96 protein-coding genes, 1 tRNA gene and 2 pseudogenes (1 of these 99 running past the window's edge) are annotated in these 114,461 nt (G+C 71.8%); 46 read left to right on the forward strand and 53 right to left on the reverse strand.

Features of this window, described 5'->3' with window-relative positions:
- Positions 1–221: 221 nt before the first annotated feature.
- On the reverse strand, positions 222–1,208 hold the full coding sequence (locus ACIHAA_RS25855; RefSeq protein ID WP_399821355.1) for a heme o synthase: 987 nt from the start codon (positions 1,206–1,208) through the stop codon (positions 222–224).
- A 401-nt stretch (positions 1,209–1,609) separates the two neighbouring features.
- Between ACIHAA_RS25855 and tkt the strand changes: the two genes are divergently transcribed.
- From tkt to pgl, 5 genes are read left to right on the forward strand one after another with little or no spacing between them, the layout of a single operon-like run.
- Positions 1,610–3,712 (forward strand): transketolase, encoded by a 2,103-nt coding sequence (gene tkt / locus ACIHAA_RS25860; protein ID WP_399821120.1) that lies wholly within the window; start codon positions 1,610–1,612, stop codon positions 3,710–3,712.
- A gap of 34 nt (positions 3,713–3,746) precedes the next feature.
- Positions 3,747–4,865 (forward strand): transaldolase, encoded by a 1,119-nt coding sequence (gene tal / locus ACIHAA_RS25865; RefSeq protein WP_399821122.1) that lies wholly within the window; start codon positions 3,747–3,749, stop codon positions 4,863–4,865.
- A gap of 4 nt (positions 4,866–4,869) precedes the next feature.
- A complete protein-coding gene (zwf, locus tag ACIHAA_RS25870) occupies positions 4,870–6,402 on the forward strand; it encodes a glucose-6-phosphate dehydrogenase (protein WP_399821123.1) in 1,533 nt (510 codons plus the stop codon).
- Positions 6,399–7,481, forward strand: a complete 1,083-nt coding sequence (gene opcA, locus ACIHAA_RS25875; protein WP_399821125.1) for a glucose-6-phosphate dehydrogenase assembly protein OpcA — start codon at positions 6,399–6,401, stop codon at positions 7,479–7,481. The genes zwf and opcA overlap by 4 nt, the downstream gene beginning before the upstream one ends.
- Entirely contained in the window at positions 7,478–8,260 is a 783-nt protein-coding gene (pgl, locus tag ACIHAA_RS25880) for a 6-phosphogluconolactonase (RefSeq protein ID WP_399821127.1), read from the forward strand. The genes opcA and pgl overlap by 4 nt, the downstream gene beginning before the upstream one ends.
- A 71-nt stretch (positions 8,261–8,331) precedes the next feature.
- On the opposite strand, the gene ACIHAA_RS25885 is transcribed toward pgl, so the two are convergent.
- The 5 genes from ACIHAA_RS25885 to ACIHAA_RS25905 form a co-directional block, all read right to left on the reverse strand.
- Positions 8,332–9,171, reverse strand: a complete 840-nt coding sequence (locus ACIHAA_RS25885) for a carbohydrate ABC transporter permease (protein ID WP_399821129.1) — start codon at positions 9,169–9,171, stop codon at positions 8,332–8,334.
- On the reverse strand, positions 9,168–10,529 hold the full coding sequence (locus ACIHAA_RS25890) for an ABC transporter permease subunit (RefSeq protein WP_399821131.1): 1,362 nt from the start codon (positions 10,527–10,529) through the stop codon (positions 9,168–9,170). Before ACIHAA_RS25890 ends, ACIHAA_RS25885 begins: the two co-directional genes overlap by 4 nt.
- Before the next feature lie 6 nt (positions 10,530–10,535).
- Complete coding sequence (locus ACIHAA_RS25895) at positions 10,536–11,861, reverse strand: ABC transporter substrate-binding protein (protein WP_399821132.1); 1,326 nt, start codon at positions 11,859–11,861, stop codon at positions 10,536–10,538.
- Between the two features lie 52 nt (positions 11,862–11,913).
- Positions 11,914–13,563, reverse strand: a complete 1,650-nt coding sequence (locus tag ACIHAA_RS25900; RefSeq protein ID WP_399821133.1) for a glycoside hydrolase family 13 protein — start codon at positions 13,561–13,563, stop codon at positions 11,914–11,916.
- Positions 13,564–13,792: 229 nt separating this feature from the next.
- Positions 13,793–15,064 (reverse strand): ABC transporter substrate-binding protein, encoded by a 1,272-nt coding sequence (locus tag ACIHAA_RS25905; RefSeq protein ID WP_399821135.1) that lies wholly within the window; start codon positions 15,062–15,064, stop codon positions 13,793–13,795.
- A gap of 120 nt (positions 15,065–15,184) precedes the next feature.
- Between ACIHAA_RS25905 and ACIHAA_RS25910 the strand changes: the two genes are divergently transcribed.
- The 3 genes from ACIHAA_RS25910 (at position 15,185) to ACIHAA_RS25920 (ending at position 18,792) form a co-directional block, all read left to right on the forward strand.
- On the forward strand, positions 15,185–15,700 hold the full coding sequence (locus ACIHAA_RS25910; protein WP_399821138.1) for a PadR family transcriptional regulator: 516 nt from the start codon (positions 15,185–15,187) through the stop codon (positions 15,698–15,700).
- Positions 15,697–16,446: an ABC transporter ATP-binding protein gene (locus ACIHAA_RS25915; protein ID WP_399821140.1), complete on the forward strand. Its 750-nt coding sequence runs from the start codon at positions 15,697–15,699 to the stop codon at positions 16,444–16,446. Before ACIHAA_RS25910 ends, ACIHAA_RS25915 begins: the two co-directional genes overlap by 4 nt.
- Positions 16,447–16,509: 63 nt before the next feature.
- On the forward strand, positions 16,510–18,792 hold the full coding sequence (locus tag ACIHAA_RS25920) for an FtsX-like permease family protein (protein WP_399821142.1): 2,283 nt from the start codon (positions 16,510–16,512) through the stop codon (positions 18,790–18,792).
- 70 nt (positions 18,793–18,862) lie between these two features.
- Here the strand turns inward: ACIHAA_RS25920 and pgi are convergent, their stop codons facing one another.
- From pgi to uvrC, 10 genes are all read right to left on the reverse strand, one after another.
- On the reverse strand, positions 18,863–20,515 hold the full coding sequence (gene pgi, locus ACIHAA_RS25925) for a glucose-6-phosphate isomerase (protein ID WP_399821144.1): 1,653 nt from the start codon (positions 20,513–20,515) through the stop codon (positions 18,863–18,865).
- A 159-nt stretch (positions 20,516–20,674) separates the two neighbouring features.
- Positions 20,675–20,962 carry an RNA polymerase-binding protein RbpA gene (locus ACIHAA_RS25930; protein WP_399821357.1) on the reverse strand — a complete coding sequence of 96 codons (288 nt, stop codon included), beginning with the start codon at positions 20,960–20,962 and terminating at the stop codon, positions 20,675–20,677.
- 270 nt (positions 20,963–21,232) lie between these two features.
- Positions 21,233–21,469, reverse strand: coding sequence for a preprotein translocase subunit SecG (gene secG / locus ACIHAA_RS25935; protein ID WP_399821146.1), 237 nt, complete (start codon positions 21,467–21,469; stop codon positions 21,233–21,235).
- A 131-nt stretch (positions 21,470–21,600) separates the two neighbouring features.
- The gene (gene tpiA / locus ACIHAA_RS25940) at positions 21,601–22,356 is read right to left on the reverse strand and encodes a triose-phosphate isomerase (protein ID WP_399821359.1); all 756 of its coding nucleotides are present in this window, start codon (positions 22,354–22,356) and stop codon (positions 21,601–21,603) included.
- Between the two features lie 42 nt (positions 22,357–22,398).
- The gene (locus tag ACIHAA_RS25945; RefSeq protein ID WP_399821148.1) at positions 22,399–23,610 is read right to left on the reverse strand and encodes a phosphoglycerate kinase; all 1,212 of its coding nucleotides are present in this window, start codon (positions 23,608–23,610) and stop codon (positions 22,399–22,401) included.
- A 168-nt stretch (positions 23,611–23,778) separates the two neighbouring features.
- Entirely contained in the window at positions 23,779–24,786 is a 1,008-nt protein-coding gene (gap, locus tag ACIHAA_RS25950; RefSeq protein WP_399821150.1) for a type I glyceraldehyde-3-phosphate dehydrogenase, read from the reverse strand.
- Positions 24,787–25,318: 532 nt separating this feature from the next.
- A complete protein-coding gene (gene whiA, locus ACIHAA_RS25955; protein WP_234515156.1) occupies positions 25,319–26,308 on the reverse strand; it encodes a DNA-binding protein WhiA in 990 nt (329 codons plus the stop codon).
- Positions 26,299–27,342, reverse strand: coding sequence for a uridine diphosphate-N-acetylglucosamine-binding protein YvcK (yvcK, locus tag ACIHAA_RS25960; protein ID WP_399821153.1), 1,044 nt, complete (start codon positions 27,340–27,342; stop codon positions 26,299–26,301). The genes whiA and yvcK overlap by 10 nt, the downstream gene beginning before the upstream one ends.
- Positions 27,339–28,349, reverse strand: coding sequence for an RNase adapter RapZ (gene rapZ / locus ACIHAA_RS25965; RefSeq protein ID WP_399821154.1), 1,011 nt, complete (start codon positions 28,347–28,349; stop codon positions 27,339–27,341). The genes yvcK and rapZ overlap by 4 nt, the downstream gene beginning before the upstream one ends.
- A complete protein-coding gene (gene uvrC / locus ACIHAA_RS25970; RefSeq protein ID WP_399821156.1) occupies positions 28,346–30,382 on the reverse strand; it encodes an excinuclease ABC subunit UvrC in 2,037 nt (678 codons plus the stop codon). The genes rapZ and uvrC overlap by 4 nt, the downstream gene beginning before the upstream one ends.
- 545 nt (positions 30,383–30,927) lie before the next feature.
- Between uvrC and ACIHAA_RS25975 the strand changes: the two genes are divergently transcribed.
- Positions 30,928–31,884: a hypothetical protein gene (locus ACIHAA_RS25975; protein WP_399821159.1), complete on the forward strand. Its 957-nt coding sequence runs from the start codon at positions 30,928–30,930 to the stop codon at positions 31,882–31,884.
- 17 nt (positions 31,885–31,901) lie between these two features.
- On the opposite strand, the gene ACIHAA_RS25980 is transcribed toward ACIHAA_RS25975, so the two are convergent.
- Positions 31,902–32,327 (reverse strand): Rieske 2Fe-2S domain-containing protein, encoded by a 426-nt coding sequence (locus ACIHAA_RS25980; protein ID WP_399821161.1) that lies wholly within the window; start codon positions 32,325–32,327, stop codon positions 31,902–31,904.
- A 248-nt stretch (positions 32,328–32,575) separates the two neighbouring features.
- On the opposite strand from ACIHAA_RS25980, the gene ACIHAA_RS25985 reads away from it, so the two are divergent.
- Positions 32,576–33,739, forward strand: a complete 1,164-nt coding sequence (locus ACIHAA_RS25985; protein ID WP_399821163.1) for a LacI family DNA-binding transcriptional regulator — start codon at positions 32,576–32,578, stop codon at positions 33,737–33,739.
- Positions 33,736–34,647, forward strand: coding sequence for a carbohydrate kinase (locus ACIHAA_RS25990; RefSeq protein WP_399821165.1), 912 nt, complete (start codon positions 33,736–33,738; stop codon positions 34,645–34,647). The genes ACIHAA_RS25985 and ACIHAA_RS25990 overlap by 4 nt, the downstream gene beginning before the upstream one ends.
- Positions 34,648–34,770: 123 nt before the next feature.
- On the opposite strand, the gene uvrA is transcribed toward ACIHAA_RS25990, so the two are convergent.
- Complete coding sequence (gene uvrA / locus ACIHAA_RS25995) at positions 34,771–37,908, reverse strand: excinuclease ABC subunit UvrA (RefSeq protein WP_399821166.1); 3,138 nt, start codon at positions 37,906–37,908, stop codon at positions 34,771–34,773.
- A 224-nt stretch (positions 37,909–38,132) separates the two neighbouring features.
- Here uvrA and ACIHAA_RS26000 point away from each other — a divergent pair, with 224 nt between their 5' ends.
- The 5 genes from ACIHAA_RS26000 to ACIHAA_RS26020 all read left to right on the forward strand — a co-directional run bounded on the left by ACIHAA_RS26000 (position 38,133) and on the right by ACIHAA_RS26020 (position 42,461).
- Positions 38,133–38,819, forward strand: a complete 687-nt coding sequence (locus tag ACIHAA_RS26000) for a maleylpyruvate isomerase family mycothiol-dependent enzyme (RefSeq protein WP_399821168.1) — start codon at positions 38,133–38,135, stop codon at positions 38,817–38,819.
- Between the two features lie 44 nt (positions 38,820–38,863).
- Entirely contained in the window at positions 38,864–39,520 is a 657-nt protein-coding gene (locus ACIHAA_RS26005) for an MBL fold metallo-hydrolase (protein WP_399821170.1), read from the forward strand.
- A gap of 300 nt (positions 39,521–39,820) precedes the next feature.
- Entirely contained in the window at positions 39,821–40,705 is an 885-nt protein-coding gene (locus tag ACIHAA_RS26010) for an ABC transporter substrate-binding protein (protein WP_399821172.1), read from the forward strand.
- 53 nt (positions 40,706–40,758) lie between these two features.
- The gene (locus ACIHAA_RS26015; RefSeq protein WP_399821361.1) at positions 40,759–41,622 is read left to right on the forward strand and encodes an amino acid ABC transporter permease; all 864 of its coding nucleotides are present in this window, start codon (positions 40,759–40,761) and stop codon (positions 41,620–41,622) included.
- A 110-nt stretch (positions 41,623–41,732) separates the two neighbouring features.
- On the forward strand, positions 41,733–42,461 hold the full coding sequence (locus tag ACIHAA_RS26020; protein ID WP_399821363.1) for an amino acid ABC transporter ATP-binding protein: 729 nt from the start codon (positions 41,733–41,735) through the stop codon (positions 42,459–42,461).
- Positions 42,462–42,512: 51 nt separating this feature from the next.
- Here the strand turns inward: ACIHAA_RS26020 and aroQ are convergent, their stop codons facing one another.
- Complete coding sequence (aroQ, locus tag ACIHAA_RS26025) at positions 42,513–42,986, reverse strand: type II 3-dehydroquinate dehydratase (protein ID WP_399821174.1); 474 nt, start codon at positions 42,984–42,986, stop codon at positions 42,513–42,515.
- A 238-nt stretch (positions 42,987–43,224) separates the two neighbouring features.
- Here aroQ and ACIHAA_RS26030 point away from each other — a divergent pair, with 238 nt between their 5' ends.
- A complete protein-coding gene (locus ACIHAA_RS26030; protein WP_399821364.1) occupies positions 43,225–44,496 on the forward strand; it encodes an MFS transporter in 1,272 nt (423 codons plus the stop codon).
- A 64-nt stretch (positions 44,497–44,560) separates the two neighbouring features.
- Here the strand turns inward: ACIHAA_RS26030 and ACIHAA_RS26035 are convergent, their stop codons facing one another.
- The 6 genes from ACIHAA_RS26035 to ACIHAA_RS26060 all read right to left on the reverse strand — a co-directional run bounded on the left by ACIHAA_RS26035 (position 44,561) and on the right by ACIHAA_RS26060 (position 53,034).
- Positions 44,561–45,661 carry a calcium:proton antiporter gene (locus tag ACIHAA_RS26035; protein WP_399821176.1) on the reverse strand — a complete coding sequence of 367 codons (1,101 nt, stop codon included), beginning with the start codon at positions 45,659–45,661 and terminating at the stop codon, positions 44,561–44,563.
- Positions 45,662–45,877: 216 nt separating this feature from the next.
- Positions 45,878–46,858: a TerC/Alx family metal homeostasis membrane protein gene (locus ACIHAA_RS26040; RefSeq protein WP_399821178.1), complete on the reverse strand. Its 981-nt coding sequence runs from the start codon at positions 46,856–46,858 to the stop codon at positions 45,878–45,880.
- 285 nt (positions 46,859–47,143) lie between these two features.
- The gene (locus ACIHAA_RS26045; RefSeq protein WP_399821180.1) at positions 47,144–49,183 is read right to left on the reverse strand and encodes a TerD family protein; all 2,040 of its coding nucleotides are present in this window, start codon (positions 49,181–49,183) and stop codon (positions 47,144–47,146) included.
- A 44-nt stretch (positions 49,184–49,227) separates the two neighbouring features.
- Positions 49,228–49,806: a TerD family protein gene (locus ACIHAA_RS26050; protein ID WP_399821182.1), complete on the reverse strand. Its 579-nt coding sequence runs from the start codon at positions 49,804–49,806 to the stop codon at positions 49,228–49,230.
- Positions 49,807–49,988: 182 nt separating this feature from the next.
- Positions 49,989–52,127, reverse strand: coding sequence for an excinuclease ABC subunit UvrB (gene uvrB / locus ACIHAA_RS26055; RefSeq protein WP_399821183.1), 2,139 nt, complete (start codon positions 52,125–52,127; stop codon positions 49,989–49,991).
- Positions 52,128–52,167: 40 nt separating this feature from the next.
- Positions 52,168–53,034, reverse strand: coding sequence for an MHYT domain-containing protein (locus ACIHAA_RS26060; protein WP_399821185.1), 867 nt, complete (start codon positions 53,032–53,034; stop codon positions 52,168–52,170).
- Positions 53,035–53,312: 278 nt separating this feature from the next.
- On the opposite strand from ACIHAA_RS26060, the gene ACIHAA_RS26065 reads away from it, so the two are divergent.
- From ACIHAA_RS26065 to ACIHAA_RS26080, 4 genes are all read left to right on the forward strand, one after another.
- Positions 53,313–54,185: a glycerophosphodiester phosphodiesterase gene (locus ACIHAA_RS26065; RefSeq protein WP_399821187.1), complete on the forward strand. Its 873-nt coding sequence runs from the start codon at positions 53,313–53,315 to the stop codon at positions 54,183–54,185.
- Positions 54,186–54,326: 141 nt separating this feature from the next.
- Entirely contained in the window at positions 54,327–54,881 is a 555-nt protein-coding gene (locus ACIHAA_RS26070) for a methylated-DNA--[protein]-cysteine S-methyltransferase (RefSeq protein ID WP_399821189.1), read from the forward strand.
- Positions 54,882–54,978: 97 nt separating this feature from the next.
- Complete coding sequence (locus ACIHAA_RS26075) at positions 54,979–55,884, forward strand: pseudouridine-5'-phosphate glycosidase (protein ID WP_399821190.1); 906 nt, start codon at positions 54,979–54,981, stop codon at positions 55,882–55,884.
- Positions 55,881–56,786, forward strand: a complete 906-nt coding sequence (locus ACIHAA_RS26080) for a carbohydrate kinase family protein (protein ID WP_399821192.1) — start codon at positions 55,881–55,883, stop codon at positions 56,784–56,786. Before ACIHAA_RS26075 ends, ACIHAA_RS26080 begins: the two co-directional genes overlap by 4 nt.
- Positions 56,787–56,993: 207 nt before the next feature.
- On the opposite strand, the gene ACIHAA_RS26085 is transcribed toward ACIHAA_RS26080, so the two are convergent.
- The gene (locus ACIHAA_RS26085) at positions 56,994–57,788 is read right to left on the reverse strand and encodes a methyltransferase domain-containing protein (protein WP_399821194.1); all 795 of its coding nucleotides are present in this window, start codon (positions 57,786–57,788) and stop codon (positions 56,994–56,996) included.
- Between the two features lie 203 nt (positions 57,789–57,991).
- Between ACIHAA_RS26085 and ACIHAA_RS26090 the strand changes: the two are divergent.
- Positions 57,992–58,510, forward strand: a pseudogene (locus ACIHAA_RS26090) (hypothetical protein); the annotation flags it as partial.
- Between the two features lie 116 nt (positions 58,511–58,626).
- Here ACIHAA_RS26090 and ACIHAA_RS26095 read toward each other — a convergent pair.
- Positions 58,627–59,055, reverse strand: coding sequence for a CBS domain-containing protein (locus ACIHAA_RS26095; RefSeq protein ID WP_399821196.1), 429 nt, complete (start codon positions 59,053–59,055; stop codon positions 58,627–58,629).
- Between the two features lie 153 nt (positions 59,056–59,208).
- The gene (locus ACIHAA_RS26100) at positions 59,209–59,850 is read right to left on the reverse strand and encodes a uridine kinase (RefSeq protein ID WP_399821198.1); all 642 of its coding nucleotides are present in this window, start codon (positions 59,848–59,850) and stop codon (positions 59,209–59,211) included.
- A 123-nt stretch (positions 59,851–59,973) separates the two neighbouring features.
- Here ACIHAA_RS26100 and ACIHAA_RS26105 point away from each other — a divergent pair, with 123 nt between their 5' ends.
- Together ACIHAA_RS26105 and ACIHAA_RS26110 are read left to right on the forward strand one after the other, a co-directional pair.
- The gene (locus ACIHAA_RS26105) at positions 59,974–60,663 is read left to right on the forward strand and encodes a DUF2293 domain-containing protein (protein WP_399821200.1); all 690 of its coding nucleotides are present in this window, start codon (positions 59,974–59,976) and stop codon (positions 60,661–60,663) included.
- Positions 60,664–60,931: 268 nt separating this feature from the next.
- Entirely contained in the window at positions 60,932–62,422 is a 1,491-nt protein-coding gene (locus tag ACIHAA_RS26110; RefSeq protein WP_399821202.1) for a glutamate synthase subunit beta, read from the forward strand.
- A 60-nt stretch (positions 62,423–62,482) separates the two neighbouring features.
- On the opposite strand, the gene ACIHAA_RS26115 is transcribed toward ACIHAA_RS26110, so the two are convergent.
- The 3 genes from ACIHAA_RS26115 to ACIHAA_RS26125 all read right to left on the reverse strand — a co-directional run bounded on the left by ACIHAA_RS26115 (position 62,483) and on the right by ACIHAA_RS26125 (position 64,513).
- The gene (locus tag ACIHAA_RS26115; protein ID WP_399821204.1) at positions 62,483–63,298 is read right to left on the reverse strand and encodes an SAM-dependent methyltransferase; all 816 of its coding nucleotides are present in this window, start codon (positions 63,296–63,298) and stop codon (positions 62,483–62,485) included.
- A gap of 99 nt (positions 63,299–63,397) precedes the next feature.
- Positions 63,398–63,652: a DUF397 domain-containing protein gene (locus ACIHAA_RS26120; RefSeq protein ID WP_399821205.1), complete on the reverse strand. Its 255-nt coding sequence runs from the start codon at positions 63,650–63,652 to the stop codon at positions 63,398–63,400.
- A complete protein-coding gene (locus tag ACIHAA_RS26125; RefSeq protein ID WP_399821207.1) occupies positions 63,653–64,513 on the reverse strand; it encodes a helix-turn-helix domain-containing protein in 861 nt (286 codons plus the stop codon). It lies immediately after the preceding gene.
- Between the two features lie 436 nt (positions 64,514–64,949).
- On the opposite strand from ACIHAA_RS26125, the gene ACIHAA_RS26130 reads away from it, so the two are divergent.
- Both ACIHAA_RS26130 and ACIHAA_RS26135 read left to right on the forward strand, forming a co-directional pair.
- Complete coding sequence (locus ACIHAA_RS26130) at positions 64,950–65,738, forward strand: ATP-binding protein (RefSeq protein WP_399821210.1); 789 nt, start codon at positions 64,950–64,952, stop codon at positions 65,736–65,738.
- Positions 65,729–66,190 carry a hypothetical protein gene (locus ACIHAA_RS26135; protein ID WP_399821211.1) on the forward strand — a complete coding sequence of 154 codons (462 nt, stop codon included), beginning with the start codon at positions 65,729–65,731 and terminating at the stop codon, positions 66,188–66,190. The genes ACIHAA_RS26130 and ACIHAA_RS26135 overlap by 10 nt, the downstream gene beginning before the upstream one ends.
- Before the next feature lie 26 nt (positions 66,191–66,216).
- Here ACIHAA_RS26135 and ACIHAA_RS26140 read toward each other — a convergent pair whose 3' ends face one another.
- From ACIHAA_RS26140 to ACIHAA_RS26150, 3 genes are all read right to left on the reverse strand, one after another.
- Entirely contained in the window at positions 66,217–66,390 is a 174-nt protein-coding gene (locus ACIHAA_RS26140) for a hypothetical protein (RefSeq protein ID WP_399821213.1), read from the reverse strand.
- A 252-nt stretch (positions 66,391–66,642) separates the two neighbouring features.
- Entirely contained in the window at positions 66,643–68,700 is a 2,058-nt protein-coding gene (locus ACIHAA_RS26145) for an FUSC family protein (RefSeq protein WP_399821215.1), read from the reverse strand.
- A 161-nt stretch (positions 68,701–68,861) separates the two neighbouring features.
- The gene (locus tag ACIHAA_RS26150) at positions 68,862–69,593 is read right to left on the reverse strand and encodes a uracil-DNA glycosylase (protein WP_399821217.1); all 732 of its coding nucleotides are present in this window, start codon (positions 69,591–69,593) and stop codon (positions 68,862–68,864) included.
- A 104-nt stretch (positions 69,594–69,697) separates the two neighbouring features.
- On the opposite strand from ACIHAA_RS26150, the gene ACIHAA_RS26155 reads away from it, so the two are divergent.
- The gene (locus ACIHAA_RS26155) at positions 69,698–70,405 is read left to right on the forward strand and encodes an RNA-binding S4 domain-containing protein (protein ID WP_399821219.1); all 708 of its coding nucleotides are present in this window, start codon (positions 69,698–69,700) and stop codon (positions 70,403–70,405) included.
- 48 nt (positions 70,406–70,453) lie between these two features.
- Here the strand turns inward: ACIHAA_RS26155 and ACIHAA_RS26160 are convergent, their stop codons facing one another.
- Positions 70,454–71,440 (reverse strand): acyltransferase domain-containing protein, encoded by a 987-nt coding sequence (locus tag ACIHAA_RS26160; protein ID WP_399821366.1) that lies wholly within the window; start codon positions 71,438–71,440, stop codon positions 70,454–70,456.
- 108 nt (positions 71,441–71,548) lie between these two features.
- On the opposite strand from ACIHAA_RS26160, the gene ACIHAA_RS26165 reads away from it, so the two are divergent.
- Complete coding sequence (locus ACIHAA_RS26165) at positions 71,549–71,821, forward strand: DUF6343 family protein (protein ID WP_399821221.1); 273 nt, start codon at positions 71,549–71,551, stop codon at positions 71,819–71,821.
- 9 nt (positions 71,822–71,830) lie between these two features.
- Here the strand turns inward: ACIHAA_RS26165 and ACIHAA_RS26170 are convergent, their stop codons facing one another.
- The 4 genes from ACIHAA_RS26170 to rpsA all read right to left on the reverse strand — a co-directional run bounded on the left by ACIHAA_RS26170 (position 71,831) and on the right by rpsA (position 75,580).
- On the reverse strand, positions 71,831–72,211 hold the full coding sequence (locus tag ACIHAA_RS26170) for a tetratricopeptide repeat protein (protein ID WP_399821223.1): 381 nt from the start codon (positions 72,209–72,211) through the stop codon (positions 71,831–71,833).
- A 50-nt stretch (positions 72,212–72,261) separates the two neighbouring features.
- The gene (coaE, locus tag ACIHAA_RS26175; RefSeq protein ID WP_399821225.1) at positions 72,262–72,870 is read right to left on the reverse strand and encodes a dephospho-CoA kinase; all 609 of its coding nucleotides are present in this window, start codon (positions 72,868–72,870) and stop codon (positions 72,262–72,264) included.
- A 51-nt stretch (positions 72,871–72,921) separates the two neighbouring features.
- Entirely contained in the window at positions 72,922–73,860 is a 939-nt protein-coding gene (locus tag ACIHAA_RS26180; RefSeq protein WP_399821227.1) for a PAC2 family protein, read from the reverse strand.
- A 226-nt stretch (positions 73,861–74,086) separates the two neighbouring features.
- Positions 74,087–75,580 (reverse strand): 30S ribosomal protein S1, encoded by a 1,494-nt coding sequence (rpsA, locus tag ACIHAA_RS26185; RefSeq protein WP_046584654.1) that lies wholly within the window; start codon positions 75,578–75,580, stop codon positions 74,087–74,089.
- 344 nt (positions 75,581–75,924) lie between these two features.
- Between rpsA and ACIHAA_RS26190 the strand changes: the two genes are divergently transcribed.
- Positions 75,925–76,785, forward strand: coding sequence for a class I SAM-dependent methyltransferase (locus tag ACIHAA_RS26190; protein WP_399821229.1), 861 nt, complete (start codon positions 75,925–75,927; stop codon positions 76,783–76,785).
- A 90-nt stretch (positions 76,786–76,875) separates the two neighbouring features.
- Here the strand turns inward: ACIHAA_RS26190 and ACIHAA_RS26195 are convergent, their stop codons facing one another.
- Positions 76,876–77,202, reverse strand: coding sequence for a hypothetical protein (locus ACIHAA_RS26195; RefSeq protein WP_399821231.1), 327 nt, complete (start codon positions 77,200–77,202; stop codon positions 76,876–76,878).
- A gap of 257 nt (positions 77,203–77,459) precedes the next feature.
- Between ACIHAA_RS26195 and ACIHAA_RS26200 the strand changes: the two genes are divergently transcribed.
- The gene (locus ACIHAA_RS26200; protein ID WP_399821233.1) at positions 77,460–80,234 is read left to right on the forward strand and encodes an ATP-dependent RNA helicase; all 2,775 of its coding nucleotides are present in this window, start codon (positions 77,460–77,462) and stop codon (positions 80,232–80,234) included.
- Here the strand turns inward: ACIHAA_RS26200 and ACIHAA_RS26205 are convergent.
- From ACIHAA_RS26205 to ACIHAA_RS26215, 3 genes are all read right to left on the reverse strand, one after another.
- Complete coding sequence (locus tag ACIHAA_RS26205; protein ID WP_399821235.1) at positions 80,224–81,219, reverse strand: DUF3068 domain-containing protein; 996 nt, start codon at positions 81,217–81,219, stop codon at positions 80,224–80,226. The genes ACIHAA_RS26200 and ACIHAA_RS26205 overlap by 11 nt on opposite strands.
- A gap of 51 nt (positions 81,220–81,270) precedes the next feature.
- Positions 81,271–81,405, reverse strand: coding sequence for an SPW_0924 family protein (locus ACIHAA_RS26210; protein ID WP_399821238.1), 135 nt, complete (start codon positions 81,403–81,405; stop codon positions 81,271–81,273).
- A gap of 175 nt (positions 81,406–81,580) precedes the next feature.
- Positions 81,581–83,353, reverse strand: coding sequence for a lytic transglycosylase (locus ACIHAA_RS26215; protein ID WP_399821239.1), 1,773 nt, complete (start codon positions 83,351–83,353; stop codon positions 81,581–81,583).
- Between the two features lie 268 nt (positions 83,354–83,621).
- On the opposite strand from ACIHAA_RS26215, the gene ACIHAA_RS26220 reads away from it, so the two are divergent.
- A complete protein-coding gene (locus ACIHAA_RS26220) occupies positions 83,622–84,476 on the forward strand; it encodes a DUF4184 family protein (protein WP_399821241.1) in 855 nt (284 codons plus the stop codon).
- A gap of 114 nt (positions 84,477–84,590) precedes the next feature.
- On the opposite strand, the gene polA is transcribed toward ACIHAA_RS26220, so the two are convergent.
- Positions 84,591–87,317 carry a DNA polymerase I gene (gene polA / locus ACIHAA_RS26225; RefSeq protein ID WP_399821243.1) on the reverse strand — a complete coding sequence of 909 codons (2,727 nt, stop codon included), beginning with the start codon at positions 87,315–87,317 and terminating at the stop codon, positions 84,591–84,593.
- A gap of 201 nt (positions 87,318–87,518) precedes the next feature.
- On the opposite strand from polA, the gene ACIHAA_RS26230 reads away from it, so the two are divergent.
- The 7 genes from ACIHAA_RS26230 to ACIHAA_RS26260 all read left to right on the forward strand — a co-directional run bounded on the left by ACIHAA_RS26230 (position 87,519) and on the right by ACIHAA_RS26260 (position 96,794).
- Complete coding sequence (locus ACIHAA_RS26230; protein WP_399821244.1) at positions 87,519–89,798, forward strand: FdhF/YdeP family oxidoreductase; 2,280 nt, start codon at positions 87,519–87,521, stop codon at positions 89,796–89,798.
- Positions 89,799–89,853: 55 nt separating this feature from the next.
- Entirely contained in the window at positions 89,854–90,342 is a 489-nt protein-coding gene (locus ACIHAA_RS26235; protein ID WP_399821246.1) for a PaaI family thioesterase, read from the forward strand.
- Positions 90,343–91,055: 713 nt separating this feature from the next.
- Positions 91,056–92,285 carry a branched-chain amino acid ABC transporter substrate-binding protein gene (locus ACIHAA_RS26240; RefSeq protein WP_399821248.1) on the forward strand — a complete coding sequence of 410 codons (1,230 nt, stop codon included), beginning with the start codon at positions 91,056–91,058 and terminating at the stop codon, positions 92,283–92,285.
- Positions 92,286–92,396: 111 nt separating this feature from the next.
- Positions 92,397–93,329 carry a branched-chain amino acid ABC transporter permease gene (locus ACIHAA_RS26245; RefSeq protein WP_399821250.1) on the forward strand — a complete coding sequence of 311 codons (933 nt, stop codon included), beginning with the start codon at positions 92,397–92,399 and terminating at the stop codon, positions 93,327–93,329.
- A 5-nt stretch (positions 93,330–93,334) separates the two neighbouring features.
- Positions 93,335–95,161, forward strand: coding sequence for a branched-chain amino acid ABC transporter permease (locus ACIHAA_RS26250; RefSeq protein WP_399821252.1), 1,827 nt, complete (start codon positions 93,335–93,337; stop codon positions 95,159–95,161).
- 5 nt (positions 95,162–95,166) lie between these two features.
- Positions 95,167–96,081 (forward strand): ABC transporter ATP-binding protein, encoded by a 915-nt coding sequence (locus tag ACIHAA_RS26255; protein WP_399821254.1) that lies wholly within the window; start codon positions 95,167–95,169, stop codon positions 96,079–96,081.
- Complete coding sequence (locus ACIHAA_RS26260) at positions 96,078–96,794, forward strand: ABC transporter ATP-binding protein (protein WP_399821256.1); 717 nt, start codon at positions 96,078–96,080, stop codon at positions 96,792–96,794. The genes ACIHAA_RS26255 and ACIHAA_RS26260 overlap by 4 nt, the downstream gene beginning before the upstream one ends.
- A gap of 91 nt (positions 96,795–96,885) precedes the next feature.
- On the opposite strand, the gene ACIHAA_RS26265 is transcribed toward ACIHAA_RS26260, so the two are convergent.
- Entirely contained in the window at positions 96,886–97,536 is a 651-nt protein-coding gene (locus ACIHAA_RS26265; RefSeq protein ID WP_399821258.1) for an ANTAR domain-containing response regulator, read from the reverse strand.
- 102 nt (positions 97,537–97,638) lie between these two features.
- Here ACIHAA_RS26265 and ACIHAA_RS26270 point away from each other — a divergent pair.
- Positions 97,639–97,712 (forward strand) — tRNA-Leu (locus ACIHAA_RS26270).
- A gap of 107 nt (positions 97,713–97,819) precedes the next feature.
- Complete coding sequence (locus ACIHAA_RS26275) at positions 97,820–98,581, forward strand: transcriptional regulator (RefSeq protein ID WP_399821260.1); 762 nt, start codon at positions 97,820–97,822, stop codon at positions 98,579–98,581.
- A gap of 25 nt (positions 98,582–98,606) precedes the next feature.
- On the opposite strand, the gene pyk is transcribed toward ACIHAA_RS26275, so the two are convergent.
- From pyk to ACIHAA_RS26300, 5 genes and pseudogenes are all read right to left on the reverse strand, one after another.
- A complete protein-coding gene (gene pyk, locus ACIHAA_RS26280; protein ID WP_399821262.1) occupies positions 98,607–100,043 on the reverse strand; it encodes a pyruvate kinase in 1,437 nt (478 codons plus the stop codon).
- 195 nt (positions 100,044–100,238) lie between these two features.
- Positions 100,239–101,603: a lysine N(6)-hydroxylase/L-ornithine N(5)-oxygenase family protein gene (locus ACIHAA_RS26285; RefSeq protein WP_399821264.1), complete on the reverse strand. Its 1,365-nt coding sequence runs from the start codon at positions 101,601–101,603 to the stop codon at positions 100,239–100,241.
- Entirely contained in the window at positions 101,600–102,961 is a 1,362-nt protein-coding gene (locus ACIHAA_RS26290) for a pyridoxal phosphate-dependent decarboxylase family protein (RefSeq protein ID WP_399821368.1), read from the reverse strand. The genes ACIHAA_RS26285 and ACIHAA_RS26290 overlap by 4 nt, the downstream gene beginning before the upstream one ends.
- Positions 102,962–103,092: 131 nt before the next feature.
- Positions 103,093–105,424, reverse strand: a pseudogene (gene pepN, locus ACIHAA_RS26295) (aminopeptidase N); the annotation flags it as partial.
- Positions 105,425–105,606: 182 nt separating this feature from the next.
- On the reverse strand, positions 105,607–105,957 hold the full coding sequence (locus tag ACIHAA_RS26300) for a chorismate mutase (RefSeq protein ID WP_399821265.1): 351 nt from the start codon (positions 105,955–105,957) through the stop codon (positions 105,607–105,609).
- A 189-nt stretch (positions 105,958–106,146) separates the two neighbouring features.
- Between ACIHAA_RS26300 and ACIHAA_RS26305 the strand changes: the two genes are divergently transcribed.
- Both ACIHAA_RS26305 and ACIHAA_RS26310 read left to right on the forward strand, forming a co-directional pair.
- Positions 106,147–107,043, forward strand: coding sequence for a hypothetical protein (locus ACIHAA_RS26305; RefSeq protein ID WP_399821267.1), 897 nt, complete (start codon positions 106,147–106,149; stop codon positions 107,041–107,043).
- A gap of 86 nt (positions 107,044–107,129) precedes the next feature.
- The gene (locus ACIHAA_RS26310) at positions 107,130–107,963 is read left to right on the forward strand and encodes an ankyrin repeat domain-containing protein (RefSeq protein ID WP_399821269.1); all 834 of its coding nucleotides are present in this window, start codon (positions 107,130–107,132) and stop codon (positions 107,961–107,963) included.
- 112 nt (positions 107,964–108,075) lie between these two features.
- On the opposite strand, the gene ACIHAA_RS26315 is transcribed toward ACIHAA_RS26310, so the two are convergent.
- Complete coding sequence (locus ACIHAA_RS26315; RefSeq protein WP_399821270.1) at positions 108,076–108,990, reverse strand: SDR family oxidoreductase; 915 nt, start codon at positions 108,988–108,990, stop codon at positions 108,076–108,078.
- Entirely contained in the window at positions 108,987–109,844 is an 858-nt protein-coding gene (locus tag ACIHAA_RS26320; protein WP_399821272.1) for an SDR family oxidoreductase, read from the reverse strand. The genes ACIHAA_RS26315 and ACIHAA_RS26320 overlap by 4 nt, the downstream gene beginning before the upstream one ends.
- An 80-nt stretch (positions 109,845–109,924) precedes the next feature.
- On the opposite strand from ACIHAA_RS26320, the gene ACIHAA_RS26325 reads away from it, so the two are divergent.
- Genes ACIHAA_RS26325 through ACIHAA_RS26340 form a run of 4 tightly spaced genes read left to right on the forward strand, consistent with a single transcriptional unit; the run spans position 109,925 to position 113,560 of the window.
- Complete coding sequence (locus ACIHAA_RS26325; RefSeq protein WP_399821273.1) at positions 109,925–110,671, forward strand: enoyl-CoA hydratase family protein; 747 nt, start codon at positions 109,925–109,927, stop codon at positions 110,669–110,671.
- Complete coding sequence (locus ACIHAA_RS26330) at positions 110,668–111,747, forward strand: CoA transferase subunit A (protein WP_399821275.1); 1,080 nt, start codon at positions 110,668–110,670, stop codon at positions 111,745–111,747. Before ACIHAA_RS26325 ends, ACIHAA_RS26330 begins: the two co-directional genes overlap by 4 nt.
- Positions 111,744–112,499 (forward strand): CoA-transferase subunit beta, encoded by a 756-nt coding sequence (locus ACIHAA_RS26335; protein ID WP_399821277.1) that lies wholly within the window; start codon positions 111,744–111,746, stop codon positions 112,497–112,499. The genes ACIHAA_RS26330 and ACIHAA_RS26335 overlap by 4 nt, the downstream gene beginning before the upstream one ends.
- On the forward strand, positions 112,499–113,560 hold the full coding sequence (locus ACIHAA_RS26340; protein WP_399821278.1) for an NAD(P)H-dependent flavin oxidoreductase: 1,062 nt from the start codon (positions 112,499–112,501) through the stop codon (positions 113,558–113,560). Before ACIHAA_RS26335 ends, ACIHAA_RS26340 begins: the two co-directional genes overlap by 1 nt.
- Positions 113,561–113,608: 48 nt before the next feature.
- Here ACIHAA_RS26340 and ACIHAA_RS26345 read toward each other — a convergent pair whose 3' ends face one another.
- Positions 113,609–114,461, reverse strand: the 3' portion of a protein-coding gene (locus tag ACIHAA_RS26345; protein WP_399821280.1) for an acetyl-CoA C-acetyltransferase. It continues 305 nt past the right edge of the window; only the last 853 of its 1,158 coding nucleotides appear in the window; the start codon falls outside the window, past its right edge; it ends in the stop codon at positions 113,609–113,611.

The following is a 114,461-nucleotide window of genomic DNA, read 5'->3' on the forward strand; positions in this document are numbered from 1 at the left end:
GGCGCGGGGGGGGGGGGCGGTGGGGGGGGGCGGCCCCCCCTCACCGGGGGGGGGTGCGGGCCGGGCCCTTTTTCCCCCCCCTTATTAAAACACGGGGGGGGGGGGGGGGGGGGGGGCGGGCCCCCCCCACCCCTCCCGTCACGGGTTCCCGGTGTTCCGGGGGCGGCTGGGGTCTTTCGGTGCCAGGGCCCGCGAGCCCGGCCTGATCCACACGAGAGGCCCTAGCGCAGGAACGGGTCCACGGCCACCGCCACGAACAGCAGCGAGACATAGGTGATGCTCCAGTGGAACAGGCGCATCTCCTTGAGCTTCGCGCCCTCCGCCTCCGCCCGCGCGCGGTTCTGGAGCGCGTGCGCCTCCCACAGCCACCAGCCGCCCGCCGCGAGGGCGACGGTCGTGTAGAACCAGCCGGTGTAGCCGAGCGGGGTGAGCAGCAGCGAGACCACGACCATCACCCAGCTGTAGATCACGATCTGGCGGGCGACCACCTTGTTGGAGGCGATGACCGGCAGCATCGGGACGCCCACCCGGGCGTAGTCCTCCTTGACCTTCATGGACAGCGGCCAGTAGTGCGGCGGCGTCCAGAAGAACATGACGAGGAAGAGGATGACCGGCGCCCACGACATGGAGTCGGTGACGGAGGACCATCCGATGAGGACCGGGAGGCAGCCGGCGATACCGCCCCAGACGATGTTCTGGGAGGTGCGCCGTTTGAGGAGCATCGTGTAGACGACGACGTAGAAGAGCAGCGCTCCGAGCGACAGCCAGGCGGACAGCCAGTTGACGGTCAAACCGAACAGCAGCGTGGAGACGACCGCCAGCGAGATGCCGAAGGCGAGGCACTCACGGGGGCTGACCATGCCGGTGACCAGCGGACGCTGCGACGTACGCTCCATGAGCGCGTCGATGTCGCGGTCGATGTACATGTTCAGCGCATTGGCACCGCCCGCGGAGAGGTAACCCCCGAGGCAGGTGAGCACCACGAGCTTCAGGCTCGGCACACCCTGCTGGGCGAGGAACATCACCGGGACCGTGGTGATCAGCAGCAGTTCGATGATCCGCGGCTTGGTCAGCGCCACGAACGCCTTGAACCGCGCCCCAAACGGCCGCTGGTCCCGGCTGCTGCTCGTCCCGAGCTCCCCCGTGGCCTGAAGGGCATGGGTGGTACCCCCACCCAGCGGACGGGATTCGACGGCCGTCACGTACACCCCTGACAGAGACATCCAGCGAGCCCGGGCTTGTGAACTTGCGGTAAAGGCTCGCGCGTACCCACGCAACTCTAGACGTTGCCCCCAGCCCGCCCTTCGCGGGGGTCAGTCGTGTTGGAGGCGCGGGCGGGTGCGCAGGTGAGCGGCGGGACCCGCCCGGCGGGCGGCCGGAAGAAGGGGGAATGAGCGAGCCGGGAACCGCTCGATTGAGCAGTCGAATGAGCGGCCCCGTATTCATCTGACGAATACCGTTCAGGCCGGTCGGGAGGCGGATCGCAGCGACTCCCGGCAGTCTGGAATGACTCGAAAAGACGCACGTACTCACGGGGGTAGGCTCAGCAGCGGCCGGTGGGCGTCCAGTGCACCGGCATTCGACATGTGGAGAGGAGCCCTGACTCAGGGTGAGCACCAAGCCGACCACCACAGACCTCGAGTGGACCGAGTTGGACCAGCGGGCCGTGGACACCGCCCGCGTCCTGGCCGCCGATGCCGTACAGAAGGTCGGCAACGGCCATCCGGGTACGGCGATGAGCCTGGCTCCGGCCGCCTACACCCTCTTCCAGAAGGTGATGCGCCATGACCCGGCGGACGCCGACTGGGTGGGCCGCGACCGTTTCGTGCTGTCCGCGGGCCACTCGTCCCTGACCCTCTACACCCAGCTCTACCTGGCCGGTTTCGGCCTGGAGCTGCACGATCTCGAAACCTTCCGCACCTGGGGCTCGAAGACCCCCGGCCACCCGGAGTACGGGCACACGGTGGGTGTGGAGACGACGACCGGCCCGCTGGGCCAGGGTGTCGCCAACGCGGTGGGCATGGCCATGGCCTCCCGTTACGAGCGCGGCCTGTTCGACCCGGAGGCGGCCGAGGGCACCTCGCCCTTCGACCACTTCATCTACTGCATCGCCGGTGACGGCTGCCTCCAGGAGGGCATCTCCGCGGAGGCGTCCTCGCTGGCCGGCCACCAGCAGCTCGGCAATCTGATCCTGCTGTGGGACGACAACCACATCTCGATCGAGGGCGACACCGAGACCGCGGTCTCCGAGGACACCGTCCGGCGCTACGAGGCCTACGGCTGGCATGTGCAGCGCGTGGCGCCGAAGCCGGACGGCGACCTGGACCCGCACGCCCTCTACGACGCGATCGAGCAGGCGAAGAAGGTCACCGACCGGCCGTCCTTCATCGCGATGCGCTCGATCATCGCCTGGCCCGCCCCGAACGCCCAGAACACCGAGGCCGCCCACGGCTCGGCGCTGGGCGACGAGGAGGTCGCGGCCACCAAGCGCGTCCTCGGTTTCGACCCCGAGAAGCAGTTCTTCGTCGCGGACGAGGTCCTGAACCACACCCGCGGCGCGCTGGAGCGGGGCCGCGAGGCCAAGGCGGAGTGGGACAAGGGCTTCCAGGAATGGCGCAACGCCAACCCGGAGCGCGCCGCCGAGTACGACCGCATCAGCAAGGGCGAACTGCCCGCGGGCTGGGAGGAGAAGCTCCCGGTCTTCGAGACGGGCAAGGCCGTGGCCACCCGTGCCGCGTCCGGCAAGGTGCTCCAGGCCCTGGGTGCGGTCATTCCGGAGCTGTGGGGCGGCTCGGCCGACCTGGCCGGCTCCAACAACACCACCATCGACAAGAACAGCTCGTTCCTGCCGGCGGACAACCCGCTGCCGGAGGCGGACCCCTACGGCCGCACGATCCACTTCGGCATCCGCGAGCACTCCATGGCCGCGGAGATGAACGGCATCACGCTGCACGGCAACACCCGCGTCTACGGCGGCACCTTCCTGGTGTTCTCCGACTACATGCGCAACGCGGTGCGGCTGTCGGCGCTGATGCACCTGCCGGTGACGTATGTGTGGACGCACGACTCCATCGGCCTGGGCGAGGACGGCCCGACCCACCAGCCGGTCGAGCACCTGGCCAGCCTGCGGGCCATCCCGGGTCTGAACGTGGTCCGCCCGGCCGACGCCAACGAGACCGCGATCGCCTGGCGCGAGATCCAGCGGCGCTGGACCAAGGAGTTCGCCAAGGGCGCCCCGCACGGCCTCGCGCTGACCCGTCAGGGCGTGCCGACGTACGAGCCCAACGAGGACACCGTGCGCGGCGGTTATGTGATGTTCGAGGCGGAGGGCGCCGACGGTGCCGCCGCCGAGCCGCAGGTGATCCTGATCGCCACCGGCTCCGAGGTGCACCTCACCGTGGAGGCGCGCGAGCAGCTCCAGGCCGAGGGCGTTCCGACGCGGGTCGTGTCGATGCCGTCGGTGGAGTGGTTCGAGGAGCAGGACCAGGGGTACCGGGACAGCGTCCTGCCGCCGTCGGTGAGGGCGCGGGTCGCGGTCGAGGCCGGTATCGGTCTGACCTGGCACCGCTTCGTCGGGGACGCGGGCCGCATCGTTTCCCTGGAGCACTTCGGCGCTTCGGCCGACGCCAAGGTGCTCTTCCGCGAGTTCGGCTTCACTGCCGAGAACGTCGCATCCGCCGCCCGGGAATCGATCGCCGCAGCCCAGCGCTGACGCTGATATACGACACGTAGGAGATGCATTTTCCATGACAGACGCACTCAAGCGCCTCTCCGAGGAAGGCGTCGCGATCTGGCTGGACGACCTGTCGCGCAAGCGGATCACGTCCGGCAACCTCGCCGAACTGATCGACCAGCAGCACGTCGTGGGCGTCACCACCAACCCGACGATCTTCCAGAAGGCGATCTCGTCGGGCGACGGCTACGAGCAGCAGCTCGCCGACCTCGCCGCCCGCAAGGTCACCGTCGAAGAGGCGATCCGCATGATCACCACGGCGGACGTCCGGGACGCCGCCGACATCCTGCGCCCGGTGTTCGACGCGACGCAGGGCCAGGACGGCCGGGTGTCGATCGAGGTCGACCCCCGTCTGGCGCACAACACCCGGGCCACCGTCGCCGAGGCCAGGCAGCTGGCCTGGCTGGTCGACCGCCCGAACACACTGATCAAGATCCCGGCCACCGAGGCGGGTCTCCCGGCGATCACCGAGACGATCGCCAACGGCATCAGCGTCAATGTCACGCTGATCTTCTCGCTGGACCGCTACCGCAAGGTCATGGACGCCTACCTGAGCGGCCTGGAGAAGGCCAAGGAGCGCGGCCTGGACCTGTCCAAGATCCACTCGGTGGCGTCCTTCTTCGTGTCCCGCGTGGACACCGAGATCGACAAGCGGCTCGAGGCCCTCGGCACCCCCGAGGCCAAGGAGCTGCGCGGCAAGGCGGCCGTCGCCAACGCCCGCCTGGCCTACGAGGCCTATGAGGAGGTCTTCGGCAGCGACCGCTGGCTCGCCCTGGACAAGGCGCAGGCCAACAAGCAGCGTCCGCTGTGGGCGTCCACCGGCGTGAAGGACCCGTCCTACCGGGACACCATGTACGTCGTGGACCTGGTAGCGCCGAACACGGTGAACACCATGCCGGAGGCCACCCTGGCGGCCACCGAGGACCACGGCGAGATCACCGGTAACACCGTCGCCGGGACCTACGAGCAGGCGCGCGCCGTGCTGGACGCGGTCGAGAAGCTCGGGATCTCGTACGACGACGTGGTCCAGGTCCTGGAGGACGAGGGCGTCGAGAAGTTCGAGTCGTCCTGGAACGACCTCCTGAAGTCGACCGAGGCGGAGCTGAAGCGCCTCGCCCCCTCGGAGGGCTGACATCTTGACATCCGTACACGGAGCGAATCCGCTTCGTGACGCCGCGGACCGACGGCTCCCGCGTATCGCGGGGCCGTCGGGCCTGGTGATCTTCGGCGTTACGGGCGATTTGTCACGTAAAAAGCTGATGCCTGCCGTCTACGACCTGGCCAACCGCGGTCTGCTGCCGCCGGGCTTCTCGCTCATCGGCTTCGCCCGCCGCGAGTGGCAGAACGAGGACTTCGCCAAGGAGGTCCACGACGCGGTCAAGGAGCACGCCCGCACCCCCTTCCGCGAGGAGGTCTGGCAGCAGCTCATCCAGGGCATGCGCTTCGTGCAGGGCACCTTCGACGACGACGAGGCCTTCGAGCGGCTGCGCGGCACCATCGACGAGCTGGACAAGGCCCAGGGCACGGGCGGCAACTTCGCCTTCTACCTCTCGGTTCCGCCGCGCTCCTTCCCGGTGGTCATCCAGCAGCTGAAGAAGCACGGCCTGGCCGACCAGAAGGACGGCTCCTGGCGCCGCGCGGTCATCGAGAAGCCCTTCGGCCACGATCTGAAGTCGGCCGAGGAGCTGAACGCGATCGTGCACGAGGTCTTCGCCCCGGACCAGGTCTTCCGCATCGACCACTACCTGGGCAAGGAGACCGTCCAGAACATCCTGGCGCTGCGCTTCGCCAACACGATGTTCGAGCCGATCTGGAACCGGTCCTTCGTGGACCACGTCCAGATCACGATGGCGGAGGACATCGGCATCGGCGGCCGAGCCGGGTACTACGACGGCATCGGCGCCGCCCGCGACGTCATCCAGAACCATCTGCTCCAGCTGCTGGCGCTGACCGCCATGGAGGAGCCCTCCTCCTTCGACGCGGACGCGCTCGCCGCCGAGAAGACCAAGGTGCTCGGCGCCGTGCGGCTGCCCGGGGACCTGGGCCGCGACACGGTGTTCGCCCAGTACACGGCGGGCTGGCAGGGCGGCGAGAAGGTCACCGGCTACCTCCAGGAAGAGGGCATCGACCCCCAGTCGCGGACCGACACCTACGCCGCGGTCAAGCTGGGCATCGACAACCGCCGCTGGGCGGGCGTCCCCTTCTATCTGCGCACCGGCAAGCGGCTGGGCCGCCGGGTCACCGAGATCGCGGTGGTCTTCCAGCGCGCCCCGCACTCCCCCTTCGACTCCACCGCCACCGAGGAACTCGGGCAGAACGCGGTCGTCATCCGCGTCCAGCCGGACGAGGGCGTCACCGTCCGCTTCGGCTCCAAGGTGCCGGGCACCTCGATGGAGATCCGGGACGTGTCCATGGACTTCGCCTACGGCGAGTCCTTCACCGAGTCCAGCCCCGAGGCGTACGAGCGTCTGATCCTGGACGTCCTGCTCGGCGACTCCAACCTCTTCCCGCGCACCGAGGAGGTCGAGCTGTCCTGGGAGATCCTCGACCCGATCGAGACGTACTGGGAGAAGCACGGGAAGCCCGCACAGTACCCGGCCGGCACCTGGGGGCCCGTCGAGGCCGACACGATGCTGGAACGAGACGGACGGAGCTGGCGCCGCCCATGAAGATGGATCTCACGGACACCACGGCCAGCAAGGTCAACAAGGCGCTGGTGGAGGGCCGCCGGGCCATCGGCACCCCCGCCGTCGGCATGGTGCTCACCCTGGTCATCGTCACCGACGAGGAGAACGCCTACGACGCCCTGAGGGCCGCCAACGACGCCTCCCGGGAGCACCCCTCGCGCACCCTGGTCGTCATCAAGCGCGTCTCGCGCTCCCCGCGCGACCGCACGTCCTCGCGGCTGGACGCCGAGGTGCGGGTGGGCGCGGAGGCGAGCACCGGGGAGACGGTCGTCCTGCGGCTGTACGGCGAGGTGTCCGACCACGCCGACTCGGTGGTGCTGCCGCTGCTGCTTCCGGACGCCCCCGTGGTCGTGTGGTGGCCGGTGAACGCCCCGCTCGACCCGGCCCGCGATCCCCTCGGCGCGCTCGCCCAGCGCCGGGTCACCGACTCCTACACGGCCGAGACCCCGGTGCGGGAGCTGTCCGCCCGCGCCGACGCCTACACGCCCGGCGACACCGATCTGTCGTGGACCCGCATCACGCCCTGGCGCTCGATGCTGGCCGCCGCCCTCGACCAGGTCACCTGCACGGTGACGGCCGTCGAGGTGGAGGGCGAGGAGTTCAACCCGAGCTGTGAGCTGCTCGCGATGTGGCTCGCGGACCGGCTGGACGTCCCCGTCCGGCGCTCGCCGTCCGCCGGTCCCGGCCTCACGGCCGTACGGATGCAGACCAGCTGCGGTCCGGTCTCCCTCGGCCGGGCGGACGGCTCGCTGGCCACCCTCGCCATCGAGGGGCAGCCGGACCGGGCGGTGGCGCTCAAGCGGCGCGACACCTCCGAGCTGATCGCGGAGGAGCTGCGACGGCTCGACCCGGACGACACCTACGCGGCCGCTCTGCGGTACGGGGTGCAGCGGCTGATCACCACGGACGAGCCGGAGGCGGACGGCCGGGAGGCCGCACCCTCGGACGGGGCGACGGCCAAGGACGAGAAGGCGGGCGACGCACCGGAGCGGACCGCTGCGAAGGCGCCCGCGAAGCGGGCCGCCCGCAAGGCTCCGGCGAAGAAGGCGGCGGCGAAGTGAGCACTCCCCAGCTCGTGGTGCACCACGACAAGGAGCTGATGGCGCAGGCCGCCGCAGCCCGGCTGATCACGAAGATCGTGGACGCGCAGGCCTCCCGGGGCTCCGCCTCGATCGTGCTGACCGGCGGCCGCAACGGCAACGGCCTGCTGGCCGCGCTCGCCGCCGCGCCCGCCCGGGACGCCGTCGACTGGACTCGCCTGGACCTGTGGTGGGGCGACGAGCGGTATCTGCCGGACGGCGACCCGGAGCGCAACTACACCCAGGCGCGCGAGGCGCTGCTCGACTCCGTCCCGCTGGACCCGAAGCGCGTGCATCCCATGCCCGCGTCGGACGGCCCGTACGGAGCCGATGTGGAAGCCGCGGCCGAGTCCTACGCGGCGGAGCTGGCCCGGGCCGCGGGGCCCGAGAACCACGGCTCGGCCCCCGCCTTCGACGTGCTGATGCTGGGCGTCGGCCCGGACACCCATGTGGCCTCGCTCTTCCCGGAGCTGCCCGCGGTGCGGGAGACCGAGCGGACGGTGGTCGGGGTGCACGGCGCGCCCAAGCCGCCGCCGACCCGGGTCAGCCTGACCCTGCCGGCGATCCGCTCGGCCCGTGAGGTGTGGCTGCTGGCGGCCGGTGCGGACAAGGCGCAGGCGGTGGCGATCGCGCTGTCGGGCGCGGGCGAGATCCAGGCCCCCGCGGCCGGTGCGCGGGGCAGGTCCCGCACCCTGTGGCTGCTGGACGCGGCGGCGGCCGCCCAGCTGCCGAGGTCGCTGTATCCGCCGGCGTCCGCCTGACGGACGGTACGGCTCCGCGCCGGACGGACCGGGTGACGGCCCATCCGGCGCGGATTGCCTTGTGTGCGCGGCTACTTGACCGAGCCCGCCATGACCCCCTGGACGAAGTGCCGCTGGAAGGCGAAGAACACCGCCACCGGCACGATCAGGGACAGGAACGCCCCCGGCGCCAGGACATCGATATTGCTGCCGAACTGCCGGATCTGCGACTGGAGTTCGACGGTGAGCGGCTGGGCGGAGCTGTCCGCGAACAGCAGGGCCACCAGCATGTCGTTCCACACCCACAGGAACTGGAAGATGGCCAGGCTGGCGAGGGCGGGCCGCCCCACCGGCAGGACGAGCCGGGTGAAGATGCGCCACTCGTTCCCGCCGTCCATCCGCGCCGCCTCCAGCATCTCCTTGGGCATCTCGGCGAAGTAGTTCCGCAGCAGGAACACCGCGAACGGCAGCCCGTAGGCCACATGGAAGAGGACGACTCCGGGGATGGTGCCGAAGAGGCCCAGCTGTCCGAAGAGCTTGGCGACCGGCAGCAGACCGATCTGCACCGGCACCACCAGCAGCGCCACCACCAGCAGGAAGAGTGGTTCGCGGCCGGGGAAGTCCAGCCAGGCGAAGGCATATCCGGCGAGTGCCGCGATCACCACGACCAGGACGGTGGTCGGTACGGAGATCATGACCGTGTTCCAGAACGCCTGGGTGATCCCGGCGTTCTTCAGCAGCGCCGTGTAGTTGTCGAAGGACAGCTGTCCCGGACTGGCCAGCGCCGTCCACCAGCCGCCCTTCGCGCTGTCCCCGGCCGACCGCAGCGACGAGACGAACAGTCCCGCCAGCGGGGTGAGCCAGACCAGTCCGATCACCACCAGGAAGGCCTGCACCAGCCCGCTGCCCAGAGCGCGCCTGACCGCGTTCATCGCTGACTCCTTCGGAAACGGCGGACGTTGAACACCATCGCGGGGACCACCAGCAGCAGGAGCAGCACGCCGAGCGCGCTGCCGAGGCCCTGGTTGTCGCCCCCGCCGAAGGACACCAGCCACATCTGCGTCGCGAGCACCGTCGCGTCCTCCTGCACCGGGCCGGGCGCGATGATGTAGACGAGGTCGAAGACCTTCAGCACATTGATGACGAGGGTCACGAAGACGACGGTGAGCACGGGGGCGAGCAGCGGTACGGTGATCCGCCGGAAGATCTGCCATTCGTTCGCCCCGTCCATCCGTGCCGCCTCCAGCGCGTCCCGCGGCAGGGTGGACAGTCCCGCGCCGATCAGCACCATCGCGAAGCCGGTCCAGATCCACAGGTAGGCCCCGATGATCGCGGGGGTGACCAGGGCCGGTCCGAGCCAGGAGACGCCCTGGTAGGGCGGCGCGAAGTTGGCCGCGGGCAGTTTCACCGTGTACGAGCCGGGGGCGAGCCCCGGGAAGCGGAAGGAGCCGTCGGCCGCGGTCGTGGTGTGCGCCGCGGTCCGCCCGTCGCGCACCGCCTCGACCGCCATTCCCGGCAGGCCGCTCTCCCGTGGGTCGACCCTGCCCTGCCGCCCTCCCCCGCCGGGGGTGAAGTCCAGGTAGACCACACCGCGCAGTTCACCGGGGGCGGCACGGCGGGCGGCCGCCGCGGCGGCGGGTTCGGCACCCTTGGGCAGGTCCCCGGGCAGCACGCCGACCATCGGGAGCGCCACCGAGGTGCCGGGCGCCACCCCCCGGCCGGTGGTGTAGGAGCCGTCCCGGTTCTGGGTGAGCCCCTGCCCCTGGCGGGCCCGGGCGGTCGGGTACGAGGAGGTGCCCTCGAAGGCGTCGTGGACGGAGACCACGGCGGCGTTCAGGACGCCCTTGTCCGGGTCCTGGTCGTAGGCGAGCCGGAAGATGATGCCTGCGGCGAGGAAGGACACGGCCATCGGCATGAAGAGCAGCAGTTTGAACGCGGTGGCCCAGCGGACCTTCTCGACCAGGACGGCCAGGATCAGGCCCAGGCCGGTCAGCAGCGCCGGGGCGACGACGACCCAGATCGCGGTGTTGCGGACGGCCTTCAGGGTGGCCGGGTCGCGGAACATCTCGGTGTAGTTGCCCGCGCCCACGAAGCGGGTGCCGGAGGCGTCGAAGAAGCTGCGGCCGACGGAGAAGAGCACGGGGTAGACGACGAGCGCGCCGAGCAGCAGCAGCGCGGGCAGGACGAACAGCAGGGCGACGGTCCGGCCGCGGCGCCGGGTGCGCCGGGGCCGGGCGGCAAGGGCGGCGGACGGTGCGTCCGCCCCCTTCGCGAGCGTGGTGGCGGTCATCGGCCCTCAGCCCTGGTAGGCCTTGGCCGCCGCGGCCTCCAGTGCGACCGCGGTCGCCCTGGGGTTCGACGGGTCGCGCAGGAAGTCCTGGAGGATCTTCCACTCGCCGGTGCCCTTGGTGCCGCCGAAGGCCGCGGGTGCCTGGTCGGACATGTCGAAGCGGACCGAGTCCCCGGCGGCGATCAGGGACTTGGCGGTGGCGCGGCTGACGTCGTCGCCGTAGGAGGAGAGGCCGAGCTTCCTGTTCGGGGAGAGGAAGCCGCCCGCCTTCGCCCAGACGGCCGCCGCCTCGGGGGTCGCGAGGTACTCCAGCAGTTTCATTCCGGCGGCGGCGTTCTTGCCGTCCTTGAGGACGACCGCCGCGTCGCCGCCGCTGACCACGGGTGCGGTGCCGCCGCCGACGGCCGGGAAGGGGAAGAAGTCCGCGTCCCTGCCGATCTCCTTGCCGAACTGGTCGTGGGCGACCCCGGCGACGAAGTCGCCCTCGTAGACCATGCCCGCCTGGGGCTTGGGGCCGAAGACCTTCTCGACGGAGCCGGGGAAGTCGGTGTTGAGGGCCTCCTGCCGGCCGCCCGCGATCAGCTGCTTGTCCTTGAAGAGCGTGCCGAGTGTGGTGAGCGCGCTCACCACACTCGGGTCGGTCCACTTCAGCCGGTGGGCGGCGAGGGCGTCGTACTTCTCGGGTCCGGCCTGGGAGAGATAGACGTTCTCGAACCAGTCGGTGAGGGTCCAGCCGTCCTGGCCCGCGACGGCGAAGGCGGCGAGTCCGGAGTCGGAGACGGTGTGCCCGGCCTTGAGCATCTCGTCATAGGTCTTCGGTGCCTTGACCCCGGCCTGGGTGAGTGCCTCGGGGCTGTACCAGACGGTCGACTTGTGGGCGGCCTTGAAGTAGAGGCCGTAGAGGGTGCCGTCGACGCTGCCGTACTTCTTCCAGACGGACGCGTAGTCGGCGTCGACGGTCCCCCGGGCGGTCGACGACAGCGGCTTGAGCCAGCCCTTCTTGGCGAACTGCTGAAGAACGCCGACCTGGGGGACCATCACCACGTCGGGGGCGTTGCCGCCCTCGATCTTGCTGCCGACGACAGTGGAGACATTGTCGCCGGTGGACACGAACTGGGTCTTGGCGCCGGTCTTCTCGGTGAAGGCGTCCAGCACCTTCTGGAAGTTCTTCTGTTCGCTGCCCGACCAGACACCGGCCACGGTGACCGTCTGGCCGCTGAGGGCCTTGTCCCCGCCGCCGGCCGAGACCGGTCCGCCGCCGCAGGCGGTGGCGCCGAGCGCGAGGGCCAGGGCGGTGCAGCCGGTGAGCAGGGTGGTACGTCGTCGCATCATCGTTGATGTCCCTTCGGGGAGTGGGAAACTGCGGAGGCCCGGGGCCAGGGGGTCAGCGGGCGGGCGCGTCGTCGGTGATCCACCAGGCGGCCGTGGACCCCGCGAGCACACCGGGCGGACAGGGACCGCTGGCCAGCAGCGGGGTACCGGGGACGGGAGCGGGGGTGGGCGCGGTGCCGAAGTTGACCGCGCAGACCAGGCCGTCGCCGCGGACGAAGGAGAGGACGCCGGGCGGGGTGTCCAGCCAGCGCAGGTCGCCCTCCCCCAACTGGGGCAGTGCGGAACGCAGTTGGAGTCCATCGCGGTAGAGGTGCCAGAAGGAGCGGGTGTCGGCGAGCGCCCGTTCAGTGGCGTGCTCGGCGAACCACTCGGGCTGCGGCAGCCAGGGCTTGGCACCTTCGGCTCCCGAGGTGAAGCCGAACGGGGAGGCCTTGCCCGACCAGGGCAGCGGCACCCGGCAGCCGTCGCGGATCCGGGCGCGGCTGCCGGTGCGGCGGAAGATCGGGTCGGTGAGGACGTCGTCGGGCAGGTCGACGACCTCGGGCAGGCCCAGCTCCTCGCCCTGGTAGATGTACGCGGCGCCGGGCAGCGCCAGCATCAGCAGCGCGGCGGCCCGGGCGCGGGCGGTGCCCAGGCCGCTCCCCTCGGCGGCGGGCTCCCCGTAGCGGGTGACCGTGCGGACCTGGTCGTGGTTGTTGAGCACCCAGGTGACGGTGGATCCCGTCCCGGCGATGTCCTGCATGGCCTCCGAGATCACCTTGCGGAAGGCGTCGGGGTCCCAGGGGGCGCCGAGGAGGTCGAAGAAGAACGCCTGGTGCAGTTCGTCGGGGCGGACATAGCGGGCGTGTTCGCGGGCGGTGGGCACGGAGACCTCGCCGACCAGCAGGCGCTCCCGGCCGTCCCGTGCGGTGTACTCCTCGCACACCGCGCGCCAGTGCCGCCAGACCCCGTGCACCTCGGGCCGGTTCCAGGCGAGCGGGTTGACCGAGTCGCGGGTGCGGGCGTCGGCCTCCGGGTCCGGGGAGTCCGGCAGTGCGGGGTGCTTGAAGAGCCCGGCGGCCACATCGATACGGAAACCGTCGACGCCCCGGTCCAGCCAGAAGCGCAGCGTCCGGTCGAACTCGGCGGCGACCTCGGGGGTGCGCCAGTTCCAGTCGGGCTGTTCGGGCGTGAACATGTGCAGATACCACTGGCCGGGGCGGCCGTCCGCCTCGGTGACCCGGCTCCAGGCCGGTCCGCCGAACATGGCGTGCCAGTTGTTGGGCGGCAGCCCGCCGTCCGGCCCCCGGCCGTCGGCGAAGTGGAAGCGGGTGCGGGCCGGGTCTCCCGGCGCGGCGGCGAGTGCCTCGCGGAACCACGGGTGCGCGCTGGAGCAGTGGTTGGGGACGATGTCGAGGAGGACCTTGATGCCGAGCCGGTGGGCGGCCGCCGTCAGCAGGTCGAACTCCGCGAGGTCGCCGAAGAGCGGGTCGACGTCGCAGTAGTCGGCGACGTCGTAGCCGTGGTCGTGCTGCGGCGAGGGGTAGAAGGGGCTCAGCCAGATCCCGTCGACGCCGAGCTTCTTCAGATACGGCAGCCCGGCCCGGACACCGGCGAGATCGCCGACGCCGTCGCCGGTGCTGTCCAGGAAGCTGCGGACGTACACCTGGTAGATCACTGCGTCGCGCCACCAGTGGTGGGTGCGGATGCGCTCGAGACTCACCCCGTGGACCTGTCTGTGCGTGCGGGAGGGCTCCGGGGCGACGCCCGGCGAGAGCCCTGCTGGTATGCATGCATGTTAAGTAGGCGTGTCAGCGGGGTGTCAATGAACAGACCGAAGCTACCGACCAGTTGGCGCGGCATAGTGGGGCGAATCTACCCACATCGAGGCCAGGTGAGACCCTGGCGTTACCTAACATGCAACTAGGAACCCGCCCTCATGAGGGGACGGCTCAGTGGCCGGGGACGGCCGCCAGCTCCCGGGCGAGCCGCCGCACCGCGCTCCCGGGTGTCTCCTGCCCGGTCAGGGCGTCATGGACGACCGCCTGCACGACCAGGCTGACCTGGTCGTAGCGCGGGCTCTTGGGGCGCGGGGCGGCGGACAGCACGCTCGCCCGCAGGGTCGGCAGATAGGGGAACCGCCGTACCAGGTCGGGGTCGTCGTAGAGCGCGGCCCGCACCGGCGGCAGCGCGCCACGCGTCAGGACCTGGCGCTGGACCTGCTCACCGGTCAGATAGGCGATCAGGCGCGCAGCGGAGTCGGGGTGCCGCGCATGGGAGTTGACGGCCAGGTTGGAGCCGCCGAGAACACTGGTCCCGGGCCCGTGCGGCCCCGGCAGCGGCACGGCGCCCACCTTCCCGGCGACCTTCGAGCCCGGGGCGGAGGCGGCGACATACGCGTAGGGCCAGTTGCGCAGGAAGAGCAGCCGCCCGTCCTGGAATGCCTGCTTGGACTCCTCCTCCTTGTAGGTCAGCGCCGCCCTCGGTATCCAGCCCTCGCGCACCCCGCGGGCCAGGAAGCCGATGCCCTCGCGGGCCGCGGCCGAGTTCACGGTGACCCGCTCGCCCTCGTCGCCGAGGATGGTGCCGCCCGCCGAGTACACGGCCTCGGCCGCGTTGACGGTGAGGCCCTCGTAGGGCAGGAACTGGCCCGCGTAGCCGTCGAGTCCGTACTTCGGGGCGATGGTCCGGGCGTCCCGCTCCAGCTCCGCCCAGGTGCGCGGCGGCGCCACGCCCTCCTTGGCGAGGAGGTCCTTGCGGTACAGCAGCAGACCGGCGTTGGTGACGTAAGGGACCGCGTAGAGCCGCCCGTTCCAGGTCGCCGTGCCGACGACCGGCGGCAGGAAGCTCTTCAGCGGGAAGCGGTCGCGGGGCAGCGGCCGGATCCAGCCCGCCGCCGCGAACTCGGAGGTCCAGGCGACATCGATGTTGAGGACGTCGAACCGGCTGCGGTCGCCCCCGCGCAGGTCGGTCGTCATCTGCGCATGGGTCTCGTCCGCGGAGTCCGGCAGCTCGACCAGGGTGACCTTCTCGCCGGGGTGCGTGCGGTTCCAGCCGTCGAGGAGCGGGCCGAGATAGCCGGTGAGGTCGCCCGCGGTGGCCAGGGTGAGCGGGCCGCGGCCCCCCGAAGTCCCGTCGTCGGCGCGGGCACCCGAGACGACATAGCCGGACAGGACCACGGCGAGCACCAGGAGGCCTCTACCGGCGGCGCGCGTCCACCGCATAGGTTCCTCCCTGTACACCGGCGCCGGGCACCCTCGCCCGGGTCAGAGGCCATGTATACCTGTTAGGTATGGGCGATACTAGGGCCTGGAGCACATCACCCGGACAGGAGGACAGCACGAGTGCGCCTGCCCCTCCTGGCACTCCTCGCCCGCGGCCCCGCCCATGGCTATGAGCTCAAGCAGGACCTTGAGCAACTGCTGGGCGCCGCGTACCCTCAGCCGAACGTCGGCCAGATCTACGTCACCCTCGCCCGCCTGGAGAAGTCCGGGCTGATCGCGGGCGAGGAGGTCGAGCAGTCCAGCCGGCCCAACAAGAAGATCTACCACCTCACCGACGCCGGGCGGGAGGCGCTGCACGCCTGGTTCGAGGAGACCGAGGACGAGCCGCGGGTACGGGACGAGTTCTTCATGAAACTGGCCCTGGCCCCGCAGACCGGTCTCGCCGACCAGATCGCCCTGATCAACCGGCAGCGGCGCCAGTACCTCAACACCATGCGCAGCCTGTCGAGACTGGCCGCCGCCGAAGACCGCGACAACCGGATCGCCCAGCTGCTGATCGAGGGCGCGATGCTGCATATGCAGGCCGACCTCGACTGGCTGGAGCGGTGCCAGGAGGAACTGGAGGAGCTTCAGTGAGCGAGGATCCCCCACCTCTGCTGCGGGCCGAGGGCCTCGTCAAGACGCACCACGGCGAGGGCGCGCCCGCCCGTGCGGTGCGCGGGGTCGACCTCGCCGTCGCCCGGGGCGAGTTCGTGGCCGTCACCGGCCCCTCCGGCGCGGGCAAGTCGACGCTGCTGCATCTGCTGGGCGGGCTCCAGCGGCCGGACGCGGGCCGCATCCTGCTGGACGGCGAGCGCACCGACTCCTACACCGAGGCGCGCTGGGCCGTGGAGCGCAGAAAGCGCATCGGGATCGTCTTCCAGTTCTTCAACCTGGTCTCCGGGCTGTCCGTCGCGGACAACGTGGAGCTGCCCGCGCTGCTCGCCGGGACGCCCCCGAAGCGGGCGCGCGCCGCGCGGGAGGAGCTGCTCGCCGAGCTGGGCCTCACCGGCAAGGAACGCAGCATGCCGGGCGAGCTGTCCGGCGGCGAGCAGCAGCGGGTCGCGCTCGCCCGGGCCCTGGTCAACCATCCGCCGCTGCTGCTCGCCGACGAACCCGCGGGCAGTCTCGACAGCAGGGGCACCCGCGAGGTGATGCGGCTGCTCACCCGCTTCCACCAGCGCGGCCAGACGATCGTGCTGGTCACCCATGACGCCCGGCTGGCGAGCGCCGCCGACCGGGTGATCAGCTTCTTCGACGGCCGGATCGCCGACGACGCGGCGCTGGAGGGCACGCCCTCCCGCCGCGCCGGTGCCTCCGGCGTGCTGGAACTGAAGGACTGATCGCGGTGCACCACCCCCGGACGCCGAACCGTCCCTCCCGCTCCCGGCCGAGGGGCTGACGCCGTGCGGGCCACCCTGCGCTGGGCGCACTCCGATCTGCGGACCCACCGCGGCGAGGCACTGTTCATGGTGCTCGTCTCGGCCGGTGTCGTCGCCTCGTTGCTGCTCGCCACGGCCCTGTTCGGCTATGCGACCAACCCCTGGCAGCGGGTCTTCACGGAGGCCCGCGGTGCTCATGTGTGGATCCACTCGGGCGGCCCGGCCGACGCCTCGAAGCTGGCCCGGCTGGACGGGGTGGAGTCCGTCGCCGGGCCCTACCCCACCGAGTCCCTGACGGTGACCTCCCGCGGCGCCCGGGCCTCGGTGGAGCTGCGCTCCACGCCCCGGCAGCCCTCCGTCGGGCGGCCGCTGCTCACCGCGGGCCACTGGCTGGACCCGGGCGACCCCACCGGTGTGGTGCTGGAGAGCCGGCTGGCCCGGGCGCTGCTGGCCGAGCCCGGCGACACCCTGGGCGTACCCGGCACCGACCGGACCCTGACCGTGGTGGGCGTCGCCGACAGCGCCGAGCCCCGCTACAGCCCCGGTGAGCAGCCCGGGTTGGTCTGGGCGCCGCCGTCCGCGCTGCGCCGCCCCGGCGGACAGGTCACCGGGCTGCGCCTGACCGACCCGGACGACACGGACTACGCCGTCCAGCGCGCCGTCACCGTGCTGGGGGCGGGGGCGATCAGCGAGGTCTCCACCTGGCAGCAGGCGCGGGCCGCGGCGCAGGGCGAGAACCGGCTGCTCGGCCAGGTCCTCGGACTGTTCGGACTGGGTGCGCTGGTGGCCGCCGGGTGCGCCGTGCACGGGGCGATCGGCACCCGCATCCGGGGGCATCTGCGGGACATATCGGTCCTGAAGGCGATCGGCTTCACCCCGGGGCAGGTGGTCCGCGTCTTCCTGCTCCAGCATGTGGCGTACGCGCTGCTCGGCGCGGTGGCCGCGGCGGGGCTCACCCAGGGTCTGGGCAGGCGGATCCCGGGGCGTCTCGGGGACGCGGTCGGGGTGTGGCAGGGGCTGCCCGGGCACACCCTGGCGTTGGCCGGGGTGCCGGTCGCGGCCGTGCTGTTCATCGCCGCCACCACCGGGCTCGCGGCCTGGCGCGCCGGGCGGGTGCCTCCGGTGCCGGTGCCCCGGCCCGCGGCACCGGCCGGGGGCCGGCTGACCGGCGCGGCCCGCGGGGCGCTCGGTCTGCGGCTGCCGCCCGCGCTGGTCCTGGGCTGGCACCAGGCGTTCACGCGCCGGGCCCGGTCGCTGGCGACGGTCGTCCGGCTGGCGCTGCCGCTGCTGCTGATCGTGGTGGCGCTGAGCGCGTGGACCACCATCGACCGCTTCCACAGCAGGCCCGCGGAGGTCGGTCTCGCCGCCGCCCTCACCGTGCGCCCCGACTCGGGGCTGGACGACGCGGCCGCCCGCTCCCTGCTGGCGGCCGACCCCCGGGTCGCCGCCGCCTACCCCGGTGTGGAGGTGGCCGCCCTGGTGCCGGGCCAGACGGCGACGATCGCCCTGCGCGGCCTGGGCTCCCGGCGGGATCCCTACCCCTACGCCCTCGCCGAGGGCCGTCCCGCGCGCGGGCCCGACGAGGCGGTGGCCGGGCAGGGGCTGCTCGACCTGCTGCATGTGCGGGTCGGCGACTGGGTGCGGATGACGGTCGGCGACCAGCCGCAGATCCTGCACCTGGTGGGCCGCAGCATCGAGCCGGAGAACGCCGGGCGGGTCATCTCCACCTCGCTCGACACCCTCCGCGAGAACGACCCCGGACTGCGTCCGACCCTCTACCGGCTGCGGCTGCGCCCCGGCGCCGATCCGCACGAGGTCGCGGGCGAGCTGTCCCGGGCCGCCCGCGGGCATCTGGACGTGCTTCCGGTGGCGAACCCCGCGGACGGGCTCTCGCCCCTGCGCGGGGTGGTCGCCGGTCTGGTCGCCGTGCTGGCGCTGATCGGGATCGTGGAGCTGATGACCGCGATCGGCGGCACCGTCCGGGAGGGCGAGCGGGACCTGCTGGCGCTCAAGGCAATCGGTCTGTCGCCGCGGCAGATCACCGGGATCACCGTCACGGCCGTGGTCTGCACCGCGCTGGCCGCGGTCGGTGCCGCCACCGCGCTGGGCCTTCCGCTCGCCCGCTGGCTGATCGACGTCCAGGGCCGGTCCAGCGGTATTGGCGCCGGTCTCGCCCAGGGGCCGCCCCCGGTCCTGCTGGTGCTGCTCGGGGCGGCCGCCGTACTCGGTGCCGCCGCCCTTGCCTTCCTGCCCGCCTCCCGGGCGGCCCGCCGACGGCTCGCGGACACCCTGAGCGCCGTGGCCTGAGCGCGGCGACCCGGCCGGACCGCGGGAGGCGGCGGCCCCGGGGGTGCCGCCTCCCACGGAACCGTCGTCGCTAACGGCCGCGCAGCTCGCGGTACTTGGCGACCAGGGTCTTGGTGGAGCCGTCCAGGCCGGGCACCTCCGTGCCCTCGGTCAGTGCGGGCTCCACCCGCTTGGCGAGGACCTTGCCCAGCTCGACGCCCCACTGGTCGAAGGAGTCGATGTTCCAGATCGCGCCCTGGACGAACACCTTGTGCTCGTACAGCGCGACGAGCTGGCCGAGCACCGACGGGGTGAGCTGCCGGGCCAGGACGGTGGTGGTGGGGTGGTCGCCCTGGAAGGTCTTGTGCGGCACCAGCTCCTCCGGTACGCCCTCGGCGCGCACCTCCTCGGGCGTCTTGCCGAAGGCCAGCGCCTGCGTCTGGGCGAAGAAGTTGGCCATCAGCAGGTCGTGCTGGGCGACCAGGCCGGGCCGCAGATCGTCGACCGGCTCGGCGAAGCCGATGAAGTCGGCGGGGATCAGCTTGGTGCCCTGGTGGATCAACTGGTAGTAGGCGTGCTGCCCGTTGGTGCCCGGAGTGCCCCACACGACCGGACCGGTCTGCCAGTCGACCTTCTTGCCGTCCCGGTCCACGGACTTGCCGTTGGACTCCATGTCCAGCTGCTGGAGGTAGGCGGTGAACCGGGACAGATAGTGCGAGTACGGCAGCACCGCGTGCGACTGGGCGTCGTGGAAGTTGTTGTACCAGATGCCCAGCAGGCCCAGCAGCAGCGGCACATTGGACTCGGCGGGCGCGGTGCGGAAGTGCTCGTCCACGGTGCGGAAGCCGTCCAGCATCTCCCGGAAGCGGTCCGGGCCGATGGCGATCATCAGCGACAGCCCGATCGCCGAGTCGTAGGAGTAGCGGCCGCCTACCCAGTCCCAGAACTCGAACATGTTGGCGGTGTCGATGCCGAACTCCTCGACCTTGGCGGCGTTGGTCGACAGCGCCACGAAGTGCCGGGCGACGGCCTCCTGACCCGCCTTCAGCTCATCGAGCAGCCAGCCGCGCGCCGAGGTGGCGTTGGTGATCGTCTCGATGGTGGTGAAGGTCTTGGAGGCGATGACGAACAGCGTCTCGGCCGGATCCAGGTCCCGTACGGCCTCGTGCAGATCGGCGCCGTCCACATTGGAGACGAAACGGACCGTCAGATCGCGCCGGGTGTAGGCGCGCAGCGCCTCGAAGGCCATGGCCGGGCCCAGGTCGGAGCCGCCGATACCGACATTGACGACGTTCTTGATGCGCTTGCCGGTGTGACCGGTCCACTCGCCGGAGCGGACCCGGTCGGCGAAGGCGCCCATCCTGTCCAGCACCGTGTGCACCCCGGGGACGACGTTCTCCCCGTCGACCTCGACCACGGCGTCCCGCCGGGCCCGCAGCGCGGTGTGCAGGACCGCGCGGTCCTCGGTGGTGTTGATCTTCTCGCCGCGGAACATGGCGTCCCGGAGGCCGAACACGTTCCGGGCGGCGGCCAGCTCGCGCAGCAGCCGCAGCGTCTCGTCGGTGACCAGGTGCTTGGAGTAGTCGACATACAGATCACCGACCTGGAGGGTGTACTCGCCGCCGCGCCCGGGGTCCGCCGCGAACAGCTCGCGCAGCCGCACCTCGCCGAGTTCCTCGCGGTGCTTGGCCAGAGCGGTCCACTCGGGCGTCTGATTGAGCCGGGTACGGCCGTCTGCGTTCATGTCGGATTCAGCCTTCTTCCTCGCCGGTCCTGCTGCGTGTACCTCACCGCGCTGCCGGATCCAACCTAGTTGATCAGGGGGTGCGGTACCGCGGTGTCGCGCCGGTGCGAAAGCAGTTCCGGCCGGGCACCGCAAACGGTGCCCGGCCGGACTCGGCTGTCAGATCTCGCCCCGCAGTTTGGCGAGCGCCTCGGCGAGGATCGCCTCGCCGTCCGCGTCGCTGCGCCGCTCCCGCACATAGGCGAGGTGCGTCTTGTAGGGCTCGGTGCGCGGCGGAGCCGGCGGGTTGTCTCGGTCCTGACCGGCCGGGAAGCCGCAGCGGGGGCAGTCCCAGGTGTCGGGTACGGCCGCGTCGCTGGCGAAACTCGGCTGGGTCTCGTGCCCGTTGGAGCACCAGAAGGAGACGCGCAGACGCGGCGCGGACTCGCCGCGCTCGGCCTCGCCCATCGGGCCCGCCCCGACCCGGCTCCCCCGGATCGCGTTGCCACTTGCCACGTCGTCACTCCCTGCGTGATGGTGCCGCGAAGCGAGTCGGCGTTTCGCTTCGCTGCGAGCGCCTCAGTCTACGTAAGGCCCAACGCGCGTCCAGGGATGGGAGTTACCCCCCGCACCGAGACGCACGCCCCATGATAGGCCGCGTCCGCAGGCGCGTACCCGACATGGGGCGTTACGTGCTGACCGCGCGGTGCCGGAGCGGGCCCCGCGTCGGCCGCCGCGTCAGCTGTTGACCTTCATCAGCAGGCCGAGCACCACGATGCACGCCAACCAGAGCAGACCGATCACCACGGTGATCCGGTCGAGGTTGCGCTCGGCGACCGAGGAGCCGCCGACGGAGGACTGCATGCCGCCACCGAACATGTCGGAGAGGCCGCCGCCCTTCCCCTTGTGCATCAGCACCAGCAGCATCAGCAGCAGGCTGAAGATGATCAGGGCGATCGAGAACCCCAAAACCACGGCTGGACCAACTTCCTCGGACTCGGATGGACGACGGGGGCACGATGGCAAGCCACCATGCCCCCGCAAGGGTACGACGGATCGCCCCTAGGACACACTCACAGCCGCTCGGTTCCCTCGCGGGACGCGGATCACTGGTCCCGGAAGCGGACGATCTTGACGAACTCGTCGGCGTCCAGCGAGGCACCGCCGACGAGCGCGCCGTCAATGTCCGGCTTCGACATGATCTCGGCCACATTGCCCGACTTCACGGAGCCGCCGTACTGGATGCGGACCTGGTCGGCCACCTCCTGGGAGTACAGCTCGGCGATCTTGCCGCGGATCGCCGCGCAGACCTCCTGGGCGTCGTCGGCGCCGCAGACCTTGCCGGTGCCGATGGCCCAGACGGGCTCATAGGCGATCACCAGGGTCTCGACCTGCTCCGCGGAGAGTTCCTTCAGACCGCCCTCGACCTGCGTGAGGGTGTGACCGACGTGGTTGCCCGCCTCACGGACCTCCAGCTCCTCGCCGACGCACAGGATCGGGGTCAGCCCGTGCTTGAAGGCCGCCTTGGCCTTGGCGTTCACCAGCTCGTCGGTCTCCCGGTGGTACTGGCGCCGCTCCGAGTGGCCGATCACCACAAAGGTGCACTTCAGCTTGGCCAGCATCGGGCCGGAGATCTCACCGGTGTAGGCGCCGGAGTCGTGCGCCGAGACGTCCTGGGCACCGTACTTGATCTTCAGCTTGTCGCCGTCGACCAGCGTCTGCACGGAGCGCAGATCGGTGAAGGGCGGAAGTACGGCGACCTCGACGGCCTCGTAGTCCTTGTCGGCCAGGGCGAAGGCGAGCTTCTGGACGTGGGCGATGGCCTCGAGGTGGTTGAGGTTCATCTTCCAGTTGCCCGCCATCAGCGGCGTGCGCTCGGCGGAAAGGGATGGAGCCATTGAGGTTCAGTCCTCCAGTGCGGCGAGGCCGGGGAGCGTCTTGCCCTCGAGGTATTCGAGGGAGGCGCCGCCACCGGTCGAGATGTGACCGAATGCGGATTCGTCGAAGCCCAGGGTGCGGACGGCGGCGGCGGAGTCGCCGCCTCCGACCACGGTGAAGCCCGGGGACTCGACGAGGGCCTGGGCGACCGCCTTGGTGCCCTCGGCATAGTCGGGGTGCTCGAAGACGCCCATGGGGCCGTTCCAGAAGACGGTGGCGGCGTCGGCGAGCTTCGAGGCGTAGAGCTTGCGGGTCTCCGGACCGATGTCCAGGCCCTCCTGGTCGGCGGGGATCGCGTCCGCGGCGACGACGGTGGGGTTGGCCGGGGCCTTGGTCTTCAGGTCCGGGAACTCCGGGGAGACCAGTACGTCCACGGGCAGGAGCAGCTCGACGCCGTTCTTCTCCGCGCGCGCGATGTACTCGGTGACGGCCGGGATCTGGTCCTCCTGGAGGAGGGAGATGCCGACCTCGTGACCCTTGGCCTTGAGGAAGGTGTAGGCCATGCCGCCGCCGATGAGCAGCCGGTCGGCCTTGGCGATCAGCTGGTCGATCACGGCCAGCTTGTCGGAGACCTTGGCGCCGCCCAGGATCACGACGTACGGGCGCCGGAGGTCGTCGGTGAGCTTCTTCAGCACACCGACCTCGGTGGCGATGAGGTATCCGGCGTAGTGCGGCAGCCGGGCCGGGAGGTCGTAGACGGAGGCGTGCTTGCGGTGCACCGCGCCGAAGCCGTCGCCCACGTACACATCGGCGAGGGCGGCGAGGCGGTCGGCGAACTCGCCGCGCTCGCTGTCGTCCTTGGCGGTCTCGCCGGGGTTGAAGCGCAGGTTCTCGATCACCGCGACCTGGCCCGGCTGGAGGCCGTCCACCGCGTCGTGGGCGGCGGGCCCGACGGTGTCCTCGGCGAAGGCGACGGGCGCGCCGAGCAGTTCACCGAGGCGCTCGGCGGCGGGCAGCAGGGAGAAGGCCGGGTCCGGGGCACCCTTGGGGCGGCCGAGGTGCGAGGCGACGACCACCTTGGCGCCCGCCTCGGCGAGGGCCTTGACGGTGGGCAGGACGGCACGGATGCGGCCGTCGTCGGAGATGCGGCCGTCGGCCAGCGGGACGTTCAGATCGGCGCGGACGAAGACCCGCTTGCCGTCCACGCCGTCGGCGAGAAGTTCGTCGATCGTCTTCATGAGGGACTCCTGGAGGGGGCTCTTGATCGTACGAGAGCGGGTGGAGCTGCACGCGAGCGGCCCCCGATGGTCGTACACGGGCGCGCTCACGGTACGTGAGTCAGGGCTCGGGCGGCGCGCCTGCGCTGCCCGAGCCCTGTTCTCACATGGAGATGCCTGCTGCGGCGATCAGAGCTGGTTGCCGATGAAGACCGTCAGGTCGACGAGGCGGTTGGAGTAGCCCCACTCGTTGTCGTACCAGCCGATGACCTTCACGTTCTTGCCCTCCTGGACCATGGTCAGGGAGGAGTCGAAGGTGCAGGACGCCGGGGAGTTGACGATGTCGGAGGAGACGATCTGGTCCTCCGTGTACTCCAGCAGGCCCTTCAGCTCGCCCTCGGCGGCCTTCTGGAAGGCGGCGTTGACCTCTTCCTTGGTGACCTCGCGGGAGAGCTCGATGACCAGGTCGGTCACGGAGCCGGTGGGGACCGGGACGCGCATGGCGATGCCGTCCAGCTTGCCCTTGAGCTGCGGCAGGACCAGGGCGGTGGCCTTGGCGGCACCGGTGGTGGTCGGGATGATGTTCTCCGCGGCGGCGCGGGCGCGGCGCAGGTCCTTGTGCGGGAAGTCCAGGATGCGCTGGTCGTTGGTGTACGCGTGCACCGTGGTCATCAGACCCTTGACGATGCCGAAGTTCTCGTCGAGGACCTTCGCCATCGGGGCCACGCAGTTGGTGGTGCAGGAGGCGTTGGAGATGACGTGGTGCTTCGCCGGGTCGTAGACGTCCTGGTTGACGCCCATCACGATGGTGACGTCCTCGTCCTTGGCCGGAGCCGAGATGACGACCTTCTTGGCGCCGCCGGCGATGTGCTTCGCGGCGTCTTCCTTCTTGGTGAAGATGCCGGTCGACTCGATGACGATGTCGACGCCCAGCTCGCCCCAGGGGATGTCGGCCGGGTTGCGCTCGGACAGGACCTTGATGGTCTTGCCGCCGACGGTGATGGTGTCCGCGGTGTGGGACACCTCCTCCTTGAGACGGCCGAGGATGGTGTCGTACTTCAGCAGGTGCGCGGTGGTCGCGGTGTCACCCAGGTCGTTGACAGCCACGATGTCGATGTCCGCACCCTGCTCCAGCAGCGCGCGGAAGTAGTTGCGACCGATGCGGCCGAAGCCGTTGATTCCTACGCGGATCGTCACGAACCGATCTCCTCGTTGGTACGCCGGCTCTCGATGCCGGCGAGCTCTGTTTGGGATGTCCCCGACCGCCTACGACCCTACCTCCCTGATGCCCCCGGAGTGACATCCGAGATGGCTCATACACGGCAGTGTGGTCCGTACCCGCCAGTAGGGGTACGGATCGCCCCGTCCCGGGGGCTTTGACCACCCCTTTCGGTGATACGGGGCCAACTGCCGTTGACTACAGGGGGTCAGGCGCCGGGCGCGGCGCGTGCCCGGAGACGGGCCGCCCTTCGCAGCCCCCGGGGGCCGGGTGCGGACGCGCGGAACTACCCGTCCGCGCCCGGGGCATGCTCCGCCGGACCGGAGCACTCCGGCACCCGGCCCCGCTCCCTGCCCCATGGACCCTCCCCGCGGCGGCACGCCCCGACAGCACATGCATGCCAGGCTCATGACAATTCAGGGCGGGGTCAAGAGCGCACCAAGGACACCGGGACACGCCGGTGCCGACGGCCCAAGCGGGCGTCGGCACCGGTCCGTTGGCACCCACCCGTCATCCTGCGAGGTTGTCCGCCATCTCCTCGGTGAGGTTGGACTCCGTCCCCGGGATCCCGAGGTCCGCGGCGCGCTTGTCGGCCATCGCCAGCAGCCGCCGGATCCGTCCCGCCACCGCGTCCTTGGTCAGCGGCGGATCGGCCAGGGCGCCCAGCTCCTCCAGGGAGGCCTGCTTGTGCTCCATGCGCAGCCGCCCCGCGGCCGCGAGGTGCTCCGGGACCTCCTCGCCGAGGATCTCCAGGGCACGGGCGACGCGCGCACCGGCGGCGACCGCGGCGCGGGCCGAGCGGCGCAGGTTGGCGTCGTCGAAGTTGGCGAGGCGGTTGGCCGTGGCGCGGACCTCGCGGCGCATCCGCCGCTCCTCCCAGGCGAGCACCGACTCGTGTGCGCCGAGCCGGGTCAGCAGCGCGCCGATCGCGTCACCGTCCCGGACGACGACGCGGTCCACGCCCCGCACCTCCCGGGCCTTGGCCGCGATCGACAGCCGCCGGGCGGCGCCCACCAGCGCGAGCGCGGCCTCCGGGCCGGGGCAGGTCACCTCCAGGGACGACGAACGGCCGGGCTCCGTCAGCGAGCCGTGCGCCAGGAACGCGCCGCGCCAGGCCGCCTCGGCGTCGCAGGTGGCCCCCGAGACCACCTGCGGGGGCAGGCCGCGGATCGGGCGGCCCCTGCCGTCGACGAGGCCGGTCTGCCGGGCCAGCTGGTCGCCGCCCGCCACCACGCGCACCACATAGCGCGAGCCGCGGCGCAGGCCGCCGGGCGCCATCACGATCAGTTCGGAGCTGTGGCCGAAGATCTCCAGGATGTCCCGCTTCAGGCGGCGGGCCGCCATCGCCGTGTCCAGCTCCGCCTCGATCACGATGCGGCCGCTGACCAGGTGCAGTCCGCCCGCGAACCGCAGGATCGCCGAGACCTCCGCCTTTCTGCAGCAGGTCCGGGTGACGGGAAGCCGGGAGATCTCGTCTTTCACCGCTGCCGTCATCGCCATGGGCCGATCCTTCCATGCATCCGAAAAATACGGTCGTACGCGGCGGCCAGCAGCTCCGGGTCGTGCCGCGGGGTTCCGTCGGTACGGGCCACCGGCGCCAGCTCGACCGCGGCGCCGAACCGCTCGGCGGCCTCGCTGAGCGAGGCGCGGTCGGGCACGGCGGCCTCGTCCGCCAGCACCACGTCCAGGGCGAGTTTAGGGGCGTGTCGTCCCAAAACCTCCAAATGACGCTGCGGGGAGAAGCCTTCGGTCTCTCCCGGCTGCGGCGCCAGGTTGAGGGAGAGCACCCGGCGCGCCTTGGTCTCCATGAGCGCGTCCAGCAGCTCGGGCACCAGCAGATGGGGGATCACGGACGAGAACCAGGAGCCGGGCCCGAGGACCACCCAGTCGGCGTCCAGCACCGCGGCGACCGCCTCGGGAACGGCCGGCGGGTCGGACGGCACCAGGTGCACCGACTGCACCTCTCCCCGGGTGAGCGCCACGGTCGCCTGCCCACGTACGGTGCCGACGTCGTCCGGGTGCTCCGGGTCGTGCCCCTTGACCAGGGCCTCCAGTGCCAGCGGGACGGCGGACATGGGCAGGACCCGGCCGTGGGCGCCGAGGAGCCTGCCGACCAGGTCCAGGGCCTGGACATGGTCGCCGAGCTGCTCCCACAGGGCGACGATCAGCAGATTGCCGACCGCGTGGTCGTGCAGATCGCCCCGGGAGTGGAAGCGGTGCTGGATGACCCGGGCCCAGGTCTGGCCCCAGTCGTCGTCCCCGCACAGCGCGGCCAGCGCCTTGCGCAGATCGCCGGGCGGCAGCACGCCCAGCTCGTCGCGGAGGCGGCCGCTGGAGCCGCCGTCGTCGGCGACGGTGACAACGGCGGTGAGGTCACCGGTGATGCGGCGCAGGGCGGCGAGCGAGGCGGACAGGCCCATGCCGCCGCCGAGGGCGACCACCTTGGGCTGGGTGCCGCGGCGGCGCACCCGGCCGCCCCGCCCCTCGGGGACCACCCGGCGCAGCCTGCTCAGCCGCAGAGTACGTCCCGTCACTCGCGCCCCATGTCCCGGTGCACGACCACGGTCTCCACGCCCTCGGCCGCCAGCCGGGCGGCGAGCTTCTCGGACATGGCGACCGAGCGGTGCTTGCCGCCGGTGCAGCCCATGGCGATGGTCACATAGCGCTTGCCCTCGCGCCGGTATCCGGCCGCGACCAGCCGGAGCAGCTCGGCGTAGCGGTCGAGGAAGTCCTTGGCGCCGGGCTGGTTGAACACATACGCCGCGACCTCCTCGTTGAGGCCGGTGTAGGGGCGCAGCTCCGGCACCCAGTGCGGGTTGGGCAGGAAGCGCATGTCCGCGACCAGGTCGGCGTCGACCGGCAGGCCGTACTTGAAGCCGAAGGACATGACGGTCGCCCGCAGCTCGGGCTCCTCCTCCCCGGCGAACTGGGCGTCCATCTTGGCGCGCAGCTCGTGCACGTTGAGGCTGGAGGTGTCGATCACCAGGTCGGCGTCGCCGCGCAGCTCGCGCAGCAGCTCCCGCTCGGCGGCGATGCCGTCGACGATGCGGCCGTCGCCCTGGAGCGGATGCGGTCTGCGGACCGACTCGAAGCGGCGCACCAGGGCCTCGTCGGAGGACTCCAGGAAGACGATCCGCCGGGTGACGTGCTTGGCCTCCAGGTCGGCGAGGGACTGGCGGAGGTTGTCGAAGAAGCGGCGGCCACGGACGTCCACCACGACCGCGATCCGGGCGACATTGCCCTGGGAGCGGGCGCCCAGCTCCACCATGGTGGGGATGAGCGCGGGCGGCAGGTTGTCGACGACGAACCAGCCGAGGTCCTCCAGACACTTGGCGGCCGTCGAGCGGCCCGCGCCGGACATGCCGGAGATGATCACCAGCTCGGGGATGCCCGCGTCCGCGGCCCCGGCCGTCTCACTGCCCGTACTCACCTGTGCTCCGTTTTCCCGGACCGTCTCCTGTGTCCGATCCGCGTCCGCTCCCTGCGGGGCGGTCTGCCCCTGGACCGGACGTTCTGCTGCGCGCTGGTCGTGCTCGGTCATCTCTCCTGCCCCCGTCGCTCGTCCGGGGCGCCCGCGGACACGGGCTCCCCCGGGGAACCCGGCGTCACCCCGGATTCTTCCTCTTCCATGATCTCTCCGGTCGCCGTGTTCACGGCGGGTGCGGCCGGAGCCGCCCCGGCGAGGGCCACGGCGATCGTCTCGGCCGTCTTGCGGCCGATACCGGGGACCTCCTGGATCTGGTCGATTGTCGCGGATCGCAGCCTTTTCACCGAGCCGAAATGCTTGACGAGCGCCTGTTTCCGGGCCTCTCCGAGGCCCGGCACCTCGTCCAGGGGGCTCGATCTGATGCGCTTGGTCCGTTTGGCGCGCTGATAGGTGATCGCGAAGCGGTGGGCCTCGTCCCGGATCCGCTGGAGCAGATAGAGGCCCTCGCTGGTGCGGGGCAGGATCACCGGGTCGTCCTCGTCCGGCAGCCAGACCTCCTCCAGGCGCTTGGCGAGGCCGCACACGGCGATGTCGTCGATGCCCAGCCCGTCCAGGGCCCGCCGGGCGGCGGCGACCTGCGGCTGGCCGCCGTCGACCACCACGAGCTGCGGCGGATAGGCGAACCGCTTGGGCCGCCCGTCGTCCTCGGTCAGGGCGGTGTCCCCGTCCGCCCACTCCCCCGTCCGCTCCTTCTCCGCCAGATAGCGGCGGAAGCGGCGGGTGATCACCTCGTGCATGGAGCGGACGTCGTCCTGGCCCTCGAAGCCCTTGATCTGGAAGCGCCGGTACTCGCCCTTGCGCTGGAGGCCGTCCTCGAAGACCACCATGGAGGCGACCACGTCCTCGCCCTGGAGGTGCGAGATGTCGTAGCACTCGATCCGCAGCGGGGCGCTGTCCAGGCCGAGGGCCTCGGCGATCTCCTCCAGGGCCCGGGAGCGGGTGGTGAGGTCGGAGGCGCGCTTGGTCTTGTGCAGGGCGAGCGCCTGCTGCGCGTTGCGCTGCACGGTCTCCATGAGCGCCCGCTTGTCGCCGCGCTGGGGGATGCGCAGCGACACACCGGACCCGCGGCGGCCGGTCAGCCATTCCTGGACCGGTTCTATGGGGTCGGGCAGCGCCGGGACGAGGACCTCCCTGGGCACGGCGTCGCCCGTCTCCTCGCCGTAGAGCTGCTGGAGGGCGTGCTCGACGAGGGCGGCGGTGGTGACGTCCTCGACCTTGTCCGTGACCCAGCCGCGCTGGCCGCGCACCCGTCCGCCGCGCACATGGAAGATCTGCACGGCGGCTTCGAGCTCGTCCTCGGCGACCGCGATCAGGTCGGCGTCGGTCGCGTCGGTGAGCACGACCGCGTTCTTCTCCATGGCCTTCTTCAGGGCCTCGATGTCGTCGCGCAGCCGGGCGGCCCGCTCGTACTCCATCTCCTCGGCCGACTCCGTCATCTGCCGCTCCAGACGGCGGAGGTGGGAGCCGGTCCGGCCGGCCATGAAGTCGCAGAACTCCTCGGCCAGTTCGGTGTGGTCCCCGGGCGAGATCCGGCCGACGCAGGGCGCGGAGCACTTGCCGATGTAACCGAGCAGACAGGGGCGGCCGGTGCGGGCCGCGTTCTTGAACACGCCCGCCGAGCAGGTGCGTACGGGGAAGACGCGCAGCAGCAGGTCCACGGTGTCGCGGATGGCCCACGCGTGCGAGTACGGCCCGAAGTAGCGCACGCCCTTGCGCTTCTGGCCGCGCATCACCTGCACCCGCGGGAATTCCTCGTTCATCGTCACCGCGAGGTAGGGGTAGCTCTTGTCGTCGCGGTACTTGACGTTGAACCGGGGGTCGTACTCCTTGATCCAGGTGTACTCCAGCTGAAGCGCCTCGACCTCGGTGGACACCACGGTCCATTCCACGGAGGCGGCCGTGGTGACCATCGTGCGGGTGCGCGGGTGGAGGCCCGCCAGGTCCTGGAAGTAGTTCGCCAGGCGCTGACGCAGGCTTTTCGCCTTTCCGACGTAGATCACCCTGCGGTGCTCGTCCCGGAATCGGTAGACCCCGGGAGAGTCCGGGATCTCGCCCGGCCTGGGTCGGTAGCTGGAGGGGTCGGCCATGTCTCACACCCTACTGGCGGGCGCCGACAGCGCGGCGACCCTGTGGACAACGCCCGGCGGGATCCCGCCCCACGCCCCGCCGGGGCGTCCGCAGCGGGCATCGTGGGCCGTCGCCCGGCGGGGGCGCGGGTGGCCGGGGCTCGTGGGGCGGCGCCTCGCGGGGCGTCCGTGCGGGGCTCCGTGGGACGGCGCCTCGCGGAGCAACCGTGCGGGGCCCGGCGCGGACGGGCCCGGCGCCGGGGGGCCGGGCCCGGTCGTGTCGGCCACATTGTGCGGGGATCGGGTTCCGGTCCGATTCCGGCACCCCTGCACAGCAGCCGGTGATCGGCCCGCAGCAGCGGGTACAGCCTTCGGCCACGGTCCGCCGTCCCAGGGGACTCAGGTGTTGTCGGGACTTGGTCAACACGCTTCAATGCGGGAAAACTTCGGGCCGCCGCCGGGGAGGTTCGCTGGTGAACGGACCTCACACGCCCCCGGCCGTCCCGGTACGACCCGGCGCGCGGTCCGACCAGCCGTCGCGCCCTTCACAGAAAGGCCCCCCACGTATGCCGCACGGCACACAGCACGCGGACGTCGCCCCGGTCGCTCCGGCGGAGTTGGAGGCAGCCCTGCGCGGCGGCCCCTTCCATGTCGCGCTGCGCACCGCGATCGCCGCCAGGGGCCTGCCGCTCCAGCGGGTGCAGCACCATCTGTCGCGGTACGGGGTCAGGGTCGGGGTGACCAGCCTCAGCTACTGGCAGCAGGGAGCGCGCCGCCCTCAGCGCCCCGAGTCGCTGCGCGCCGTGCGCGCCCTGGAGGAGATCCTGCAACTGCCCGACGAGTCGCTGATCCGGCTGCTGGCCGGAACCGCGGAGCCCTTGGGCGGCGGCCGTCCCGGAGGGCGTTCGTACCGTTCCCGGGTGGCGGCCTCGGGCGTCCTGGAGGAGCTGCTCGCCGAGCTGGAGTCGCCGCTCGACGGCGGACTGCACACCATCGGCCACCAGGACCATGTCCGCATCGGCGCGCACCGGGAGCTGCTGGCCCGGGAGTCCCACCACATCGTGCGCGCCCACCAGGACGGTGTGGACCGCTATCTCGCCGTCCATCACGGCGACCCGGGGTGCGCCCCCGAGCTGATCGCAGTGCACGCGCAGGAGAACTGCCGTACCGGCCGGGTGCGCTGGCACCGGGACACCGGTCTCCTCGTCGCCGAGCTGCTCTTCGACACCCGGCTGCACTCCGGCGACACGTTTCTCTTCCGCTATGCCTTCGAGGACGGCACCGCGGGCACATCCTGTGAGTACGTCCGCGGCTTCGGCCCGTCGGGCGGCCAGTACGCGCTTCAGGTGCGCTTCGCGGAGGAGGCCCTGCCGGTGCGCTGCCACCGGTTCACCCAGCACTCCCCCGCGGCTCCCCGCAGCGGCCGCCAGGAGCTGCGGCTGAGCGGAAGCCACCGCTCGGTGCATCTGGTGGAGCAGCGGGTGCGGTCGGGGATGGTGGGGATTGGCTGGGACTGGGAGTGACCCGGCCCGCCGGCCGGTCAGGCTCCCGGACCCGCCACGATGGTGCCGTTCTTCACCTCGACGGACAGCTCGTGCAGCGGCTCGGTCGCGGGCTCCTGCACCACCTTGCCGTCGCGGGCGTCGAACCGGCTGCCGTGGCAGGGGCAGATCAGCGTCGTGCCCGCCAGCTTGTTGATGGCGCATCCGGCGTGGGTGCAGATGGTGCTGTACGCCTTCAGGGATCCGTCGGCGGCGCGGCTCACGACGACGTTCTGGTCCCGGTAGAGCTTGGCGCCTCCCTCGGGGACCTCGCCCTCGGCGCCCAGGGAGACGGGGGCGGTGGGGGCGGACGCCCCCGCGCCGGTGCCACCGGGCGAGCAGGCCACGAGTCCCAGCCCGGCGACCGGGGTGAGGGCCGCCCCGCGCAAAACGGTGCGGCGTGTCGCAGAGGGACGGGCCGGCATGAGATCTCCACTGGTCAGGGGCGGTGTACGCCGGGAGGGTGACACGGCGACGATACCGGTGGCCGCCGTGACGTCCGCGGCGGGGGCGGAGGCACCCGGGCACAGCGATGTGCGTAAGCGCTTGCGCAAGCGTTTACGCGAGGCCCGGAATGAGATACGTTCCGCCCGGACGGCAGACGAGGCCCGACGGCCGAGGCGACCGGAGAGCCGGGGAAACCGGGAGGCCGGGGAGAGAGGAGACGTGCCCCATGGCGACGATGGCCGATGTCGCACGGAGTGCGGGAGTGTCCGTCGCGACCGTCTCCCATGTGCTGAACGGCACCCGCCCGGTGCTGCCGGGCACCCGGCAGGCCGTGCTGGAGGCAGTGGAGAGGCTGGGTTACAGCCCGAACACCCTTGCCCGCTCCCTGGTGACCTCGCGTACCCGGTCCCTCGGGCTCGCGGTCTCCGCCATCAGCAACCCGTACTTCACGGAGATCTGCCAGGGGGTCGAGGCCCGGGCCCGGGAGCACGGCTACGGCCTGCTCATCGCCGATCCGCGCGACGACCCGGAACACGAGTGCACCGTCGTACGGCTGCTGCACGAGCGCCGCGTCGACGGCCTGATCGTCGCGCCCTCCGCGGACCCCCGCGGACTCCTCGCCCTGCTCACGCGCCACCGTGTCCCCACCGTCTTCCTCGACCGGCTGGTCCCCTCCCCCGCGCCGGACCACAGCGCCCCGGACGTGAGCGGGGAGGCCGGGATCGGGCAGGGCGCGAGCGGGGAGCGCGGAAGCGAGGAGGGCGGGAGCGCCCCGGGCGACGGCACCCCGAACCGGAGCGCCCCGGATCCCCTTCGCTTCGACCAGGTGTGCGCCGAGAACGCGGGTCCCATGGCCCGTCTGGTCACCCATCTCGCCGGACTCGGCCACCGCAGGATCGGCCTGGTGGCGGGGCTGCCCGGGTTCAGCACCACGACCGAGCGGATCGACGGCTACCGCCAGGGCCTCGCGGCCGCCGGGCTCCCCCACGACGAGCGCCTGGTGGTGCACGGCGACTCCGCGGCCGAGGGCGCCGAGCGCGCGACCGCGGCCCTGCTGTCGCTCGCCGCGCCGCCCACGGCCCTGGTCACCGCCAACAACGCGATGACCCTCGGCGCGCTGCGTGCCCTGCGCGACCGGGGTCTGTCCGTGCCCGGCGACCTCGCCCTGGTCTGCTTCGACGACTTCGCCTGGGCGGATCTCTTCTCGCCCCGGCTCACCGCGATCGCCCAGCCCAGCCGGGAGATCGGCACGGAGGCCGTACGGCTGCTGCTGGAGCGGATCGAGACACCCGACCGGGCCTCCCGCACCGTGCGGCTCCCCAGCGCCTTTGTCCACCGCACCTCGTGCGGCTGCCCTGACATCCATTCCGAGAAGGGAACCGTCTCGTGATCGTCGTCGCCGGTGAGGCCCTGATCGACCTGGTCCCGCAGGACGCGGGCGCCCTCGCCCCGCTCCGGCCCGCGCTCGGCGGCGGTCCCTACAACACCGCCGTGGCGCTCGGCCGGCTCGGCTCCCCGACGGCCTTCTGCTCCCGTCTGTCGTCCGACTCCTTCGGCGGGGCTCTGCTGGACGGGCTGCGCGCGGCGGGCGTGGACGTGTCGGCCGTGCAGCGCGGCCCGGAGCCGACCACCCTGGCCGCCGCCACCGTCGACGGCCAGGGCTCGGCCGCGTACTCCTTCCATGTGGAGGGCACCGCGGACCGGCTGTTCACTGCACCGGACGTCCTTCCCCCGGGGGTCCGGGCGGTCTCCTTCGGCACCTGTTCGCTGGTGCTCGAACCGGGGGCCACGGCCTATGAGGAGCTGATGCGCCGGGCCGCCGCCCAGGGTGTCTTCACCGCCCTCGACCCGAACATCCGCGCGGGGCTGATCCCGGACCCCGATGCCTACCGGGCCCGTTTCAAGAGCTGGCTGCCGTCGGTGGCCCTGCTCAAGCTCTCCGCGGAGGACGCCGGGTGGCTGGGCGGCACCCCGCGTGAATGGCTGGCCTCCGGCCCCGGGGCGGTGGTGGTCACCCATGGCGGCGACGGGCTGACCGCCTTCACCCGGGACGGGGCGGAGCACTCGGTGGCCGGGGTCCCGGTCGATGTGGTGGACACCATCGGCGCGGGTGACACGGTGAACGCGGCCCTGCTGCACGGACTGGCCGCCCGCGACGCCCTCTCCCCGGCCGGTCTGGAGGCCCTGGACGCCGACGGCTGGCGCGAGTTGCTGCACTTCGCGGCCCGGGCCGCGGCGATCACCTGCTCACGGGCCGGTGCGGAACCGCCGTACGCCGCAGAGCTGGCGGCCCCTTAGCCGACCGCCCCCTTGCAGCTCCCGTGGCCGCCCGGACCGGGGCGGCCAGGGTCCGGTGGTTCCACGACTGGCGCCCCGCGGGGAGTTCCGCGGGGCGCCGGCCGGTCGTGCGAGAAGCGGGGATCAGGCCTTGCGGGCCCGCGTGGTCTTCTTCGCGGGTGCCGCCTTCTTGGTGGCACCGGCCGCCTTCTTGGCCGCCGTGTTGTTCACGCTCTGCACGGTCTTGGCCGCCGACGTCTTCTTGGCCGGGGTCGTCTTCTTGGCCGCCGACGTCTTCTTGGCCGCGGCCGCCGTCGTGGCCGCCGCGGTCTTCTTCGCCGTACGGCCCGTCGCCGTCTTCCTGGCGGTGGACGAGGCGGCGACCGCCTTGGCCCCCGCCGCCCGGCGCGGTGCCCCGGCCGGGGCCGCGTCGCTGACGCGCTCCGCTCCGAGGACCTCGCGCAGGAACTTGCCGGTGTGGCTGGCCGGGACCCCGGCGACCTCCTCGGGGGTGCCCTCGGCGACCACCAGGCCGCCGCCCGCGCCGCCCTCGGGGCCCATGTCGACGATCCAGTCGGCGGTCTTGATGACATCGAGGTTGTGCTCGATGACGATCACCGTGTTGCCCTTGTCGACGAGTCCGCCGAGCACCGTGAGCAGCTTGCTGATGTCCTCGAAGTGCAGACCGGTGGTCGGCTCGTCCAGGACGTAGACCGTGCGTCCGGTGGACCGCTTCTGGAGTTCGCTGGCGAGCTTCACCCGCTGGGCCTCGCCGCCGGACAGGGTGGTCGCGGACTGGCCGAGGCGGACATAGCCGAGGCCCACGTCGTGCAGTGTCCTCAGATGCCGGGAGATCGCCGGTACCGCCTCGAAGAAGTGCATGGCCTCCTCGATCGGCATGTTCAGGACCTCGGCGATGGACCTGCCCTTGTAGTGGACCTCCAGGGTCTCCCGGTTGTAGCGGGCGCCGTGGCAGACCTCGCACGGGACGTAGACGTCCGGGAGGAAGTTCATCTCGATCTTGATGGTGCCGTCGCCCGCGCAGTTCTCGCAGCGGCCGCCCTTGACGTTGAAGGAGAAGCGCCCCGGCAGATAGCCGCGGACCTTCGCCTCGGTGGTCTCGGCGAACAGCTTGCGGATGTGGTCGAAGACGCCGGTGTACGTCGCCGGGTTCGACCGCGGGGTGCGGCCGATGGGCGACTGGTCGACATGCACGACCTTGTCGACGAGGTCGTCGCCGTCCACGCGGGTGTGGCGTCCCGGCACGTTCCTCGCGCCGTTCAGCTCGCGGGCGAGGTGGGTGTAGAGGATGTCGTTGACCAGGGTCGACTTTCCGGAGCCGGACACACCCGTGACGGCCGTGAACACGCCCAGCGGGAAGGAGACGTCGATGTCCTGGAGGTTGTTCTCCCGGGCACCGTGCACCGTGAGCCGGCGGGAGGGGTCCTGCGGGCGCCGCACGTCAGGCAGCGGGATCGACTTCCGGCCCGAGAGGTACTGCCCGGTCTGCGACTCGGCGTTGCCGAGCAGCTCCTTCAGGGAGCCGCTGTGCACGACCTTTCCGCCGTGTTCGCCCGCGCCGGGGCCGATGTCGACGATCCAGTCGGCGACCTTGATGGTGTCCTCGTCGTGCTCCACCACGATGAGCGTGTTGCCCATGTCGCGGAGGCGGACCAGGGTCTCGATCAGCCGGTGGTTGTCGCGCTGGTGGAGGCCGATGGAGGGCTCGTCGAGGACGTAGAGCACGCCGACGAGTCCGGAGCCGATCTGGGTGGCCAGGCGGATGCGCTGGGCCTCGCCGCCGGAGAGGGTGCCGGCCGCGCGGTTCAGCGAGAGGTAGTCCAGGCCGACGTCGACCAGGAACCGGAGCCTCTCGTTGACCTCCTTGAGGACCCGCTCGGCGATCTTCTTGTCGCGGGCGTCGAGCTTCAGCTCGCCCAGGAAGTCGGCGCAGTCGCTGATGGACATCGCGGAGATCTCGGCGATCGACCTGCCCATGATCGTGACCGCGAGGACGACCGGCTTGAGCCGGGTGCCCCGGCAGGTGGGGCAGGGCACCTCGCGCATATAGCCCTCGAAGCGCTCCCGGCTGGCGTCGCTCTCGGCCTCGCTGTGGCGGCGCTTCACAAAGGGGACGGCGCCCTCGAACGGGGTCGTGTACACGCGTTCGCGCCCGTACCGGTTGCGGTAGCGGACCTCGATCTGCGTCTTGTGGCCGTGCAGCAGGGCCTTCCTGGCGCGCTGCGGCAGACCCGCGAAGGGGATGTCGGTCCGGAAGCCGAGGGCGTCCGCGAGGGCGCCGATCAGGCGGCCGAAGTAGTCCTTGGTGTGCCCGTGCGACCAGGGGTGGATGGCGCCCTCGTCGAGGGACTTCTCCTCGTCCGGGACGATCAGCTCGGGGTCGACCTCCATCCGCGTGCCGATGCCGGTGCACTCGGGGCAGGCGCCGAAGGGCGAGTTGAAGGAGAAGGAGCGGGGCTCCAGCTCCTCGAAGGACAGGTCGTCGTACGGGCAGTAGAGGTGCTCCGAGTACATCCGCTCGCGCTCGGGGTCGTCCTGGGGGAGGTCGACGAAGTCGAGCACGACCATGCCGCCGGACAGGCCGAGCGCGGTCTCCACGGAGTCGGTGAGGCGGCGCTTGGCGGAGTCCTTCACCGTGAGGCGGTCGACGACCACCTCGATGGTGTGCTTCTCCTGCTTCTTCAGGGTGGGCGGCTGGGAGAGCTGGATCGTCTCGCCGTCCACGCGCGCCCGGCTGTAGCCCTTGGTCTGGAGGTCGGCGAAGAGATCGACGAACTCGCCCTTGCGCTCGCGCACCAGCGGCGACAGCACCTGGAAGCGGCTGCCCTCCGGCAGCTCCAGCACCCTGTCCACGATGGCCTGCGGCGACTGGCGGGAGATCGGGCGGGCGCACTCGGGGCAGTGCGGCTTGCCGATGCGCGCGAAGAGCAGCCGCAGATAGTCGTAGACCTCGGTGATCGTGCCGACCGTGGAGCGCGGGTTGCGCGAGGTCGACTTCTGGTCGATCGAGACCGCGGGCGAGAGGCCCTCGATGAAGTCGACGTCCGGCTTGTCCATCTGGCCGAGGAACTGCCGGGCGTAGGAGGACAGCGACTCCACGTAGCGCCGCTGCCCCTCGGCGAAGATCGTGTCGAAGGCCAGCGAGGACTTGCCCGACCCCGACAGGCCCGTGAAGACGATGAGCGAGTCGCGCGGCAGGTCGAGCGAGACATTCTTCAGGTTGTGCTCGCGCGCGCCACGGACGATGAGACGGTCGGCCACGCCGGTCCGCACCTTTCTTGAGAGAAGCGACAGGGGCGGGGCCCCCGTGCTTTTCCAGACTAGGGGGAGCCACTGACAACGCCGGTCGGATCCCTGGGTCGACAACAATCCCCCGACCATCCAGCATGCCCGACGCCGCACTCGACCATATAGCACGTGCATTCGATTTGCGGGGTGAGTCCGCCTCCTTCACCCGAAGGAGTGGTCCGACTAGGGTCGGCGCCATGATTGATCACGCGCGCGACCTGGCGTCTGTACGTGAGGCGACGGAACGGCTCCTCACCGCTGTCACCAAACTGGACAACGCGGCAGTGGCCGAGTCGTCACGGCTGCCCGGCTGGACCCGGGGCCATGTCCTCGCCCATCTCTCCCGCAACGCCGACGCCCTGGTGAACGTACTGGAGGGGCGTCCGATGTACATCTCCGCCGAGGCCAGGGACGCCGACATCGAGCGGGACGCCCCCCGCCCCCTGGAGACCCAGCTCGCCGACCTGCGCGCGAGTGCGGACCGGTTCCGGCAGGCCGGGGACGCACCGGCGGACTGGTCCCGCACGGTGGAGCTGCGCAACGGCGTCACCGACGCGGCGGCCCGGGTGCCGTTCCGGCGGTGGATCGAGGTGGAGCTGCACCATGTGGACCTCGGGATCGGCTACGCGCTGGAGGACCTGCCTGCGGAGTTCGTCGAGCGGGAGATCGCCTTCCTCGCGGACCGGTTCGCCGGGCTCGCCGAGGTGCCGTCCACCCGCGTCACCGACGGCACGCACACCTGGCACACGGGCCGCGCGGCGGACGGCCCGGAGGTCACGGTCCAGGGACCCGCGCCCGCCCTGCTCGGCTGGCTCGCGGGCCGCCGCGACGGCGCCGCCCTGCACAGCGAGAACGGCCCCCTGCCGACGCTCCCGCCGCTCTAGGCCGGGACGCTCCCCGGTCCCCTGCCCCGCTATAGGCTGCCGCCATGACGTACAGCGGACAGGTGACGGTCGGCGGCCCGGCGGATGTGCACGAGCTGAAGGACCTGATGATCACCAAGATCGCGGTCGGCCCGATGGACAACAACGCCTATCTGCTGCGCTGCCGGGCGACCGACGAGCAGTTGCTGATCGACGCGGCCAACGACGCGAGGACGCTCCTCGGGATGATCGGTGACGACGGCGTCGCGTCCGTCGTCACCACCCATCAGCACGGGGACCACTGGCAGGCTCTCGCCGAGGTCGTGGCGGCCACGGGCGCACGGACGTTCGCGGGCCGCGAGGACGCCGAGGGCATCCCCGTGGCCACGGATGTGCCGGTCGACGACGGCGACACGATCCGGGTGGGGCAGGTGGAGCTGACCGCTCGCCACCTGGTGGGCCACACACCGGGTTCGATCGCCCTGGTCTACGACGACCCGCACGGGCACCCCCATGTGTTCACCGGGGACTGCCTCTTCCCGGGCGGCGTGGGCAACACGCACAAGGACCCGAAGGCCTTCGCCCGTCTGATCCACGACGTGGAGACGAAGATCTTCGACGTGCTCCCCGACGAGACCTGGGTCTACCCCGGCCACGGCAACGACACCACCCTGGGCGACGAACGCCCGCACCTGCCGGAGTGGCACGCACGAGGGTGGTGACCACCGCCCGTCTCAACGCGCCCGGCGCGCAGGCCGGGCGTGCGCACCCCGTGTGAAGCCTTCGCACGCGCCGATCCCCCGCGCACGCTCCCATCGCGTGCGCCGGAGCGGTCAACTGGAGGCAGCCCCGCCCGGGAATGACGGCTCCCGGGCGGCACGGGCCGCCGGTCCCCCGGTTCCCGCCCTCGACCGGCGGCCCCAGGCGCGCATGTTCACACCATGGCAACACCCGTTCCCACCATGCGGACAGTTGCCCATGTGACCTCGACAAACGGTGTGCGGCGCTGCCACTCTCCCGCCATGCAACGTGTCCAACGCGCTCTGCGCCGCGCCGCGTCCGGCGCCACCGTCGCCCTGCTCGCCCTTGCCGTGGGGTGCGCCCCGCAGCCGGAGGGGAACTCCTCCGCCAAGGCTTCCGGGACGGCCGCGGGCGCCTGCAAGCGGGGCGCGTTGGCCACGAAGACCTCGGGCAGGCTGACGATCGCCACCGACGAGCCCGCGTACGAGCCCTGGTTCAAGGACGACAAGCCCTCCAACGGCAAGGGCTTCGAGTCGTCGGTGGCCTACGCGGTGGCCCGGCAGCTCGGCTACGGCCGAAGTGCCGTGACCTGGCAGAGCGTTCCCTTCGACAAGGCCTTCGCACCGGGTGTGAAGACCTTCGACTTCGACATCAACCAGGTCTCGGTCAGCGCCGAGCGCCGGAACGCCGTGGACTTCTCGTCCGGCTACTACGACGTCCGCCAGGCCGTCATCGCCCTCAAGGGATCGAAGGCCGCGCGGGCGAAGAGCATCGCGGACCTCCGGACCGCCAAACTGGGCGCCCAGGTCGGCACCACCAGCCTCGACTACCTCACCGATGTGGTGAAGCCGACCCGGCAGCCCGCCGTGTACGCCAAGAACGACCAGGCCAAGTCCGCCCTGAAGAACGGCCAGGTGGACGCGATCGTCACCGATCTGCCGACCGCCTTCTACATCACCGCGGCCGAGGTGACCGACGCCAGGATCGTCGGGCAGTTCGAGAACCGGGGTGGTGCGCCGGAGCAGTTCGGGCTCGTCCTGGACAAGGGCAGCGCGCTCACCCCGTGCGTCAGCTCCGCCGTGGACGCCCTGCGCCGGGACGGCACCCTGGCGCGGCTGGAGAAGCAGTGGCTGTCCGACGCCGTCGACGCCCCGGTGCTCAAGTGACGCTCGCCGAGAAGGAGTCCGCGGGGGCGTCCGGTGAGGACGGTGCGGGCCGGATGCCCGGCGGGGAGGGCGCGTACGTTCCCTCCCCACGGCGGATCGAGCGCGAGCGGTACCGGCGTGCCCGGGCCCGGCGCGCCACCGCCGTCGCCGCGGTGTCGACCCTGGTCACCGGCGCCGTCCTCGGGCTGCTCGTGGTCAACGCGCCGGGCTGGCCCCGCACCGAGGAGACCTTCTTCAACGGGCGGTACGCGCGCGAGGCCCTCCCCAGGATCCTCGACGGCCTCTGGCTCAATGTCCGTCTGCTGCTGGTGTGCGGGGCCGCCGTCCTGGTCCTGGGCATGCTGATCGCCGTCGCCCGCACCCTGCGCGGGCCGGTGTTCTTCCCGCTGCGCGTCCTGGCGGCCGCCTACACGGACTTCTTCCGCGGACTGCCGCTGATCATCAACCTGATGATCGTGGTCCTCGGCGTTCCGGCGCTGCGCCTCCAGGGCGTCACCGTCGACCCGGTACTCCTCGGCGGCACGGCGCTCACCCTCACCTACTCCGCCTATGTCGCCGAGGTGTTCCGCGCCGGGATCGAGTCGGTGCATCCCTCGCAGCGGGCCGCGGCCCGCTCGCTCGGCCTCACCAACCGCCAGGCGCTGCGCCATGTGGTGCTTCCGCAGGCGGTACGGCGCCAGGTGCCGCCGCTGCTCAACGACCTGGTGTCGTTGCAGAAGGACACCGGTCTCGTCTCGATCGGCGGCGCGGTGGACGCGGTGCGGGCCGCGGACATCATCGTGGGCCGGAGCCTCAACTACACGCCGTACATCGTCGCGGGGCTGGTCTTCGTGGCGCTGACCATTCCCATGACCCGTTTCACGGACTGGGTGACCGCCCGGATGGACCGCCGGCGGGACCAGGGAGGGACCCTGTGAGCGACATCCTCTCCCCCGACGCTCCCCTCGGCCCCGACGGGACCGGCGAGGCCGACCAGGCCCCCGGGACCGACGCGGCCCCAGGGAAGGCCGGTCCCCCGGTGCTGCGCATGGAGTCCGTCCGCAAGACCTTCGGGGGCTCCGTCGTCCTGCGGGACGTCGATCTGGAGGTCGCGCCGCACACGGTGACGGCGCTCATCGGCGCCTCCGGCTCCGGCAAGTCGACACTGCTGCGCTGCGCGAACCTCCTGGAGGACATCGACGACGGCGCCATCTGGCTGGACGGCGAGGAGATCACCGACCCGCGGGCCGACCAGGACGCGGTGCGCCGCCGGATCGGCGTGGTCTTCCAGTCCTACAACCTCTTCCCCCACATGACCGTCCTGGAGAACATCACCCTGGCCCCGCGCCGGGTGCACGGGACGGGCCGGGCCGCGGCCGAGGAGCACGCCAGGGAGCTGCTGGAGCGGCTCGGGCTCGGGGCCAGGGCGGCCGAATACCCCGACCGGCTGAGCGGTGGCCAGCAGCAACGGGTGGCGATCGTACGCGCGTTGGCCGTACGCCCCCGGCTGCTGCTCCTGGACGAGATCACCGCCGCCCTCGACCCCGAACTGGTCGGTGAGGTGCTCGCCGTGGTCCGGGACCTCAAGGAGGAGGGCATGACCATGGTGCTGGCCACCCATGAGATGGGCTTCGCCCGTGAGGTCGCGGACCAGATCTGCTTCCTGGACGGCGGCGTGGTACTGGAACGCGGCACGGCCGAGGAGGTCTTCGGCGACCCCCGGCACGAGCGCACCCGGCGCTTTCTGCGCCGGATCGTGGACGCCGGACGGCTCTGAGGACGCGCCGCGGCTCCTCGGGGGCCTCCTCGCAGGAGCCGGTGGCGTCCGTCAGGTGTCCGTACGCCCCGCTCCCGCGAGCGCCGCGACCCGCTCCACCGCGAACGCGTACCCCTGCACACCGCACCCGGCGATGACACCGTCGGCGCGCTGGGACACGTACGAGTGGTGCCGGAACGGCTCGCGCCGGTGGATGTTGGAGATGTGGACCTCCACCACCGGCAGTCCGTCACACGCGTTGAGGGCGTCCAGGATCGCCACGGAGGTGTGGGAGTAGGCGGCGGGGTTGATGACGATCCCCGCGTGGTTCAGCCGGGCCTCCTGGATCCAGTCCACCAGTTCGCCTTCGTGGTTGGACTGCCGGAAGTCCACCGTCCCCCCGTGGGCGGCCGCCGCCTTCGCGCACAGCGCCTCGACGTCCGCGAGCGTCTCGGAGCCGTAGATCTCCGGCTGCCGCTGCCCGAGCAGGTTCAGGTTGGGGCCGTTGAGGACCATGATCGGGGCGTGGGCGAGGGTGGGGGGCACGGTTCCTCCGGTCCGTTCGGATCTGCCGCTCCTCGGGGACCGGCTGCTCATCACCCGGTCTATCACGGTCGGCCGGGGGCCCGGCGCACCACCGTGGTCCGCCGGTCACCGCGCGGCCCCGGGCGTACGCCCTCTCCCGTCACCGCATGCACCGAGCCCCCACGCGCCCCCGTATTCACTGATCACGGTGGGTAGTTGAAGCGGCATGCATGCTACACGCAACGTGAGCAGTCCCTCCATGCCGCGCCTCGCGGCCGCCGCGCTGGCCGGAACCGCCGTCGAGTTCTACGACTTCTTCGTCTACGGCACCGCCGCCGCCCTGGTCCTCGGACCGCTGTTCTTCCCGACCTTCTCGCCGATGGCGGGCACCCTGGCGGCCTTCGGCACCTTCGCGGTGGGTTTCCTGGCCCGCCCGCTCGGCTCGGTGCTGTTCGGGCACTTCGGGGACCGGCGCGGCCGACGGCCGGTCCTCATCGCCTCCCTGCTGCTGACCGGCGCCTCGACGGTGGCCGTCGGCTGTGTACCCGCCTACGGCTCGATCGGCACGGCCGCGCCCGTACTCCTGCTGGTGCTGCGCTTCCTCCAGGGGCTCGGGCTCGGCGGGGAGTGGGGCGGCGCGGTGCTGCTGACCATGGAGCACGCGCCACCCGACCGCCGCGCGCTGTGGGCGAGCTTCCCGCAGATGGGACCGGCGCTGGGGTTCGTGCTGGCCAACGGCACGGTGCTGGGGCTGTCGGCGACCCTGTCGGACGCGCAGTTCGCCGCCTGGGGCTGGCGGATCCCGTTCTGGGCGGCGGGGCTGCTGGCAGCGGTGGGGCTGTGGCTGCGCGGGTCGGTGGCGGAGAGCCCGCACTTCCTGGAGATCGACGACCACGCGCGGCTGCCGGTCGCCGAAGTGGTGCGTGTGCACTGGCGGCTGGTGCTCCTGACGGCCGGTGCCCTGGCGGTCGGCTACGCGGTCTTCTACGCCGTGACCACCTGGTCCCTCGCCTACGCCACGGAGCGGCTCGGGGTGAGCCGTCCGGTGATGCTGACGTGCGTCATGGCCACGGTGCTGGTCCAGGGCGCGCTGACGCCGCTCGCTGCCCTGCTGGGCGACCGGTGCGGGCGGCGGGCGCTGTGCCTGACGGGGTGCACGGCGGTCGCCCTGTGGATGTTCCCGATGGTCGCGCTGCTGGCCACCGGCAAGCCGCTGCTGATGTTCCTGGGCTTTCTGGGAGCGATGCTCGCCTTCCTCACGATGTTCTCCGTGACCGCGGTGTATCTGCCGGAGCTGTACGAGCCGCGGGTGCGCTGCACGGGCGCGGCCGTGGGCTACAACCTCGGCGGTGTGCTCGGCGGCGCCCTCACCCCGATCGCGGCGACCACGCTGGCCGGGCACGGGAGCCGGATCCCCTGGGGCGTCGGCGCCTATCTGACGGCTCTGGCCCTGCTCAGCCTGGGGTGCTTCGCCCTGCTGCCGGAGACGGGCCCCGCGCCCGTGCGGAACACGGAACCCGCTCCCGGGTGAGACGACCGCGACCGGCGCGCGGGACACGGGCGGCCCCGGTCGGTGCCGCCCGTGTCCCGCGCGCCTACGGGGTGACCGCCAGCTCCAGATACGCCGCGAACAGCACCAGATGGACTCCGCCCTGAAGCGGTGTGGCACGCCCGGGCACCACGGTCAGCGAGCTCACCACCACCGTCAGGGCCAGCAGCACCATGTGCAGCGGACCGAGGCCGAGGACCAGCGGGCCGGTCAGCCACACGGACGCGAGGGCGACGGCGGGGATGGTCAGTCCGATGCTGGCCATCGCCGAGCCGAGAGCGAGGTTGAGACTCGTCTGGACCCGGTCGCGGCGCGCCGACCGCAGGGCGGCGATGGTCTCGGGCAGCAGCACCAGCAGCGCGATCACCACGCCGACGACGGACTGCGGCATGCCCGCCGCCACCACCGCGGACTCGATGGTGGGCGAGACGCCCTTGGCGAGTCCGACCACTCCGACCAGGGCGAGCGCGAGCAGGGCCAGGCTGAGCGCGGCGGCCCGGGCGGACGGGGCGTCGGCGTGGTCGTCGGCGTGGATCACCTCTCCCTGCCGGGTGATCGGGAGGAAGTAGTCCCGGTGGCGCACCGTCTGGGTGGTCACGAACAACCCGTACAGGATCAGTGAGGCGACCGCGGCGAAGGCGAGCTGGGCCGTGGAGAACTCCGGTCCGGGCTTGCTCGTGGTGAAGGTCGGGAGCACCAGGCTGAGGGTCGCCAGGGTCGCGACGGTGGCCAGCGCGGCACCGGTTCCCTCGGGGTTGAAGACCGCGATCCGGTGGCGCAGCGACGCCGTCAGCAGACTCGCGCCGACAATCCCGTTGCAGGTGATCATCACGGCCGCGAAGACCGTGTCGCGGGCCAGGGTCGCGCTCTTGGCGCCGCCGTCCGCCATGAGGGTGACGATGAGCGCGACCTCGATGACCGTGACCGCGACGGCGAGGACGAGCGAGCCGAACGGCTCGCCCACCCGGTGCGCCACCACTTCCGCGTGGTGGACCGCGGCCAGCACGGACCCGGCGAGGATCACCGTCACCAGGGCGACGACCCCGCCGGGCAGCGCGCGGCCCCAGGTGAGAGCCAGGAGGACCACCGCGACGACCGGCACGACGGCCGTCCACCGCGTCACAAGCGATCGGAGCCCGACGACCATGCTAAAGATCGTCGCAGACCCGTGCGGGGCCCGCATTCCAGGCCGGACGCCCACCGTGCCGCGCGGAGTCCGCCTTCCACGTCGGGCCCGCGCCGTTCCGCGCCGAGTCCGCATTCCACGCCGGGCCCCCGCCGGGCCGCGCCGAGTCCGCCGCGGGGGTGCGCGGCCGTATGCCGCGCATCCCGTCGGCCTGCCGCCCGGTCCGCTTCCGTACCGTCACGCCCCGACGCTGTCCTTCCGCGCCGCCTCGGCCGCCTCCTGCTTTCTGGAGGCCATCAGGCTGGTGATGGTGGTGACGATCAGCACCGCGCAGATCACGCCCAGGGAGACCGGTATGGAGATCTCGGGGACGTGCACACCGGACTCGTGCAGCGCGTGCAGCACCAGCTTGACTCCGATGAAGCCCAGGATGATCGACAGGCCGTAGGAGAGGTGGACCAGCTTCTTGAGCAGGCCCCCGATGAGGAAGTACAGCTGCCGCAGGCCCATCAGCGCGAACGCGTTGGCCGTGAACACGATGTACGGGTCCTGCGTCAGGCCGAAGATGGCGGGGATGGAGTCCAGGGCGAACAGCACGTCGGTGGTGCCGATCGCGAGCATCACGACCAGCATCGGGGTCATGATCCGCTTGCCGTTCTCCTGGATCCACAGCCTGGTGCCGTGATAGCGGTCGGCCACGCCGAAGCGGCGCTCGGCCGCCTTCAGCAGCTTGTTCTCCTCGTACTCCTCGTCGTCGTTCTCGGCCCGGGCCTCCTGGATCAGCTTCCAGGCGGTCCAGATCAGGAAGGCGCCGAACAGGTAGAACACCCAGGAGAAGGACGAGAGGATCGCGGCGCCCGCGGCGATGAAGGCTGCCCGCAGGACCAGGGCTATGAGCACACCCACCAGGAGCACGCGCTGCTGGTACTGCGAGGGCACGGCGAACTTCGCCATGATCAGGACGAAGACGAAGAGGTTGTCGACGCTCAGGGACTTCTCGGTGATGAAGCCCGCGAAGAACTCTCCGGCAGGCTGGCCACCACCGAAGAGGGCCAGGCCGAGGCCGAACAGTCCGGCCAGGGCGATCCAGACGACTGTCCAGATACCGGCTTCCTTGACCGAGACATCGTGCGGTTTGCGGCCGATGAAGAAATCGACCGCGATGAGGGCCGCGAGGCCCACGATCGTCAGGACCCACAGGGTCGGGGATACAGTCACTGCTCCTCCGGCAGTCGTCACGGCATCTATCAGCGTCGTCGCTGCCGGAGGTCTCTTCCACCCGCGGAGCTCCCGGCGCATGGTGCGCCCGGTGCCTGCGGGCCGACGCCCCGGGATCTGGCCTGATCCGTACCGACGGGTGCGCCGCAGCAGATAGGGAGTACTCCCCTCCGTAGGAAAGACAGTACCCCAATCACCAAGGAAAGGTAAAGGGATTAGTAAAGATAAGTCTAAGTGTGCAGCTCAGGGGCACTTTGCCGACTCTTGGTGAGCGAGTGGGGCACTTCAGTGACTCCGGGGGCCGCGAGCCTCCGCGATCCGGCCGAGCACTTGGGCGAACAGGCCGCCGCCCCGGGGCACCCGCGGCGGCTCGTAGGTCCATGCGTGGCCGACCCAGGGGTCCGCGAGATGGTCGTCGGGAACGGGGGTGAGCCGCAGCAGCGAGCGCCAGAGCGGATCGAGCAGCGAACCGAAACCGGCGGCGTCCTCCCGGTCGGCGACCAGCATCAGCTGCACCCCGACGGACGGCCCCTCGTCGGCGAGATGGCGCAGTCGGGTCACGGCCCGGTCGTCGAAGCCGTACGGGAAGTCATGGACGATCAGCAGTCGGCCGGCGGTGTCGAGATCCGGTGGCAGGGCGTCCGGGGCGCCGCCGCGCGCGGCCATCTGCAACAGGTCGATACGCCGGGTGAGCCGGGTCAGCGTCGCGGTGACGCCGTCGGCGCCGACGGCGGGCGGGGCGGCGAGCAGTCCGGACCGGACCAGCGGGGCGAGCGGTCCGGCGGCCGAACCCGCCGGGTCGATCACCTCCACCGCGAATGCGTCGGGCGGGTGCACCGCCAGCAGGCGTCCCGCGTGCGCCACCGCCGTCTCCATGGCGAGGCGGCGCAGTCCCTCCGGGTCCGCGCGCGGGTCGGGGGATCCGGAGTGGCCGCTGTCGATCCACAGCCCGCGCTCCAGCGGCAGCGGCACCAGCAGGGGGATGCGCAGCTCTCCGCTCTCGGGGAGGCGCAGATCGCCGAGGCGTACGGCCATGGGGCTGCGGGTGGGCACCCGGTACTCGTGCCAGACCGGGTTGTCCCAGCGCGCGAAGGCCGTGGGCAGGGCGGGCTCGACGACCTCGGACTCCGCGACGAGCTGGGCGAGGTCCCGGTCGAACGCTTCCCGGGCCCGGGTGACGAGCAGGGTGTGCCTGGCCCGGGCCGCCTCGCGGGCAGCGTCGCCCTGGCCGCCGAGCCGCAGGCGCGGATCGGCCAGGACCTGGTCCAGCTCCCGGTCCAGTCGGGAGTCCGCGAAGTCGACGGCACCGCGATAGGCGGCGGCCGAGCGGGCCAGGTCCTCGAACATGCCCCAGACCTGGTTGTGGAGCCGCTCTTCCGGGGACCAGCCGGTCGCGTCGCCCGCGAAGGGCCCGGTCGGCGGCCCCGAAGCGTCCGGGGGCGCGGTCGGCGCGTGCGCCGGTGGAGCCGCACTCCGCCGACCGGGGTGCACATGGCCGACCGGACCGCCGGAAGCCGGCCGGGAAACGGATCCGGTCGGGCCGGCTGCCTCCTCCTGGCGGGGTCCCGGCCGGGGCTCGCCCGGCGGATCCCCCGACGGGGGCAGGGTGCCAGGGGCCTGCCGGGGAGCCGAGAGGCCGTCGGCCAGCCGCGGATCCTCGTACGACGGCGGAGAGCCCTGGGCCTCCTGGGCGGCCGGGGGAGTGGCCATCCGCCGGGTGTGGTCCTCTTCCGGCAGGCGCGGGGGTGGCGGTGGCGCGGTGAAGGGGCGGGCCGGGCCCGGGAGCGCCGTCTCGTTGATTTCGGCCGCGAGGCGCTCGGCCCCGGGCAGGTTCTGGTCCGCGAGCAGGGCGGCCAGTCCGCCCGCGTAGCCCTGGCCGACCGCGCGGACCTTCCAGGCGCCCTGTCTGCGGTAGAACTCCAGCGCGATGAGCGCGGACTCCGTGTCCAGACCGCTGATGGTGTAGCGGGCGACCGCGGTGCCGTCGGGGCCTGTGACCGTGGCGACGGGCGCGGCCAGACCGCCGAACCGCGCCGGGCCGCCGGTCCCCGTGGGCAGGGCGAGCAGCACGCCGACCCGGTGGACGCTCTCCGGCAGCGCGTCCAGGTCGAAGGCCAGCCGATGCTCTGCCGCCGCCTGCCGGGAGACCTCCAGGCCGGGCAGGGCGGGCGCGCCCGGATGGGCCACCCACTCGATGCCGGGCAGCCTGCCCTCCGCGTCCGCGAGCGTGGCCCCGGCCACGACCGGTGCGGGTGCCGACACCCGGACGTCGAGGCGGGCGGCCGGAAGCGGATGGTTCTGCCCCCGGACCAGCTCGGCGGTCATCGCCCTGCCCCCCTGTGTCGTTGTGCGTGCCCGGCGCCTGGTGCCTACAGGTGCGGCAGGATCGCCGGCATCAGGTCCTGGAAGGTGCGGCCGTTGGCCGGGGTGCCCAGGGCCGTCATGGTCCAGCCCGGGCCCGCTCGGTGCACCTTCGCCATGATCTGCGCCGTGTACGCGCCTCCGCCGGCCAGCGTGTAGCGGGCCAGCTCCTGGCCGTTGGTCTCGTCGACCAGACGGCAGAACGCGTTCTGCACCTCCTGGAACGTCTGGCCCGTGAACGAGTTCACGGTGAAGACGATCTGGTCGATGTGGACCGGAATGCGCTGGAGGTCGACGAGGATCGACTCGTCGTCGCCGCCCTGGCCCACTCCGCCGACGAGGTTGTCCCCCGTGTGCCGCACGGATCCGTCATCGCTCACGAGGTGACGGAAGAAGACCACGTCCACGGGCTGCTTGTCCGCGAAGAGCACGGCGGACGCGTCCAGGTCGATCTCCCGGGTGCGGGAACCGAACAGTCCGCGCCGGGGGGCGGCCTGCCAGCCGAGCCCCATGCGCACCGCGGTCAGCGTGCCTCCGTCGTTCTTCTGCAGGCTGATGGCCTGCCCCTTGGTCATATTGACGGTCACGCGCCGTTCCCCTCTCAAGCCAGTCCCCAGTTGGCCGCGGACTCCGCGGATGGTCGAAACCCTACGCAGCGGCACTGACAGTGACGAACCCCGGGTCGCGCATTGTGTCGGTCTTGCAACACACCGCTCGGTCCTGCGACACACCGCGCGGCTTCCGGGGTCCGCCCCGGGCCGACGGCCCGTCAGGCCAGGCCCGCTTCCTTCATCTGGCGCAGTTCCTTCTTCATCTCCGAGACCTCGTCGCGCAGCCGGGCCGCGATCTCGAACCGGAGATCCGCGGCCGCCGCCCGCATCCGCTCCGTCATCTCCTCGATCTGCCCGGCGAGTTCGGCCGCCGGACGGTCGGTCGGGACCGTCTCCTTGGCCTTGCCCTTGGCGGACTTGGCCCCCTTCCCCGTCTGCATCCCGAGGGCGGGCACCGGGGCCTTGGCGCCCTTGCCGTCCTTCGTCTTGCGGTAGCCGCTGCCGAGCAACTGCTCGGTGTCCACGTCCTCCCGGGCGATCTGCGCCACGATGTCGTTGATCTTCTTGCGCAGCGGCTGCGGGTCGATGCCGTTCGCCTTGTTGTAGGCGACCTGCTTCTCCCGGCGGCGGTTGGTCTCGTCGATGGCCTTCTCCATCGCGGGAGTGATCTTGTCGGCGTACATGTGGACCTGTCCCGACACATTGCGCGCGGCACGCCCGATGGTCTGGATGAGCGAGGTCCCGGAGCGCAGGAAGCCCTCCTTGTCGGCGTCGAGGATCGCCACCAGGGAGACCTCGGGCAGGTCGAGGCCCTCCCTGAGGAGGTTGATGCCGACCAGGACGTCGTACTCGCCGGAGCGCAGCTCGCGCAGCAGTTCCACCCGGCGCAGGGTGTCCACGTCGCTGTGCAGATAGCGCACCTGGATGCCCATCTCCAGGAAGTAGTCGGTGAGGTCCTCGGCCATCTTCTTGGTGAGCGTGGTGACCAGGACGCGCTCGTCCTTCTCGGTGCGCTTGCGGATCTCGTGCACCAGGTCGTCGATCTGGCCCTCGGTGGGCTTGACCACGACTTCCGGGTCGACCAGGCCGGTGGGGCGGATGATCTGCTCGACCTGGCCGTCGGAGCGGGACAGCTCGTACTGTCCGGGGGTCGCCGAGAGATAGACGGTCTGGCCGATGCGCTCCTGGAACTCCTCCCACTTCAGCGGCCGGTTGTCCAGGGCCGAGGGCAGGCGGAAACCGTGGTCGACCAGGGTGCGCTTGCGGGAGGCGTCGCCCTCGTACATGGCACCGATCTGGGGCACGGTGACATGGGACTCGTCGATGACGAGCAGGAAGTCCTCCGGGAAGTAGTCGAGCAGGGTGTTCGGCGGTGAGCCGGGCTCGCGGTCGTCGAAGTGCATCGAGTAGTTCTCCACGCCGGAGCAGGTGCCGATCTGGCGGAGCATCTCGATGTCGTACGTCGTGCGCATGCGCAGCCGCTGGGCCTCCAGGAGCTTGCCCTGCTTCTCCAGCGTGGCGAGGCGCTCCTCCAGCTCCTTCTCGATGCCGTTGACCGCCCGCTCCATGCGCTCGGGTCCGGCGATGTAGTGGGAGGCGGGGAAGACGTAGAGCTGCTCGTCGTCGCTGATGACCTCGCCGGTCAGCGGATGGAGGGTGGAGAGGGCCTCGATCTCGTCGCCGAACATCTCGATGCGGACGGCCAGCTCCTCGTAGACCGGGAAGATCTCGATGGTGTCGCCGCGGACCCGGAAGGTGCCGCGGGCGAACGCCATGTCGTTGCGCGTGTACTGGATGTCGACGAAGCGCCGCAGCAGCTGGTCGCGGTCGACCTCGTCGCCCACCTTGAGGTTGACCATGCGGTCCACGTACTCCTGGGGAGTGCCCAGGCCGTAGATGCAGGAGACCGAGGCGACCACGACGACATCGCGGCGGGTGAGCAGCGAGTTGGTCGCGGAGTGGCGCAGCCGCTCCACCTCCTCGTTGATCGAGGAGTCCTTCTCGATGTAGGTGTCCGACTGCGGAACGTACGCCTCGGGCTGGTAGTAGTCGTAGTACGAGACGAAGTACTCGACCGCGTTGTTCGGCAGCAGCTCGCGGAACTCGTTGGCCAGCTGGGCGGCCAGCGTCTTGTTCGGGGCCATCACCAGGGTGGGGCGCTGGAGCTTCTCGATCATCCACGCGGTGGTCGCGGACTTTCCGGTGCCGGTAGCACCCAGCAGGACAACATCTTTCTCACCTGCGCGAACGCGCTTTTCCAGCTCGGCGATGGCCGTGGGCTGGTCGCCGCTGGGCTGGTAGGGGCTGACGACCTCGAAGGGCGCCACCGAACGATCGATCTGGGTAACGGGCCGCATGTTCTCCACCGTACGACCCCGCACTGACAACGGGGGACGGTCAGCGGTTCTGCGGGGCCCGGTGGGCCCGCTGTGCGGTGCGCCGCCGGGGGCGCGGGGCGGGGTGCCGCCCGGTGTGGGTGACCGGGGGGTGGGCCGGGATCCCGGGCTTGCGTTCCGGCGGGGTGCGGTGGGGCTTGCCCATGATCATGAGCGGGTCGAAGATCACGACGGCTCCGGCCAGGCACAGGAAGGCGAGCGGGCCGATCATCATGGGGGCGAGCAGGTCGGCGGGGGTCTCGCCGCCCGGGATTCCCCCGCCGCCGTGCAGATGGACGCTGAGCGCGGCCATGCCCGTGTAGTGCATGCCGGTGACCGCGAGTCCCATGACGAGGCTGGCTCCGACGCTCCAGAGGAAGCCGCGGATCTGTCCGGCGGCCCACAGGGCGGCGGTGGCCGCGACAACCGCGATGACGACGGACGCGGCGACGGTGAGGGTGTTGTACTCCAGCATGCCGTTGAGGCGCATTCCCGCCATGCCGAGGTAGTGCATCGAGGCGATGCCCAGGCCGGTGAGCGTGCCGCCGGTGAAGAGCGCCACCCCGGTGGCACCCCGGTAGCCCACGATGAAGACACCCACTCCGACCATGACGATGGCGACGGCGAGGCTCGCGAAGGTGATCGCCCGGTCGTAGTGGATGGGGGTCTCGTGGACCGTGAAGCCCATCATCGCGATGAAGTGCATGGTCCAGATGCCGGACCCGATGGCGGCCGATCCCAGGGCGAGCCACCCCGGCCGCCAGGACTGGGTCACCAGCATCGACCGCGTGGTGCAGCGCAGTCCGAGCGCGCCGCCGAGGCAGGCCATGAGGTACGCCACCACCGGAGTGACAAGTCCGTAGCTGAAGCCGTCGACAGTGCCTTGCATGCGCGGCGGCCCTCCTCACCCTGATGCGTCCCTGATATCCGGAATTGCCCCCATCCTCCAGGCCGTGACGACGACCGAGGCTGTGGCAGAGAGTATGACTCGCCCACCGGCGGCCGAACGATTTTCCGGCAAAGAGGCACGACGCTGCCGCACTTGTGCGGCAGTTGTGCGCACCTCAGGGCATCCCACGCCACTTCGTGTCCGCCCCGCACCGCCGCTTCCTTGACTCCCCGCAGTCACTCTGATGCTGTAAGTGATCGTCGACGCGAGGAGTACCCATGCACGCGCGCGTTGCAGTCGCCACTGCCATCGCGTTCTTCGGCCTCGGCATCGCCATGCTGCCGAGCCCGCACGCCGGTGCCGCGGGCGGTGACCGCCTGGTCGTGGTCGCCCACCGCGGCGCCTCCGGCTACGCGCCCGAGAACACGCTCGCCGCCGTCGACCGGGCGGCCGCCCTGGGCTTCGGCTGGGTCGAGAACGATGTGCAGCGCACCCGGGACGGCCGTCTCGTCGTGATCCACGACGCCACCCTGGACCGGACCACCGACGTCAAGAAGGTGTTCCCGCACCGGGCACCCTGGAGGGTGAAGGACTTCACGGCCCGGGAGATCGCCCGCCTGGACGCGGGAAGCTGGTACGGCCGCCGGTACGCGGGCGTCCGGGTGCCGACGCTCAAGCAGTACATGGAGCGCCTGTCGCGCAACCACCAGAGCCTGGTCCTGGAGATCAAGAACCCCGAGCTGTATCTGGGCATCGAACGCCAGACCCTCGCACTGCTGGAGCGGGAGGGCTGGCTCGACTCCGGCCATCTGGGGAACCGGCTGATCGTGCAGAGCTTCAGCGCGGACAGTGTGCGCACGGTCCATGAGCTGCGCCCTGCGGTCAGGACCGCGTACCTGGGCACCCCACGGAGGGCGGAACTGGGGGCGTACGCCCGGTTCACCGATCAGATCGACGCGGCCGACGACCGGCTCTCCCTGGGCTATGTCGCCGCGGTGCACGCGCTCAAGGGGGCGCACCACAAGCCGATGAGGGTGTTCGCGTGGACCGTCAACAGCGCGGACGAGGCCCGGCGGCTGGACGGTATCGGGGTGGACGGGATCATCACCAACGTCCCCGACGTGGTCCGCGCGGCCGTCACGGCCCGCTGAATCCGGCCGTCCCCGGGGGTGCGGGTGAGGAGTCCGTCTCGCCCGCCCGCTCGTCCTCCGTGTCCGGCCGTCCCCGGGGTGCGGGCGAGGGCCGGTCCGGGATCGCGGGGCGTTGTCAGTGCCCGGTCGTACGGTGGGCACATGAACGCTGAAGTGCAGGACGAGCAGCAGGTGGTGTGGGCCGTGACCGACACGGACATCGGGCCCCTGCTGCTGGCCGCCACGCGCGACGGCCTGGTGAACGTGGTGTTCCACGCGACGGAGGCCGTGCGCGACCAGGCCCTGGCACGGCTGGCCTCCCGGCTCGGCACGGAGCCCGTCGAGGACCCCGGCTCCCCGCTGCTGGCCGAGGCGACACGCCAGCTGGCGGCCTACTTCGCCGGTGCACTGCACGACTTCGAACTGCCCCTGGACTGGTCCCTGATCACCGGTTTCAACCGGCAGGTGCTGCGCGCGCTGGCCTCCGGTGTGCCCTACGGCACCGTGGTGGGCTACGGGGATCTCGCGGGCCGGGTCGGACAGCCGGGCGCGGCCCAGGCCGTGGGCACGGCGATGGGCGCCAATCCGCTGCCGCTGGTCGTGCCGTGCCACCGCGTCGTCGAGAGCGACGGCGGCATCGGCGGATTCGGGGGCGGCCTGGAGACCAAACGGAAGCTGCTCGCCCTGGAGGGGGTGCTCCCGGAGCCGCTCTTCTGACGCGCTCCGCCTCGCTCCGCCCGCTCGCCTCGCGACGTTTGGTTCGCGGCGGCGCCCGCCAGAGATGAGGGGAGACCGAGAGACAGGAGGCACGCGCGTGCTGGTGGTGTCCGAAGAGGTGCGGGAAGCCCTTGCCGCCCGCCGTCCGGTGGTGGCCCTGGAGTCGACGATCATCGCGCACGGACTGCCCCGTCCCGACAATCTCCGGGTCGCGCTGGACCTGGAGGATCTCGTACGGCAGGAGGGCGCCGTCCCCGCGACCGTCGCCGTCGTGGACGGCCGGGCCCGGGTCGGGCTGGACAAGGACCAGATCGAGCGGATCGCGAACGAGGAGGGGATCCGCAAGCTGGGCCATCGCGATCTGCCGTTCGCGGCCGCGGCGGGGGTGAGCGGGGCGACCACGGTGTCCGCCACGGCGCTGCTGGCCTCCCTCGCCGGGGTACGGGTCTTCGCGACGGGCGGCCTCGGCGGGGTGCACCGGCAGTGGACGGCCACCCAGGACGAGTCGGCCGATCTGGGGCTGCTGGCCCGGACGAGGATCACCGTGGTGTGCGCGGGGGTGAAGTCGATCCTGGACGTCCCGGCGACGCTCCAGCGTCTGGAGACGCTGGGCGTGGCGGTGGCCGGATACCGCACCGACCGCTTCCCGGGCTTCTATCTGTCCGACTCGGGGCATCCGGTCGACTGGGCCCTTCGGTCACCGGAGGAGGTGGCGGGGGTGATGGGTGCGCAGGACGCGCTCGGCGGGCCGGATTCGGCGCTGGTCGTCGCCCGGCCCGTGGCGGCGGCGGAACAGCTCGATCCGCAGCTCCACGCCCGGGTGCTGACCGCCGCGCTCAAGGCGTGCGAGGACGAGGGGATCAGCGGTCAGGCGGTCACACCGTTCCTGCTCGACCATCTGGTGCGGCACACCGGCGGAGCCTCGCTGAGCGCCAATCTGGCGGCGGTGCGCGGCAATGTGCAGCTCGCGGCGCAGATCGCGGCGGCTTGGGCGCGGGCGTGAGCGGGGCACTGCTCGTCGTCGGGGACATCGTCACGGACGTCGTCGCCCGGCACACCGGTCCGCTGGCGCCGGGCACGGACACGGCCGCCGCGATCCGGACGCTCCCGGGCGGTGCCGGAGCGAACGTGGCGTGCTGGGCGGCTCATTGGGGCTGCCCGGACGTACGGCTGCTCGGGCGGGTCGGGGCGGATGCGGCGGCCTGGCACGAACGGCAACTGACAGGAGCGGGGGTACGGCCCCGCCTGGTCGTCGATGCCGAGGCGGCCACCGGCACGGTCATCTGCCTGGTGGACGGGAGCGCCGCGGCGGAACGGACCTTCCTCACGGACAGCGGGGCCTCTCTGCGGCTGGGCCCCTCGGACTGGTCGGACGGGCTGCTCGACGGGGTGGCACGGCTGCATCTGTCGGGCTATCTGCTGTTCTCCGAGCGGAGCAGGGCACTGGTGGGGGTGGCTCTGGCGGGGGCCCGGGCGCGCGGGGTGGCGGTGAGTCTGGACCCGGCGTCGGCCGGGTTCCTCACCGAGCTGGGGGCGAGCCGGTTCCTGGCGCTCGCCGAGGGCGTCGATGTGCTGCTCCCCAGCCGGGACGAGGCCTGTCTGCTGACCGGACTGCCCGACCCGGCGGACGCGGCCGCCAAGTTGAGCCGCCAGGTCCCCCTGGTGGTCGCCAAGCAGGGCGCCCATGGGGCACTGGTGGCCGCGGAGGGAAGGGTCCTGGCCCGGGTCCCCGCCGCCCCCGCTGTCCCTCGGGACACGACCGGGGCGGGCGATGCCTTCACCGGGGCCTTCCTCGCGGCCCTGCTGGCGGGGGCGGCACCGGAGGAGGCGGCGGTTGAGGGCTGCCGGGCGGGAGCCATGGCGGTGGAGGGGGTGGGCGGCAGGCCTCCGTCGGGGGCCGGGTAGGCGGGCGGCGTGGGGCCGAGGTCGTCGGGCGGCGGGGGCCGCGTCCCCGGCGGACGGTCCGGGGCCGCCGCATCTTCGGCGGACGGTCCGGGGCCATATCCTCGGCGGGCGGTCCGGGGCCGCGTCCTCGACGGGCGGTCCGGGCCGCATCCTCGACGGGCGGTCCGGACCGCATCTTCGGCGGGAGCGGCCCCGGACCGGCTTCCCCTATTCCTTGCGTCCCCAGGCCGAGATCAGCGGGGAAGTGGCCAGGTCCATCGTGCCGGACGCGACATGGGACAGATGGCGGTCGATCTCCTCGTCCGTGGCGAGACCGGCGGCGACGAGCCGGTCGCGGACCTGTCGGACGGTCGCGGCCTCCAGGGCCGAACAGGCGGGCGAGGCGATCGGGAAGTACGCGTCGGCCTCCACCCGCGCAAGCCCCGCCTCGCGGAGCAGCCGCGGGAGCCGTCGGCCGTAGGAGAGATCGGCGCCGCGTTCGGCGAGCAGGGTGCGGAAGCCCTGGCGCAGACGGTTCGCGAGTTGCTGCTCGGGGCCGTACTCGTCCGGGCAGATGAGCGGCTGGAGCGCGGGGTCGGCGTCCTCGATCAGGAGCCTGCCGCCGGGGCGCAGGGCCTTGATCATGGATTGCAACGCCCTTTCCCGGTCCGGCACATGGACCAGCACGAGCCGGGCATGCACCAGGTCGAACTTCTCCGCCGGTGGCTCTTCGGTGCCGATGTCGTGGGTGCGGATCTGGATGGGGGGCCGGGCGGCCGACACCGCCCAGGAGGTGTCGATGTCGGTGGCGAGGACCCTGCCGGTGGGCCCCACCTTCTTGGCGAGCCAGGAGACCACGGACGTGCCGCCCGCCCCGACCTCCCAGCAGCGCCAGCCGGGTCCGATACCGAGGTCCTCGATATGGCGGAAGGTCGTGAGGTCGAAGAGGGCGGACAGCGCGTCGAAGCGCCGACCCGCCTCGGCCTGCTGGTTGTCGAGGAGATATCCGTCGCTCGGCGTCATACGGCGATCATGTCAGCAGTGCACCCCGGCCGTACCGGACGACGCTCCGCACGATCGGCACGGCCCGACGGCGTCCCCCCGCAGAGCCTTCACCAGGGCAACTCGACTTATCCACAGGCTTTTCCGGCGATCGGCGCCCACTGGCAGACTGACTCGGGAAGGCGCGGAATGCGGCGCGAGGAGATCCACGCAAGGAGATCCAGATGTCCCTGGCAGGGAATCTGCGGAAGACCACGGGCCTCCGCAGGGCCGGTGGCCTCCGCAGGGTGGCGCGACTGGCGCGGCCTCGGATGCGCGTCGATCTGAGCCACCCGGCCCGGTCACCGCTGGGCTCGCGGCGAGCGAGGTGGTGGGCACCGGCGAGATCATGGTGTTCATCGGTCCCGCCTTCGTCATCACGGTGCGGCACGGACGGCACGGCTCGCTGGGGCCGCTGCGCGAGGAGCTGGAGGCCCGTCCGGAGCAGCGTCACGGACGCGGTGCAGGGGGACATCGACCAGGTCGAGACGGATGTGTTCGCCGAGAACGGCGCGCCGCTGGACCCCGGCCGCATCTACCAGCTCAAGCGTGAACTCCTGGAGCCGAAAAGGGCGGTGGCACCACTGGACCGTCCCGTGCAGGAGCTGGCCACCAGGCCGAGCCGGGTGATCGATCCGGAGATACAGGCGTACTTCAGGGACGCCTCCGACCATCTGCTGCGCGCCATCGAGCAGATGGCCGCCGCCTGCCTCGTCCTGTACCGGGGCTTCAACGCAACGGCTGGCTGTGAAGCCCCGTCAGCGGTCCGGGTGAGCGTGCCCCGCCTCGGCATCGCCAGGGTCAGTGCCGGTGGCCAGGGTCAGTGGGCCCCGCTCTTCGCGTAGACGTTCTCGACCCACTCGACCATCTGGCCTTCCGTCAGATGACCGGCCAGGTCGGCTTCGCTGATCATGCCGACGAGCCGCTTGTTGTCGATGACGGGCAGTCGGCGGATCTGGTGGCCCTCCATCTCCTGGAGGACTTCGCTGATGTCGGCGTTCGCGTCGATCCAGCGCGGTGTGCCCTTGGCCATCTCGCCCGCGGTGATCCGTGCGGGGTCGTGTCCCATGGCCACGCAGCCGATCACGATGTCGCGGTCGGTGAGGATGCCGCAGAGCCGTTCGCTCTCGTCGCTGATGGGCAGCGCACCGACGTTGAGTTCACGCATCAGCTGGGCGGCGCGGTCCAGGGTTTCATGCGCGGGGATCCACTGGGCACCACGGTGCATGATGTCTCCGGCGGTGGTCATGGAGTACCTCCCGTTGCCGGACGGCCGGCGCGGTACGGGACGCACCGCAGGTCCCGACGCCCTTCATTCTTGCCGTGCCCGCGCGGCGGCGCACCCGGAGGCGCGGCCCGGGCGGGGCGGCCGGGCAGACGGCCGGGGTGTTCGGGCCGCTGGTCAGCCGTTCCAGGCGGGGTGGCGGGGGTCGTCCGCGCGGATCAGGACGTCGGCGGAGGAGGCGGGGTCGGTCTCCGCCTCGTAGCGCTCGAAGGCGGGAAGGGTCCAGTGCTCGGACTCGGGGGTGCGGCGGCGGAGGGCACCGGCCGACAGACGCACATGGACGGTCAGGTCGAAGGGGAACCAGTGCCGGAGGAGGAGGGGACCGTGGAGCAACAGCACGCCGCCGGGCGGAAGGTGGACATAGGGGCTGCGGGTGGCGCGGTCGGTGGAGGGGTCCCGGAGATCGGGCAGGACCCGGCCGTCGGCGCCGGGTTCGAGTGGCCCGAAGACCTCGCGCCACAGGGCACCGGTGTCGAGCCATCCGTCGTAGTAGGAGTCCGGGTCCCGGTGGCCGTGTTCCAGACGGAGGGACGCGGGGCGCAGAAAGCCCTCCGCCCCGACGACCAGAGAGGGGCGGCCGCGGGTCCGCAGCGCGTCGGACACCCGCCGGGCGAGGTCGCCCGGGCGCGCGGCCGGGGCTCCGTCGAAGGCGATGCGCGGCCAGGAGCTGCCGTCGGCGGGCCTCAGGTCGAGCAGCCGGTCGGCGAGCAGGTCGCCGAGCCGCTCCCAGGTGATCGCTTCGAGTCGCACAGAGCCCATGATGCCGCGCCACCGGGGTGCGACCGCGCCTCGCCCGGCGCACCGGCGGCCACCCCGCCGGAGGGCGGCTCCCTGGGCGCCCGGGCGGTGTCGTCGAGCGGCCGGGCGGGGAATGAGCCGGGTATGGCGCCGAGCGCAACTCCCCCACCCGGTGGCGGGCTTGTCGTCTTCCAGCCGGTCAAGCGGCGCCGCTGTGCCGCGTGCCGCGGCGGGCCCCTGGCCCTGCTGGTGCTGGAGGAGGGGAAGCCCCGCTGCCTGGACTGTGCCGACCTCGGGCATCTCGTTTTCCTGCCGCGCGGCGACACGGCGCTGACCCGGCGGTCACGGGAGGCCAGTGCGCTCTCGGCGGTCGTGGTGCGGTTCAACCGCCGCCGCGGCCGCTACGAGCGGCAGGGGCTGCTCGTCGAGGAGGCGGCGCTCGCGTTCGCCGAGGAACGCTGCCTCGCGGACGCGGAGGCCCGCCGCAGACGCCGGGCACGTGACGCGCAACGGCGGGCGGCCGAGGACCGGCGGTTCACCGAGGCCTTCGCACAGGAGATACGGCGCCTGTTTCCCGGCTGCCCGGCCGCGCGCGCCGAGGCGGTGGCGGCCCACGCCTCGGTGCGCGGCAGCGGACGGGTCGGCCGGAGCGCGGCGGGACGGGCGCTGTCGCCCGACGCGGTGACGGCCGCGGTACGGGCATCGGTGCGGCACCTGGAGACGCCGTACGACCAGCTGCTGATGCAGGGAGTGCCACGGCCCGAGGCACGCCGGCGCATCGCGGAGCGCGTGGAAGCAACGCTGCGGGAGTGGCGACTGCGGGAGGTGGCGTGAGCGGGGCGTAGGGGGGCGCTGGGCGGTCGGGCGGCCTTTCCGGCCGGGCGGCCGCGGCAGGGACGGAACGCCCGAAGCCTCCGGACGGGCCGTTGGCCCCACATCCGTCGCTACGCCTGGTCACGGTCTTCGCAGAGACCGTCACCCGTGGTGAACATGCGGACGGGGACGTGGGCGCCGGGCATGATCGCGGGGCGGGCGGACGGAGGCAGTCGTATCGTGGCACGAAACGGTCCCGTGTATGTGTATGTGCGCAAGGGGGACGGCCATGGCCGATCCCAGAGGCTTTATGAGCACTCCCCGGGAGGAGTGGCCCCGCAGGCCCGTGGAGGAGCGGGTGCGGGACTGGAACGAGGTGTACGTTCCGGGGGCGCTGCTGCCGATCATCAGCCGTCAGGCGAACCGGTGCATGGACTGCGGGATCCCGTTCTGCCATCAGGCCTGTCCGCTCGGGAATCTGATCCCCGAGTGGAACGGCCTGGTCTCGCGCGAGGACTGGCGTGCCGCTGCCGACCGGCTGCACGCGACGAACAACTTTCCGGAGTTCACCGGCCGGTTGTGCCCGGCGCCGTGCGAGGCGGGCTGTGTGCTGGCCATCAATCAGCCCGCGGTCACCATCAAGAACGTGGAGGTCGCGATCGCCGACCGGGCCTGGGAGGAGGGTTTCGCACCGCCGTGTCCGCCGGAGCGGTTGTCGGGGCGGACGGTGGCGGTCGTCGGGTCGGGTCCGGCGGGGCTCGCGGCGGCCCAGCAGCTGACCCGGGCCGGGCACACGGTGGCGGTGTACGAGCGCGCGGACCGGATCGGGGGGCTGATGCGGTACGGGATACCGGCGTTCAAGATGGAGCGGCGGCATCTCGACCGGCGTCTGGAGCAGATGCGGGCGGAGGGGACGAAGTTCCGTGCGTCGACGACCATAGGCCGGGACATCGGGGCCGCCGAGTTGCGGGCGCGCTATGACGCGGTGGTGCTCGCGACCGGTGCCACGGCGTGGCGTGAACTGGATGTGCCCGGGCGGGAGCTGACCGGAATCCATCAGGCGATGCAGTATCTGCCGCTGGCCGACCGGGTGTGCGAGGGGGATCTCGATGTCTCCCCGCTGTCGGCGGCGGGCAAGCATGTGGTGATCGTGGGCGGCGGGGACACGGGAGCGGACTGCCTGGGTACGGCGGTACGGGAGGGGGCGGCGTCCGTGACCCAGCTCGACATCTATCCCCAGCCGGAGTCGGGCCGGGACGAGGAGATCGAGCCCTGGCCGACGTATCCGAAGATCTACCGGCTGTCGGCCGCGCACGAGGAGGCGCGCGATCTGCGGACGGCGCCCGCCGCGGACGCGGACGCCCGGCTGTTCGCGGCGTCCACGCTGCGCTTCACGGGTGACGCCGAGGGGCATGTTCGCGCGCTGCACCTGGTGGAGGTGGACGAACGGCGGCAGCCGGTGCCGGGCACCGGGCGGACGCTGCCCGCCGACCTGGTGCTGATCGCGCTGGGGTTCTCGGGTCCCGACCGCGGGGACGGGCTGGTCGATCAGCTCGGGATCGCGCTCAACGCCCGCGGGACCATCGCTCGGGACGAGGACTTCGCGACGAACGTCCCCGGCGTGTATGCCGCCGGGGACACCGCGCGGGGGCAGTCGCTGATCGTGTGGGCGATCGCCGAGGGGCGGTCCGTCGCGGCGGCGGTGGACCGGCGGCTGACCGGCGGTGTGTCGCATCTGCCCGCGCCGATCGGGCCGTACGACCGCCCGATGACGGCGTAGCGCGCGAGATGCGAGGCGCGGCTCACGGCTCGGGAGGCGGTGGCGGAGCGGCTCGGGAGCTTACGGTTTGCGGGCCACCGCACCGTAGCCGGGAATGACGCCGTCGTCCTGTCCGGGCACCGGCTCGCCCAGTTCCGGATGCCATTGGTGGACGATCTCCACGCCGGGTTCGACGAGGTCCAGTCCGTCGAAGAAGCGGGCGAACTCCTCCCGGGAGCGGAGCGCGAGGGTGACTCCGGCGGTCCTGAGCCTCTCCACGGCCACCGCCGACTCGTGCGGGGTGAAGTCGGCGGTGGCGTGGGTCATCATCAGATGGCTGCCGGAGGGCAGTTCGGACAGGAGTCGGCCGACCAGCTCGTGGGCGCCGTCCTCGTCGGTGACGAAGTGCAGCAGCGCCACGAGGGACAGGGCGATGGGCCGGTCGAAGTCCAGGATCTCCCGGGCGCCCTCGATGATGGCGTCCGGGTCGCGCACATCCGCCTGGAGGTACTCGGTCGCCCCGGCGGGTGTGCTGCGCAGCAGGGCGGCCGCGTGTGCGAGCACGATGGGGTCGTTGTCGCAGTAGACGACGCGTGTGTCCGGCGCGATCTCCTGTGCGACCTGGTGCAGGTTGGGTTCGGTCGGGATGCCCGTGCCGATGTCCAGGAACTGCCGTACGCCCCGGTGGGCGAGGAAGCGCGTGGCGCGGTGCATGAAGGCGCGGTTGACCCGCGCCATCACCGGCACTCTCGGCTCCAGGGCGAGCATCTGGCGGCCCAGTTCCTCGTCGACGGGGTAGTTGTCCTTGCCTCCGAGGTACCAGTCGTACATCCGCGCCGGGTGCGGCCTGCTCGTGTCGATGACGACGGCGTCCTGCGCGGGGTTCTGCCCGGTCATGAGGGAACTCCGTAATTCCATGGATGGGTCAGTGGTCAGCTGAGCAATCGAGCATGGGGGCTGTGGGGCAGGTGGGCAACCGCGTGTGCGGACTACGGGTCACGAGAGCAGGAAATCGGCCACGCCCGCCTTGGCTCCCTCGATGAAGGCGGTCATCTCGTCGGTGGTGTAGATCAGCGCGGGGCCGTCCGGGTCGGTGGACTGGCGGACGGCGATCCGGCCGTCGGCGAGCTTCATCGCCTCCAGGCAGTTGCCGCCGTTGCCGCCGCTCCACGGCTTGTGCCAGCCCTCGGTGCCGAGGTCACGGGCGGGCATGCCGTTGTAGACGCCTTCGCTCGGCGTGATGCCGTCCATTCACAGCTCCTTGCGGAGATCCTCGAGGATCTCCTTCGTGCGTTGTGCCGTGGCGGCCTGGGCCGCCATGCGGTCCATGACTTCGAGGTGGGTTGCCACCTCCGCGCGCCCGTCGAGGTAGACGGCGCCGGTCAGGTACTCGCTGTAGACCATGTCCGGCAGTTCTGACATGGCAAATCGGAACAGGACGAAGGGGCCGTAGGTACCGGGGTGCGGGCCCGAGGAGAACTCGAGCACCTGCACCGTCACGTGCGGCAGTTGGGCGATGTCCAGCAGCTTGTCGATCTGGGCGCGCATGACGTCGGGTCCGGCCACGGGCCGGCGCAGCGCGGTCTCTTCCAGGACGACCCAGATCCGGGGCGCGTCCTCGCGGGTGAGCAGTGCCTGGCGCTGCATGCGCAGGGCGACATGGCGTTCGATGTCCGCGGGACTGGTCTGTCCGACGGCCCCGGATCTCAGGACGCCCTGGGCGTACTCCTCGGTCTGCATGATGCCGGGCACGAAGTGCGGTTCGTACTGGCGTATGAGCGAGGCGGCGCCCTCCAGGCTGACGTACATCGAGAACCAGCCGGGCAGGATGTCGTGGAACCGCTGCCACCAGCCGGGTCTGTTGGCGTCCTCGGCGAGCTGGACGAAGAGGTCGGCTTCTTCGTCGCTCACGCCGTACGCCTTCAGCAGGAGCTGGAGGTAGGGGATCTTCAGGCCGACTTCGGCCATTTCCATGCGGCGGATGGTGGCAGGTGCCACACGCAGCACGCGGGCGGCCTCCTCCCGCTTGAGACCCGCGCGTTCCCGCAGGTCCAGCAGGCGTCGACCGAGCACGACCTGACCGACCGTCGGCGCCGACCGCGGCTCGCTCACCTCGCGTCCCTCCCGTCGTGGTGTACTCCGGATGGCCTCCGGCGGACCCGACGGCACCGTTCCGGATTCTTCGGGGCCGTCCGAGGCGAGCTTCGGCGCTTCCGCCGCCAACCCGCTTCCGGCTTCGCTCCGGCCGGTCCACTCCGCCCGACCGGGTCGGTCCGTACCTGCCGGTCGATCCGTACCTGCTGGCCGATCCGCACCTGCCGGTCGATCGATGTTTCGGCCGTTTTGGGTTCCGGATTCGACCGACAGTGACCGGATCTCAACTGACGCCGCTTCGCGGGTCGTTGCGAGCAGTGTGCCATGGACCTTCACCAAGTCACACTGCACTCTGCATTTTTCAGAGTGACCCTTGCCAAGTGTTCACGTCACGGCGATAGTGGCAGGCGTGATTCCGTCCGCGCCGTTAGGAACAGACACCGCCACAGGCCGCTTGGGCCCGGGCAGTGCCTCGGCACCGCGTCCCGGCGCGTATGCCGAGCGCCGCTTCCGGTTCGAGCTGGCCGCCCACCCGGGCTCCGTCGCACGGGCCCGGCAGCTGGCGCGGGCACGGCTGTCCCGCTGGGCGGTGTGCGAGGACACCTGCGACACCGCGGCCCTGGTGGTCTCCGAACTCGTCACCAACGCGATCGTGCACACCGCGGGCGAGCATGTCGTGTGCGAACTGCACGACAGCGGCGACCTGGTGCGCATAGCCGTGCAGGACGAGGGATGCGCACCGGGCGAGCCGCACTCCGGTCCACAGCGTCCCGACGAGGAGCACGGGAGGGGATTGCTTCTCGTCGCGGCGCTGTGCCGGGCCTGGGGAGCCCAGGAGGCCGGGCCCGGGCTGCTGGTCTGGGCGGAGCTGGCACGGAACGCCGATCCCTCGGCGTCCGGTGTGCCGCCCCGCCCGCAGCGGCCGTCCCGGGACCTGTCGTGTTCCGGCGACAGGTCCCGGGACGTCGAGAACACGGGCACATGTCCGGGTCCGGACGCGAGTACGGGAACAGGCACGGACAGGAGTACGAGGTCGGGGACGGACAGGAGTTCCGGGCCGGGCGCGGACAGGTGTTCGGGCACGGACACGGCGGTGCGGTCCGATCTCGGCTGGGGTGCCAAGAAGCCGCCGACGGACGACGAGGCACGGTCCGATCTGGGCTGGGGCGCCAGACGCCCCCCGCCCGAGGGCCGGGGTTCCGGGGCGGAGGCGTCCCGGGGGACGGGGAACGCGTGGGTGTGAAGGGCGGCTCCGGAGCCGTAGGACAGGGAGCCGCGCAGGTGGTGTCCCTGGACTCACTGGTCCGTCTCGGGCGGGCGCGGCAGTCGTCCGAGGGGCCGCCCGGGAGAATCGCCCTGCCCGCGGACATGACGGTTGCGCAGGGCTGCGACGCGGTGACCGTGCCCGCCTTCTACGGTCCGCTGCTGCTGCCCCGGCTGCCGAAGGTGGGCTGCGTCTACGCCGACCGGGACCGCTGGTGGTGGATCGTGCCGTCGGACTCCGATGTCGCGCTGCACTGGCCCGCGCCCGCGCACTACCGCAGGGGGGCGCTGCTGCCCAGGGCGTCGGACGGCCCGGGGCTCGTCCACCGGCCGGACCACAGCGTGCCGTACACCCCGCCCATCCCGCTGTATCTGGCCCTGTGCCACCTCACCGGCACGGCGCCGGCCTGGAGGCGTCCGCTCAGCGCCTGAGCGGAACCCCGTCCAGGGGCGCACGCTCACTCGGCGGCTTCGGCACCCCGCACGATCACCAGGAACGCGTCCGTCACGAGATCCATGACGACCTCAGCGGGCTGCCCCTCCAGGCGGCGCGCCTGCGCGTACTCCTCCGCGGGCCATGAGCCGCGCGGCCCGCCCGCGGGAAAGCGTTCCAGAACCGTTCGCCCCTTCACCCTGCACCTCCTTGCCACGCCGGGTTCCAGCGGCCGATCACGAATGGCTCGTAGATCAACTCTCGTAGATCAACTCGTGGACCAACTCGTAGATCGGCCCGCAGACCGGCTCGTAGAGTTAAACGCCTGTCTGCGGGTGAACGGCTCGTGACGTGACGGTACTGAGACGTATTCGACACTCCGTCACGGGCAACGGGCGAAGAATGACATCAACTGACCGGTCCTGTACGGACACAGGGGCATCTTCTGTCCCTACGCGTCCGGCCGGCCGGCGAGGTCGCGTTCGCGGAGGCGCGGGCTCGTGGGCCGCGGGACCGTGGCGAGACCGGCGCGGGCGCGGCGGCGGTCGAGTTCGTCGAGGAGGCCGGTGAGCCGTTCGCGGTGGCGGGGCGACAGCCGCCCGCTGTCGTCGAGGTGCACGGCGCACGCGGTAGTCGTGTCGACCAGCCGTTCGAGGGTAGCGGCCACCTCCGCGGTGCCCCGGGTGTGCCGGGCCAGGGCCGGGAGTTCGGCCGCGGACAGGTCGATGGCGGCCCGCGCCTGGGCGAGAGTCCGGTAGGCGTCGCGGCGCAGCGCCCAGCGTCCGGCGCGGTCGTCCTCGTGGTCCAGTACGTGTGCGAGGTACCCGTAGGCCGCCTCCACCGCCCGCGCCAGTCGGGCCCGTACGGTGCCGCCGCGTTGCCCGGGGGCCGGGAGATGGCCGACGAGCAGCACGATCCCGCAGGCGAGCAGGGTCTCCCCGATCCGGCTCCAGGAGGCCCCGGGGTCCCCACCGGCCATGACCAGGGCGAGGACGAGAACGGTGACGACGGCGGTCTGGGCGGCGAAGTGGCGTGTGGCGACGGGGATCAGCGCCCCGCACAGCGTCACCAGGACGATGAGCCCGGCGGGGCGCGGCAGCAGGGCGGCCGGGACGGCGAAGACAAGGGCGCCGAGCACCGTACCGGCCGCCCGGCACAGCACACGTGAGACAAGCGGTCCGAGGTCGGGCTTGACGAGGAAGACCGCGGTGGCAGGCAGCCAGTACCAGTGCGTGTGGTGCCCGTACCACTGGGCGCGGTGCAGGGCCTGGGCGACGGCCACGGCCGCCCCGAAGCACAGGGCGACCCGCAGTCCGTACTCCCGTCCGCCGGGGCCGAGGACGGTGCGCAGTACGGATGCGGCGCTGCGGCGCCGGGTGTGCAGTGCGAGTCCGTCGCCGCCGCGGTCGAAGGTGTCGGCGGCGTGCAGCAGCGCGTCGTCGAGGGCGCGCAGGGCGGGTGCGTCGCGGGCGGGTGCGGGCAGCGGCCCGGGAGGCGTGTTTCCGCGTACGGCACCGGCGAGCAGGCGCGGCCCCTCGGCTGCCCGCGCGGGCAGGGCCTCCTCGGCCCAGGCCAGTGCGGTGGCGGCCTCGGCGAGGGGCAGGGCCGCGGCGTACTGGGCGTGCAGACGCCGTTCGACCGCGGAGGACGCGTAGCGGCGGAGCCGGGGTCCGGTCAGGGCGTCCTGGGCGTTGTCCAGGGCGGCGGTCAGCGCGGCTCTGCGAGCAGTCGCGCCGGGTGTGCCGGTGGCGGTCAGGAGGTCGGCGACGGCGTCGTAGACCGTGGCGACGGCCTCGCGCTCCCCGTCGAATCGATAGTCGAAGCGTCGATAGTCGAAGCGTCGGCGGTCGAACCGCCGATCGAGGCGGCCTCCGATGCCCGGGCCGGACCGGTGGCCGGATGAGCGGTCGGACGGGTGGTCGGACGGTTGATCGGGGCGGCCTCCGGTCCCGTGGCCGTCTCGGAGGCCGACCCCGGGGTCGCCGGTACGGCCGGTGAAGGCGGGCAACCCGAGCCGCAGCAGGAGCAGCCAGCCCGCTCCGGCGAGGAAGAAGAGGGCGCGCTGCCATCCGGGGTCGGGCAGCGGCATGCCCGCGCCGACGGCGGAGGCGACCAGGAACTGGGTACCGGCCGCGGACGCGACGTGCCCCACGGCGCTGACGGCACCGGCGACCAGGCCGAGTCCGGCGAGGACGACGGTGAGGAGCACGGGCCCGGTGTGCTGCCCGGCATATGTTCCTACGAGGAGGCCGCCCGCCCCGGCGAGGGCGGGTGCCCCGAGGTGGTGGACGGCGGCCCGGCGGCTGCCGGGCCGGTCGTTGATCCCGGCGAACAGGGCACCGAGGGCGGCGACCACCCCGGCCGGGGTGCGTCCGGCGAGCACGGCTGCGAGGAGCAGCGGCCCGGCGGTGAGTGCGCCCCGGACGACGGCGCCCCAGGGCACCGGTCCGCGCTGGGCACGCAGGGCATGGGCGAGCCAGGGGGGCGGGGAGAAAGCGGGGCGCGACACGGGTTTCCTGTCCGGACGAGGGCGGGAGTGTGCCTTCGGGCGACGATGGCCGGGGTACCTTTCCACGGTAAGGGGCGCGGGAGGGACGAAAGGGACGTGAAGGTTTCCGCGATGTGAAAGACGGCGGAGGACCGTGATCTTTATGGACGCAACCTCCCAGTTCACCGCCCTGAGGGGCGGGGTCTCGGCTCCTTGTCCGTGGTCGGCAGCCCCGCCGCGTCCGCCGCCGTGCGCAGCACCTCGCGCAGCATCTCGGGGGTGAGCCGTCCGGTGAAGGTGTTGCGCTGGCTGACGTGGAAGCAGCCGAAGACCTCCAGTCCGTCCAGCGGCACCCGGGCGCCGTGTCCGAAGGCGGGCCGCGGCCGGGGCACCTCCCGGCCCGCTTCGGCGAGCGCGGTCAGCGTGGCCTGCCAGCCGAAGGCGCCGAGCGCGACCACGGACCGCAGGGACGGGCGCAGCAGCCGCAGTTCCTGGACCAGCCAGGGCCGGCAGGTGTCCCGCTCCTCGGGGGTCGGCTTGTTGGCAGGTGGGGCGCAGTGGACGGGCGCGGTGACCCGTACGCCGAGCAGTTCGAGCCCGTCGGCGGCGGACTCCGAGGTGGGCTGCGACGCCAGCCCCACGGCGTGCAGGGCCGCGTAGAGCACGTCCCCGGACCGGTCTCCGGTGAACATCCGTCCCGTCCGGTTCCCACCGTGTGCCGCGGGGGCGAGCCCCACGACGAGCAGTCTCGCGTCGGGCGGCCCGAAGCCCGGCACCGGCCGCCCCCAGTACGTCCAGTCGGTGAATGCGGCGCGCTTGGTGCGGGCCACTTCCTCCCGCCAGGCGACCAGCCGGGGACAGGCGCGGCACCCGGTGATCCGCTCGTCCAGTTCGGCAAGGCTGCTGTGGTCCATGCCTCCACGGTAGGACCTGACGGCCGGGCGCCCTGGGCCCTGTGGAAAAGTATCGGGGCGCCGGAGCCCGGCCTGATCCAAACGAGAGGCACTAAGGTCGGGACATGGCTTCCGAGGGTGTGGACGACGAGCGGACGGGCGGAACGGACACCGCGGTGCCGGGACAGGGCGTGCCCCGGCAGGACGAGGCGCCTCCCCAGGACTCCCCCGCGGGCGCGTCCGGCGCCGACGGTGCCGCTCCGGAAGGGGACACGAAGGCCGCTGCTGCGGTGAAGGCCGCCGAGGCGGCGGGCCCGGCGCGCGGCGAGAGCGTCCGTGTCGACAGCTGGATCTGGTCCGTGCGGCTCGTCAAGACCCGTTCGGTCGGCTCCACCGCCTGCCGGGGCGGTCACGTCCGGGTCAACGGCGAGCGTGTGAAACCGGCGCACTCCCTGCGGATCGGCGACGAGGTCCGGCTGCGGCACGAGGGCCGGGAGCGGGTCGTCGTGGTGAAGCGTCTGATCCGCAAGCGGGTGGGGGCACCGGTGGCGGTCCAGTGCTACGTCGACAACAGCCCGCCTCCGCCGCCGCGGGACGCGGTGGCCCCGGCGGGCATCCGCGACCGGGGTGCCGGACGTCCCACCAAGCGCGACCGCCGCGAGATGGAACGCCTGCGCGGTCCGGCCGGGGCACCGGTCAGCCCCTACGAGGGCTATGCCGAGGCTCTCGGTGCCCAGAGCCGTTCCGAGGGGCGGGGCAGGACCGGCAGGGAGCAGAGCGGGTCCGGCGGCCGGGGCCGGTCCCCGGGGCGGAGCGGCTCAGGGAACCGCTGAGGGCGGGTCGGCTTCAGGAGGTGCGCAGCACTTCATCGCTCGGAGGTCTCACAGGGCGAACCAGCCGTGGCCCGTGTACCAGTGGCCGCCCGCGCGCAGATGGTCCCCCACCGCCCGCTCAAGCCGGGTGCGCCGCGGCAGGTCCTCCACCGGCAGGTCGGGATCGCCGAAGACGAAGCCGACGGGCACCCCGTCGTCGGGTGTCGGTTCCTCGTGGGCGGTCCGGAAGCGGTCCTGGAAGCGGACGATGTTGGAGTCGGCGGGCAGATACCGCCTGAGCTGCGGATCCAGCAGCCAGGAGTGGCACACGGCGGTCTTCTGGCGCTCGCCGGGGTAGTGACGGGCGAAGAACTCCCGCGCGAGGTCCAGGGACCGTGCGCAGGCGGACGGGGACAGCGGGCCCCGGAAGTCGGGTATGTGCAGCTCCAGACAGGGGTCGCCGGGGCCCTGCGGATGGCCCGCCGCCGCGACGGCCCGCCCGGTGCGCTCCCCCAGCCGGGTGCGCTGGAACTGCAACCGCCCCAGCTGGAACAGCTCCCCGTGGAAGTGCAGTGCGAGCCACCACGGGAACAGCAGCCCCCCGGTGCCGCGCCGTCTGCGGTGCACCGCCACCTGGCGTCCCAGATCCGCGAGCGTGCGGCGGGTCACCTCCTCGGGTATTCCGCGCTCCCGGTGGTGGGCGCGCACGAAGGGCAGCGCCGCGATGAAGACGTAGAGGTGGAAGTAGCGCCCGAGCGCCCCGGCCGAGGGCGGGAGCAGGGGCGGCTCACAGGCCTTGCCGATCTCGCCCATGTCGCGCACGAAGCGGGTGACGCAGCGCGCCAGCAGCGTCATCGCGTCGGGGTCCCGCCCCAGGCGGACGCGCAGCGCGACCACTTCGTTGATGTCCTCGTGGGGTACGGCGAGGTCGAGCAGGATCTCGGGGAGTTCGTCCGCGCCGGGCAGGACCCCGGTCTCTCCGGGGGCGTCCTCGCGCTCCAGGTCCGTCAGCCATTCGGCGAGCCGCGCGTCCGCCCGCACCGTCTCCAGCAGCACCTTCGCCTCCCCGGACGGCCCCGGCGGCGCGCCCGCGCCTCGGGATTCCGGTCGCCGTTCCATGGTGAACATGCACCACGAAGGGTACGCGTCAGGTCAGGAGTGATGATGCTGATGCGTACGGGCAGTGAACCGGCGACGGCACGCAGTGCGCTGCGGATGCGCTTCTGGCTGAGCGTGTGGGGCCTGGCCTGGGCGACCTTCGGCACGGTCGTCTTCGCGCTCGTGGGGCGACCGGGCTGGGCCGCGGCGTGCGGTGTGCTGTGGCTGGTGATCGGCACGGACCTCGCCGTGATCGTGCGCCATATCCGGCAGGGCCCCCACTGGCAGCCGGGCCGTGACGTCCCGCCGTACACCCCGCCGGACGGGCGCCGCCGCTAGACCGCGGGCCTACGAGTCGAAGTCCGCCGCCTTCAGGTACTGCGGGTTGGGGTCCAGTGCGGCTGCCAGCCGGAAGTGGCGTTTCGCCTCCTCGCGGCGGGCCTGGCGTTCATAGGTGCGGGCCAGTGCGAAGTGGGCGTAGGCGTTGTCCGGCTCGCGCTCCAGCACAATGCTGAACTCCAGCTCGGCGGGGCGCAGTTGCGCGGCGGCGAAGAAGGCGCGGGCGCGCAGCAGCCGGGCGGCCGTGTTCTCGGGGTGCGCGGCGATCACGCCGTCCAGCAGCTTGACCGCGCCCCTGGGGTCCCGTGCGGCGAGCAACTGCTCAGCGGCACGGAAGTCGATCACATGGGTCTCCGGACTGCGTCCGGTCGGATCGCTGTTCTCGGGCACGGCTGAGTCCTTCCCTGGCTGCTGCGGTTCAACGCACCTCGCGGCGTTCGCTATTCCGGCGTCTGCCCGGCCCTGCACACGAGATCCGCCCATACGTCCCTTACGCGCCGTATCAGCGTGTCCAGGGAAACGTCGTTGTCGATGACGATGTCCGCGATCTCCCGGCGCTTCTCGCGGGAGGCCTGCGCGGCCATCCGTGAGCGCGCGTCGTCCTCGCTCATCCCGCGCAGCCGGACGAGCCGGTCGAGCTGGGTGGCGGGGCTCGCGTCGACGACGACCACCACGTCGTAGAGCGGGGCGAGTCCGTTCTCCGTGAGGAGGGGAACGTCGTGGACGACCACGGCGCCCTCGGGTGCGGCGGCCTCCAGCTCACGGGAGCGGGCGCCGACCAGGGGGTGCACGATCGCGTTGAGGACGGCGAGCTTCTCGGGGTCGGAGAACACCAGGGATCCCAGTCGGGGGCGGTCCAGGCTCCCGTCCGGTGCGAGGACGCCCTCCCCGAAGGCCTCGACGACCGCCGCCAGCCCGGGTGTTCCGGGTGCGACGACCTCGCGGGCGATGCGGTCCGCGTCGATCAGCACGGCGCCGCACTCGACGAGCAGCCGTGACACCTCGCTCTTGCCGGCGCCGATACCGCCGGTCAGGCCCACCTTCAGCATGAGGCGAAGCCTACGGCCCCCCACTGACGGGCCGGGGGGCGGCCTACGCGCTCAGCCCTCACCCTCGCGCTCCGCCAGAAATCGCTCGAATTCCTGCCCGATCTCATCCGCGGACGGGATCTCGACGGGCTCCGCGAGCATATTGCCGCGGGTCTCGGCGCCTGCCGCGGCGTCGTACTGGTGCTCAAGCCCCTGGACGAGCGCGACCAGCTCCTCGTCGCCCTCCTGGATCTGGCGCTCGATCTCCGTCTGGGTGCGGTGCGCCTCGGTGCGCAGCGCGTGGGCGACGCCGGGGAGGACGAGTCCCGTCGCGGCGGTGATGGCCTCCAGCGCGGTCAGCGCCGCGTCCGGGTACGCGGAGCGGGCGATGTAGTGCGGTACGTGCGCGGCGACCCCGAGGACGTCATGTCCGGCCTCCATCAGCCGGTATTCGACGAGGGCCTCGGCGCTGCCGGGGACCTGCGCCTCCTCGAAGGGGCTGCGGTGGCCCGGTACGAGGTCGGTGCGGTTGCCGTGCGGGGTGAGGCCCACCGGGCGGGTGTGCGGCACGCCCATGGGGATGCCGTGGAAGTTGACGGCGAGACGGATGCCGAGGCGCTCCACGATCTGCCGGACGGCGGCGGCGAACCGCTCCCACTCCACGTCCGGTTCGGGCCCGGACAGCAGCAGGAAGGGCGCTCCGGTGGCGTCCTGGACGAGCCGCACCTCCAGGGACGGGACCTCGTATCCGGTCCAGCGGTCCCGCTGGAAGGTGAGCAGCGGACGGCGGGCCCGGTAGTCCACGAGCCGGTCGTGGTCGAAGCGGGCCACGACCTGGTGGGGCAACGATTCGAGGAGCTGCTCGACGATCTGGTCGCCGGTCTCGCCCGCGTCGATGTATCCGTCGAAGTGGTAGAGCATGACCAGGCCCGCCGACTCCTGGGCGAGCGCCATGTCGACGACGGCCAGCCCCTTCGGCTCCCATGCGTACAAATCCTGCGGATCAAGCACTGTGGACCGCTCCTCCTCGTGTTCCTTCCGGCACAACGCGCTCCAGGACATGGGCATTCCCGGCCCGCGTCCTTTCACCCGCCCTCCTGCCGGAGAACACGCCGACGACCCCCACCCCGCCGGAGAACACGCCAAGGGTCCGCGCGCTGCCGGAGAACACGCCGAAGGCCCGCACCCCATGGGGGTGCGGGCCCTCGGTCAGCTGCTAGTGCCTAGCGGCGAGCGTTCAGCTCTGGCCGCCGGCCAGCTTCTCGCGCAGAGCGGCGAGCGCCTCGTCCGACGCCAGGGCGCCGGAGTTGTCCGCACCCTCGGAGGAGTACGAACCGCCACCCGAAGCGGCCGGAGCGGCAGCCTCGCCACCCTCGGCGGCAGCGGCAGCGTCGGCCTCGCGGGACTTGATGACCTGCTGCTGGTGCTGCTCGAAGCGGGTCTGCGCCTCGGCGTACTGGTGCTCCCACGCCTCGCGCTGGGTCTCGTAGCCCTCGAGCCAGTCGTTGGTCTCGGGGTCGAAGCCCTCGGGGTAGATGTAGTTGCCCTGGTCGTCGTAGGACGCGGCCATGCCGTAGAGGGTCGGGTCGAACTCGACCGTCGCCGGGTCGGCACCGAACGCCTCGTTGGCCTGCTTCAGCGAGAGGCTGATGCGGCGGCGCTCGAGGTCGATGTCGATGACCTTGACGAAGATCTCGTCGTTGACCTGGACAACCTGCTCCGGGATCTCCACGTGGCGCTCGGCCAGCTCGGAGATGTGGACCAGGCCCTCGATGCCCTCGTCCACGCGGACGAACGCACCGAACGGAACCAGCTTGGTGACCTTACCCGGGACGACCTGACCGATCTGGTGGGTCCGGGCGAACTGCTGCCACGGGTCCTCCTGCGTCGCCTTCAGCGACAGGGAGACACGCTCGCGGTCCATGTCGACGTCGAGAACCTCGACGGTGACCTCCTGGCCGACCTCGACAACCTCGGAGGGGTGGTCGATGTGCTTCCAGGACAGCTCGGAGACGTGGACCAGACCGTCGACGCCACCCAGGTCCACGAAGGCACCGAAGTTGACGATCGAGGAGACCACGCCGGAGCGGACCTGACCCTTCTGGAGGGTCGTGAGGAACGTCTGGCGGACCTCGGACTGGGTCTGCTCCAGCCAGGCACGGCGGGACAGGACCACGTTGTTGCGGTTCTTGTCCAGCTCGATGATCTTCGCCTCGAGCTCCTTGCCCACGTAGGGCTGGAGGTCGCGGACGCGGCGCATCTCGACCAGGGAGGCCGGGAGGAAGCCACGGAGGCCGATGTCGAGGATGAGACCACCCTTGACGACCTCGATGACGGTACCGGTGACGATCCCGTCCTCTTCCTTGATCTTCTCGATGGTGCCCCAGGCACGCTCGTACTGGGCGCGCTTCTTCGAGAGGATCAGGCGGCCTTCCTTGTCCTCCTTCTGGAGAACAAGGGCCTCGATCTCGTCACCAACGGCGACGACCTCGTTGGGGTCGACGTCGTGCTTGATCGAGAGTTCGCGGCTCGGGATGACACCTTCGGTCTTGTAACCGATGTCGAGCAGGACCTCGTCCCGGTCGACCTTCACGATGACGCCGTCGACGATGTCGCCGTCGTTGAAGTACTTGATCGTCTCGTCGATCGCGGCGAGGAAGGCTTCCTCGTTACCGATGTCGTTGACCGCTACCTGCGGGGTGGTGGCGGTGGTCTCGGTGCTGCTCGTCATGTGGGAAAGGGCTCCGGTACGGACATTGAAGTCGTAGGTACTGCTTACGCCGGGAGCCCGTTTCGCTCTGAAGAAGCCGGACAGCCAAGGAAGCGCCCCACCAGTGACTGGTGGTGGCGCCTCGACAACCGAGGGGACATACAACAGATGCGAGCGCAGCCTGCTACGTCTGAGGTGCGCAGGCCCGCAGCGCAACTTGTAGCATACGGGGGCAGCCGGACAGGGTCAATGTGCGAAGCGCGCACCCGGGGCGGATCCCCGTATTCCCGGCACAAGTCGGGGTGCGACACCACCCGTATACCGGACACGCCACGAGGCCGCCATGGCCTGGGACACCTCTTCCCGTGCCGCCGCCCAGGCGGGCTGGACGGAAGAGTACGACTAGGGAGCCGATCATCCAAGAGCCCGAGCAGTCCGAGCCGGAGGCCACCCGACGCACCGCGGGTGTCTCGGAGAGTTCCCGGGCCAACCGGGGCTGGTGGGACCGGAACGCGGACGAGTACCAGGTCGAGCACGGCACCTTCCTCGGTGACGACCGCTTCGTCTGGGGCCCCGAGGGGCTCGACGAGATCGAGGCCGAACTGCTCGGCCCGCCCGAGGACCTCAAGGGCAAGGACGTCCTGGAGATCGGGGCGGGCGCGGCACAGTGCTCCCGCTGGCTGGCCGCGCAGGGCGCCCGCCCGGTGGCCCTGGACCTCTCCCACCGCCAGCTCCAGCACGCCCTGCGGATCGGCGGGTCCTTCCCGCTGGTCCAGGCCGACGCGTCGGTACTGCCCTTCCGGGAGGGCTCCTTCGACCTGGTGTGCTCCGCGTACGGCGCGCTGCCGTTCGTCGCGGACCCGGCCCTGGTGCTGCGCGAGGTGCGCCGGGTGCTGCGCCCGGGCGGCCGCTTCGTCTTCTCGGTGACCCACCCGATCCGCTGGGCCTTCCCGGACGAGCCGGGCCCCGAGGGCCTGTCGGTGGCGGCCTCGTACTTCGACCGCACGCCGTACGTCGAGCAGGACGACGAGGGCCGGGCGGTCTATGTGGAGCACCACCGCACCCTCGGCGACCGGGTACGGGACATCGCCTCGGCCGGCTTCCGGCTGGTCGACCTGGTCGAGCCCGAGTGGCCCGCCTGGAACACCTCGGTGTGGGGCGGCTGGTCGCCGCTGCGCGGGGGCCTGATCCCGGGCACGGCGATCTTCGTCTGCGAGCGGGACTGAGACAGTCCCGTCGGGCCCGACTGGACCGACTGGACCGACGGGACTGGCGGGACTGGCGGGACGGTCGGGGCTGAGAGAACGGCCCCGCCATCACGGCAGGAAGTCGTGATGGCACCGGCGGCAGAACTGCTTGCGGTGCCAGTCGGCCCGGCACCGTGCCGCGTGGGTCACCTTGTCGCGCAGGGACACCAGCCAGACGCCCCCGCCGGCCACTCCCACCAGCCCCAGCCAGGCTTCGGAGAGCAGCAGGGCGCAGCCCAGGGTGAGGAGCCCGAGCGGGGCCGCCCAGCGCTCGTCGTGCAGCGGCGGGCGCGCGAGGTGGGGCACACCGGCCCGCCGGTCGGCCGGCAGCGCCCGCCAGTACGTGCTGAGCGCGGTGGTCCTGTCGCTCCGCTTGCAGACGGGACAGATGTACATGCGCGAACCCCCCACCGCGTGGCACCGCGGACCGAGGCCCCGAGGGCGACGTGCCGACTCGACGTTTCTGCCCGCCGCGCGCGGTCAGCACACCCGCACCGGGCCGTCGGCGGCCGATTGTCCGGAACCGCCGGGCCGCCGGGCCCGCGCCCCTCGGCCCCGCCCTCCCTGCCCCTGAGAGCGGGCCGTCCCTGTCCCTGAGAGCGGGCCGTCCCTGTCCCTGAGGGCGGGCCGGGGCCGCCTGGAACACTGGTGCGGTGATCCGCCACGACGCCCTCGACCGGCTTCCCGTCCGCTCCGCCCTCCCCGCCCTGGGGAACGCGCTGGAGGAGCACGGTGCCGCGGTGCTGTGCGCGCCGCCCGGCACCGGCAAGACGACCCTGGTGCCGCTGGTCCTCGCCGGGCTCGTCGGCGGCGGCCCCGCGCGCCGGGTGGTCGTCGCCGAACCGCGCCGGATCGCCGCGCGGGCCGCGGCCCGGCGGATGGCGTGGCTGCTCGGGGAGCGGCCCGGCAGGAGTGTCGGGTACACCGTGCGCGGAGAGCGGGTGACGGGGCCGCACACCCGTGTGGAGGTCGTCACCACCGGGGTGCTGCTCCAGCGGCTTCAGCGGGACCCGGAACTCCCGGGCGTGGACGCGGTGGTGCTCGACGAGTGCCATGAACGGCACCTGGACGCCGACACGGTCGCCGCCTTCCTGCTGGATGTACGGGAGGCCCTGCGGCCCGGGCTGCGGCTGGTGGCGGCGTCCGCGACCACGGACGCGGAGGGCTGGGCCCGGCTGCTGGGCGGCGCCCCGGTCGTCGAGGCGCCGGGCGTGTCGCATCCGGTGGAGGTGGTCTGGGCACCGCCCGCGCGTCCCGTGCGGCCGCCGCACGGCTTGCGCGTGGACCCGGCGCTGCTCGCGCATGTGGCCTCGGTGGTGCGGCGGGCGCTCGCCGAGTGCACGGGCGATGTCCTGTGCTTCCTGCCCGGTGTCGGGGAGATCGCACGGGTGGCGGGACACCTGGGTGGCCTGGGCGGCGTCGAGGTGCTCCAGGTCCACGGGCGGGCCCCGGCGGCGGTGCAGGACGCGGTGCTGTCCCCCGGCACCGGGCGGCGCGTGGTGCTGGCGACCTCCGTCGCGGAGTCCTCGCTGACGGTGCCGGGGGTGCGGGTGGTGGTCGACTCCGGGCTCGCGCGGGAACCCAGGGTGGATCATGCGCGCGGGCTCAGTGCGCTGACGACGGTACGGGCCTCGCAGGCGGCCGGACGGCAGCGCGCGGGCCGGGCGGGGCGCGAGGCCCCGGGCAGGGTCTACCGCTGCTGGTCGGAGGCGGAGGACGGGCGGCTGCCCCGCTACCCGGCGCCGGAGATCAAGGTCGCCGATCTGACCGCGTTCGCCCTGCACGCGGCGTGCTGGGGCGATCCGGACGCGTCCGGGCTGGCGCTCCTGGATGCCCCGCCGAGCGGGGCGATGGCGGCTGCCCGGTCGGTGCTGACGGCGGTCGGCGCCCTGGACGCGACGGGCCGTGCCACCGCGCGGGGCGCCCGGATGTCCCGGCTCGGCCTGCATCCGCGGCTGGCCCGGGCCCTGCTGGACGCGGCACCCGAGGTGGGCACGGGCCGGGCCGCCGAGGTGGTCGCCCTGCTGAGCGAGGAGCCGCCGCGGGACTACGGGGACGACCTGGCGGCGGCCTGGCGGGCGGCCCGGCGCGGGAACGACGCGTACACGGCCCGCTGGCGGGACGAGGCACGTCGACTGCGCGCCACGGCGGAGAGCCTCGACCGCGACGCGGAGGGCCTGACCGGCGGCACAGATGGCCTGACGACCGGCGCGGACGGCCTCGACGGCGCTGCGGATGGCAGCGCCGGCGGCCCAGGCCGCCTCACCGCCGATACGGATGGCCGCCCCACCGGCCCAGACCGCCTCCGCGATGCGGACCGCCTCACCGCCGACGCCGATGGCCTCGCCACCAGCCCGGAGGGATCGGGACGGCCCCCCGCAGGACGGTCTCCCGCGGGACCGTCCGGAGCAGCGGCCCCGGACGGGCAACTCCCCGCACGCATGCCCGATGCGGCCTCGGACGAGCAGGTGGCCGGTCTGGTCGCCGCTCTCGCCTTTCCCGAGCGGCTGGCCCGGGCCGACGGCGGCTCCTGTCTCATGGTGAACGGCACGCGCGCCGAGCTGGGCGAGGGAACCGGGCTGCGCGGTGCCCGCTGGCTCGCGGTCGCCGTGGCCGACCGGCCGGTCGGCGCGGGCCATGCGCGGGTGCGGCTCGCCGCGGCGGTGGACGAGGACGTGGCACGGCGGGCGGCCGCCGCCCTGCACTCCGCGGGCGAGGAGGTCCACTGGGCCGAGGGGGATGTCGTGGCCCGCCGTGTCGAACGGCTGGGCGCCGTGGAGCTGGCGGTGCGGCCGCTGCGGGATCCCGCACCGGACCTCGTCAGAGAGGCCCTGATCGGCGGCTTGCGGGAGGAAGGGCTCGGTCTGCTGGGGTGGTCGCCGGGGGCCCGTGCGCTGCGGCAGCGGCTGGCGTTTCTGCGGCTGCACCGGGGTGAGCCCTGGCCCGAGGTGCACGACGACGCGCTTCTCGCGCGGGTGGACGAGTGGCTGGAACCCGAGCTGAGCCGGGCCCGGCGCCGCGCCGATCTCGCGCGGATCGACGCGGGGCAGGCCCTGGCCCGGCTGCTGCCCTGGTCCACCGGCGATGCCGCCCGGCTCGACGAGTTGGCGCCGGAGCGGATCACCGTCCCGAGCGGCTCCGCGGTCCGGATCGACTACGGCGACCCCGAGCGGCCGGTTCTCGCCGTGAAGCTCCAGGAGATGTTCGGGCTCCAGGAGTCGCCCAGGATCGCCGATGTGCCCGTGCTGGTGCATCTGCTCTCCCCCGCCGGGCGGCCGCTCGCGGTCACCGCCGACCTCGCCTCCTTCTGGCGCGGCGGCTACGGGGCCGTACGGGCCGAGATGCGGGGCCGGTACCCCAAGCACCCCTGGCCCGAGGACCCCGCCGCCGAACCGACCCGGCACACCAACGCACGGCTCAGACGGTGACCGGATCGGGCTCGGCCCGTCCCGCGGCCGGGGGGCCGTCCGGGCGCCGCCGGGCGTGCGCCTCCAGGCCGAGCGACAGGGCCAGCAGCCCCAGTCCCAGGGCGAGGAAGCCCCAGGGCAGCCAGGAGGTCAGCAGCAGGACCGGCAGGCGCTCGCGCTTGACGAGTGCGACCGTCGAACGGATGTAGTCCTCGCGCATCTTCACGTCGCCCGCGAACGCCGTGACCTTGGCGCGGCCCCCGAGGAGGGTGCCGCCACGCAGCTCCTCCCGGTGGATCTCCTCGCCGTAGACGGGCGCCCCGGTCAGGGGTTCGACCCAGAATCGGCGGACGGTGGTGTACCAGCGGGTGGTGCCGGTCTTCGCCACCCACTCCGGGCTGAGGCCCTGCACGGGCATGACCTTGGGGAAGGGGACCCGGGTCCAGGGGACGGTCTGTTCGAAGCAGTAGACGGTCAGGCCGTGGAAGGTGCGGGTGCCCGTGTAGTGGATGGGGGCGGTGCTGCGCGTCTGGGCGTCGAAGTACTCGTAGTCCCTCTTCCGGGTGAGGAAGGGCCACTTGAACTCGATGCCGTCGCGGCGGACCGGGTCACCGTCGACCGTCTCGCCGGTGGTGTGCACGGGTTCCTGGCTATGCGCGTCGAAGACATAGCGCTCGGGGACGCGGGACACCATCTGCCCGTCGGGGCCCTGGGCGTAGGAGAGGCCGTCCCAGACCACCACGTCCCGGCCCGTCGCCTTCCGGGCCTTCCGCGCGGCCTCCACATCGCCCTTGAGGGTCTGGACGACGGTGACTTCGGGGACCGTGCGCGGGGTCATCGTGGCGTAGTCGAGGAGGGTGGCGTTCTTCGCTTCGAGGACCATGGTCTGGTACTGGTTCGCGGGAACCTTGACCAGGCGCGGGTAGGCGTACCAGCGCAGCAGTGGGGACAGTGCCGTGCAGAACACGGCGAGGGCGAGCAGGATCAGTCCGGCCTTGCCTCGCATCTCACGTCCTCCCTGCCCGTGCGGTGGGGGCGTTCGGGGCCGCTTCGTCCGTCACGGGTGGCTGGGCACGGTCGTCAGCAGCGGTTTCGGGGACGTCGGGCCCGAGGGCGGGCCCAGGGCCGTCAGGGCGAACACCAGGGCGAGCGCGGCGGCGAGGCCGATCGCGGCGGCGACGAGTGCACGCATACGGGCCTCCCCGGACCTGAACCGAGCCGAACCGAGCTGAGCCGAACTGACCTGACAAGCCGTCAGGTCCGGCACCGTAGCAACGCGCGCGCCAGATGAGAACACGTCCGGCGCAAGACGGCGGCGCCCCTCCATGGTGGAGGGGCGCCGCCGTCGTCAGCGGTCCGGTGCGGGCCTACGCGCCGGGGCTCGGCGAGGGGCTGCCCGGTGCGGTCGGGGTGGGGGTCGGCGTGGACGTGGCTGCCGCCACGTCCAGTTCGACGGTGAGGGTGGCACCGCCCGCGGTGGTGATGCGGAGCAGGAAGGTGCCGGTGGTGTCGTCGGCGTAGAGCTTCGGGAGCTTCAGCAGGCCCTTGGCGTCGGTCTCCAGGTCCGTGAGGGTGCGTACGGGCTTGCCGTCCGCATCCTTGAAGTAGGGGCCCTTGTCGTTCTCGGTGGGGTCGTCGGCCGAGGTGACGAGGGTGGCGGTGACCGCGACACCGTCCGCGACCGCCTTCTTGTAGGCGGCCTTCACCTCGACCTGGTCCGCGAACTCCCCACCGGGGGTACAGGTCAGCGGGGTGTCGGCGGTGCGGACGAGCGTGTCGGCCAGGCGTTCGGCGACGGTGGCCCGGTACTCGGCGGTGACCTTCCGGCCCACGACGAGGGCGTCGACCGTGAAGGTGCCGGTCTTCCGGCCCGCGACAAGCACCGGCGCGGTGGCCTTGCCCGTGCTGTCGGTGAGCACGGTCGCCACCTTCTCGCCGCCTGCGAAGACGGCGTCCGTGTCCCCGGGGATCGTGAACCGCACCCGGACCTTCGCGACCGCCTTGCCCTTCCCGGTCAGGGCCTTCACCGCGACCCTCTGGTGGAAGGTCTCGCCCGTGCGGGCCGAGAGCGTGCCGGTACCGGCGTCCGCCAGGCGGTCCACCGTGTCGGTGGCGGTGGGCGGCTTGGGTGTGGGCTTGCCCGGCTTCGTCGGATGCGGCTTCGACGGGTCGGGGGACGGGCGGCTGCTGCCGCCGGGCTTGTGGGGGCGGGCGGGCCGGGGGGTGCTGGGGTGCCCGGTGCCACCCTGCTTCGGCCAAGAGCCCGTGCCCGGGCCCGTACCCGAGCCGTCGTCGCTGCGGCGGGTGGGCACCGTGCCCGTGCCGTCCGGGACCGAGTGGGTGCCCTTGCGGTAGTACTCGTACCAGGACAGCACGGTGTTCAGATAGTCCTGCGAGGCGTTGTAGCCGAGGATCGCCGCGTTCATGTCGGCCTGGACCGAGAGGTCACGGTCGGCACGGCACAGGTAGTGACCGGCGGCGAGGGCGGCGTCGTAGATGTTGTTGGGGTCCTTCACCCCGTCGCCGTTGCCGTCGCGGCCCGCCCACGCCCAGGTGGACGGGATGAACTGCATGGGGCCGACGGCACGGTCGTAGGTGGCGTCGCCGTCGTAGGCACCGTGGTCGGTGTCCTTGATGTTCGCGAAGCCGTTGCCGTCCAGGAGCGGGCCGAGGATCTTCGAGTACGTCGTGCCGTTCGCGTCGACCTGGCCGCCGCGGGCCTGGCCCGACTCCACCTTGCCGATCGCGGCGAGCAGTTGCCAGGGCAGATTGCATCCCGGCTTGGACTGCTGGAGTTCCGCGGCCGCCTTCTTGTAGGCGTCCAGGACGGTGGCCGGTATACCGGCCTCCGCGATGCCCACCGGGCCCGGGGGCGTGGGGTCGGCGGTCGGGGACGGAACCGGAGCGGGGCTGTTCAGCGGCGGGAGGTCCGTGTAGTAGCCGCCGTTGCCCGTGGCGGTTCCGTTACCTCCCCCGGCGGCCTCCGCCTCGGGCGTGGTCTGCGCGCCGGTGGTCTGTCTGCCCTGGTCGTCGGTGGTCGCCCCCGGAGCCTGGGACGCGGCCAGCGCCGCGACCGCGGCTGCGGCCACGGCCGTGGTGGCCGCTCCCTTGCGCAGCCTCCTGCCGAAATGCGCCGCCATTGAGTGAACCCCTCCCGTCGAGGACCCTGTGTAGTGGTGCGCCCTCTGTGTGCGACCACGCTCCCCGGCGCGGCGACCAAGTGACCCTACGACAACTTCCGTCGCCCCGGCACCCGTTGGTGCCCGGTTTTCACCAGTTGGTCATGTGCTCGTGGAGCGGGACACGGAAAGGGTGCGGCTCGCCTCACCCGATTCCTGTGTCCCCCATACTGGACGTCTGAGATCGCCGGGTGGTTGTACCCGGTCGCCATCTGCCGAGGGAGCCGCCGTGCCGTTCACCCTCAGCCACGCCGCTGCGGTGCTGCCCGCCGTGCGCGGGGACGGATCCGGGCGCGGGCGCCTGGTGCCCTCGGTCCTCGTCGCCGGCTCCTTCGCGCCCGACATGACCTACTTCGCGGCCAGCGCGGTCTCCGGGGGAATGGACTTCGGGGCCGTCACCCATTCCCTGGCCGGGGTGTTCACGGTGGATGTGCTCATCGCCTGGGCGCTGGTGGGGGCGTGGCTGGTGCTGCGGGAGCCGGTGGTGGCCCTGCTTCCGGCCGCGGTACGGGGCCGGGTGGCGACCCTGGTGCGCTGTGGCGCCCCCCGCCGGAGGGTCTCGTTCCCGCTGCTCGTCCGCTGGTACGTCTCCGCGGCCCTCGGGGCGCTGACCCATGTCGTCTGGGACGCGTTCACCCATTTCGGCCGCTTTGGGATGCGGCTGCTCCCGGTGCTGGGCAGGCCGTTCGGGGGGACGCCGCTGTACACCTATCTCCAGTACGGCAGTTCGGCGGGGGCCGCGGTGATCGTCGCCGGTTTCCTGACGGTGGTCCTGCGGCGGCTGCCCACCGGACTGGAGGCGACATCGAGCCTGCCGCTGCTGTCCTGGGCGGACCGCTGGCTGGCGAGCGCGGTGATCGGCGGCTGCGCGGCCGTGGGCGCGGTGCAGCGGGTGTCCCGCTGGTGGGCCTACTGGGGGACGACCGCACGGCCGTTGGACGCGATCCCTCCGGTGTGCTTCGGGGCGGGAGCCGGTCTCACCGTCGGCCTCGCGGTGTATGTGACCTGGGTCAGGGCGCTGCGCCCGGCCCCCGCCGACCCCGCGGCCCCGCAACCGGAGCCGCGCCGCCCGACAGCCCGCTGACCCCGCCCGGACGGAAGCCCCGCCCCCGCGCGGGTGACGCGCAGGGGCGGGTGACGCCCAGGGGCGAAGGAGGTCCGGGGGCGCAGAGGGTCAGAGGCGCAGGGGGCAGGTCGGCTAGTGGGCCGCCGACTCCCAGTCCGCTCCGTGTCCCACCGACACATCCAGCCGCGCCTTCAGCTTGACCGCGCCCGCCATCTCGCGGCGGACCAGCTCCTCCGCCTTGTGCCACTCGCCGGGGGCGATCTCCAGGACGATTTCGTCGTGGACCTGGAGCAGCATGCGGGAGGCGAGACCGGCCTCGCGCAGCGCCCGGTCCACATGCAGCATGGCGATCTTCACGATGTCCGCGGCGGTGCCCTGGATCGGCGCGTTCAGCGCCATGCGCTCCGCCATCTCCCGGCGCTGGCGGTTGTCGCTGTTCAGGTCCGGGAGGTAGCGGCGGCGGCCGAAGAGGGTCTCGGTGTAACCGGTGGCCCGGGCCTCGTCCACCACCCGCCGCAGATAGTCCCGTACGCCGCCGAAGCGCTCGAAGTACGTCTCCATCAGGGCGCGGGCCTCCGCCGCCTCGATGTTCAGCTGCTGGGAGAGGCCGAAGGCGGACAGACCGTAGGCCAGGCCGTACGACATGGCCTTGATCTTGCGCCGCATCTCCGCGTCCACCGCGTCCCGGCCCACCCCGAACACCTGGGAGGCCACCGTGGTGTGCAGGTCCTCGCCGGAGGTGAACGCCTGGATCAGGCCCTCGTCCTCCGACAGATGCGCCATCACCCGCAGCTCGATCTGGCTGTAGTCGGCCGTCATCAGGGACTCGAAGCCCTCACCCACCACGAAACCGCGGCGGATCGCCCTGCCCTCGTCCGTACGCACCGGGATGTTCTGGAGGTTGGGGTCCGTCGAGGACAGACGGCCGGTCGCGGCGACCGTCTGGTTGAAGGTGGTGTGGATACGGCCGTCCGCGGCCACCGTCTTGATGAGGCCCTCGACGGTCACCCGCAGCTTCGCCTGCTCGCGGTGGCGCAGCATGATCACCGGCAGCTCGTTCTCGGTCTGGCCGGCGAGCCAGGCGAGCGCGTCCGCGTCGGTGGTGTAACCCGTCTTGGTCTTCTTGGTTTTCGGCAGGCCCAGCTCTCCGAAGAGGACCTCCTGGAGCTGCTTGGGCGAGCCCAGGTTGAACTCGTGCCCGGCCGCCGCGTGCGCCTCCTTCACCGCCTGCTGGACGGCGCCCGCGAACAGCTGCTCCATGGCCTCCAGATGGGTGCGGTCGGCCGCGATGCCGTGCCGCTCCATCCGGGCGAGCAGCGTGGAGACGGGAAGCTCCATGTCGCGCAGCAGATCCGCCGCGCCGACCTCCGTCAGCTTCTCCTCGAAGGCCTCGCCGAGGTCGAGGATGGCGCGGGCCTGGATCATCAGTGCCTCGGCCTCGGCGCCCTCGTCGGCGCCGAACGCCAGCTGGCCGTCCGCCGTGGCCGCGGGCGCCAGCTCCCGGCCGAGGTACTCCAGCGACAGCGCGTCCAGCGCGAAGGACCGGCGTCCCGGCTTCACCAGGTACGCGGCGAGCGCCGTGTCCATGGTGACGCCCTCCAGGGACCAGCCGTGCTCGGGGAGGACCCGCATCGCGCCCTTGGCGTTGTGCAGCACCTTGGGCCGGGCCGGGTCGGCGAGCCACTGCGCGAACGCCTTCTCGTCCGTCTCGTCCAGCTGCGCCGGGTCGAACCAGGCCGCGGACCCGTCGGCCGCGGCCAGCGCGACCTCGGCCACCGCACCCGCGCCGAGCCCCCAGGAGTCGACCGTGGCGAGGCCGAGGGGCCGGTTGCTGTGGGCGGCGAGCCACGGCCGCAGCTCGCCCGCGCCCAGCACCGCGCCGTCCAGCTCGACACCGGCCGCGGCGACCGGGGCCGTCACCGTCTCCTCGCCCCCGGGGTCGACGGCGAAGAGCCGTTCACGCAGCGAGGGGTTCCTGATCTCCAGGGTGTCCAGGATCATCGCGACGGCCTTGCGGTCGTACGCGGCCCGCTCCAGGTCGGCGACGCCCTTGGCCAGCTCCACCTGGCGCTCCAGCTCGGTGAGGCGGCGGTTCAGCTTCACCGACTCCAGGTGGTCGCGCAGATTCTGCCCGGCCTTGCCCTTGACCTCGTCGACGCGCTCCACCAGCTCCGCGAACGAGCCGAACTGGTTGATCCACTTCGCGGCCGTCTTCTCGCCGACGCCCGGGATGCCGGGCAGATTGTCCGACGGGTCGCCGCGCAGCGCCGCGAAGTCCGGGTACTGCACCGGCGTCAGCCCGTACTTCTCGAAAACCTTCTCCGGAGTGAAGCGGGTCAGCTCCGAGACACCCTTGGTCGGGTACAGCACCGTGGTGTGCTCGCTGACCAGCTGGAAGGAGTCGCGGTCACCGGTGACGATCAGCACCTCGAAGCCCTCGGCCTCGGCGCGGGTGGCGAGGGTGGCGATCACATCGTCCGCCTCGAAGCCGTCGACCGCGAAGCGCTGGACCCCCATCGCGTCCAGCAGCTCGCCGATCAGCTCGACCTGGCCCTTGAACTCGTCCGGGGTCTTCGACCGGTTCGCCTTGTACTCCGTGAACTCCTCGGAGCGCCAGGTCTTGCGGGAGACGTCGAAGGCCACCGCGAAGTGCGTGGGCGCCTCGTCGCGCAGCGTGTTCGCCAGCATCGACGCGAAGCCGTAGATCGCGTTCGTCGGCTGGCCCGTCGCGGTGGTGAAGTTCTCCGCGGGCAGCGCGAAGAACGCGCGGTAGGCCAGTGAGTGCCCGTCCATGAGCATCAGCCGGGGACGGCCGCCGCCGGAGGTCTTCTCGGTCTTCTTCGATGCTGTTTCTGCCACGTCCCCGATCCTGCCACGCTCCACCGACAGCCGGGTCCGCCGCGGGCCTCGGGGCCCCGGTTCCGGGAGGGGCCCCATCCCTCTCTCCCCGCCCGCACCGGCCTGTGCCGGTCCGCACCCCACCGGGCGGTCCCCTTGTCGGTGGCGCGTGCGAGGATGCGGAGACATACCTCACAGGTCGATGCGAAGGGGAGGACCGTGATGGCAGGCAGGCCGCCCGAGGGGGACCCGGTTCAGGACGCGCCGCAGGTCTCCGAGCCGAAGCACGCGGCGGCGGGGCTCCCGGCCATCGGGCACACCCTGCGCATGGCCCAGCAGCAGATGGGTGTGCGCCGCACCGCGCTCACCCTCCTCCGGGTCAACCAGAAGAAGGGCTTCGACTGCCCGGGCTGCGCCTGGCCGGAGCCGGACCACCGGCACGCGGCGGAGTTCTGCGAGAACGGCGCCAAGGCGGTCGCGGAGGAGGCCACCCTGCGCCGGGTCACCCCCGAGTTCTTCGCCGCGCACCCGGTGGCCGACCTCGCCACCCGCAGCGGGTACTGGCTGGGCCAGCAGGGCCGTCTCACCCACCCCGTGCACCTGCCCGAGGGGGCCGATCACTACGAGCCGGTCACCTGGGAGCGCGCCTTCGACATCATCGCCGAGGAGATCACCGCGCTGGGCTCCCCGGACGAGGCCGTCTTCTACACCTCGGGCCGCACCAGCAACGAGGCCGCCTTCCTCTACCAGCTCTTCGCCCGCGAGCTGGGCACCAACAACCTGCCCGACTGCTCCAACATGTGCCACGAGTCGTCCGGCTCCGCGCTGACCGAGACGATCGGCATCGGCAAGGGCAGCGTCCTCCTCGAAGACCTCTACCAGGCGGACCTGATCATCGTCGCCGGGCAGAACCCCGGCACCAACCACCCCCGCATGCTGTCGGCCCTGGAGCGCGCCAAGGCGAGCGGGGCGAGCGTCATCAGCGTCAACCCGCTCCCCGAAGCGGGCCTGGAGCGCTTCAAGAACCCGCAGACCGCCCGGGGCATGCTCAAGGGCGCCGCGCTGACCGACCTGTTCCTCCAGATCCGCATCGGCGGCGACCAGGCCCTCTTCCGCCTCCTCAACAAGCTCGTCCTGGAGACCGAGGGCGCCGTCGACGAGGACTTCGTCCGCGAACACACCCACGGCTTCGAGGAGTTCGCCGCGGCGGCGCGCGCCGCCGACTGGGACGAGACACTCACCGCGACCGGCCTGACCCGCGCCGAGATCGAGCAGGCGCTGCGGATGGTGCTCGCCTCGAAGCGCACCATCGTCTGCTGGGCCATGGGTCTGACCCAGCACAAGCACGCCGTGCCCACCATCCGCGAGGTCGTCAACTTCCTGCTGCTGCGCGGCAACATCGGCCGCCCCGGCGCGGGCGTGTGCCCGGTGCGCGGCCACTCCAATGTGCAGGGCGACCGCACCATGGGCATCTTCGAGCGGCCCGCGCCCGCCTTCCTGGACGCCCTGGAGAAGGAGTTCGGCTTCGCCCCGCCGCGCGAGCACGGCTATGACGTCGTGAGCGCCATCCGCGCGCTGCGCGACGGCGAGGCGAAGGTCTTCTTCGCGATGGGCGGCAACTTCGTGTCCGCGTCCCCCGACACCGAGGTCACCGAGGCGGCCATGCGCCGGGCCCGGCTCACCGTGCATGTGTCGACCAAGCTGAACCGCTCGCACGTGGTCACCGGGGCGCGCGCCCTGATCCTGCCCACCCTGGGCCGCACCGAGCGCGATCTCCAGGACGGCGGCGAGCAGTTCGTGACCGTCGAGGACTCCATGGGCATGGTGCACGCCTCCCGCGGCCGGCTGGAGCCCGCGAGCCCGCAGCTGCTGTCCGAGCCCGCCATCGTGTGCCGCCTGGCGCGCCGGGTGCTCGGCCAGGACACCAAGGTGCCGTGGGAGGAGTTCGAGCGGGACTACGCGGCCGTCCGCGACCGGATCGCCCGGGTGATCCCCGGCTTCCAGGACTTCAACGCGCGGGTGGCGCACCCCGGCGGCTTCACGCTCCCCCATGCGCCGCGCGACGAGCGCCGCTTCCCCACCGCCACCGGCAAGGCCAACTTCACCGCGGCCCCCGTGGAGTACCCGAGCCTGCCCGAGGGCCGGCTGCTGCTCCAGACCCTGCGCTCGCACGACCAGTACAACACCACGATCTACGGCCTGGACGACCGCTACCGGGGCATCACCAACGGCCGCCGGGTGGTGCTGGTGAACCCGGAGGACGCCCGCGCGCTGGGCGTGGCCGACGGGTCGTACGTGGACCTGGTGAGCGAGTGGAAGGACGGCGTGGAGCGGCGTGCGCCGCGCTTCCGCGTCGTGCACTACCCCACCGCCCGCGGCTGCGCGGCCGCCTACTACCCGGAGACCAACGTCCTGGTCCCGCTGGACGCCACGGCGGACACCAGCAACACCCCCGCCAGCAAGTCGGTCGTGGTGCGGCTGGAACAATCGGCGGCCGACTGAGCGTTTGCTCAGCCGCAGGCGAGTGACCGATCACCGACGAACGGAGCCGTGCCCCATGGGCGAGCAGCACACCGTGAAGTTCCCGCAGGAAGTCGTCGACGAGTACGCCGCGCTCGGCGTCGACCTGCCCGCCCTGTTCTCCGCCGGGCACCTCGGCGACCGTATGGGTGTCCAGATCGTCGAGGCCTCCGCGGAGCGGGTCGTCGGCACGATGCCCGTGGAGGGCAACACCCAGCCGTACGGACTGCTGCACGGGGGCGCTTCGGCCGTGCTCGCCGAGACCCTCGGCTCGGTGGGCTCCATGCTGCACGGCGGCAGCTCCCGGATCGCCGTGGGCGTCGACCTGAACTGCACCCACCACCGCGGAGTGCGCTCCGGCCTGGTCACCGGCGTGGCCACACCCGTGCACCGGGGCCGTTCGACGGCGACGTACGAGATCGTGATCAGTGACGAGGACGGCAAGCGGGTGTGCACGGCGCGGCTGACCTGTCTGCTGCGGGAGGTGCGGCCGGGCGACGGCGAGCACCTCCGTGACGCGGGCTGAGCCGAAGGAACCTGCCCCGCACCGCAGTCGACCCCGGTCCACGGGCGGCCCGTCACCATGTCGTGACGCCGGGCCGCCCGTGGGCCGGGGTCTTCGTATGACGACGGGCCCCGCCCCGGGCCGGGCTGACGGCGCGTGAACTGCGGCTCGCCGCAGCCGCGTTGACGGCCAGCCGCACCCCTCGACGACCGGCTCGGTCCCGCGTTCCCCTTTCCCGCGCAGAGCGGATTCCGCTTTCAAGATCGTGATCACCGTACGAGCGGTCGAATGCGGAAAAGCACCGAGGAACGCCGGATTCCCTTTCCTGAGCGTAACTCTGCGTAATGTGCACGCAAAAGAGCCCCGCTGCCGCACCCCGGTCCACACCCCGCCGATGATCTTTCCCGTACCCCGCACGTCGCCTGTGGCAACCATTCCCCGTCATTACCAAAACAGCCGACACACCTGAACACGGCAAGGCGGGGCCCTGCGGCTTCTCACCATGCGGACAGGGCGAATCGGCTGGAATTCCGCTGTTCCACCCGCCCGGTACCGCTCTGCATTACCCCGCGTCATAACAAGAGCGTCACAGCATCCGTCAGACCCTCCTCGATATTCCCCACCCACGCTTAGAGTCACGGCCAGTCACCGCGCGGTCTGAATGTCACTTCGGCCCAGCGCTCGACTCGGCCACTTCCAGGGGGGAGGGCCGTGTGCCAGGGAAAGGACTGATCGTGCGTCAACGTTCGCTCATTGCCATCACCGCCGCACTGGCGGCGGGTGCACTGACCCTCACCGCCTGCGGCTCGCGCGACAGCGGCAAGAGCTCGGACTCCAAGGACAGCGGCACCACCGTCACCATCGGAGTCGACGCGCCGCTGACCGGTGACCTCTCCGCGCTCGGCCTGGGTATCAAGAACTCGGTCGACCTCGCCGTCAAGACCGCGAACAAGCAGAACTACGTCAAGGGCGTCACCTTCAAGATCGAAGCCCTCGACGACCAGGCGCAGCCCTCCTCGGGCCAGCAGAACGCCACCAAGCTCGTCGCCGACTCCAGCGTCCTCGGCGCCGTCGGCCCGCTCAACTCCTCCGTGGCCGAGTCCATGCAGAAGGTCTTCGACGACGCCAAGCTGGTGCAGGTCTCCCCGGCCAACACCAACCCCGCCCTCACCCAGGGCACCAACTGGCAGACCCAGAAGGCCCGCACCTACAAGTCGTACTTCCGTACCGCGACCACCGACGCCATCCAGGGCCCGTTCGCCGCGCAGTACGTCTACAACGACGCCAAGAAGAAGAAGGTCTTCGTCATCGACGACAAGAAGACCTACGGCGCGGGCCTCGCCGCCACCTTCACCGAGGAGTTCAAGAAGCTCGGCGGCGCCATCGCCGGAACCGAGCACATCAACCCCGACACCAAGGACTTCTCCGCGGTCGCCACCAAGGTCAAGAACTCCGGCGCCGACGTCGTCTACTACGGCGGCGAATACCCGCAGGCCGGGCCGCTCAGCAAGCAGATCAAGGCCGCCGGCGCCCAGATCCCCGTGGTCGGCGGCGACGGCATCTACGACCCGACCTTCATCAAGCTGGGCGGCAGCTCCAGCACCGGCGACCTCGCCACCTCGGTCGGCGCCCCGGTCGAACAGCTGCCCTCCGCCAAGGAGTTCGTGGCCAACTACAAGGCCGGCGGCTACAAGGAGGACTACGCGGCCTACGGCGGCTACTCCTACGACTCCGCCTGGGCCGTCATCGAGGCCGTGAAGAAGGTCGTCGACGACAACGGCGGCAAGCTCCCCTCCGACGCCCGCGCCAAGGTCACCGCCGCCATGCAGAACGTCTCCTTCGACGGTGTGACCGGCAAGGTCTCCTTCGACGAGTTCGGTGACACGACCAACAAGCAGCTCACCGTGTACGCCGTGAAGAACGGTGCCTGGACCCCGGTCAAGTCCGGTACCTACACCGGCTGACCTCCAGCCGCACCACCCACGAGCCGCGCGGGGCGCTGTTCCACTGGCGCCCCGCGCGGACTCGCATCCGGCCACATCCGTCGAACGTCCGAAAGTCTCGGAGGACATGCGGTGAACGAACTGCCGCAGCAGCTGGTCAACGGCCTGCTACTGGGATCCATGTACGGGCTGGTCGCCATCGGCTACACCATGGTCTACGGCATTGTCCAGCTCATCAACTTCGCCCACGGCGAGATCTTCATGACCGGGGCCTTCGGCGCCCTCACGGTCTACGCCTACATCCTGCCCGACGGCACCTCCATGTGGGTCGCCCTGCCACTGATGCTCATCGGCGCCGTCCTCGTCGCCGTCGTCGTGGCCATGGGAGCGGAACGCTTCGCCTACCGGCCCCTGCGCACCGCCCCCCGGCTGGCCCCCCTCATCACGGCCATCGGACTCTCCCTCGCCCTCCAGCAGGCGGTCTGGGCCTGGTACCCCGACGCCAAGTCCGCCCGCACCTTCCCCCAGATCGACGGCGGCCCCTTCCACCTCGGCAGCGTCACCATCCAGACCGGCGACATCTTCCTCATCGCCGCCGCCCCCATCAGCATGGCCGTCCTCGCCTACTTCGTCATGAAGACCCGCACCGGACGCGGCATGCAGGCCACCGCCCAGGACCCCGACACCGCCAAGCTCATGGGCATCGACACCGACCGCATCATCGTGGTCGCCTTCGCCCTCGGCGCGGCCTTCGCCGCCATCGGCGGTGTCGCCTACGGCCTCAAATACGGCCAGATCGACTTCCGCATGGGCTTCATCCTCGGTCTCAAGGCCTTCACCGCGGCCGTCCTCGGAGGCATCGGCAACATCTACGGAGCCATGATCGGCGGCATCGTCCTCGGCGTCGCCGAAACCCTGGCCACCGCCTACATCGCCGACCTGCCCGGCATGGAGAAGTTCGGCAGCCAGTCCTGGGCAGACGTCTGGGCCTTCGTACTCCTCATCCTCGTGCTGCTGTTCAGGCCCCAGGGCCTGCTCGGCGAGCGCGTCGCGGACAGGGCGTGACACCGATGACCACACAGACCACCGCACCCGACACCCCGAGCACCCCCGCCACCGGCACCACGTCCGGACTCATCGGCATCCCGGCACCCCTCGGCCGCGCCCTCGCCACCGCAGGCGGCGCCCTCACCGTCGTCTCCACCTTCCTGTCCTGGACCTGGACCGCCGACTTCCCCGGCGACCTCACCGTCTACGGCTACCCGGGCGGCCTCCAGGTCCTCGTCCTCATCGGCGGCGCCCTCACCACCCTCTTCGCCCTCGCCTCCTACGGCATCAAGGGCCTCGGCTGGCTCGTCCCCGCGGGCGCCGACGCCGCCGTCAAGTTCGCCGCCCTCACCACCTTCGCCACCGCCTGGTACACCGTCCTCGCGATCAGCGACGAACTCGGCGGAATCGTCAACCTCGAACCCGGCGGCTACCTCGTCGCCGTCACCAGCCTCGCCGCCCTGACCGGCGCCCTGGCCCTGCCCTTCGAACGGCCCGAGCCCGACCCGGTCGACCCCGACGACACCTCCTGGGAACACCTCAAGCACCGGGCAGCCCACCAGTGGGCCACCATCAAGGCGTCCTTCGCCTCCGGCACCCCCCGCCCCCTCGGGGCACTGCCCTCCTGGGCCGAAATCCTGATCATCGTCGCCGTCCTCGGCCTCGGCCTGACCGTCTTCACCTACGGCATCGGCACCGAGTACGACGAACTCTTCATCGGCTTCCTCATCACCGCGGGCCTCGGCTTCGCCGCCCTCGCCAAGGCCGGACTCGTCGCCCAGGCGTCCCAGCTCACCGCCCGCCACCAGAACATCACCACCTGCGGCGCGTTCGTCGCGGCGGCCCTCTTCCCCTTCACCCAGACCGACGACCAGTACGCCACCCTCGGCGTCTACATCCTCATCTTCGCCACCGTCGCCCTCGGCCTGAACATCGTCGTCGGCCTCGCCGGACTCCTCGACCTCGGCTACGTCGCCTTCCTCGGCGTCGGCGCCTACGCCGCGTCCCTCGTCTCCGGCTCCCCCAACTCCCCCTTCCACGTCCACTTCCCCTTCTGGGCCGCCGTCCTCATCGGCGCCGCCGCCTCCCTCGTCTTCGGCGTCCTCATCGGCGCCCCCACCCTCCGCCTGCGCGGCGACTACCTCGCCATCGTCACCCTCGGCTTCGGTGAGATCTTCCGCATCACCGCCAACAACCTCGACGGCACCTCAGGACCCGACCTCACCAACGGCTCCAACGGCGTCTCCTCCATCCCCAACCTCGACATCCTCGGCTTCGACTTCGGCGCCCAGCACGACCTCGCCGGATTCACCATCGGCCGCTTCGCCAACTACTTCTTCCTGATGCTGATCATCACCGCCGTCGTCGTGCTCGTCTTCCGGCGCAGCGGCAACTCCCGCATCGGCCGCGCCTGGGTCGCCATCCGCGAGGACGAGACCGCCGCCCTCGCCATGGGCATCAACGGCTTCCGCGTCAAACTCATCGCCTTCGCCGTCGGCGCCTCCCTCGCCGGCCTCGCCGGCACCGTCCAGGCCCACGTCACCTACACCGTCACCCCCGAGCAGTACCTCTTCGCCGGACCCATCCCGCCCAACTCGGCCTTCCTGCTCGCCGCGGTCGTCCTCGGCGGCATGGGCACCATCAGCGGCCCCCTCATCGGCGCCGCACTGCTCTTCCTCATCCCGAACAAACTCCAGTTCCTCGGCGACTACCAGCTGTTCGCCTTCGGCCTCGCCCTCATCCTGCTGATGCGGTTCCGCCCCGAAGGCCTCATCCCCAACCGGCGCCGCCAACTGGAATTCCACGAAGAGGCCGAAGCGCCCGCAGTCCTCGGCAAGACAGGGGCCTGACCACGATGACCACCGACACCACCACCCAGGACACCCCGGGCACCACCGCACCCGGCAAGACCGTCCTCGACGCTCGCGGCGTCACCATGCGCTTCGGCGGACTCACCGCCGTACGCAACGTCGACCTCACCGTCAACAGCGGCGAGATCGTCGGCCTCATCGGCCCCAACGGCGCCGGAAAGACCACCTTCTTCAACTGCCTGACCGGCCTGTACATCCCCACCGAGGGAGAAGTCCGCTACCAGGGCAACGTCCTGCCGCCCAAATCCTTCAAGGTCACCGCCGCCGGCATCGCCCGCACCTTCCAGAACATCCGCCTCTTCTCCAATATGACGGTCCTGGAAAACGTGCTCGTCGGCCGCCACACCCGCACCAAGGAAGGCTTCTGGTCCGCCGTCCTGCGCGGCCCCGGCTTCCACCGCGCCGAAGCCGCCTCCCGCGCACGCGCCATGGAACTCCTGGAGTTCGTCGGCCTCGCCGCCAAGGCCGAACACCTCGCCCGCAACCTCCCCTACGGCGAACAGCGCAAGCTCGAAATCGCCCGCGCCCTCGCCAGCGAACCCGGGCTGCTCCTCCTCGACGAGCCCACCGCCGGAATGAATCCCCAGGAGACCCGGGCCACCGAGGAACTCGTCTTCGCCATCCGCGACAAGGGCATCGCCGTCCTCGTCATCGAGCACGACATGCGCTTCATCTTCAACCTCTGCGATCGCGTCGCCGTCCTCGTCCAGGGCGAAAAACTCATCGAGGGCGACAGCGCGACCGTCCAGGGCGACGAACGCGTCATCGCCGCCTACCTCGGCGAACCCTTCGAGGACGCCCCCGGCGCCGACGAGGTCGCCGAGGTGGAGGCCGCCGAGGCACACGCCGAGACCACGACGGATGCCGATGCCGCGCCCGGCAAGGAGAACGACCGATGACCGCACTGCTCGAAGTCGAGGACCTCCGGGTCGCCTACGGCAAGATCGAAGCCGTCAAGGGCATCTCCTTCACCGTCGACGCCGGCGAGGTCGTCACCCTCATCGGCACCAACGGCGCCGGAAAGACCACCACCCTGCGCACCCTCTCCGGCCTGCTCAAGCCGGTCGGCGGCCAGATCCGCTTCAACGGCAGATCACTCAAGAAGGTCCCCGCCCACCAGATCGTCTCCCTGGGACTCGCCCACTCCCCCGAGGGGCGGCACATCTTCCCCCGGATGAGCATCGAGGACAATCTGCGCCTCGGAGCGTTCCTGCGGAACGACAGACCCGGCATCGAGAAGGACATCCAGCGGGCCTACGACCTCTTCCCCATCCTCGGGGAACGCCGCAAGCAGGCCGCGGGCACCCTCTCCGGCGGAGAACAGCAGATGCTGGCGATGGGCCGCGCCCTGATGTCCCGGCCGAAGCTGCTCATGCTCGACGAACCGTCGATGGGCCTCTCCCCCATCATGATGCAGAAGATCATGGCGACCATCGCCGAGCTGAAGTCCCAGGGCACCACGATCCTCCTGGTCGAGCAGAACGCCCAGGCGGCCCTGTCGCTCGCCGACCACGGCCATGTCATGGAGGTCGGGAACATCGTGCTCTCCGGCACCGGGCAGGACCTGCTGCACGACGAGTCGGTGCGCAAGGCGTACCTCGGCGAGGACTGAACCACGGACGCGGTGCGGCCCGTGACCCCGGTGCCGGGGTCACGGGCCGCCGCATGCCGTACGCGCCGACGGGTCCGCCGGCTCCGTCGGGTCAGCCCTTGGAGGCCTTCTTCTCCCGGGCGTCCTGGATGACGGCCTCGGCCACCTGCTGCATCGACATCCGCCGGTCCATGGAGGTCTTCTGGATCCAGCGGAAGGCGGCGGGCTCGGTCAGCCCGTACTCCGTCTGAAGGACCGACTTCGCCCGGTCCACCAGCTTGCGGGTCTCCAGCCGCAGGGTGAGGTCCGCGACCTCCTTCTCCAGCGTCTTCAGCTCATTGAAGCGCGAGACGGCCATCTCGATCGCCGGAACGACGTCGCTCTTGCTGAACGGCTTCACCAGATACGCCATGGCACCGGCGTCACGCGCACGCTCGACGAGGTCGCGCTGCGAGAAGGCGGTCAGCATCAGCACGGGGGCGATGCGCTCCTCGGCGATCTTCTCGGCCGCCGAGATGCCGTCGAGCTTCGGCATCTTCACATCGAGGATCACCAGGTCGGGCTGGTGCTCCCGAGCCAGCTCCACGGCCTGCTCACCGTCCCCGGCCTCACCGACGACGCTGTAGCCCTCCTCCTCGAGCATCTCTTTGAGATCGAGCCGGATGAGCGCCTCGTCCTCCGCGATGACGACACGGGTCGTCAGCGGGGGCACATGCGACTGGTCGTCGTCGGCAACGGGCTGGGGCGACTCGGGGGCGGTCACTCGGGCTCCTTGTTCCAGGCAGGCAGGTACTGCTCCCAGAAGCCTACCTAGCTACGGTATGGTGGACGGGCAGCGGGTCGGGGTCGACCTTCGATTCGTTGGGCCCCGGTAGCCCAATCGGCAGAGGCGATGCTCTCAAACAGCATTCAGTGTGGGTTCGAGTCCCACCCGGGGCGCTTTTCCTAAGATTCCAAGGTCACGCGCCAGAGGCGGACGTTCCCCTTCTCGTGAATGTCCGCCTTTTTCCGTACCCGGGGACGACCCGTCGCGCAGAGTGAACCCCATGTACGACATGGGCACCCGCAGACAAGCCCTGGCCCTCGTGGCCGAGGGGCGCAGTCTGAACTCCGTCAGCAAGGAGACGGGAATCTCCCGGTACGCGATCCGCTCCTGGCGGACGCGCGGCGAAGCCGACCCGCCCGCGGGCACCCCCTGCCCCCGGTGTCAGGACGTCCCGGGCCCCCCGGAAAACCGTGCGGCGTACGCCTACCTTCTCGGCCTCTATCTCGGCGACGGCTGCATCAGTCCGCACCGCAGGGGCGTTTACTACCTGCGCGTTGTCCTGGACAGGGCCTGGCCGGGCATCATCGACGCGTGCGAGGAGGCGATGCGGGCCGTGCGCCCGTCGAACAGCGTCTGCCGGATCGGGAAGCAGGGCTGTGTGGCGGTCACCAGTTCCAGCAAGCACTGGCCCTGCCTCTTCCCCCAGCACGGCCCCGGCAAGAAGCACGAGCGGCGGATCGTTCTGGAGCCCTGGCAGCAGGAGATCGTCGACGCGCAACCCTGGGAGTTCGTCCGCGGTCTGATCCACTCCGACGGCTGCCGCACCATCAACTGGACCACCCGGATCGTCGGCGGTGAACCCAGGCGCTACGCGTATCCGCGGTACTTCCTCAGCAACCTGTCCCATGACATCGTCGGGCTCTTCACGGACACCCTGGACCGGCTGGGCGTCGAATGGACGCTCGCGAACGCACGCAATGTGTCCGTGGCCCGCAAGGCCTCCGTCGCCCTCCTCGACGCCCATGTCGGGCCCAAGTTCTGACGGCACGCGACCAGGCCCCGCCCCTCTAGCTGGGCCTGTCGTCCTCGCCGATGTGGTGGACCCGGACCATGTTGGTGGAGCCCGACACCCCGGGTGGGGAACCGGCGGTGATCACCACGACGTCGCCCCGGCGGCAGCGGCCGTACTTCAGCAGTAGTTCGTCGACCTGTTCGACCATCGCGTCCGTGGACTCGACATGCGGGCCGAGGAAGGTCTCCGCGCCCCAGGTGAGGTTCAGCTGCGAGCGGGTGGCCGGTTCGGGGGTGAAGGCGAGCAGCGGGATCGGGGAGCGGTAGCGGGAGAGCCGGCGGGCGGTGTCGCCCGACTGGGTGAAGGCGACCAGGAACTTCGCCCCGAGGAAGTCGCCGATCTCGGCGGCGGCCCGGGCGACGGCGCCGCCCTGGGTGCGCGGTTTGCTGTTCTCGGTGAGGGGCGGCAGCCCTTTGGCGAGGATGTCCTCCTCGGCCGCTTCGACGATGCGGGCCATGGTCCGGACCGTCTCGACGGGGTGGTTGCCGACGCTGGTCTCGCCGGAGAGCATCACGGCGTCGGTGCCGTCGATGACGGCGTTGGCGACGTCGGAGGCCTCGGCGCGGGTGGGGCGCGAGTTCTCGATCATCGAGTCGAGCATCTGGGTGGCGACGATGACGGGCTTGGCGTTGCGCTTGGCGAGTTTGATCGCGCGCTTCTGGACGATGGGCACCTGTTCGAGCGGCATTTCGACGCCCAGGTCGCCGCGCGCCACCATGATGCCGTCGAAGGCGGCCACGATCTCGTCGATGTTCTCGACGGCCTGCGGTTTCTCCACTTTGGCGATGACGGGGAGGCGGCGGCCTTCCTCTTCCATGATGCGGTGGACGTCCTTGGCGTCGCGGCCGCTGCGGACGAAGGAGAGGGCGATGACGTCGAAGCCGGTGCGCAGGGCCCAGCGGAGGTCGTCCTCGTCCTTCTTGGCGAGCGCGGGGACGGAGACGGCGACGCCGGGCAGGTTCAGCCCCTTGTGGTCGGAGACCATGCCGCCCTCGACGACGGTGGTGCGGACGCGGGGGCCGTCGACGGCGGTGACCTGGAGGCACACCTTGCCGTCGTCGACGAGGATGCGTTCGCCGGGGGTGACGTCGGCGGCGAGGCCCGCGTAGGTGGTTCCGCAGGTGGTGCGGTCGCCTTCGGCGCCTTCTTCGACGGTGATGGTGAAGGTGTCCCCGCGTTCAAGGAGTACGGGACCTTCGGTGAAGCGGCCGAGTCGGATCTTCGGGCCTTGAAGGTCGGCGAGGATTCCGACGCTGCGGCCGGTCTCCTCGGATGCCTTGCGTACGCGCTGGTAACGCTCTTCGTGTTCGGCGTGGCCGCCGTGGCTGAGGTTGAAGCGGGCGACGTCCATTCCGGCTTCGACCAGTGCCTTGATCTGGTCGTACGAGTCCGTGGCGGGCCCCAATGTACAAACGATCTTCGCTCGGCGCATACGTCGAGCGTATGCCTTACCGGCGGGTAGAGAATTCGTTCGGCGTGACCACTCAACAACGCTTGAGTGAAGCCTTATTGACAAGTGTTGAATTGTGCGGTGGCGCGCTCCGATGAGCATCCCGGAGGGGAAAGGCGGGTGATTCCGTGCCGGATGCGGAGCGTATTCCGGTGGCCAGGGGTGATGCCGGGTGTTTCAGATCCGTGGCGGAGCCGTGGTGAGTCCGAAGGTGGTGAAGGAGGTGCGCCGAGGCAGCGGGTAGGGCTCTTTTCCGGTGAGGGAGTTGAGGATGGTGGCGCTGCGCCAGGCGGCGAGGCCGAGGTCCGGGGTGCCGACGCCATGGGTGTGGAGTTCGGCGTTCTGGACGTAGAGGCATCCGGTGACGGCGGGGTCGAGGACCATGCGGAACTGGTCGTCGATGTGGGGGCGGGCGCTGCTGTCGCGGCGCAGCTGGGGGGCGAGTCCGGCGAGGATGCGGTCCAGGGGGCGCTGGCGGTAGCCGGTGGCGAGGACGACGGCGTGGGTGGTGAGGGCGGAGCGGGTGCTCTGCTGGGTGTGTTCGAGGTGGAGTTCGATCGCTCCGGTGGTGAGGTGTTCGGCGGCGCGGAGGTGGACGCCGGGGGTGAGGACGGCGTCGGGCCAGCCGCCGTGGAGGGTGCGGCGGTACAGCTCGTCGTGGATGGCGGCGCTGGTTCCGGCGTCGATGCCCTTGTGGAGCTGCCATTGGGTGGAGACGAGGCGGTCGCGTACGGGTTCGGCCAGGGCGTGGAAGTAGCGGGTGTAGTCGGGGGTGAAGTGCTCCAGGCCGAGTTTGGAGTACTCCATGGGGGCGAAGGCCCCGGTGCGGGCGAGCCAGTGGATCCGTTCGTGTCCGGGGGGCCGGTGGCGCAGCAGGTCGAGGAAGACTTCGGCGCCCGACTGGCCCGCGCCGACGACGGTGATGTGGTCGGCGGCGAGGATCTGTTCGCGGTGGCGGAGGTAGTCCGCGGCGTGGATGACGGGCATGTCGGGCGCGTCGACGAGGGGGCGGAGCGGTTCGGGGACATGGGGTTCGGTGCCGACGCCGAGGACGATGTTGCGCGCCCGGGTCCGTCCGGTGGCTTCGGGTTCTCTGCCGGGTCCGAGTCGGGTGAAGTCGACGTCGAAGACCTCGTGGTCCGGGTTCCAGCGGACGGCGTCGACCCGGTGTCCGAAGTGGAGTGCGGGGAGGTGTCCTGCGACCCAGCGGCAGTAGGCGTCGTATTCGGCGCGCTGGATGTGGAAGCGCTCGGCGAAGTAGAAGGGGAAGAGGCGGTCGCGGCTTTTGAGGTGGTTGAGGAAGGTCCAGGGGCTGGTGGGGTCGGCGAGGGTCACCAGGTCGGCAAGGAAGGGGACCTGGAGGGTGGCGCCGTCGATGAGGAGGCCGGGGTGCCAGTCGAAGCCGGGGCGTTGTTCGTAGAAGGCGGTGTCGAGTTCGGTGAGGGGGTGGGCGAGGGCGGCGAGGGAGAGGTTGAAGGGGCCGATGCCGATGCCCACGAGGTCGCGGGGGGCCGGGGAGTCGTGGTGTGGGGGGTGGGTCATCGGGAGGTGTTTCCTTCCACCAGGTTCAGGAGCGCGGCCAGGTCGCCCGGCCGGGTGTGCGGGTTGAGGAGGGTGGCCTTGAGCCAGAGGCGGCCGTCGAGCCGGGCGCGGCCGAGGACCGCGCGGCCGTTGTGCAGGAGGGCGCGGCGGACGGCGGCGACGGTGTGGTCGGGGGCTCCGGTGGGCCGGAACAGGACGGTGCTGATGGTGGGCGGCGCGTACAGCTCCAGGGCGGGGTGCGCGGTGATGAGCCGGGCGAGTTCGGCTGCGTGGTCGCAGACGAGGTCGACGAGGGTGCCGAGTCCGGTGCGGCCGAGGGTCTTGAGGGTGACGGCGACTTTGAGGATGTCGGGGCGCCGGGTGGTGCGCAGGGAGCGCCGGAGGAGGTCGGGCAGTCCGGCTTCGGTGTCGTCGTCGGCGTTGAGGTAGTCGGCGCGGTGGCGCAGGGCGCCCAGGTCGTGCGGGTCGTGTACGGCGAGGAGGCCCGCGGCCACGGGCTGCCAGCCGAGTTTGTGCAGGTCGAGGGTGAGGGTGTGGGCGCGGTCCAGGCCGGTGAGCTGGGGGCGGTGGCGGTCGCTGAAGAGGAGTCCGCCGCCGTAGGCGGCGTCGATGTGGAGGCGGGCGCCGTGGGTGGCGCAGAGTGCGGCGATGTCCGGCAGGGGGTCGATGAGTCCGGCGTCGGTGGTGCCCGCGGTGGCGGCCACGAGGACGGGTCCGCGCGGAGGCGGGTCGGTGAGGGCCGCGGCGAGGGCGGCCGGGTCGAGGGTGCCGCGGGGGGTGGGGAGGACCAGGGGTTCGGGCAGGCCGAGGAGCCAGGCGGCGCGGGTGAGGGAGTGGTGGGCGTTGGCTCCGCAGATGAGGTGGACGGGGCCGTGGGTTTCCCGGGCGAGGAGGAGGGCGAGTTGGTTGGCTTCGGTGCCGCCGGTGGTGACCAGGGCGTCGGCCGCACCGGCTTCCCGGGCGAGTGCCCGGGTGACCAGGGCTTCCAGTGCGGATGCCCCGGGAGCCTGGTCCCAGGAGTCGAGTGAGGGGTTGAGGGCGGAGGCGGCGAGGTCGGCCGCGGTGGCGACGGCGAGGGGCGGGCAGTGCAGATGGGCGGCGCAGTGGGGGTCGGCGGGGTCTGCCGCGCCTTCGGCGAAGACGCGGACGAGGGTGTGCAGGGCGCCCGGGTCGCCCTTTTCCGGCAGTACGTCGCCGACGGCATCGCGGACGCGGGCGGCGACCGCGGTGGGGCCTCCGGCGGGCAGCGGGCCGCCGCGCCGTCGTTCTCCGTCGCGGAGGGCGTCGAGGACGGTGGCGAGCAGCGGGGCGAGGGCGTTCGGGCCCTCGGGGCCGGATGCGAGGGGTGGCAGGCTCATGGACGTCCTCCGGGCCCGGGGCGGGGGAATTGGGCCTGTGCGCGCGGGAGTTCGTCCGCCCGTAAGGGACAACGATCCGGCCCGGAGGGGGTATCGCGGTGGACGGGGACACGTCGGGGTGACTGTCTGGGCGGGGCGGGCGGCGAGGGCGGGGGCGTCGGTCCAGTAGCGGTCGACGTAGGCGGTGAGGAGGTCGGCCTGTTCGGGCTGCCAGAAGCCCTGAGCGGTGGCGGTGAACAGGTAGTTGGACAGGTCGGTGCGCTCGTCGGCGGAGAACATGGCGTCCCAGGCACGCTGCTTGGCCCCGGGGTCGGGCAGGGCGGCGCGGCAGCGGGCGGCGCCCTCCTGGCCGGTGGCGCTGGGATCGCGGCGGAGCTCCTCGTCGAGGGCGGCTTCGTCGACGGCGCCGAGGACGGCCAGGCGGCCGAGGATGCGCCAGCGCAGTTCGGGGTCGAGTTCGGGTCCGCCGGGGACGGTGCCGTCGGCGAGCCAGGCGGCGATGGTGTCGGGGTGGGCGGCGGCGTCGATGAGGTGACGTACGGCGATCAGCCGCAGCCCGGGGTGGGTTCCGTCCTCGGTGCGGCGGATGAGGTCGCGGCACAGCCGGGTGAGGGTGGTGAGGGCGGCGGGCCGTTCCTCGGGGGCGAGGTAGCGGTCGGCGATGTGGGCGGAGGCGAAGGCGAGGACGCCTTCGGTGAGGGCGAGGTCGGTCTCGTGCGGGAGGTGCGTGCGGGCGATCTCCAGGTAGTCCCCGGCGGGGAGGCGGCCGTCGCGCACGGCGTCGCGCAGGGCGTTCCAGACGACCGCGCGGCTGAGCGGTTCGGGGAGGGCGGACAGGGCGCTTCGGACGGTGGTGAAGGAGTCGGGGTCGAAGCGGACCTTGGCGTAGGTGAGGTCGCCGTCGTTGAGAAGGACCAGGGCGGGGCGCTTGCCGAGGGGGTGGGGTGCGGTCCGGGGGATGTCCAGTTCGAGGCGTTCACGCAGGACGAGGCCCTGGTCGTCGGCGAGGCTCTGGTCGTAGAGGCCGACGGCGATGCGGTGGGGGCGGCTGCCGTCGCGGTCGACGGTGAGGGAGCAGGTGCCGTCGGCGGCCTGGGTGACGCGGGGGGTGAGGGTGTCGACGCCGGTGGTGCGCAGCCAGGATTCGGCCCAGGCGTGGACGTCGCGTTCGGTCGAGTCGGCGAGGGAGTCGACGAAGTCGGCGAGGGTGGCGTTGCCGAAGCGGTGGCGCCTGAAGTGGGTGTTGATTCCGGCGAGGAAGTCCTTCTCGCCCAGCCAGGCCACGAGTTGCCGCAGTGCGGAGGCGCCCTTGGCGTAGGAGATGCCGTCGAAGTTGAGGAGTGCGGAGGCGGTGTCGTCGACGGCGTCGGGGGCGACGGGGTGGGTGGAGGGGCGCTGGTCGGCGTCGTATCCCCAGGATTTGCGGGCGACGCCGAAGTCGGTCCAGGTGTCGGTGAAGCGGGTCGCTTCGGTGAGGGTCTGGTAACCCATGTACTCGGCGAAGGACTCGTTCAGCCAGATGTCGTCCCACCAGCGGAGGGTGACGAGGTCGCCGAACCACATGTGGGCCATCTCGTGGGCGATGACCATGGCGCGGGTCTGGCGCTGGGTGTCGGTGACGGCGGAGCGGTAGACGAACTCGTCGCGGAAGGTGACGAGTCCGGGGTTCTCCATGGCTCCGGCGTTGAACTCGGGGACGAAGGCCTGGTCGTAGGAGTCGAAGGGGTAGGGCTCCTCGAATTTCTCGTGGTAGCGGTCGAAGCACTGGCGGGTTATGTCGAGGAGTTCGTCCGCGTCGGCGTCGAGGTGGGGGGCGAGCGAGCGGCGGCAGTGCAGGCCGAAGGGCAGTCCGCGGTGCTCGGTGCGTACGGAGTGCCAGGGTCCGGCGGCGACGGCGACGAGGTAGGTGGAGATGAGGGGGGTGGTGGCGGCGCGCCAGAGGCCGTCGCCCTCGTGGCTGGTGATGCCGTTGGCGAGGACGCTCCAGCCGTCGGGGGCCTTGACGGTCAGGTCGAAGACGGCCTTGAGGTCGGGCTGGTCGAAGGCGGCGTAGATGCGCTGGACGTCGTCGAGGAACAGCTGGCTGTAGACGTAGGTCTCGCCGTCGGTGGGGTCGGTGAAGCGGTGCATGCCCTCGCCGGTGTGCGAGTAGCGCATGGTGGTGTCGATGCCGAGTTCGTGCTCGCCGGGGGTGAGGCCCAGGAGCGGCAGCCGGTTGTCGTCGAGGGTCCCGGGGTCGAGGGGCTCTCCGTCCAGTGTGGCGGAGCGCAGTTCGACGGGCTTGAGCTCGACGAAGGTGTCCGTGGCCGTGCCGTCGCCGCGTACCGTGAAGTGGATGGCGGTACGGGAGTCGAAGGTCTCGTCGCCGCGGGTCAGATCGAGTTCGATCGCGTAGCGGTGGACGTCGAGGAGCCGGGCACGGGTCTGCGCTTCGTCGCGCGTCAGTACGGACATGGGGGACATGCTGCCTGATGGCGCCGACAGCGCACAGGGGTGGTCCGGTATGCGCGGTCCGTCCGCTTCCGGTGCGGGGGGGGTGGCCCCCTCGTACGGCCCGGGCGTCGTCGCTTCCGTGTGTGCTGCGCGCACAGGGCGTACCCGGTGCCCCCGTGTGTGCTACGTGCCCGGGGCGTACCCGGGGGTGGTCACTGCCTCGGCGCCTCGGGGGCGGAGGTGGTGTCCTCGGCGATGCGTTCGTGGTGGCGGATGACCTCGGCGATGATGAAGGTGAGCAGCTTCTCCGCGAAGGCCGGGTCGAGTTTGGCGCTTTCGGCGAGCCTGCGGAGCCGGTCGATCTGGGCCGACTCGCGGGCCGGGTCGGCGGGCGGCAGCTGGTGCGCGGCCTTGAGGTGGCCGACCTGCTGGGTGCACTTGAAGCGTTCGGCGAGCATGTGGACGACGGCGGCGTCGATGTTGTCGATGCTGTCGCGCAGCCGGGCGAGTTCGGCCCGGACGGCGGGGTCGACGTGGTCGGCGTCGGTGTTGCGGGTGGTCATGGGCGACCACCCTACGGGCCGCGGGGCCGCTTCCTCATTCCGGTCCGCACTGTGGATCGCCGCCCGGGAGGGCGGGCGCCGCCGGGTGGTGTGCGCGGCACGGCTTCACGGACGGCGTGCGCGCCCCTCCGCCGGGCGGGGAGCGCGCCTACAGTGGAAGCGGAGTCGGCGTCTTCTGGGGGTGCGGACGTGGCGAACGGCGGACCGGTCGAGCACGGCTACCCGCATCTGGACACGGTGCGGGCGGCGGTCACCGCGCTGTACCGGCGGCTCTCCTACGACACCGTCCGGACCTTCGCGACCAGTGTCGCCCCGGCCGACGTGGCGTTCACCGACCAGGACGACCTGCATCTGGGTGCCCAGCGGGTGGCGCACGAGCTGGTGCGCCACTACCGGCTGCCCGAGGCCCGTATGATCATCAGCTTTCGTGAGATGACGCATGCGGCGACCGTCGAACTCACCTCGGGGCCCGAGTACTTCGTGGAGCTGAACGACCGCTTCCGCACCCACCGTGAGGACATCGGGGCGGCCCTGGCCCACGAGGTGATGCATGTGTATCTGCACCGCCTGGACCTGTCCTTCCCGGGGACGCGCGACAACGAGATCCTCACCGACACGGCGGCGGCCTATCTGGGGGCGGGCTGGCTGCTTCTGGACGCCTTCCGCGAGCACGGCGAGGCCTCGCAGAAGCTCGGCTATCTCACCCCGGAGGAGTTCGGCTATGTGGTGGCCAAGCGGGCGCTGCTGTTCGGCGAGGATCCCGCGATCTGGTTCACCAGCCCCCAGGCGTACACCGCGTACACCAAGGGCCTGGCGCTGGCCCGCCGCGACGAGCAGCAGCCCCCGCTGACGGCGGCCGGCTGGGCGGGCCGCCGCCGCTACGCCCGGGACCGCCGCCATGCCCAGGACCACCCCGCGACCGGACCGCACCCGGGCGTTCCCTACTCCTTCACCGGGGCCGGACGCGACCCGCTGGGTGTCTGCTTCCCCTGCCCTACCTGCCACCAGCGGATCAGGGTGCCCGTGCGGGGGCGGGTGCGGGCGCGCTGCGGGCTGTGCCGGACCGTACTGGAGTGCGACACCTGAGGCCCCGGCGGGCGCCCCTCGCGGTGGCGCGGCGCCACCCGAAATCCCCTTGCCCGTGGCCGCCCCGGCACGTGAGGGTCGGGAACATGAGCACGCAGGAACCGCCGGAACTGATCGCGGCGGTGTACGACGAGGACGAGACCGCGGTCCTGCGGCTGCTGCGCGCGGGCGCCGACCCGGAGACGGCGGACGGCGAGGGGGAGACCGCCCTCTACCGGGCGGCGGTGAACGGCGCGGCGGGCATCGTACGGCTGCTGCTTCAGGCCGGGGCCGACCCCGACCGGCTCAGCTCGCGCTCCGACCTGCCCCTGTGCGGGGCCGCCTCCTGGGGGCACACCGAGGCCGTACGGGCGCTGCTGGCGGCCGGGGCCGCGCCGGATCTGGCGGAGGAGTACGGATACCGGGCCCTGACCTGGGCGGTGCGGGGCGGCCACGAAGCGGACCTGAGGGCGCTGCTGGCGGCCGGGGCCGCGCCGGATCTGGCGGAGGAGTACGGATACCGGGCCCTGACCTGGGCGGTGCGGGGCGGCCACGAAGCGGACCTGAGGGCGCTGCTGGCGGCCGGGGCGGACCCGGACCTGCCCGGTCCCGACGGGGCGCCCCCGCTGGTGGCGGCCGCCCGGCGCGGCTCCCCCGGCTGTGTGCGGGCGCTCCTGGAGCACGGGGCGCGGGGCCGCCGCGAGGCCCTGGCCGAGGCACGGCGCCGACTTACGGTGGACATCGAGGCCGACCTCCGCAAGGGCTTGGAGACCGGCACTCCCGGCTGCGCGTACATCACCGACCGCCGGGAGGACGAGCCCGGCACGACGACCGTCGAAGTGACCGTGGTGCACCGCGGTCTGCCCGCTGTCGGCGACAGCGGGCAGACGGGGCACCGGGCGATAGCGGCCCTGCTGGAGGCGGAGACGGAGGCGGGGTAGCGGTTTCTGCGGGGAGGGGTTCGGTTCCTGCGGGGAGCGGTTTCTGCGGGGGCCTCCCGGGGCCGTGTGGTCCGCTCCCCCGTCTCGCGCGGAGGCGCTACCCGCGGCGGCCCTACGCGGGCCCGGCCCCGTACACCGCCCCCGGTGGCTCGGCGCGCGCCAGCAGTCTCCGGGCCGTCTCGCCCGCCTCGGCCGGTGTCCGGCGGGCCCCCGCGTCGGCGGTCGGGCCCCGCCGCCAGCCCTCCATCACACTGATCCGTCCGCCCTCGGCCTCGAAGACACGGCCCGTGACACCGGTGCTCGCGGAAGAGCCGAGCCAGACGACCAGGGGTGAGACATTCTCGGGAGCCATCGCGTCGAAGCCGGTGGCGGGCGCGGTCATCGTCCCGGCGAAGGTGCGCTCGGTCATCCTGGTGCGCGCGGCGGGCGCGAGGGCGTTGACCTGTACGCCGTAGCGGCCGAGTTCCGCCGCCGCGACCAGGGTCAGGGCGAGGATCCCGGCCTTCGCGGCGCTGTAGTTGCCCTGTCCGACCGAACCCAGCAGTCCCGCCCCGCTGCTGGTGTTGACGACCCGGGCGCCGGGCGGCCGCCCCGCCTTCGCCTCGGCCCGCCAGTGCGCCGCCGCGTGCCGCAGCGCGAGGAAGTGGCCCCGGAGATGGACGCGCAGCACGGCGTCCCAGTCGTCCTCGTCGAGGTTGACCAGCATCCGGTCGCGCAGGAAACCGGCGTTGTTGACCAGGGTGTCGAGCCGTCCGTAGCGCTCCAGGGCGGTGGCGACCAGGGACCGCGCCCCGGCTGCGGTCGCGATGTCGCCGTGGTGCGCGACCGCGTCGCCACCGGCCGCGCGGATCTCCTCGGCCACCTGTTCGGCCGGGCTGCCCGCGCCGGGTGCCCCGTCGAGGCCGACCCCGAGGTCGTTGACGACGACCCGCGCGCTCTCGGCGGCGAACGCATGGGCGTGCGCACGGCCCAGCCCGCGGCCCGCCCCGGTGACGACCACCACCCGCCCGTCAGCGATGCCCGTCATGCCGTCCCCCTCTCCGTCCCGTCGACCGTCCGCTCGATCGGCCTGTCGATCGGCCTGTTGACCGTCTCGGCCGTCCCGTTGGCCGTCGCGGCCGTCCCGTTGACCGTCGCGGCGTCGAGGAACAGGGGCCGCTCCCCTCCCCCGTGGACCAGCAGGCTCGCGCCGGTGATGTAGGCGGCCGACTCCGAGGCGAGGAAGACGGCGGCCTCGCCGATGTCGGACGGTTCGGCGAGCCGTCCGAGCGGGACCGTTCTGGAGACGGCCGCGATGCCGTGGTCGTCGCCGTAGTGGAGGCGGGACAGCTCGGTGCGGACCATGCCCGCGACCAGTGTGTTGACCCGCACGTCCGGTGCCCATTCCACTGCCATGGAGCGGGCCAGGCTCTCCAGCCCCGCCTTGGCGGCGCCGTAGGCGGCGGTGCCGGGTGACGGGCGGCTTCCGCTGACGCTGCCGATCATGACGATCGACCCCCGAGTGCGTCTGAGGTGGGGGTGGGCGGCGAGGGAGACGGTCAGCGGTGCGAGGAGGTTGAGTTCGACGACCCGTGCGTGCCGTTCGGGACCGGCGTCGGCGAGGAGCCGGTAGGGGGCACCGCCCGCGTTGTTGACCAGGACGTCCAGGCGGGGCAGCGCCGCGAAGAAGTGCCGTACGGCGTCCGGGTCGCGCACGTCCAGTGGGGCGAACCGCACGCCCGGCAGAGGTGTTTCGGGTGGTCGGCGGGCGCAGGCCAGCACCTCGGCACCGGCCGCGGCGAACGCCAGGGCGATGCCCGCCCCGACGCCGCGGGTGCCTCCGGTCACCAGGGCGGTCCGGCCGCGCAGGCGCTCGGCGGCCGCGCCCTTCGAGTTGTCCACAGGGCCTCCCGGCGGGATGCGATGACTGCTAGCTTCGAGGCACCTAACAAATGTTTGGTGGAAAGGTAGCTGATGTTCCCATGGGTGTCTCCACCTCGTGCCCGGAAAAGGGGGTCGCCGTTGTCACGGTCGACTTCCCGCCGGTCAACGCACTCCCGGTGAGCGGCTGGTTCTCCCTGGCGGACGCGGTGCGGTCGGCGGGCCGCGACCGGGGGGTCCGCTGTGTGGTGCTGGCGGCGGAGGGCCGCGGTTTCAACGCGGGTGTGGACATCAAGGAGATACGGGCGGGGGGTGGCCGGGCGCTGATCGGGGCCAACCGCGGATGCGCCGAGGCGTTCGCGGCGGTGTACGAGTGCGAGGTGCCGGTCGTCGCGGCGGTGCAGGGGTTCTGCCTGGGCGGCGGGATAGGCCTGGCGGGCAATGCGGACGCCGTCGTGGCGAGTGAGGACGCCGTGTTCGGGCTGCCCGAGCTGGAGCGCGGTGCGCTGGGCGCGGCCACGCATCTGGCCCGGCTGGTGCCCCCGCATCTGATGCGGACGCTGTACTACACCTCGCGTACGGCGACGGCGGCCGAGCTGCGGGCGCACGGTTCGGTGTGGCGGGTGGTGCCGGCGGACGGTCTGCGCCCGGCCGCGCTGGAGCTGGCCCGGGAGATCGCCGCCAAGGACGGCGAGTTGCTGCGGCTGGCCAAGGAGGCGATCAACGGCATCGACCCGGTCGATGTGCGCCGCAGCTACCGCTTCGAGCAGGGCTTCACCTTTGAGGCGCAGACCGGGGGCGTCGCCGACCGGGTCCGGAACACCTTCGGAGGGGAGGCACACGGATGAGGGACAAGACGATGACCGCGGACGAGGCCGTCTCCCGGCTGGAGAGCGGGATGACCCTGGGCATCGGCGGCTGGGGCTCGCGCCGAAAGCCGATGGCCCTGGTGCGGGCGCTGCTGCGGTCCCGGATCACCGATCTCACGGTGGTCTCCTGCGGCGGCCCGGACATCGGGATGCTCGCGGCCGCGGGACGGATCCGGAGACTGGTCGCCGCGTTCGTGACGCTGGACTCCGTGCCGCTGGAGCCGCATTACCGCGCGGCGCGCGAGGGGGGCGCGCTGGAGCTGGCGGAGGTCGACGAGGCGATGTTCCTGTGGGGGCTGCGCGCGGCGGCGAACCGGCTGCCGTTCCTGCCGGTGCGGGCGGGCGTTGGCTCCGATGTGCTGCGGGCCAACCCGGGCCTGCGGACGGTCACTTCGCCGTACGGGGAGGGGTGGTCGCTCTTCGGTGGGCGGGCGGGAGCCGCGCCGGGGCGTCCGGAGGCCGCCGGGGGCGGGACCCAAGGTGCGGGTGCGGCGCCTCCGGGTGCGGCGCCTCCGGGTCTGGGCGAGGGAGCGGGCGCGGGGCGGCCAGGTGGGGGCGAAGGCACGGAGGGTGTGGACGCGGGGCGGCCAGGTGGGGGCGAAGGCACGGAGGGTGTGGACGCGGGACAAACAAACGGCGTCGAGGAGTTCGTCGCGATGCCCGCGCTGCGGCTGGACGCTGCCCTGGTCCATGTCAACCGGGCGGACCGGCAGGGCAACGGCCAGTATCTGGGGCCGGATCCCTACTTCGACGACCTGTTCTGCGAGGCGGCCGACGCGGCCTATGTCTCGTGCGAGCGGATCGTGGACACGGCGGAGCTGACCGGGGCTGCGGCGCCGCAGACGCTGCTGCTCCAGCGGCACACCGTGACCGGAGTGGTCGAGGCCCCGCACGGCGCGCACTTCACGTCCTGCGCGCCGGACCACGAACGGGACGAGGCGTTCCAGCGGCACTACGCGACCACGCCCTGGGCCGAGTTCGCCGACCGGTTCCTCACCGGTGACGAGCACGCCTACCGGTCGGCCGTGCGGGACTGGCACCGGGAGCGGTCATGAGCCATGTCACCCGTGCCGAGTACTGCGTGATCGCCTGCTCCGAGACCTGGCGCGGTGCGGGCGAGATCCTCGCGAGCCCCATGGGCGCCGTCCCCTCCTTCGGGGCGCGCCTCGCCCGGCTCACCTTCGCGCCGGACCTGCTGCTCACCGACGGCGAGGCGATGCTGGTGGACGCGGACGGGACGGTGGAGGGCTGGCTGCCGTACCGCAGGCATCTGGAGCTGGTCACCGGCGGGCGGCGGCTGGTGATGATGGGTGCCAGCCAGATCGACCGCTTCGGCAACCAGAACATCTCGTGCATCGGCGACTGGGCAAGGCCCCGGCGGCAGTTGCTGGGGGTGCGAGGGGCGCCGGTCAACACGCTGAACCATCCGACCGCCTACTGGATACCGCGGCACTCGCGGCGGGTGTTCGTCGAGCGGGTCGACATGGTTTGCGGGGTGGGGTACGACCGTGCGGCGCGGCATCCCGGGGCGGCCCGCTTCCACGGCATCCCGCGGGTGGTGTCCGACCTGGGCGTCCTCGACTTCGCCACCCCGGACCGCTCGATGCGGCTGGCCTCCCTCCACCCGGGGGTGACGCTGGCGGAGGTGCGGGCGGCGACCGGTTTCGAGCTGGCGGTGCCGGACCGGGTGCCCCGCACCCGGGAGCCGGTGCCGGAGGAACTTCGGCTGATCCGGGAGGTGATCGATCCGTCGGGGGCGCGGGAGCGGGAGGTCCCGGATCGTCCCGCCGGGGACGGAGGGCGCTGATGGACACGGCGTTCACCCGGCTCGTCGGGGTGCGGCATCCGGTGGTGCAGACGGGGATGGGGTGGGTGGCGGGGCCCCGTCTGGTCTCCGCCGTGGCGAACGCGGGGGCGTTGGGCATCCTGGCCTCCGCGACCATGACGACCGGCCGACTGCGGGAGGCGATACGGGAGGTGCGGGCGCGGACCCGGGCGCCGTTCGGGGTGAATCTGCGCGCGGACGCCGGGGACGCGGGCGAGCGGGTGCGGATCCTGGTCGAGGAGGGCGTGCGGATCGCGTCGTTCGCGCTGGCGCCGTCCCGTGAGCTGATCGCCGAGCTGAAGGCGGCGGGGGTGGTCGTGATCCCGTCAGTGGGGGCGCGGCGGCATGCGGAGAAGGTGGCCGCCTGGGGCGCGGACGCGGTCGTCGTCCAGGGCGGCGAGGGCGGCGGCCACACCGGGGAGGTGGCGACGACCGTGCTGCTGCCGCAGGTGGTGGACGCCGTGGACATCCCGGTGGTGGCGGCGGGCGGGTTCCATGACGGGCGGGGGCTGGTCGCGGCCCTGGCGTACGGGGCGGCGGGGGTCGCGATGGGCACGCGGTTCCTGCTGACCTCGGAGTCGACGGTGCCGGACGCGGTCAAGGCGCGCTATCTGGCGGCGGGGGTGCGGGACATCACGGTGACCAGGGCCGTGGACGGGCTTCCGCACCGTATGCTCCGCACCCCGTTCGTCGACGCGCTGGAGCGCGCCGGCCGGGCCCGGGCGCTGGTGCACGCGGTGCGCCGGGCCGCGGGCTTCCGGAGGCTGTCCGGACTGACCTGGCCGGAGATGGTCCGCGACGGTCTCGCCCTCGGGCACGGCAGGGATCTGTCCTGGAGTCAGGTGCTGCTGGCCGCGAACACTCCGATGCTGCTCAGGGCGGCGATGGTGGACGGGCGCACGGACCTCGGGGTGATGGCGTCCGGGCAGGTCGCCGGGGTCATCGACGACCTGCCGTCGTGCGCGGAGCTGGTGGACCGGATCATGGGGGAGGCGGAGGAGATACGTTCGTCGCTGGCGCGGCTCGGGAGTGCCGGCTCCTGAGGCCGGGTGCCAACGGCGCCGGTCCCAGGGGCGGCCGCGCCCTGCCGCTCAGAGGCGTTCGATGATGGTCACGTTGGCCTGGCCTCCGCCCTCGCACATGGTCTGGAGGCCGAAGCGGGTGCCGGTGCGCTCCAGTTCGTGGAGCAGGGTGGTCATCAGCCGGGCGCCGGTGGCGCCCAGCGGGTGGCCGAGGGCGATCGCGCCGCCGTTGGCGTTGACCTTCCCGGGATCGGCTCCGGTCTCCTTGAGCCAGGCGAGGACGACCGGGGCGAAGGCCTCGTTGATCTCGACGAGGTCGATGTCGTCGATGGTGAGGCCGGTCTTCTTGAGGGCGTGGGCGGTGGCGGGGATCGGTGCGGTCAGCATCCGGATCGGGTCCTCCCCGCGGACCGAGAGATGGTGGATCCGGGCGCGCGGGGTGAGGCCGTGGTCCCGGACCGCCTGTTCGGAGGCGAGCAGCAGGGCCGCGGCGCCGTCGGAGACCTGTGAGGAGCAGGCGGCGGTGACGGTGCCGCCGTCCAGGACCGGTGCCAGCTGGGCCATCCGCTCCAGCGAGGTGTCCCGGCGCGGCCCCTCGTCGACGGTGACGTCCCCGTGGGCGACGGTCTCCCGCGCGAAGCGGCCCTCGTCGATCGCGCGGATCGCCCTGCGGTGCGAGCGCAGCGCGTACTCCTCCTGGTCGCGGCGGCTGATGCCCCATTTCGCGGCGATCAGTTCGGCGCCGTGGAACTGGTTGACGGGCCGGTCGCCGTAGCGGGCGCGCCATCCCTCGCTGCCCGCGAAGGGCCCCTGGGTGAGGCCCAGGGGTTCGGCGGCCTGGCGGGAGGCGAAGGCGATGGGGATCTGCGACATGTTCTGGACGCCGCCCGCGACCACCAGGTCCTGGGTGCCGGACAGCACG

The sequence above is a fragment of the Streptomyces sp. NPDC052040 genome (assembly GCF_044548405.1).
Lineage (GTDB): Bacteria > Actinomycetota > Actinomycetes > Streptomycetales > Streptomycetaceae > Streptomyces.

Excerpts from the sequence above, each read along its gene's own strand:
- ACIHAA_RS26195 (WP_399821231.1), bottom strand. The coding sequence starts at position 77,202 with ATGTACATCTGTCCCGTCTGCAAGCGGAGCGACAGGACCACCGCGCTC.
- uvrB (WP_399821183.1), bottom strand. The coding sequence starts at position 52,127 with ATGCGGCCCGTTACCCAGATCGATCGTTCGGTGGCGCCCTTCGAGGTC.
- ACIHAA_RS26315 (WP_399821270.1), bottom strand. The coding sequence starts at position 108,990 with ATGACGGGCATCGCTGACGGGCGGGTGGTGGTCGTCACCGGGGCGGGC.
- ACIHAA_RS26290 (WP_399821368.1), bottom strand. The coding sequence starts at position 102,961 with ATGAGCCTGCCACCCCTCGCATCCGGCCCCGAGGGCCCGAACGCCCTC.
- ACIHAA_RS25905 (WP_399821135.1), bottom strand. The coding sequence starts at position 15,064 with ATGCGGTGGACGCGCGCCGCCGGTAGAGGCCTCCTGGTGCTCGCCGTG.
- ACIHAA_RS26115 (WP_399821204.1), bottom strand. The coding sequence starts at position 63,298 with ATGACCGGGCAGAACCCCGCGCAGGACGCCGTCGTCATCGACACGAGC.
- ACIHAA_RS26070 (WP_399821189.1), top strand. The coding sequence starts at position 54,327 with ATGAACGCTGAAGTGCAGGACGAGCAGCAGGTGGTGTGGGCCGTGACC.
- ACIHAA_RS26060 (WP_399821185.1), bottom strand. The coding sequence starts at position 53,034 with ATGCAAGGCACTGTCGACGGCTTCAGCTACGGACTTGTCACTCCGGTG.
- pgi (WP_399821144.1), bottom strand. The coding sequence starts at position 20,515 with ATGAACGCAGACGGCCGTACCCGGCTCAATCAGACGCCCGAGTGGACC.
- ACIHAA_RS26210 (WP_399821238.1), bottom strand. The coding sequence starts at position 81,405 with ATGCGTGCACTCGTCGCCGCCGCGATCGGCCTCGCCGCCGCGCTCGCC.
- ACIHAA_RS25975 (WP_399821159.1), top strand. The coding sequence starts at position 30,928 with ATGCCGCACGGCACACAGCACGCGGACGTCGCCCCGGTCGCTCCGGCG.
- ACIHAA_RS26300 (WP_399821265.1), bottom strand. The coding sequence starts at position 105,957 with ATGACCACCCGCAACACCGACGCCGACCACGTCGACCCCGCCGTCCGG.
- ACIHAA_RS26035 (WP_399821176.1), bottom strand. The coding sequence starts at position 45,661 with ATGGTCGTCGGGCTCCGATCGCTTGTGACGCGGTGGACGGCCGTCGTG.
- ACIHAA_RS26165 (WP_399821221.1), top strand. The coding sequence starts at position 71,549 with ATGCTGATGCGTACGGGCAGTGAACCGGCGACGGCACGCAGTGCGCTG.
- ACIHAA_RS26235 (WP_399821246.1), top strand. The coding sequence starts at position 89,854 with ATGGGCGAGCAGCACACCGTGAAGTTCCCGCAGGAAGTCGTCGACGAG.
- ACIHAA_RS26275 (WP_399821260.1), top strand. The coding sequence starts at position 97,820 with ATGTACGACATGGGCACCCGCAGACAAGCCCTGGCCCTCGTGGCCGAG.
- tpiA (WP_399821359.1), bottom strand. The coding sequence starts at position 22,356 with ATGGCGGGCAACTGGAAGATGAACCTCAACCACCTCGAGGCCATCGCC.
- ACIHAA_RS26155 (WP_399821219.1), top strand. The coding sequence starts at position 69,698 with ATGGCTTCCGAGGGTGTGGACGACGAGCGGACGGGCGGAACGGACACC.
- ACIHAA_RS26325 (WP_399821273.1), top strand. The coding sequence starts at position 109,925 with ATGGGTGTCTCCACCTCGTGCCCGGAAAAGGGGGTCGCCGTTGTCACG.
- ACIHAA_RS26205 (WP_399821235.1), bottom strand. The coding sequence starts at position 81,219 with ATGCGAGGCAAGGCCGGACTGATCCTGCTCGCCCTCGCCGTGTTCTGC.
- ACIHAA_RS26010 (WP_399821172.1), top strand. The coding sequence starts at position 39,821 with ATGCAACGTGTCCAACGCGCTCTGCGCCGCGCCGCGTCCGGCGCCACC.
- ACIHAA_RS26095 (WP_399821196.1), bottom strand. The coding sequence starts at position 59,055 with ATGACCACCGCCGGAGACATCATGCACCGTGGTGCCCAGTGGATCCCC.
- ACIHAA_RS26105 (WP_399821200.1), top strand. The coding sequence starts at position 59,974 with ATGGCGCCGAGCGCAACTCCCCCACCCGGTGGCGGGCTTGTCGTCTTC.
- ACIHAA_RS25945 (WP_399821148.1), bottom strand. The coding sequence starts at position 23,610 with ATGAAGACGATCGACGAACTTCTCGCCGACGGCGTGGACGGCAAGCGG.
- ACIHAA_RS26045 (WP_399821180.1), bottom strand. The coding sequence starts at position 49,183 with ATGACCGCCGAGCTGGTCCGGGGGCAGAACCATCCGCTTCCGGCCGCC.
- ACIHAA_RS26030 (WP_399821364.1), top strand. The coding sequence starts at position 43,225 with ATGCCGCGCCTCGCGGCCGCCGCGCTGGCCGGAACCGCCGTCGAGTTC.
- ACIHAA_RS26020 (WP_399821363.1), top strand. The coding sequence starts at position 41,733 with ATGGAGTCCGTCCGCAAGACCTTCGGGGGCTCCGTCGTCCTGCGGGAC.
- ACIHAA_RS26015 (WP_399821361.1), top strand. The coding sequence starts at position 40,759 with ATGCCCGGCGGGGAGGGCGCGTACGTTCCCTCCCCACGGCGGATCGAG.
- ACIHAA_RS26000 (WP_399821168.1), top strand. The coding sequence starts at position 38,133 with ATGATTGATCACGCGCGCGACCTGGCGTCTGTACGTGAGGCGACGGAA.
- uvrC (WP_399821156.1), bottom strand. The coding sequence starts at position 30,382 with ATGGCCGACCCCTCCAGCTACCGACCCAGGCCGGGCGAGATCCCGGAC.
- ACIHAA_RS25985 (WP_399821163.1), top strand. The coding sequence starts at position 32,576 with ATGGCGACGATGGCCGATGTCGCACGGAGTGCGGGAGTGTCCGTCGCG.
- whiA (WP_234515156.1), bottom strand. The coding sequence starts at position 26,308 with ATGGCGATGACGGCAGCGGTGAAAGACGAGATCTCCCGGCTTCCCGTC.
- ACIHAA_RS26110 (WP_399821202.1), top strand. The coding sequence starts at position 60,932 with ATGGCCGATCCCAGAGGCTTTATGAGCACTCCCCGGGAGGAGTGGCCC.
- coaE (WP_399821225.1), bottom strand. The coding sequence starts at position 72,870 with ATGCTGAAGGTGGGCCTGACCGGCGGTATCGGCGCCGGCAAGAGCGAG.
- ACIHAA_RS26005 (WP_399821170.1), top strand. The coding sequence starts at position 38,864 with ATGACGTACAGCGGACAGGTGACGGTCGGCGGCCCGGCGGATGTGCAC.
- ACIHAA_RS26120 (WP_399821205.1), bottom strand. The coding sequence starts at position 63,652 with ATGGACGGCATCACGCCGAGCGAAGGCGTCTACAACGGCATGCCCGCC.
- tal (WP_399821122.1), top strand. The coding sequence starts at position 3,747 with ATGACAGACGCACTCAAGCGCCTCTCCGAGGAAGGCGTCGCGATCTGG.
- ACIHAA_RS26250 (WP_399821252.1), top strand. The coding sequence starts at position 93,335 with ATGACCACACAGACCACCGCACCCGACACCCCGAGCACCCCCGCCACC.
- rpsA (WP_046584654.1), bottom strand. The coding sequence starts at position 75,580 with ATGACGAGCAGCACCGAGACCACCGCCACCACCCCGCAGGTAGCGGTC.
- opcA (WP_399821125.1), top strand. The coding sequence starts at position 6,399 with ATGAAGATGGATCTCACGGACACCACGGCCAGCAAGGTCAACAAGGCG.
- ACIHAA_RS26285 (WP_399821264.1), bottom strand. The coding sequence starts at position 101,603 with ATGACCCACCCCCCACACCACGACTCCCCGGCCCCCCGCGACCTCGTG.
- pyk (WP_399821262.1), bottom strand. The coding sequence starts at position 100,043 with ATGCGCCGAGCGAAGATCGTTTGTACATTGGGGCCCGCCACGGACTCG.
- ACIHAA_RS25895 (WP_399821132.1), bottom strand. The coding sequence starts at position 11,861 with ATGATGCGACGACGTACCACCCTGCTCACCGGCTGCACCGCCCTGGCC.
- ACIHAA_RS25930 (WP_399821357.1), bottom strand. The coding sequence starts at position 20,962 with ATGGGCGAGGCCGAGCGCGGCGAGTCCGCGCCGCGTCTGCGCGTCTCC.
- ACIHAA_RS26100 (WP_399821198.1), bottom strand. The coding sequence starts at position 59,850 with ATGGGCTCTGTGCGACTCGAAGCGATCACCTGGGAGCGGCTCGGCGAC.
- ACIHAA_RS26215 (WP_399821239.1), bottom strand. The coding sequence starts at position 83,353 with ATGGCGGCGCATTTCGGCAGGAGGCTGCGCAAGGGAGCGGCCACCACG.
- ACIHAA_RS26330 (WP_399821275.1), top strand. The coding sequence starts at position 110,668 with ATGAGGGACAAGACGATGACCGCGGACGAGGCCGTCTCCCGGCTGGAG.
- ACIHAA_RS26230 (WP_399821244.1), top strand. The coding sequence starts at position 87,519 with ATGGCAGGCAGGCCGCCCGAGGGGGACCCGGTTCAGGACGCGCCGCAG.
- ACIHAA_RS26150 (WP_399821217.1), bottom strand. The coding sequence starts at position 69,593 with ATGGACCACAGCAGCCTTGCCGAACTGGACGAGCGGATCACCGGGTGC.
- ACIHAA_RS26260 (WP_399821256.1), top strand. The coding sequence starts at position 96,078 with ATGACCGCACTGCTCGAAGTCGAGGACCTCCGGGTCGCCTACGGCAAG.
- ACIHAA_RS26335 (WP_399821277.1), top strand. The coding sequence starts at position 111,744 with ATGAGCCATGTCACCCGTGCCGAGTACTGCGTGATCGCCTGCTCCGAG.
- ACIHAA_RS25890 (WP_399821131.1), bottom strand. The coding sequence starts at position 10,529 with ATGACCGCCACCACGCTCGCGAAGGGGGCGGACGCACCGTCCGCCGCC.
- ACIHAA_RS26340 (WP_399821278.1), top strand. The coding sequence starts at position 112,499 with ATGGACACGGCGTTCACCCGGCTCGTCGGGGTGCGGCATCCGGTGGTG.
- ACIHAA_RS26065 (WP_399821187.1), top strand. The coding sequence starts at position 53,313 with ATGCACGCGCGCGTTGCAGTCGCCACTGCCATCGCGTTCTTCGGCCTC.
- ACIHAA_RS26255 (WP_399821254.1), top strand. The coding sequence starts at position 95,167 with ATGACCACCGACACCACCACCCAGGACACCCCGGGCACCACCGCACCC.
- ACIHAA_RS25980 (WP_399821161.1), bottom strand. The coding sequence starts at position 32,327 with ATGCCGGCCCGTCCCTCTGCGACACGCCGCACCGTTTTGCGCGGGGCG.
- ACIHAA_RS26310 (WP_399821269.1), top strand. The coding sequence starts at position 107,130 with ATGAGCACGCAGGAACCGCCGGAACTGATCGCGGCGGTGTACGACGAG.
- rapZ (WP_399821154.1), bottom strand. The coding sequence starts at position 28,349 with ATGACCGAGCACGACCAGCGCGCAGCAGAACGTCCGGTCCAGGGGCAG.
- ACIHAA_RS26085 (WP_399821194.1), bottom strand. The coding sequence starts at position 57,788 with ATGACGCCGAGCGACGGATATCTCCTCGACAACCAGCAGGCCGAGGCG.
- ACIHAA_RS25885 (WP_399821129.1), bottom strand. The coding sequence starts at position 9,171 with ATGAACGCGGTCAGGCGCGCTCTGGGCAGCGGGCTGGTGCAGGCCTTC.